Consider the following 111,781-nt stretch of genomic DNA (forward strand, 5'->3'; position numbering starts at 1 on the left):
CATCGCGGCGATCCTGGATCGTGCCGCCGCGGAAATCCTCGGCAAATAACTGAGAGGCGAAGCAACACATGAATGATCGGCCCCACAGCCCGATTCAAGACCCACGCGTCAACGCCGTCCTCGCGCGCCTCCAAGGCGCGCGGCAGCGGCCGGCCGGCGGCCGGCCGCGCGGCTCCTTCAACAGCCGTGATCCCCACGCCTATGCCGAGCAGGGCTTTTCGATTCATTCCGAGCAGGGCGAACTGATCTATCTGCTGTRCCGTGGCTTGCGTGCTACGCGCGTGGCCGAGTTCGCCACCTCGGTCGGCATGTCCACGCTCTATTTCGCGGCCGCTATCCGCGACAATGGCGGCGGCACCGTGATCGGCTCGGAGATCGTGCCGGCCAAGGTCGAGACCGCCAAACGCAATCTCGCCGAGACCGGCCTTGCCGACTACGCCGAGATCCGCGAGGGCGATGCGCGAAAAACCTTGCGCGATCTCGGCGGTCCCGTCGACTTCGTTCTGATCGACGGCTGGCCGGGTGAGAGCGGTCCCTCGCTGGCGCGCGAGGTGATCGGGATCGTCGCGCCGCAGCTGCGCGTCGGCGGCTACGTCATGAACGACAATGCCGAGCCCGACTATCTCGATTTCATCCGCGATCCCGACAACGGCTTCGTATCGATGACGCTGCCGCTCAAGGGCGGCACCGAGCTCAGCCTCAAGGTGAGGTAGCGGCGTCGCTTGCGCGATAGGCGTCGGGAACCACGAACACCTCGTCGGCGCGGCCATAACCGCCATCAGGCACTTCCTCGATCAGCACCATGGTGTGCGTCCGCGCCGCTTCGCCGAAATAGTGCGCGAACAGCGCGGTGAGGTTGTGCACGATCTCCGCCTTCTGCGCCCGCGATAAGGCGGCCTGGGGGATCTTGATATTGGCGAAAGGCATGATGGGTCTCTCCGTGTGATGGGGTGTGGTTGCTCCTGTTCGAGAATGCCCGATCGCCGCGACCGGATAATCGCGAAAAACTTGTCATCACTTGTCGGCTGTGGTGAACAATCGGCTATGGACCGGTTTGACGCCATGCGCCTGTTCGTCCGCCTCGTCGAACGGCAGAGCTTTACGGCTGCGGCTGCCGACCTCGGCATTCCCCGCTCGACGGCGAGCGAGGTTTTGCGCGGGCTCGAGGCGCGGCTGGGCGCGCGCCTGCTCGAACGGACGACACGGCATGTCACGCCGACGCTCGACGGCGAGGACTATTACCGCCGCTGCGTCGCCATCCTCGCGGAGGTCGAGGAAGCCGAAACCACGATGCGCGATGCGCGACCGCGTGGCTTGCTGCGCATCGACGCACATCCTTTGCTGACCCGCACCTTCATCTTGCCGCACCTGCCGGAATTCCTGGCGCGCCATCCGCAGCTCGACTTGCAGATCGGGCAGGGCGACCGGCTGGTCGATCTCGTGCGCGAGGGCATCGATTGCGCGATCCGGTCGGGCGAGCCCGAGGACAGCGGGATGATTTTGCGTCGCCTCGGCACGGTCGAGGAAATCACGGTGGCGAGCCCGGGCTATCTCGCGAGCCATGGCGCGCCCGCGACGCCGGATGCGCTCGACGGGCATCAGATGGTCGCGTTCATCTCCTCGCGCACCGGCGATGTGCTGCCGCTGGAGTTTTCTATCGCCGGCGGGCTGCGCAATGTCGTGCTGCCAAGCAGGGTTCGCGTCAACAATTCCGACACCATGGCCGATCTCGCGCGGCTCGGCTTCGGCCTGACGCAGGCGCCCCGCTATCGCTTCGCGGCGGATCTCGCCAGCGGTGCGCTGGTCGAGGTGCTGGCCGGCTATCCGCCGTCGCCGACGCCGCTCTCCGCGCTCTATCCGCAAAACCGCCAGCTCGCGCTCCGCCTGCGCGTCTTCCTCGACTGGATATCAGGCATCTTTGCCGAGGCGAAGCTGTAGAGCTTCGTAGCCCGGCAGGCAAAAGACACCCGAACAGTCGGTCAATCCACTCTACCGGAATTCGGAAACGGCGTCGTTGCGAACGCAGCGGATCAATCCAGAGATATCCGCGGAAAGAGTCTGGATTTCTTCGCTGCGATCGTATTGACGATGTTGGAACAATCGCCCGCCTCTTTGTGAGTTGTGCCTGCGCCACGAGCCGCTACCATGTGACCGCTCCCGACCACGGGACGCACAGCGAGCGGAGGCGACATGAGCGGGCAGGAACGCAAGGCAAAAGGATCGGACCTGTTTGTCGCGGCGCTGGAGAACGAGGGCGTCGATCGCATCTTCGGTATCCCCGGAGAGGAAAATCTCGACCTGGTCGAATCACTGCGCACCTCCAAAATCGAGCTGGTCCTGACCCGTCACGAGCAGGCCGCGGCCTTCATGGCCGCCACGCATGGTCGGCTCACCGGCAAGCCGGGAGTGTGTCTCTCGACGCTCGGCCCGGGCGCGCTCAACCTGTCCACGGGCGCCGCCTATGCCCATCTCGGCGCGATGCCGATGATTTTGATCACCGGCCAGAAGCCGATCATGAGCAGCCGGCAGGCGCGCTTTCAGATCGTGGACGTAGTTGCGACCATGAAGCCGCTGACGAAGCTCTCTCGGCAGATCATCAGCGCCTCCAGCATTCCGACCGTGGTGCGCGATGCCTTTCGCGTGGCGATGGAGGAACGGCCGGGGCCGGTGCATCTCGAGCTGCCCGAGGACATCGCGGGCGACGAAGTGCCGGCCGTCCCCGTGATCCCGGTCCATCCGATTGAAATTCCGGTCGCCCATCGCGCCGCGCTCGACCGCGCGGCCGAAATGATCCTGGCCGCAAGACGTCCATTGGTGATGATGGGAGCTGCGACCAGCCGGCCGCGCTCGACCCACGGTATCGCCAGCTTCGTGCGGCGAACCGGCATTCCGTTTTTCACGACACAGATGGGGAAGGGCACGGTGCCCGGCGGCACCAATCTCTACATGGGCACGGCGGCGCTATCAGAGCGCGACTACGTCCATGACGCGATCGACGCAGCCGATCTGATCGTGGCGATCGGCCATGACCCGATCGAGAAGCCGCCCTTCATCATGGGGCCGTCGGGACCGAAGGTCATTCACGTCAGCTACACGCCGGCCAGCGTCGAGCTGGTCTATTTCCCCGATGCCGAGGTCGTCGGCGACGTCGGCCCGAGCCTGGAGCTGCTCGCCGACCGGCTCGAAGGCAAGCTGCCGCAGGCGGCGGCGCTGTTGCCGTTGCGCGAGGGGATCCTCACGCACATCGCCGACCGCGCCACCGAGGCCCGCTGGCCGCCGACACCGCAGCGCATCGTGCACGACATCCGCCAGGTGATCCCGGAGAATGGCATCGTCGCGCTCGACAACGGCATGTACAAGATCTGGTTCGCGCGCAACTACCGAACCCGCGTCGCCAACACGCTGCTGCTCGACAATGCGCTGGCGACGATGGGCGCCGGCCTGCCGTCGGCGATGATGGCCGCGATGCTTTATCCCGACCGCCGCGTGCTCGCGGTCGCCGGCGACGGCGGCTTCATGATGAACAGCCAGGAGATGGAGACCGCCGTCCGCCTCAAGCTCAACCTGGTCGTGCTGGTGCTCGAGGACAACGCCTACGGCATGATCCGCTGGAAGCAGGCCGTCGATCACTTCGCCGATTACGGCATGACCTTTGGCAATCCCGATTTTGTCCTTTACGCGAAGGCCTACGGCGCCAAGGGACATCGCATCGAGAGCATCGACAGATTCGGCCCGACGCTCGATGCGGCCTTCAAGGAGGGCGGCGTGCATCTGGTCGTGATCCCGATCGACTATTCGGAGAATGTGCGCGTGCTGGTAGATGAACTGCGGGCGCACGAGAAGTCGAAGGCGTGATGTGGTCGATGCTCTCGCCACATCGTCATTGCGAGCGMAGCGAAGCAATCCAGAATCTTTCCGCGGAGGSASTCTGGATTGCTTCGTCGCTTTGCTCCTCGCAATGACGGAGTATGCTGATCAGCCAAAATCCGATAACAACCTGCATCAACGTAGCTCAACCAACCACAGGAATAAGACATGACTCGCGTTCGCTGTATCACCGAGATGGGCATGGGCGTCGACGTTCACGGCAGGGACGCCACCAAGGCGGCGAAGCGTGCCGTATCGGATGCCATCAGGCATTCGAGCCTCGGATTCTTCCGGATGATCGGCAAGACCGCGAACGATATGTTCGTCGACGTCACGATTGCGGTGCCCAACCCTGAGGCGGTGGACAAGGACGCCGTTGCGAAGGAGCTGCCTTACGGCACGGTGACCGTGACTGCGGTCAAGGGCGGGCTGGAGATTCCCTCGGCCACGGAAGTGGCCAACGATCCCATCCTCATCGCCAACGCCGCCGTCATCGTCAGCTTCGACAAGGACTAGGCCGGTGTCCGACGGCGATGAGCGGCTACTGGATCGTCCGATCTGGAGTGCGCTGACGACGAGCCAGAAGCATCTGGCGGAGGGCGGCCCGCGCGCGCGGCGCTATCCCGTGGACATGACGCCGTTTGCCGACATGGTCGACATGTCCGAGGCAAGCTTCGCCGCGCTCGGTGATCTCCTGGCGGGCTCGCAGGTCGCCGCGCTGTTCACGCCGGAGCCGGTCGACGTTCCCGCCGGCTTCAAGGTCGTGCTCGCCGAGACCGGCGAGCAGATGATCGGCTCGCCGGCCGACAGCCCACTTCGCGATGCCGAAATCGTCAAATTGGGCGCGGCCGACGTCGCCGCCATGATGGCGCTGACGGAGCTAACCAAGCCCGGTCCGTTCGCGTTGCGCACCCATGAACTCGGCACGTTCCTCGGCATCCGCGTTGGTGGAGAATTGGTCGCGATGACGGGCGAGCGGATGAAGCCGGGAAATTTCGTCGAGATGACGGCCGTCTGCGTGCATCCGGACTATCGCGGGCGCGGCTACGCGCAGGCGCTGCTCGCGGCGGTCGCGCGCCGGATCGAGGCGCGCGGCGAAATTCCGTTCCTGCACGTCTTTTCGAACAACGCGTCGGCGATCGCACTGTATCAGCGGCAGGGCATGCGCATCCGCCGCCGCCTGTATGTGACGGTGCTGGCGAAGCAGGGATGAGCTGCGCTATCCGGACGGGCTTCATATCCGGCCAATTCGCGCTATATCCATTCCAACCATAATTGGGGGAAACACACATGGACGCCAGAACACCTGATTTTTCCGCCGCGCGGACGGCGATGCAGCGTTACGTCGATCAGGAGATCATTCCAGGCGTGTCCTGGGCGGTGCTGCGGGGGCGCGATGTCGTCGATCAGCAATGCGTCGGCTTTGCCGATCGCGAGGCGAAGACGGCGCTCCGGTCTGACCATATTTTCCGCGCGTTTTCCAATACCAAGATCTTCGTGACGTGCTCGATCATGCTGCTAGTCGAGGAGGGCCGCATCGGGCTTGATGATCCCGTCGAAAAAATCCTGCCGCAGCTCGGCAATCGTAAGGTGCTGAAGCAGGGTGCCGCTAGCCTTGCCGATGTCGAGCCGGCGAAGAGCTCGATCACGATCCGCCAGCTGCTGACCCACAGCTCGGGCCTCAGCTACGGCATCTTCGATCCCGGCACGGTGCTGTTCAAAGGCTATAACGAGGCGCGCGTGCTCAACCCGCTCACGCCGCTGACCGACATGATCGACAAGCTTGCCGATCTGCCGCTGTCTTATCATCCCGGCACGGGTTGGGAATATTCGGTGGCGACCGACGTGCTCGGCCGTATGGTCGAGGTTGTCTCCGGCCATGCGCTCGACACCTTCCTCAAGGCGCGCATCTTCGATCGCCTTGGTATGGTCGACACCGGCTTCTCAGTGCCCGAGGCGCAGCACGGCAGGCTGGTTGCACTCTATACCGGCGCCGACGTGCTCGATCCGATGAAGCCGGGCCTGACGCGGGCCGACAATCTGCCTTATCCGCAGGCCTATCGGCGGCCGTTTCCGCGGCTCTCGGGCGGCGGCGGTCTGGTCTCGACCTTGCCCGACATGCTCACGCTGGTACGCGCGCTGCTCCCCGGTCCGGATGCGCTGCTGAAGCCCGACACGCTGCGGCAGATGATGACGAACCAGTTGCCCGCGGGCCAGACCATCCGATTTGCCAATCTCGGGCCGATTCCCGGCAAGGGCTTTGGTCTCGGCGGCGCCGTCACCTTTGCGCCGACGCCGTTCGATCCCCCGAATTCGACCGGCGAATTCCAGTGGGGCGGGCTTGCCGGCACCCATTGGTGGATTTGTCCGCAGGCCAACACCGCCGGCGTGCTGATGGCCCAGCGCCATATGGGCTTTTGGAACCCCTTCTTCTTCGAGTTCAAGCGCCTGGCCTACCAGGCGGTCGGGGGCTGATCGCGAAAAAATCGCCGGCGTCCGCGAATCCTTTCCGGCCTTCGCGTCCTCTTGATGGTCGAGGCATTTTGCTTCGGCTCATTTCGGAGGATGTGATGGCATTCTACAGGAAGAATATCGGCGGTCTGCATCAGGCGGTGCGGGTTGCGCTCGGAATTGCGGTTGCGATTGCCGCATTCGTGTATCTCGCCGGCGTCACGGCGTGGCTGGTGGCGCTCGGGAGCGCAGGCTTCGCACTGACGGGGCTCGTCGGCTATTGCCCGATGTGCGCGATGGCCGGGATCGGACGAGGAGGCGTGTCGTGAGTGCGGCGGCGATCTCGCTAGACCTGTTCGAGGCGGCCCGGCTCGGCGATCCCCAGGCGATCGCGTCCCTGCTCGAGACGCGCAGCCGGATATCCGCCGCTACGCACGCGCCACCTGCCGCAGCTCGGCGGATGCCGAGGATGCGACCCAGGAGGCGATGTGGATCCTGTTCCGCCATGTCGGCACGATCCGCTCGCTCGTCGCTCTTTCCGCGTGGCTGTTCAGCGTGGTCCGCCGCGAATGTCGGCGGCTCGCGCGCAAGGCGGGGCTTGGGCCATCGATCGACGACCGCGAGGCGGAGGCTCTGCTGCTGTCGCGCTCCGAAGCGGATTTGCGGCTTGACGTGGCGGCTGCGTTCGAAGCGTTGCCCGCGCACTACCGCGATGTCGCGCTGATGCGGGACGTCAAGGAAATGACCATCGACGAAATCGCCGCCGCGCTCGGTGCGTCCAGGCAGACCGTGAAGGCGCGCCTGCATCGCGCCCGCGCCCTGATGCGCGAATATCTGACGAGGTGAGACATGACCGATTATCAAACGCCTGACGATCTGAAGTCTGTCCCCGCTTTCGTGGCGTTGGCGCCGGTCGAGGCCAACGCGTTCCTTGCGTTCAACCACGCGGTCGAGCGCAAGGACGGATTGATCCCGCCGAAATATCGCGAGCTGATCTCGCTCGCGGTCGCGCTCACCACGCAATGTGCCTATTGCCTCGACGTGCATACGGCGCAGGCAGCGAAGGCCGGCGCGACGCGCGAGGAAGTCGCCGAAGCGGCATTGATTGCCGCGGCCGTGCGCGCCGGCGGCACGCTCGGCCATGCGCTGCTGGCGCAGCGCTTGTTCGAGCGCCATCGAGACGAGGGAGAAACATAGGTGTCTTGTCGACGTCGGGACGCATGATTTGCCATACTATCTCGGTCTCGATGGATTTCGCTTCGGCTGGGTCGCAGCCTGGATCGACGAGCGCGGCGATCACGGCTTCGATTATTCGCCGGGCCTGACGCGCTTGCTTGCGATGCCACATGCGCGTGCGATGATCGACATGCCGATCGGATTGAAGCCAAGCGGCTATCGAGCCTGCGACTTGCGTGCACGCGAGCTGGTCGGCCCTGCCGTGTTTCTTGGCGCGCGCCGCGATCTCTGGACATTTCCCGACATGGCGGCAGCCAATCGCCACTATTGGGAGCGGGAGGGCAAGGGCAGGGGCGTGTCGGCGCAGCTCTGGAACATCAGGGACAAGATCAGGGACGTCGACGAGATCATGACGCCGGTGCGGCAGGCGACAATTGGCGAAGCGCATCCGGAATTGATTTTCTGGAATCTGGCGGGCCGAGTCCGTCTTCCGAAGAAGACGTCGGCGCGAGGTCGTGAGCAGCGCATCTCGCTGCTGGCGCAACGCGGCTTCACGCGCCTGGAGACATGGCTGACGCAGCGTCATGGCACCGGCATCGGCCGCGACGATCTCATCGATGCCTGTGCCTGCGCGGTCGCGGCTCGCGACAGCACACAGCGTGTCGGCGGCGAGGAGGTCGATCCGGGCGGACTGCGGATGGAGATCAATTATTGAGGTCGCGGCCTCGCGCGTCTCGATGCGGGATAAAGTGGCAATTTATTTGAAGCGTGCAGGAACTGTCGACGGTCGGCCCGCGTTCCCCGTGCGAACCGATGACGGAGAAGCTCGTGCGATGAAGGATGCCAGTCAGTTCGCCACCGCGATGCTCGCGCTCGTTTTCACCGGAGCGCTGCTCGTCACCGGGCAGCTCTTCATCGAGCAACGCGCGCAGCGCGATATCGCGTACGCCGCCAGGCATCTGCTGCGGCCCTTATAGTCCGGCTTCGATGCATGATCACGGCTCGGCCTTGCGCCGTTCGACGGCTCGCCTAGATTAGGCGGCATCTCACGAACGAAGCCGGGGTCCCGATGCCTGATCTGTCCGCCTTTCCCATCACCAAGCGCTGGCCTGCCAGGCATCCGGAGCTGCTTCAGCTTTATTCGTTGCCGACGCCGAACGGCGTCAAGGTGTCGATCATGCTGGAGGAGATCGGTCTGCCTTACGAGGTCCACCTCGTCGACTTCGGCAAGGACGACCAGAAGACGGCGGAATTCCTCTCGCTCAATCCGAACGGCAAGATTCCGGCGATCCTCGATCCCAACGGTCCGGGCGGCCGGTCGCTGCCGCTGTTCGAGTCCGGCGCGATCCTGCAATACCTCGCCGAGAAGACCGGCAAGCTTCTGCCGGAGGACGCCGCGCGCCGCTACCAGGCCATCCAGTGGGTGCATTTCCAGATGGGCGGCATCGGGCCGATGTTCGGCCAGGTCGGCTTCTTCCACAAATTCGCCGGCAAGGATTTCGAGGACAAGCGGCCGCTCGACCGCTATGTCAGCGAGGCCAAGCGTCTGCTTGGCGTGATGGAGACCCATCTTTCCGGCCGGCAGTGGTTCATGGATGACGACTACACCATCGCCGATATCTCCATGCTCGGCTGGGTGCGCAATCTCATCGGCTTCTACGGCGCCGGCGATCTCGTCGAATTCAGCCAGTTCAAGTCGGTCGGTGCCTGGCTCGAACGGGGGCTGGCGCGTCCTGCCGTGCAGCGCGGGCTGAACATTCCGCAGCGGCCGTAGAATCAGGTCAGCGCCTTATGCGTCATGTAGAGCGCCATCACGGAGATGAGGGCGATCATGACCCTGTGCAGCACCGCTTTGCTGACGCCGTTGGCCGCGCGTGCGCCGAGATCGGTTCCGATCCAGAGGCCGGCGAGAATCCCGATGATGGCCGGCCAGCCGACCATGAGCCCCTTGCTCCAGTAGATCCAGGCCGCCGGAATGTTGGTCGGGATGACCGAGAAGACGAGGCTGACGAGTTGCGCCTGATGCTGCGGGACGCGTAGGCCCGCGGCGAGGCCGACGGTGATCGCGAGCCCGCCGCCGATGCCCATGAAGCCGGAGGAAAATCCGGCAAGCGCGCCGATGAGGAGCAGGGGGAGCCAAGGCAGTTCGTCTCGGTCAACGGCCGCGTGGCTCCCGTCCTTGCGGTCGCGGCGCAGGATCAGGAGGGCGATCAGCGCGACGAGATAGACGACGTAGGTCCATTGCAGCACCGAGTCGGAGACCGCCGCCGCGGCGTAACCGCCGCCCGCACCGCCGACGAGAAATCCGAGGCCGATCCAGGCGATCCATTGCAGCGGGCTGCGATTGCCGCTCTGCCAGTAGCGGCGTACGCCGGCGAGGCCAGTGGGCGGGACCTGCGTGATCAGCGACGTCCCCTGGGCGACATGCTGCTCCGCGCCGAGCAGCAGCACGGTGAAGACGACAAGACCGCCGCCCGGGCTCGTTCCCATGAAGCCCGATGTCAGCCCGCCGACGAGACCGACACCGATGCCTGCGAGGAGATCGTGAATCCAGGACATCGCTTACGTCCTGGTCCGTCGCTTGATGTCAGGCCTGGTCGTGCGAAATCCCTCGATCACGCCGCCCACGGCCATCATGCAGGCCTCGATGTCTAAATCCTCGCCCCAGCATTTCTGCAGTACGAAGCCCTGAAAGATCGCGATGAGCACGCGTGCGATCGCATCGGCGCCGAGGTCGCGCTTGATCAGGCCGTCATGCTGGCCGCGCTCGACCAGCGCGACGATCAGCGCGCGCGGCAGGTCGATGCCTTCGACGACGCTGGTGCGGACGCGGCGGTTACGAAGCGCCTCCGCCCAGCCGTGGATGCCGACGCGACGCCTCGCTTCGCCGGCGGGATCGGTGAGCCATTGCGCGTAGACGCGGATCAGCGCGTGGAGTCCTTCGATCGGATCACCCGATCCCTGTGCCACCGAGTTGAGCACGGCCTCGCGACGATGCCGGTCGTCGGCGAGCGCCTCGATCAAATCGTCCTTGCTCTGGAAGTAGAGATAGACCGCGCCGTGGCTCAAGCCCGACCGTTTGACGATGTCGGCCATGCCGGTCTGGTGAAAGCCTTGCTCGGCGAAGCAGGCGAGGGCCGCTTCGAGGATCTGCTGCCGCCGGCCTTCGCGTTGCTTGTCGCTGATCTTGGGCATTTTGGCCGTCCATAAATAACTGACAGATCGGTCGTTTTGACGGTTTGCTCGACGCGGCGCTTACAAAGCCGGATATAATAAAAAACGATCAGTCAGTCAGTTTTATTATCAAAGGCGATCTTGGTCAAGTCCAGACGGTCCGGAAACAGGAGGATCAAACCGTTGCCGGGGCCGTGGCTGAGGTGCGGCGGCCCGGCCGGCGATCGCGCGGCTAGAACAGCCGTCCGCCGTTCGGCACAGGCTTGCTCGGCTGCACCAGCACGACCTTGCCCTCGGCATCGGGGAAGCCGAGTGTCAGCACCTCGGAGACGACCGGGCCGATCTGTCGCGGCGGGAAGTTCACGACGGCCGCGACCTGCTGCCCCACCAGCGTCTCGAGCGGATGATTTTCGGTGATCTGGGCCGAGCTCTTGCGCACGCCGATCGCGGGACCGAAGTCGATCCACAGCCGCCAGGCCTGCTTGCGTGCCTCCGGGAACGGTTTTGCATCGACGATGGTGCCGACGCGGATATCGACCGCGAGGAAGCTGTTGAAGTCGATGGCTGGCGACACGGCCGCGGCGGGATCGTGAGTGACGTGCATTGATGTATCCGTTCGGAGAGCGAGGTTCGTTCGCAATGTTGTCGCGCGAACCGGAGTTTCGTACAACGCTGCAGTCATCCAACGACGCATGCGCGAGGAAGGTCTTGCCCAACATCATCTACGGCATCAAGAACTGCGACACCATGAAGAAGGCGCGCGCCTGGCTCGACACCCATGGCGTCGCCTACGAGTTCCACGACTACAAGGCGGCGGGCGTCGAGAAGGACAAGCTCAAGCAGTGGAGCGACAAGGCTGGCTGGGAGACGCTGCTCAATCGCGCTGGCACGACCTTCAAGAAGCTGCCGGATTCCGACAAGGAAGGCCTCACCGAGAAGAAGGCGCTGGCGCTGATGCTAGCGCAACCATCGATGATCAAGCGGCCGGTGCTCGAAGTCGGCGGCAAGCTTCTGGTCGGCTTCAAGCCGGATATCTATGCCAAGGAAGTCAAGGCCAAGTAGGTCAAGGCCAAGTAGGTCGGCGCCAAATCGCGCTGCCCCCTAATTCAGCTCGACGATCTCGGTGGTGACGCCGGGCTGATCGGCGAACTCGACGAGGTCGGCGGCAGCGATCCGGCCGGGAGCGCGATGGAAGAGATCGCGGTCGATCACCGTGCGCAGTTTCGGGCGCGGCAGCGCGTCATTTCCGCGCATCAGATTCTTGATCTCGAAGCCGCCGTCCTCGCAGAATGTCTTGAGCGAGGCGATGACGTGGCAGACCTTGCCGTCGGTCTGGAACGGCAGCAGCAGCCGTTCATAGGCAACCACGCGGCCATAGATGTCGTCGACGTCGGCCACGCTGTAGACCGGAAGGCCGCGCGCCACGCATTCATAATAGATCGGCATCACGAAGGGTGCGAGGCGCGGCCCGATATAGTCGTCGAGCAGAACGCCCTTGCCGGTCTGTCCATAGGCGCGCGAGATGCGCGTGCCTTCGCTCTGGATGATGAGGCGCGGCGTCGGCGCCGAGATGTCGACGGTATAATAGATGAGATCGGACAGCTCTTCCTCGAGCCGAGCGGGCTGATACTCCCAGATCGCCGGCACCATCTGCCCGCGCGCATAAAGTCGCAGCCACGTGTTCAGGAGATCACGCTGCCTGATCGACTTGACGACAGAAGGAGCGGCGCTTGCAAAATCCAAGGCAATTTCCAAGACAATATTCCCGACGCATAAAACCCGCGCATGATCCATGCGGCGGGAAAATTTTCTATGAAGGCTGGCGCGCGGGATGAAAGACCGTTAACGACGGCTTGATGACCGGTGCCTTGCGAACCGGGAGGCCGGGCAGGCGACATCAAAACGCGTCCGACTAAGGGAGCATAAGCCTCCCGGCCGGAGACCTGATCTGCTCAGCTTTCCGCCTTGCCTAACCCCCGTCACCTCCGGCATATTCCGCGCCCGGAGGCGACGTTCCGGGACAGGCTCCAAGGCCCCCGGAAAGCCGAATTAACTAAGGACAGCCACGCGTATTGTGCGGGCAGGGGGAAATCTGTTTGGCCGATGAGTTCATTCTCGAAACGGAAGGCTTGACCAAGGAGTTCGCGGGCTTCTTCGCCGTCCGCGACGTTGCGCTCAAGGTTCGCCGTGGGAGCATTCACGCGTTGATCGGCCCGAACGGGGCGGGCAAGACGACGTGCTTCAATCTTTTGACCAAGTTCCTCAAACCGTCCGCCGGCAAAATTCTGTACAAGGGGCAGGACATCACGGCGATGGCGCCGGCCGATGTGGCGCGCCTGGGACTGGTCCGTTCATTCCAGATCTCGGCGGTGTTTCCGCATCTCACCGCGCTGGAAAACGTCCGCGTCGCGCTTCAGCGCCAGCACGGCAGTTCCTTCGATTTCTGGCGCTCCAAGTCCGTGCTCAACCGCTTCAACGATCGCGCGCGTGAACTGTTGAACGATGTCGGCCTCAGCGAGTTTGCCAATACGCCCGCGGTCGAGATGGCCTACGGCCGCAAGCGCGCGCTCGAGATCGCAACCACGCTCGCGCTCGACCCGGAGATGATGCTGCTGGACGAGCCGATGGCGGGTATGGGCCACGAGGACATCGACAAGATCGCGGCGCTGATCAAGCGCATCTCGGCGAAATATACCATCCTGATGGTCGAGCATAATCTGAGCGTCGTGGCCAATCTCTCCGACATCATCACCGTGCTGACGCGCGGGCAGGTGCTGGCGCAAGGCCATTACAGCGAGCTCACCAAGGACGAGCGCGTCAAGGAAGCCTATCTGGGAGCCGGTCATGCGTGAGACTGCAACCGCGGACGCTCCCGCAAAAGCCGCAACCGGCGGCAACATCCTCCAGGTCCGCAACCTGGAAGCATGGTACGGCGAGTCCCACATCCTGCACGGGATCAATTTCGACGTGAACGCGGGCGAGGTCGTCACCCTGCTCGGGCGCAACGGCGCCGGCAAGACGACCACGCTGAAGTCCATCATGGGCATCATCGGCAAGCGGACCGGCTCGGTGAAGTTCAACAACCAGGACATCATCCGCGCGACCTCCGACAAGATCGCGCGGATGGGCATCGCGTTCTGCCCGGAGGAACGCGGCATTTTCTCCAGTCTCGATGTGCGGGAGAATTTGTTGCTGCCGCCGGTGGTTCGCCCGGGCGGATTGCCGCTCGAGCAGATCTTCGATCTGTTTCCGAATCTGAAGGAACGTCTCAACAGCCAGGGCACCAAGCTCTCCGGCGGTGAGCAGCAGATGCTCGCGATCGCGCGCATCCTGCGCACCGGCGCGAGCTTCCTGATGCTGGACGAGCCGACCGAGGGCCTTGCGCCCGTCATCATCCAGCAGATCGGCCACACCATTGCACGGCTCAAGAAGGAGGGTTTTACCATCCTCCTGGTCGAGCAGAACTTCCGGTTCGCATCCACCGTCGCCGACCGCTATTACGTGGTCGAGCACGGCAAGATCATTGACGGATTTTCCAATTCGGAGCTTGCCGCCAACATGGACAAGCTCCACACCTATCTCGGCGTCTAAGACGGCCAAGCGTCAAACGGCCACGAGAAAATTCACGAGGGAAGTAGCATGAAAAAGTCGATTGCGTCGTTTCTGCTCGGCACGGCGTTGGCCGTCACCACGGCTGGCGTAGCCTTTGCGCAGGACAAGACCGTCAAGATCGGCGCGCTGTCCGATCAGTCCGGCCTCTACGCCGACCTCGGCGGTCCCGGCTCGACGCTCGCCGCCCAGATGGCCGTCGAAGATTCCGGCCTTGCGGCGAAGGGTTGGAAGATCGACATCATCTCCGGCGATCACCAGAACAAGCCCGACATCGGCACCGCGATCGCGCGGCAATGGTTCGACGTCGACAAGGTCGACATCATCGTCGACGTGCCGAACTCCGGCGTGGCGCTCGCCGTCAACAACGTCATCAAGGAAAAGAATGGCGTCTACATCAACTCGGGCGCCGCGACCTCGGACCTCACCAACGCGCAGTGCTCGCCCAACACGGTGCACTGGACCTACGACACCTACATGCTGGCCCATACCACGGGGCAGGCGCTGGTGAAGGCCGGTGGCGACAGCTGGTTCTTCCTGACCGCGGACTACGCCTTCGGTGCGGCGCTCGAGCGCGACACCACGGCCGTGGTCACCGCCAACGGCGGCAAGGTGGTCGGCGGCGTCAAGCATCCGCTCAACACGCCGGACTTCTCCTCGTTCCTGCTGCAGGCACAGGCGTCCAAGGCCAAGATCATCGGCCTTGCCAATGCCGGCGGCGACACCACCAACTCGATCAAGCAGGCGGCCGAGTTCGGCATCGTCAAGGGCGGACAGAAGCTCGCGGCGCTGCTGCTGTTCCTCACCGACGTCAAGGCGATTGGCCTCGAGACCGCGCAGGGCCTCAACTTCACCGAGACGTTCTATTGGGACATGGACGACAAGACCCGGGCCTTCTCCAAGCGCTTCTCCGACAAGATGAAGAACAACGCGCCGCCCACCATGGTGCAGGCCGGCGTCTATGCGGGCGTGCGTCACTATCTCAAGACGCTGGAAGCGCTCGGCGGCAATCCCCATGACGGCGTCAAGGTCGTCGAGAAGATGAAGTCGTTGCCGACGGAGGACGACCTGTTCGGCAAGGGCGAGATCCAGCCGAACGGCCGCACCATCCACAGCGCCTACCTGTTCGAGGTGAAGAAGCCCTCGGAGTCCAAGGGGCCGTGGGACTTCTACAAGCTGGTCGGCACCGTGCCGGGCGACCAGGCTTTCACGCCGCTGTCCGAGAGCAAGTGCGCGCTCTTGAAGAAGTAAGATAACCGCCCGCAGGCGATCAGGCCTGCGGGCGATTTTCAGGCAACGCCGAAGGGACCGGGTGCGGGATCGATGCAGGCTCTTTACGCTCAGCTACTGGTGGGATTGATCAACGGCTCGTTCTACGCGCTGCTCAGTCTCGGGCTTGCCGTGATCTTCGGCATGCTCAACATCATCAATTTCGCCCATGGCGCGCTCTACATGATGGGCGCGTTCGTTGCCTATTTCCTGCTGAGCCTCGGGGGCATCAACTATTGGTGGGCGCTGCTGATCGCGCCTGTTATCGTCGGTATCTTCGGCATGATCCTGGAACGGACCATGCTGCAATGGCTGACGGGGCTCGACCACCTCTACGGCCTGCTCCTGACCTTCGGCATCGCGCTGATCGTGCAGGGCGTGTTCCAGAACTATTTCGGCTCCTCCGGTCTGCCTTACGCCATTCCGGACCAGCTCAAGGGCGGCATGAATCTCGGCTTCATGTTCCTGCCGATCTATCGCGGCTGGGTCGTCATCTTCTCGCTGGTGGTGTGTATCGCCACCTGGTTCCTGATCGAGAAGACGCGGCTCGGTGCTAACCTGCGCGCTGCCACTGAAAATCCGATGCTGGTGCGCGCTTTCGGCATCAACGTGCCGCGCATGATTACGCTGACCTACGGTCTTGGCGTCGGCCTTGCCGCGCTCGCCGGTGTGCTCTCGGCCCCGATCAACCAGGTGCGGCCGTTGATGGGCGCCGACCTCATCATCGTCGTGTTCGCGGTGGTCGTGATCGGCGGCATGGGATCGATCATGGGCTCCATCATCACCGGCTTTGCGCTCGGTGTGATCGAGGGCCTGACCAAGTATTTCTACCCAGAGGCCTCCAACACCGTCGTGTTCGTGCTGATGGTGCTGGTGCTCTTGGTGAAGCCAACGGGACTGACGGGAAGGGCGGCCTGATATGACAGCCTTGACGGACGACACGCTGCCGGTAACCCCGCGCGCGATGCGTGACGAGATGGTCGTGTTCGTGGTGATGGCGCTGCTGCTGGCGTCGGTGCCCTTCACGGGCGTCTATCCGTTCTTCGTGATGCAGGCGCTGTGCTTTGCGCTGCTTGCCTGCGCCTTCAACCTGCTGATCGGCTATGGCGGCCTGTTGTCGTTCGGCCACGCAATGTTCATGGGCACCGCCGGCTATTGCAGCGCGCACGCGCTGAAAGTGTGGGCGTTGCCGCCGGAGCTCGGCATCCTCGTTGGAATCGTCGCGGCGTTCGGGCTGTCGCTCATCACCGGCTATATCTCGATCCGCCGCCAGGGCATCTATTTCTCGATGATCACGCTGGCGCTGTCGCAGCTCCTGTACTTCATCTACCTCCAGGCGCCGTTCACCCATGGTGAGGACGGCATTCAGGGCATTCCGCAGGGGCGGATGTTCGGTTTGCTCGATCTCTCCAAGCCGACGGTGCTTTATTACGTCGTGCTGGCTGGCTTCCTCGCCGGCTTCCTGCTGATCTACCGCATCATCAACTCGCCGTTCGGTGAAGTGCTGAAGTCGATCCGCGAGAACGAGCCGCGCGCGATCTCGCTCGGCTACCGGACCGACCAATATAAATTCCTGGCTTTCGTCCTGTCCGGCACGCTGGCCGGCTTTGCCGGATCACTGAAGGTGTTCGTGGCGCAGAATGCCTCGCTCACCGACGTGCACTGGACGATGTCGGGCGAGGTCGTGCTGATGACGCTGGTTGGCGGTCTCGGCACCATCTTCGGCCCCGTGGTTGGTGCCTTCGCGATCATCGCCATGCAGCAATATCTGGCGGGTTTTGGCCAATGGGTGACAGTGATCCAGGGCTCGATCTTCGTGGTCTGCGTGCTCACCTTCCGCCGCGGCGTCATCGGCGAAATCGCTCATTACTTCCGGCGTTCGCTCTAAGCCATTGATATCGCGTCAATTTCATTGGCGCGATAATCCGGTGGATGATCCTGCTTCGCGGGCGTGAGATGACACGCGCGCGGGGTGGAAATGGTCTATGACAGTTTCATGACGGTCCGTTCGGGCCGGGCCATTTCCAACCGGTAGCCTATCCCCATGATGCGATGGTTTCGCGCTTTCCTGCCCAAGGAAGAACGGTTCTTCGACCTGTTCGACCGCCATGCACAGACGGTGATCCAGGGCTCGATCGCGCTCCAGGGCATGCTCAACGGGGGAGAGGAGACGCCGGTCTACTGTCAGCGCGTCAACCAGTTCGAAAACGACGCCGACAACATCACCCGTGAGGTGCTGACGGCGGTGCGCCGCACCTTCATCACCCCCTTCGACCGTGGCGACATCAAAAATCTGATCACCTCGATGGACGACGCCATCGACCAGATGCAGCAGACGGCCAAGGCCGTGATGCTGTTCGAGGTCCGCACCTTCGAGCCGCCGATGCGGGAGATTGGCGGGCTCCTGATCGAATGCGCCAATCTCGTGGGGCGCGCGTTGCCGCTGATGCAGTCGATCGGCCCGAACGTCGCGATGCTGACCGCGATCACGGAAGAGCTGGGTAAGCTGGAGGGCCGGGTCGACGATCTCCATGACATCGGGCTGAAGGAGCTGTTCCTCAAGCACCGTGATGGCAGCGCGATGGATTTCATCGTCGGCGTCGAGATCTACGACCACCTCGAAAAAGTCGCCGATCGTTTCGACGACGTCGCGAACGAGATCAACAGCATCGTCATCGAGCAAGTTTAGGGCAGGGGTCGCGCCGTGGATGCTGCGCTCGGACTTCCTGTCCTCGTCGGCTTGATCGCCGTCGCGCTGCTGTTCGACTTCCTGAACGGCCTGCACGACGCCGCCAATTCGATCGCGACCATCGTGTCGACCCGCGTGCTGCGGCCGCAATTCGCGGTACTCTGGGCCGCGTTCTTCAATTTCATCGCCTTCATGGTGTTCGGGCTGCATGTTGCCCAGACCATCGGCACCGGCATCATCGATCCCGCGGTGGTCGACGCCCAGGTGATCTTCGCGGCGCTTGTCGGTGCGATCGTCTGGAACCTGGTGACCTGGGCGCTGGGCATCCYGTCCTCGTCGTCGCATGCGCTGATCGGCGGCCTCGTCGGCGGCGGCATGGCCAAGGCGGGGATCTCGGCGGCGGTGTGGAGCGGACTGTCCAAGGCGGTGCTGGCGATCGTGCTGTCGCCGCTGGTCGGTTTCTTGCTCGCGATGATGCTGGTCGCGATCGTGTCCTGGCTCTCGGTGCGCTCGACGCCGTTCGCGGTCGATCGCGCCTTCCGCATCCTGCAATTCGCCTCCGCCTCGCTCTATTCGCTCGGCCATGGCGGCAATGACGCCCAGAAGACCATGGGCATCATCGCCGTGCTGCTCTATTCGCAGGGGCATCTCGGCGGTGAATTCTCGGTGCCGTTCTGGGTGGTGCTGTCCTGCCAGGCCGCGATGGCGCTGGGCACCCTGATGGGCGGCTGGCGCATCGTCCGCACCATGGGCCTGCGCATCACCAAGCTGACGCCGATGCAGGGCTTTTGCGCCGAGACCGGCGGCGCCGCGACCCTGTTCATGGCGACCTTCCTCGGCGTTCCCGTCTCGACCACCCACACCATTACCGGCGCGATCGTCGGCGTCGGCGCGGCCCGCCGCGTTTCGGCGGTGCGTTGGAACGTCGCGAGCTCGATCGTCTATGCCTGGGTGATCACGATCCCGGCCTCGGCCATTGTCGCGGCGCTGACCTGGTGGGCGGTCCAGATTTTCGTCAGGTGACGAATTTCAGCCCGGCGATGCCGGCGACGATCAGCCCAATGCTGGCGAGGCGGAACGCGGTGGCCGGCTCGCCGAACAGAATAATGCCAAGCGCGGCGGTACCGACCGCGCCGATGCCGGTCCAGACCGCATAGGCGGTTCCGACGGGCAGCGATTTGAGCGCTATTCCGAGCAGGATGACGCTGCCGGCCATCGCCGCGAGCGTGATGACGGACGGAACAAGCTTGGTAAAACCCTCGGTGTATTTCAGGCCGATCGCCCAGGTAATCTCGAGAAGACCGGCGACGAACAGGATACTCCAGGCCATGACGACCCTCCATTCAAGGCAGGGTCGTCCCCGCGGCGGATATGCTGATGAGGGGGGAGGCCGTCCTCCCCGGGAGCGGATATGGGGCTGGCCGTAGGGCTCCGCAATCACCACATGAGGCTTGATCAGGCCCATTTTCCCTGCCAAACGCTCCCGCCATGTCCGACATCGCCATATCAGCCGACTCGCCGGCCCGTTCCCCGCTTGCCACCGAGGTGGCGCGGCGGCGCACCTTCGCGATCATCTCCCACCCGGACGCGGGCAAAACCACGCTGACCGAGAAACTGCTGCTGTTCGGCGGCGCCATCAATCTCGCCGGCCAGGTCAAGGCCAAGGGCGAGCGGCGCAACACCCGTTCGGACTGGATGAAGATCGAGCGCGAGCGCGGCATCTCGGTCGTGACCTCGGTCATGACGTTCGAGTTCGAGGGTCTCGTGTTCAACCTGCTGGACACGCCGGGCCACGAGGACTTTTCGGAGGACACCTACCGTACGCTGACGGCCGTCGACTCCGCTGTCATGGTGATCGACGCCGCCAAGGGCATCGAGGCGCGCACCCGAAAGCTGTTCGAGGTCTGCCGCCTGCGCGACATTCCGATCATCACCTTCATCAACAAGATGGACCGCGAAAGCCGCGACGTCTTCGAGCTGCTCGACGAGATCGAGAAGACGCTGGCGCTCGACACCACGCCGATGACCTGGCCGGTCGGCCGCGGCCGCGATTTCCTCGGCACCTATGACGTCGCCAATGGCGGCGTGCGCCTGCTCGAAGGCGGCGGCGCCAAGACTGGCGCGGCCCAGCAGATCGAGATTGCGGAACTGGCCAAGCTCAACGCCAATCTTGACGTCTCCGCGGTGAAGGACGAGCTCGAACTCGTCACCGAGGCTTCGAAACCGTTCGAGCTCGCCGCCTTTCGCGAGGGCCATCTGACGCCGGTCTATTTCGGCAGCGCGCTACGCAATTTCGGCGTCGGCGACTTGCTGGAAGGTCTCGGCAAGTTCGCGCCCGAGCCGCGCGCGCAGGAGAGCGACCAGCGCAAGGTCGAGGCGACCGACCCGCGCATGAGTGCCTTCGTGTTTAAGATCCAGGCGAACATGGATCCGAACCACCGCGACCGCATCGCCTTCGCGCGCCTGTGCTCCGGCAAGCTCAGCCGCGGCATGAAGGCCAAGCTGGTGCGCACCGGCAAGAGCATGCCGCTGTCGAGCCCGCAATTCTTCTTCGCGCAGGACCGGTCGGTCGCGGACGAAGCCTTCGCCGGCGACGTCGTCGGCATTCCCAATCACGGCACGCTGCGCATCGGCGACACCCTGACCGAGGGCGAGGATTTCACCTTCGTCGGCGTACCGAGCTTCGCGCCGGAAATCGTCCGCCGCGTGCGTCTCACCGACGCGATGAAGGCGAAGAAGCTGAAGGAAGCGCTTCAGCAGATGTCCGAAGAGGGCGTTGTGCAAGTGTTCCGCCCGCGCGACGGCGCACCGGCGCTGGTCGGCGTGGTCGGCGCGCTCCAGCTTGACGTGCTGAAGGCACGCCTCGAGGCGGAATATTCGCTGCCCGTCGAGTTCGAGGTCAGCGAGTTCCAGCTCGCGCGCTGGGTCTCATCCGAAGATCGCAAGAAGCTCGACACTTTCATCGCGGCCAACACCTCGAGCATCGCCGACGATGTCGACGGCGATCCCGTGTATCTGGCGAGAAACGAGTTCTATCTCGGCTACGCCAGGGAGCGCGCCGAGGGCATCGAGTTCACGAACGTCAAGGACGTCAAGAAGAAGGGGTAGGGCGCTCTCTGCGCTCTGCTGCGTGGCCACACTCCGCTGTCATTCCCCGCGTAGGCGGGGAATCCAGTACGCCGCAGCCTCTCGATTCCATCACCGCCGTCTCGGAGTACTTGGTCGCCCGGTCGAGCCGGGCGACGACACCGGAGCTAAGCGCGAGCATGTGAACAGCCGCAGGCTTGACGCGTTCGTTGGCAATGCCACGTTTGTGCGTGTGACATTGTGAGCTCGCATCATGTGGCGCGGCATCCTCGTTTTCCTCCTGTTGGCGATATCGACGGTTGCCGCCGATGCGCAGCGCCGCCAGATCAATCCGATCCCGTTTTCGCATGAGCCGTGCAGCGTGCTCGCCGGCCGGCCCTGCACGCCGTACTATTGCAGCCCGCTCGAGCCCGGCCCCTGCATTCCCGAGATCGATTATCCCTACGGTCAGAACCTCCAGCTTACGATCGAAACCGTGCCGACGGAGGCTGATCGCGCCAAATACCGGAAGCCGGATCACGATCTCGATACGATCGGAGATCTCTTCGCCGAGCTGCGCACCTGCTGGTCGCCGCCATCGGACAATGCGCGCGCGGGCATGCAGATGGCGGTGCGCTTCAGCTTCAACAAGGCAGGCGGCATGATCGGTCCGCCGCAGCTGACCTATGCGACCGCGGGCGTCCCGGCCGATACCCGAACGACCTATCTCAACGCGATCAATTCATCGCTGAAAGCCTGCCTGCCGCTCAAATTCACCAGCGGCCTCGGCGGCGCTCTGGCCGGACGCCCGATCGCGATCCGCTATGTCGATAATCGCGAGCTTGGAAAATAGCTCCATCGCCTCATCCGGATGACCGCGCTGTTGCAGACCCGAGCCTGCACGCCTCACCATGAGGCGTGAGAGTTGCGACCCGCGCCCAATCGATGATACGCCATAGGCGGGGGCGCTGGTTGAGGGGAGGATGTCGTGGGTCTGCTGGTCATGATCCTGGGGCTGATGCTGTTTTTTGCGGCCCATGTTTTCACAACGAAACGAGAGGCGCGCGCGCAAGCGATCGCGAGACTGGGCGAGGGGACCTACAAGATCCTCTATGCGGCCGTCTCGCTTGCGGGACTGGCGCTGATCATCTGGGGCTTCGCCCACTATCGCGCTGCCGGAATGATCCCGGTTTGGGAGCCGCCGGTCGCATTCAAGCACATTACAGTCGCGCTGATGCTGCCCGCGGTTATCCTGGTGGTGGCGTCCTACTTGCGCGGGCGCATCTATGCGACGCTGAAGCATCCGATGCTGGCGGGCATCAAATTGTGGGCGGCCGCGCATCTGCTCGCCAATGGCGATCTCGGCTCCATCATCCTGTTTGGCTCGTTCCTGGGCTGGGCGGTGTACGACCGCATCTCGCTGAAGCATCGCACCGATGGCGGCGGCCCGCCGATTCCGGTGGGTGGGGTCACCAATGATCTGATCGCCGTTGCAGTCGGTGTCGTCGCTTATCTCGCGCTGGCCTTCGCATTCCACCCGGTTGTGATCGGCGTTCCCGTCATGGGAGGCTGACGACAGCCGATCAGCGCAAGACGGTTCCGCGCAGCCGTGCGCGGAACGTGACAAGCAACAGCCGAGGGCATCCCGATGGACTGGTCGCAATCTCAGATCCCGCCGATGCGGTTCGAGGCGCGCTTCGGCGATCGGGTGGTGCCGGCCTTCTGCGACCGGCCGGCGAGCCTGTGGGCGATGATCGCGGACGCTTGCGCCCGCAATCCGGACGGCGAAGCGCTGATCGCAGGCGATGTCCGGTTGAGCTGGCGACAGGCGGTGGAGCAGGCGGCGCGGATCGCGGCGGGCTTTCGCAAGCTCGGCCTGCAGCGCGGCGACCGGGTCGCGATCCTGCTCGGCAATCGTATCGAATTTCCGCTGCTGCTGTTTGCCGCCGCGCATGAGGGGCTGGTGACGGTGCTGCTCGGCACGCGCCAGCAGAAGCCCGAGATCGCCTATGTCCTCGCCGATTGCGGCGCCAAGATCCTGATCCATGAAGCAGGGCTCACMGGGCGGCTGCCCGATGCGCTTGACGTCCCCGATGTCATCCACCGCATCGCCATCGACAGCGATCAGGCCCTGTCGCGTTTCGCCGTGCTCGCCGACAACGTCCCGGCATCGGCGCCAGTCGAGATCGGCGAGGAGGACACCGCGATGATCCTCTACACCTCGGGCACGACGGGCAAGCCGAAGGGGGCGATGCTCGCCCATTGCAACATCGTCCATTCCTCGATGGTGTTCGTCTCCTGCCTGCAATTGACGGAAGCGGACCGCTCGATCGCGGCAGTGCCGCTCGGCCACGTCACCGGCGTCGTCGCCAACATCACGACCATGATCCGCTGCGGCGGCGCGCTGATCATCATGCCGGAATTCAAGGCCGCCGATTATCTCAAGCTCGCCGCACGCGAGCGCGTCACCTACACCGTGATGGTGCCGGCGATGTACAATCTCTGCCTGCTCCAGCCCGATTTCGACAGCTACGATCTCTCGAGCTGGCGCATCGGCGGCTTTGGCGGCGCACCGATGCCGGTCGCGACCATCGAGAAGCTCAAGGTGACGATTCCCGGCCTGAAGCTCGCGAACTGCTACGGCTCGACCGAGACGACGTCGCCCTCGACGATCATGCCGGGCGAGCTGACCGCGAGCCACATCGACAGTGTCGGCCTGCCGTGTCCCGGTGCCCGCATCGTCGCGATGGGAGCGGACGGGCGCGAGCTGCCCGCTGGCGAGATCGGCGAGCTCTGGATCCGGAGCGCCTCCGTCATCAAGGGCTACTGGAATAACCCGAAGGCGACGCCCGAAAGCTTCACGGGCGGATTCTGGCATTCCGGCGATCTCGGCTCGGTCGATGCGGAGGGGTTTGTCCGCGTGTTCGACCGGCAGAAGGACATGATCAATCGCGGCGGCCTGAAGATCTATTCGGCCGAGGTCGAATCCGTGCTGGCCGGCCACCCCGCCGTGGTCGAGAGCGCGATCATTGCCAAGGCCTGCCCGGTGCTGGGCGAGCGCGTCCACGCCGTGGTGGTGACGCGCGCCCCGGTGGCGAGCGAAGCCTTGCGCGCCTGGTGCGCGGAGCGGCTGTCCGACTACAAAGTCCCCGAAACCATGGCGATCACCTCCGAGCCGCTGCCGCGCAATGCCAACGGCAAGGTGCTGAAGCGGCAGCTGCGGGAGCTCCTGGGAACCTGAGCCGGACAGGCCGGTCCGGGCTATCCCGGGTGGTTAACGCCTTGATTGGGCTCGCTTTGCCTTGCCACCGCCATATCGTTAGGGTACCCCGCCGCCACGTGGGGGACGGGATTCCTGACGCGAACGCATTGGCGCGCGCACCCGGACGGGCATGGGATTAACATAAGTGTCTGAATTATTTGACGAAGTCGACGAGGAAGTACGTCGCGAACAGCTCAAGAAGCTGTGGGACAAGTATTCGATTGTCTTCATTGCCCTGATGGTGCTGATCGTGGCCGCCGTCGGCGGCTGGCGCGGCTACCAGTATCTGGAGGGCAAGAAGGCCGCCGAGGCCGGTGCAGCCTTCGAGAAGGCCGCTGAGCTGTCCGACCAGGACAAGCACGCCGAGGCCGAGGCCGCCTTCACCGCGCTCGCCGCCAAGGCTCCCTCGGGTTATCGCACCCTGGCGCGGCTACGTGCCGCGGCCGAGGCAGCGCCCCGCGATCCCAAGGCGGCCGCCAAGATGTTTGACGACATCGCCGCCGATCGCAGCATCGGTGGTGAGTGGCAGGACTTGGCGAAGATCCGCGCCGCCGGCTTGCTGGTCGACAGCGCGTCCTATGCCGACATGCAGCAGCGGCTGGAGTCCTCCGCCGCGCCCAAATCCACGTTCCGCCACAGCGCCCGCGAGTTGCTGGCGCTATCGGCCTGGCGCAACAACGACATGACCGCGGCCCGCAAATGGCTCGACGCGATTGCCGAGGATGGCGAAACGCCGCCCGGTTTGCGCTCACGCGCCGAGGCGCTCCAGGCCCTGCTGCCGCCCGTCGCCAAAAGCTGACCAAGAGCTGACCTTCGGGCTCTCTGACGTAGACGAGACACAAGATGCGCCGCACGCCACGCTTGATCGCAGCCGCCGTCCTGATCGCCTTCACGGGCATCCTGGGCGGCTGCTCCAGCTTCGATCCAAGCGACATGCTCGACTTCCTCGACACCAAGAAGAAGCTGCCGGGCGACCGCAAGCCGGTCTTCCCGGAGGGCGTTCCGGGCCTCGAGCAGGGCGTGCCGCGGGAGATGTACAAGGGCGCAGCACAGCAGCAGCCGGATCCGAACGCACCGGCCGTCGCGGCTCTGCCCGCCGAGCCGCCGCCCGAGGCCAAGCCGGCAAAGGGTGCCAAGGCGAAGAAGACCAAACAGCCTGCCAGCGCCTCCACCGCGCCCGCTGAGGCGCCGGCGGGCGAGGTTGACGGCGAGGCCCAGCCCGAGGCCGCGCCGCCTACGGCCGCTCCGCCGCCCAAGCAGAAGATCGTGCGCAAGCGCACCACCGCCCCGCCGCCGGATCAACCCGTCCAGCAGGCGCAACCGACCCAGACCACCCAGCAGCAATCGCAGGGAGCTTTCCCGGCACCGATGCCGAGCGGCAGCTTTTCGCGCTGATCACTTCATTACATTGACAGGCGCGGCCTTCGCAGCGCACGAATGACCGATGTCCTTCACGATTGCTATTATCGGCCGGCCAAATGTCGGCAAATCGACGCTGTTCAACCGCCTGGTTGGGCAGAAGCTCGCGCTCGTCGATGACCTGCCGGGCGTCACCCGCGACCGCCGCGAAGGCGAGGCCAGGCTCGGCGACCTCGAATTCACCATCATCGACACCGCCGGCCTCGACGAGGGCGCCAAGGGCTCGCTGACCGCGCGCATGCAGGAGCAGACCGAGGCCGCGATTGCACAGGCAGACGCGCTGTTCTTCGTCATCGATGCCCGCATCGGCCTCACGCCCACCGACCGCGCCTTCGCCGATTTCGCCCGCAAGGCCGACAAGCCGGTGCTGCTGGTCGCCAACAAGAGCGAAGGCAAGCATGGCGATGCCGGCGCGATGGAGGCCTTTGCGCTCGGCCTCGGCGATCCCATCCAGGTATCGGCCGAGCACGGCGAGGGCATGGGCGAGCTGTATGACGCCCTCCGCGAGTTGATGCCGGAGCCTGTCGATGAAGATGAAGCTGAGGACGACGAGCCGCTGACCGAGGAGGAGGCCGCGACGCGTCCGATCCGCGTCGCCATCGTCGGCCGGCCCAATGCCGGCAAGTCGACGCTGATCAACCATCTGCTCGGCGAGGAGCGCCTGCTGACGAGCCCGGAGGCCGGCACCACGCGCGATTCCATCGCGGTCGAGATCAACTGGAAGGGCCGTGATTTTCGCGTGTTCGATACCGCCGGCCTGCGCCGTCGCTCGCGCATCGAGGAAAAGCTGGAGAAGCTCTCGGTCGCCGACGCGTTGCGCGCGGTCCGCTTTGCCGAAGTCGTCGTGATGATGATGGACACGCAGAACCGCTTCGAGGAGCAGGACCTGCGCATCGCCGATCTGATCGAGCGCGAGGGCCGCGCGGTCGTGCTCGCCGTCAACAAATGGGATCTGATGGAGACCAAGGGCGGCGGCGCCATCTCGGGCCTGCGCCGCGATGCCGACCATTGGCTGCCGCAGATCAAGGGCGTGCCGATCGTCGCCGTATCAGGTCTGATGGGCGAGGGCATCGATCGTCTGATGCAGGCGATCCAGGACGCCTACGCGGTCTGGAACAGGCGCGTGCCGACTTCCGCGCTCAATCGTTGGTTCGAGCAGGCTGTGCAGGCCAATCCGCCGCCGGCCGTGTCCGGCCGACGGCTCAAGCTGAATTACATCACGCAGAACAAGGCGCGTCCGCCGAGCTTCGTGCTGTTCTGCTCGCGCGCGGACGCGGTGCCGCAGTCCTATTTGCGCTACCTGACCAATTCCATGCGCGAGACCTTTGAGCTGCCGGGTACGCCGGTGCGCATCACCTTGCGCGAAAAGGCCAACCCCTTCGCCCACAAGCGCAAGCGGCCGTCGTGAGCAACGATGCCGGCGAGGCGACGGCGCGAAGCGCTGCGCCGGTCCGGCGTGGTGCCGTCGCCTTCATCTTCGTCACCATCCTGCTCGACATGCTCGCGCTCGGCGTGATCATGCCGATCCTGCCGAAGCTGATCGAGAGCTTCGTCGACAACGACACCGCGCATGCGGCCCGCATCTTCGGCCTGTTCGGCACCGCCTGGGCGCTGATGCAGTTCGTGTTCTCGCCGGTGCTCGGCGCGCTGTCGGATCGCTTCGGACGGCGGCCGGTGGTGCTGCTGTCGAATTTCGGGCTCGCCGCCGACTATGTGCTGATGGCGCTCGCGCCGTCGCTGCTCTGGTTGTTCATCGGCCGCGTGATCTCGGGCATCACGTCGGCGAGCATTTCCACCGCCTTTGCCTATATCGCCGACATCACGCCGCCGGAGCGGCGCGCGGCCGTCTTCGGCAGGATTGGAGCTGCCTTCGGCGCCGGCTTCATCCTGGGCCCGGCGCTCGGCGGCCTGCTCGGCGATATCGATCCGCGGTTGCCGTTCTGGGCGTCGGCGGCTTTGAGCTTTGCCAATGCACTCTATGGGCTCTTCGTCCTGCCGGAATCGCTGGCGCCGGAGCGGCGCGCGCCGTTCCGCTGGACCAGCGCCAATCCGGTCGGAGCGCTGCACTTGCTGCGGTCCAACGCGGCGCTGGCCGCGTTATCCATCGTCAACTTCATCGCACAGGTCGCGCATGTCGTGCTGCCCTCGACCTTCGTGCTCTACGCGACCTATCGCTACGGCTGGGATTCCAAGACCGTGGGTCTGACGCTCGCGATGGTCGGTATCTGCGCCATGGTGGTGCAGGGGCTCGCCATCGGCCCGATCGTGCGCGTGCTCGGCGAGCGGAATGCGCTGGTGCTCGGTCTGTGCTGTGGCGCGATCGGCTTCGTGATCTTCGGCGCAGCGCCGACCGGGCCGTTGTTCTGGATCGGCATTCCCGTGATGTCGCTGTGGGGCATCTCGGGTGCCGCCATGCAATCGCTGATGACGCGACTGGTCGCGCCCGATCAGCAGGGCCAGTTGCAGGGCGCGACCGCGAGCGTGCAGAGCGTCTCGCAGCTCGTCGGGCCGTTCCTGTTCACGCTGACGTTTTCCTATTTCATCGGCGCCAGCGCGCCGTGGCATCTGCCCGGCGCGCCGTTCCTGCTTGCGGCGGTATTGATGGTGGTATGTGTCGCGATCGCGATGCGGTCGCTATCTGCCACGAAGACGGTCTCGTAGTATCGTAGGGTGGGCAAAGCGAAGCGTGCCCACCGCTTCTTCCAATCGCGGAGAGATGGTGGGCACGGCGCTTACGCGCCTTTGCCCACCCTACGGCAGTGTCGACTGTCTTACTTCTTCACCAACGGACACTCGCTGTCCTTGAGCGGCTTGGCCGCGTCTTCCGCCGCGATCGTGGCGATCTGCTTGTAGTAGTCCCACGGGCCCTTCGACTCCTCGGGCTTCTTCACCTCGAACAGATAGGCCGGGATGAGACGGCGTCCGTCCTGGCGCAGCGGGCCATTGCCGAACAGCGGATCGTCGGTCGGCAGCTCCTTCATCTTGGCGACGACCTTGGCGCCGTCATGCGGGTTGCCGCCGAGCGCTTCCATCGCCTTGAGATAGTGCAGCACCATCGCGTAGTTGCCGGCCTGGGTCATCGACGGCATCGCGTTCTTGCTGGCCAGGGCGGCGAAGCGCTTCGACCAGGCGCGGGTCTGCTCGTTCATGTCCCAGTAGAAGGACTCGGTGAAGGTCAGGCCGTGCGCGGTCTTTAGGCCCAGCGAATGCACGTCGTTGATGAACAGCAGCAGCGCCGCGAGCTTCTGGCCGCCCGATACGATGCCGAATTCGGCCGCCTGCTTGATCGAGTTCGTGGTGTCGCCGCCGGCATTGGCGAGGCCGACCACCTTGGCCTTGGACGATTGGGCCTGCAGCAGGAAGGACGAGAAGTCCGAGCTGTTGATCGGGTGCTTGACGCTGCCCAGCACCTTGCCGCCGTTTGCCGTCACGACGGCCGTGGTGTCGCGTTCCAGCGCGTGGCCGAAGGCATAATCCGCGGTAAGAAAGAACCAGGTGTCGCCGCCGGCCTTGGTCAGCGCCTTGCCGGTGCCGTTGGCGAGCATGTAGGTGTCGTAAGTGTAGGAGATCGTGTTCGGCGTGCAGGCCTTGCCGGTCAAGTCGGCAGAGGCGGCGCCGGAATTCAGCAGCACCGAATTCTTTTCCTTGACGAGGTTGCTGACCGCAAGCGCGACGCCGGAGTTCGGCGTATCAGCGATCGCATCGACCTTCTCGTTGTCGATCCACTGCCGAGCGATATTGACGCCGACGTCCGGCTTGTTCTGGTGATCGCCGCTCAGAACGTCGATCTTCCAGCCCTTCTTGAGCAGGCCGGAATCCTCGACGGCCATCTTGATCGCGACCACGGAGTTCGGGCCGCCGATATCGGCATAAAGGCTCGACATGTCATTCAAGACGCCGATCTTGACGGTCTTGTCCTGCGCGTAAGCGGATGTTGCAAAACCGAAGGCGGCACAGGCCAGAAGGGCCGCATAGCGGCGCGCGAGCGTCGTCGTCATAAAAGGTCTCCTCCATTTTCAATATGCGGACGGCTCTCTTGCGGAGCCTTGTTCCGGCTGATCGCTCTACCGTGTCCCACGGCTGGCGGCAATGCGCCTAAAGCCGGATGACGCTGCGGCGTAGCGTCATCCGTCGGTTAACCTTTGGGCAAAGTGTGTTGAGACGCTATTTGAGCGCGTCCGAGGTCAGCTTGAATTTCTGGATGCGCTTACCGGTGTCGACCTCGGCGGTATAGACGTTACCCTTGGCGTCTATCGCCATGGCATGCACCCAGTGGAACTGCCCGGCATTGCGGCCGTTGTGGCCGAAGCTGCCGGCCACGCTGCCGTCCTCGCGCTTGATCACCCGGATCTCGTTGTTCTCGCCGTCGGCGCTGAGCAAATAGGTCTGCTTCGGATCGGGCCAGATCGCGATGTCCCACACCGCGCCGTTGCCGAGGGTGTTCTTCTCGAAGAAGAACTCCTTCACGAAGGTGCCATCCTTTTTGAACACCTGGATGCGGTTGTTGATGCGGTCGCAGACGTAGACGAGACCGTCATTGGCGAGCTTCACGCAATGGACGGGATTTCCGAATTGTTGGGAGACGGGCGCCTTGGGATCATACGCCGCCTGCTTGTTGTCATCGGGCTTGTTGCCATAGGCGCCCCAGTGCCGCTTGTAAGCGAGCGTCGTCGCATCGAACACGATGACGCGGCGGTTGCCATAACCGTCGGCGACGTAGATTTCGTTCGCCTCCTTGTCGATCGCGGTTTCGGCGGGCTTGCCGAGCTGTGTGGTGTCGTTGCTGCCGAGGCTCGGCGCGATCTTGCCGATCTGGGCGACGAACTTGCCGTCGAGCGTGAACTTCAAAATGGCGTTGTCGTTGTCGGCGTTGCCGCCGACCCAGACGAAGCCGCGCTCGTCGACCTCGATGCCGTGCTCGCGGCCGACCCATTCATAGCCTTCGCCCGGACCGCCCCACGACCGCAGCAGATTGCCGTCGGTGTCGAATTCGAGCACGGGAGGCGCCGAGACGCAGCATTTCGAGCGCGGCGGGTTGAGGCCCGCGCCTTTCTCGTCATCGGTGAGCGAGCGCGGGCGATGGATCACCCAGATATGACCCTGCCAGTCGACGGTGATGCCGCCGACCTGACCGAGGATCCAGTTGTTCGGCAGCCGTTTTGGCCAGGAGGCATCGACCGCGAAGGTCGGGACGTCACCCGCAGTCGCCGTGCCCGGAAGCACGAACGCGATGGCTGCAATCAGGATGAAGAAGGCGTGAGAGACTCGTACGAGCGCACGGCCGAGCCTTGTACAGACAAGCCCTGCGCGATCATGCCACGGTGCCATGGCAACCTCCCTTTTTTGGCTTGCGGCTTGCTGCCGCTTGAGCGCGGGCAGTCAATCGCGGGGAGGCACGCGAGTCAATCAGGCCGGCGAGCGGAAGCTCATCAGCGTGCGGGTCTTGTAGTCGTAGAACTTGCCGGTTTCGGTCCAGTCAGGCGCGCACATCGGGACGATGAATTCGGCCACCTGCTCGGGTGTCTCCAGCGTCGCCGGATCTTCGCCCGGCATCAACGTGGCGCGCATCCGGGTGCGGATCGGGCCCGGGTTGAACAGGTTGACACGGAGCGGCGTGTTCGTGGTTTCCTGCGCCCAGGCGCGGGCCAGTGTTTCCAGCGCGGCCTTGGAGGCGGCGTAGGGGCTGACATAGGCGGTGGCCTTGTTGGCGGCGCCCGAGGTGATGAACACGGCCCGGCCGGCATCGGACTGCCTCAGCAGCGGTTCCATGCAGCGGATCAGCTGGAAGTTCGCCGAGACGTTGACGGCGATCACGTCGGTGAAAGTTTTCAGTTCGATGTGGCCGACCGGCGAGGAGGGGCCGAGCACGCCGGCATTGCCGACGAGGATGTCGAGCTTGCCATAACGTTCGTGCAGGCCGGCCCCGAGCCGCGCGATGCCGTCGGAATCGGTGAGATTGAGCGGCACCAGCGTGGCGCTGCCGCCGTCTTTCCGGATCTCGTCATCGAGCTCTTCCAGCCCGCCCTGCGTGCGCGCCGTCGCAACGATATGCGCGCCGGCCTTGGCCAGCGCCTTGGCCGTGGCGAAGCCGATGCCGCGCGAGGCGCCGGTGACGAGAGCGATACGGTTGGCGAGGGGTTTTGTCATGGCGGGGTTTTACAGGCGTGGATGGCCGGGACAAGCCCGGAATTTCTGCCCTCGAGCTCCCGCCGCAGCCCTACTGGATATTGGTACTATTGTTCGGGCCGTTCCCCGAGCTGTCAGGCGGCACCTTCATGCCCTGCCTGAAGGCGAAGACGATGAAGCCGACCAAAAGCCCTCCGCAGAGGATCGCGATGGTCAGCTGTATCGTCGCCGTCTCGCCGTCAGCTCGCCTCGGCCAGCAGCGACAATTGCCGCGGCTGCTGCTCGGTCTGGGTCTGGTCGGTGAGGTGGGTCGGATACGCCCCGGTGAAGCAATGATCCGAGAATTTCGGATTGGCGGGGTCGCGGCCGGGCTCGCCCATGGCGCGGTACATGCCGTCGATCGACAGGAAGGCGAGCGAGTCGGCGCCGATGATCTCGCGCATCTCCTCCAGCGAATGCGTCGCGGCCAGGAGGCCGCCGCGATCCGGCAGGTCGATGCCGTAATAATCGGGATAGAGGATCGGCGGCGAGGCGAGGCGGAAATGAACTTCCTTGGCGCCGGCATCGCGCATCATGCGCACGATCTTCTTCGAGGTGGTGCCGCGCACCAGCGAGTCGTCGATCAGGATGATGCGCTTGCCTTCGATCGCGGCGCGGTTGGCCGAATGCTTCATGCGCACGCCGGACTCGCGGATCGCCTGCGTCGGCTGGATGAAGGTGCGGCCGACATAGTGGTTGCGGATGATGCCGAGCTCGAACGGCACGCCTGAATGCTGGCTGTAGCCGACCGCGGCGGGTACGCCGGAATCCGGCACCGGGACGACGACGTCGATCGGCACATGGCTCTCGCGCGCGAGCTGCGCACCAAAGGCCTTGCGCACCTCGTAGACCGAGCGGCCGTGAACGATGGAGTCCGGACGGGAGAAATAGATGTATTCGAAGATGCAGGGGCGCGGCGCCATCGGCGGGAACGGCTTGTGGATGTCCTGGCCGTTCTCGTCGAACACGATGACTTCGCCGGGCTCGATGTCGCGAATGAAGCGCGCGCCGATGATGTCGAGCGCACAGGTCTCCGAGGTCAGGATCGGGCAACCGTCGAGCTCGCCGAGCACCAGCGGGCGGATGCCGCGTGGATCGCGCGCGCCGACCAGTTTCTTGTTGGTCAGCGAAACCAGCGCATAGGCGCCCTCGATCTCGCGCAGGGCGTCGATGTAGCGCTCGATGAAGCGGCTGCGCCGGGAGCGCGCGACGAGATGCAGGATCACCTCGGTGTCGGTGGTCGACTGCATCATCGCGCCGTTCTTCACGAGCTCGCGGCGCAGCGTCAGGCCGTTGGTGAGGTTGCCGTTGTGGGCGACCGCAAGGCCGCCGGCATTGAGCTCGGCGAACAGCGGCTGCACGTTGCGCAGGATGGTGGCGCCGGTGGTGGAGTAGCGGACATGGCCGACGGCCATATTGCCGGGCAGGCGGTCGATCACCTCGCGGCGGGAGAAGGTGTCGCCGACGAGGCCGAGGCGTCGTTCCGAGTGAAAACGGCTGCCGTCGTAAGAGACGATGCCGGCGGCCTCCTGGCCGCGATGCTGGAGGGCGTGGAGGCCGAGCGCCGTGATGGCCGCGGCGTCAGGGTGGCCGTAGATGCCGAAGACGCCGCATTCCTCGCGGAGCGTATCGCCCTCCAGGTCGTCCTGAAGCTCTAGCGCGGCTGGGCCGAGATCAAGTTGGGCGTCCTGGTCAGGGTGTCGCATCTCGTCCGCGCCTCTCTTTTAGGGCCTAATCAACGCGCCGCAGGTTTCTCGATCAGCTTCTTGAGGCTGTCACGAGCAGGTTTACTGTATCCGTCGCCAGTGCCCGAAGGCTGCGGTTCGGAATCAGCTTGATCATCATCTGGTTTGTTTTTCTTGAATCTCTTCAAGATGGTGTTCTCGGGGTCGTCAGGCAAGAGGGCCATCAGCCAATCCCCGGTTCCCTGGAGCACCACGCGAGATTTGGCCCCCGTGACCCAGTCCGGGCGCTGCTTGTCCGGCACCAGCCAGGTGAAGAACAGGAACGCGACCACGACGATCAAAAGCCCGCGAGCGAGGCCAAACAGGAAGCCCAGGGTGCGGTCTAGCGCGCCGATGCGCGAATCCAGGATCATGTCGGAGATCCGGACCGTGATCACGGAGACCACGACCAGGGTGCCCACGAACACGCCGGCGACCACGACGACGCTCGCCACCGTGTCGTTGTTGAAATAGGTCTTTGCGGTCGGCAGCAGCTTCGAGAACGAGTACAGCGTCACGATCGCCGCTGCGCCCCAGGCCGCGATCGACAGGATTTCGCGCATGAAGCCGCGGACCATGGCGAGCAGGCCCGAGATCAGCATCACACCGAGCAGGATCAGGTCGAGGAGTGTTACTGGCATCGGCTGGTCGGGTCCGCTCGTACTTCAAAGGTGCTCAGCGAATCGGTGCTTGGCCGTGGCCCTAAGTGAGGGCCAGACGGCGTTCCCGGCAAGGCCGCAACCACGCAATCCCATGCTGCTTTTGTGACGGCTGTATAGCGGTGGGGGCGGAGGACGTCACCTCCACCTAACCCTCTCCACGGCGGAATCTTGCCGGTGTGGCATTTTTCTCCGCCGGCGGGCTCGAGTCGCCGCGGCGGGAGCCCCGGGCCGCGATCTCGGCCACCAGTGTCGTCAGGCTGTTGATCGCGTTCAGGGACAGTCCGGCGTCGCCGCCAGCATCGCCGCCCCGGGCCGATTCGGGCAGCACGGCGCGCTTGAAGCCGAGCTTGACCGCTTCCTTGAGCCGGGCCGGGGTCTGTGCCACCGGGCGGATGACGCCGGAGAGCGAAATCTCGCCGAAATAGACAGCATCGGTGGGTAACTGCGCATTAACCAGGGATGAAACCAGTGCGGCCGCGGCGGCCATATCGGCCGCCGGCTCGTGGATGCGCAGGCCGCCCGCGACGTTCAGATAGACGTCGTGGCCGGACAGCTTGACCCCGCAATGGGCCTCCAGCACTGCCAGCACCATGGAGAGCCTGCTCTGATCCCAGCCGACCACGGCCCTACGCGGGGTGCCGAGCGAGGTGGGGGCCACCAAGGCCTGCAATTCGACCAGAACGGGCCTCGTGCCCTCGATGCCCGCGAAGACTGCGGTGCCCGGCGTGCCCAGGTCGCGCTCGGACAGGAACAGCTCGGAGGGATTGGTGACCTCGCGCAGGCCAAGGCCGGTCATCTCGAACACGCCGATCTCGTCGGTCGGGCCGAAGCGGTTTTTCACGGCGCGCAGGATGCGGAATTGCTGCGAGCCTTCGCCCTCGAAGGACAGCACCGCATCGACCATGTGCTCGACCACGCGGGGGCCGGCGATCTGGCCGTCCTTGGTGACATGGCCGACCAGGATGATGGCAGCACCCGTCTTCTTGGCGAAGCGGATCAGGGCCTGCGCCGAGGCGCGCACCTGCGTCACCGTGCCGGGCGCGGATTCCACCGTGTCGGTCCACATGGTCTGGATCGAATCGATCACGATCAGCCGCGGCACCGCGCCTTCCGACAGCGTCGAGACGATATCCTCGACAGAGGTCTCGGCCGCAAGCTGCACCGGCGCGTCCGACAGGCCGAGCCGCTCGGCGCGCAGGCGCACTTGGGCGACCGCCTCTTCGCCGGAGATGTAGACGATGCGGTGGCCGGCACGCGCCATCATGCTGGTGGCCTGCGTCAGCAGCGTCGACTTGCCGATGCCGGGATCGCCGCCGACCAGCAGCACCGAGCCGCGGACGAAGCCACCACCGGTGACGCGGTCGAGCTCGGTCATGCCCGAGGACAGGCGAGGAGCGTCCTGGGTCTTCCCCGACAGGCTCTCCAGCGCAAACGTCCGTCCCTTGCGCTTGGAGCGGATCGAGACCGGCACGCTGCCGGTCGTGTCCTCCTCGGCAAGCGTGTTCCACTCGCCGCAGGACTCGCACTTGCCCTGCCAGCGGTTATAGGCCGCGCCGCAGTTCTGGCAGACGAAGGAAAGTGTGTTCTTGGCCATGGGGACAGCGAGTCGGGGTTTTCAGGTTTGCTGATAGCACGGAATGACGGGCGAGACGGCGATGGCCGGCACCCCCATTAGCCCAATTCACCGCAGCCGATACACCCTTTGTTAGCTCTACGCCGCCGCGCCGTTCCGGACTTTGCCAAATGTTAGCGGACGCGGGTCCAGTTTCGAAACCGATACGGGATGGCGAAACGAATGACGGTAGTCTTGCGGATAATGCTCGCCGTGGGCATGGCCTGCGGCTTTCTTCTGCCGGTTGGCGGCGCCGTTGCGGCCGACGCCGGGCGTCTCAACATCGTTTTCGTCAACCCCGGCAAGACCGGCGAGGTCTACTGGGACATGGTCGCGCAGACCATGCAGGCCGCGGGCCGCAAGCTCGACGCGCATGTCGAGGTGCTGACCAGCGAGCGGAATTACCGCACCATGCAGGAGCTTGGCTTCGGCGTGGTGGCACGCGCCGACAAGCCGGACTTCCTCATCCTGTCGAACGAGGAATCCGCTGCCGTTCCCATCCTGGAGGCGGCCGAGGCCGCCGGGGTCAAAACGCTGCTGCTCTCGAACACGCTGATCGGCGACGACGCCGCGCGCCTCGGACCGCCCCGGCAAAAGCTCAAGACCTGGCTCGGCGACATCACGACCGATCTCCAGACCGCGGGTGCGAGGATGGCCAATGCTTTGATCAAAGTGGCGCGCGCCGAGAAATGGCAGAGCCCGGACGGCAAGATCCACATTCTCGGCATCGGCGGCGACGAGATCACGCCGGCCTCGATCGCCCGCAACGCCGGTCTCAAGCTCGCGGTGGACGCCGCGCCCGACGTGGTGGTGGACCGGATGCTGTTCGCCAACTGGACCCAGTCGGAGGCAGAGCAGGTCACCAGGAATTATCTGAGCTGGGCCGCGCGCAAGGAGATCCGGCCTGCCGGCATCTGGGCCGGAAACGATCCGATGGCGCTCGGCGCGCTTCGCGCGGTGGTCGCGGCCGGCCTCACGCCCGGCCGGAACATCCAGCTGGTCGGCCTCAACTGGTCGGAGGACGCGCTGCGCGAGATCAAGGCGGGCCGTCTGCTCATGACCGATGGCGGGCACTTCCTGCTCGGCGGCTGGTCGATCGTCCTCCTGCGCGACTACGCCGACGGCTGCGACTTCGCGGCCGCATCGCCCCGCGTCGAGGCCAAGACGTCTGCGATCACGCGCGACAATCTCGCTGCGGTCGGGGACCTCATCAAGACGCGCGCCTTCGATCGGATCGATTTCGCGCGCTTCAGGGCGAGGGCGGGGCGCTGCGGCCAGTATGATTTCTCCATCGATGCGCTCATCTCTTCGCTGACGCTTCCGGAAGGCGCTGCTGACTGATGCGAAACGGTGACGACATGACCGATCCGGATCGCAAGCAGCAGGCGGCGGCGCCGTCGCGCTCGCGCTCGGTGGTCCGCGCGATGCTCTGGGCCACCGTGCCGGTGCTGCTGGTGGTGCAGCTGCTCGCCTCCGCCGGCGTCGAGGCATCGAGCTTCTGGTCGCAGATCAGGCAGCTCGATGCGCGCATTGCCCGCACGGCCGAGAGCCGCGCCGAGCTGATCGCCGAGCCGCTCTGGAAGATGCGCTACGATCAGGTCACGAGCGTCCTCAACGAGATCATGCACGACGAGACCATTGCCGCGGCGGCCGTTTATGACGACACCGGCGTCGCGATCGCCCGCGTGGTGGCGCGGCCGGCGGACCAGGCGGTATCGGAAGTCTCGCGTCCGATCCGCTACAGCAACGGCAACATCGCCGTGCAGGCCGGTCGTATCGCGATCGCCTATTCCTATGCGACGGTCTACACGGACACGGGCAGCCGGCTGATGCTGCTGCTGGTGGTCGGCCTGCTCGCAACATTTGCCACCCTGATCGCGATGCGGATCTCGGCCAACATCTTCATCGGCAAGCCACTCACCGCGATCATGTCGGCGATCCAGCGCAGCAAGCAGGACGGGCGCGCCTATCCGGCCGACATCAAATCGACGAACGAATTCGGCCAGCTCGCGCGTGCCTTCAACGCCATGCAGCACACGACATCGGGCGCGCTCGACCGGCTCGGGCACATGGCCGCGCACGATCCGCTCACGGGCCTGCCCAATCGTCGCTCGCTGTCCGAGCATCTGGTGACCCTGAGCGGCGATGCCGGCTCGCCGGACTCGCTGATCGCCTTCTGCTTCATCGATCTCGACGACTTCAAGGGCATCAACGACACCTTCGGCCATGATGCCGGCGACAAGTTCCTGGTGCACATCTCCGAGCGGCTGCGCGATGCGGTCGAACCGCAGGATTGGGTCGCCCGGCTCGGCGGCGACGAATTCGTCGTGATCCGCCCCGAGGTCAGCAATGAAGCGACCGCCCAGGCGTTCGCGCGCCAGCTGTTAGATGCGATTTCCGAGCCGATCCGGCTGCACGACAAACAGGTCGTGCCGCGCGCCAGCATCGGCCTTGCCGTGCGCCGCGCCGGCGATCCCGAGCTGTCGCATTTGCCGGCGCTCGCCGACATCGCGCTCTACCATGCCAAGAGCAAGGCGCCCGGCACGGTCGCCGTGCTGGACGAAGCGCTTCAGCGCGACTATCGCCGCCGCCGGGATCTCGAGCTTGCCATTCCCGCAGGCTTCGCCGAGGGGCAGTTCGAGGTCTGGTATCAAAGCCAGGTCGACCTCGAGAGCCAGGCCGTTGTCGGCCTCGAGGCGCTGATCCGCTGGCGCCATCCCGAACTTGGCTTGATCGGTCCCGGCGAATTCCTGCCGCTGATCGAGCGCAGCGGCAACAATGCGCGGCTGACGCGCTACGTGCTGACCGATGCCTGTCGCGCGTTGCAGCGACTGGCGTCCGCCGGCAGGGCGCAGATCAGGATCGCGATCAATCTGCCGCCGTCCGAGCTCGCCGACCATTCGCTCGCAGCCGAGCTGCGCGCGACCTGCGCGCGCTTCGATGTCGCGGCATCATTGCTGGAGCTCGAGATCACTGAGGGCTCGCTGATCAACAACATCGCCAGCGCCTCCGAGACGCTGCACCGCCTGCGGCGCCTGGGCGCAACCATCGCGCTCGACGATTTCGGCACGGGCTACAGCTCACTCGCGCATCTCAGGCGGTTCCCGCTCGACAAGGTCAAGATCGACAAGGCCTTCATCAGCGAGATCCCTGACAGCGCGGAAGACAAGGCGATCGTCGGCGTCATCGCCTCGCTCGCCGGCACGCTGGGGCTGACGCTCGTCGCGGAAGGCATCGAGCGGCCCGAGCAGGCTGATGCCATGCGCGAGATGGGCGTGATGCTCGGGCAGGGTTATCACTACCATCGGCCGCAGCCGCTCGACGCCGTGCTGCAATGGCTCGAAAAGCAGGCGGTGCCCACTGCGACGAGCCGCGTCCTCGCCGACAGCCCGTCGATCGCGCCCGAATTCGCCGCCTGAGCGCGATTACGGCTGCGTTGCGTTCCAGAGCATGGAGAGGCCCGCAGCGATCATGATCGCGTCCATCACCAGGCGGAACATCTCTGGCTTGAGATGCAGCACGAAGCGTTTTGCGATGAAGGCGCCCGACATCAGCGAGGAGCCTGCGACCAGGCCCTTGATGAAGACATCCTGCGTCAACGCGCCGAAACGTTCGAAGGTCACGGACTTCGCGAAATAGAGGCCGAGTGAGGAGGCCGCTTCGGTTGCGAGGAAGGCGCCCTTGGACAGGCCGTAGAACAGGAACAGCGGCACGCTGAGCGGGCCGGTCGAGACCACGATGCCGGTGAGATAGCCGATGATCGCCCCGCCGATCGCGAGGTGCCAGAGATTGGCCTTGAGATCGTGCCGCGCCAGCCAGTGCCGCACCGGCACCATCGCGATCAGGAAGACGCCGATGGCGAGATCGACGGCGTGCGAGGGGAGCGCGAGCAGCGTGCGCGCGCCCAGCACGGCGGCCGGAATGCCCGTCACCGAATAGGCCGCGCAGGCCCGCCAGTCGACCTCGCGCCACCACGCCAGGATCCGCGAGAAGTTCGCCATCACGGAGGCGACCGCCATGATCGGCACGGCTTCCTTCGGCCCATAGGCATAGACCAGCACCGGCATCAGCATGATCGACGACCCCGTGCCGACGATGCCTGAGACGGTGCCGGCGATCAGGCCGACGATGAGGACGAAGAGAAAGGCCAAGGTGCTCTCCACGAATCGGGAGAGTTTAGCCGTGGCCGGCGATGCGGGCGATCCATTCCAGGCGAGGGAACCAATCGCTCAGCGCATGCCATCCCGGCCGGCCGTCAGCCTTGCTCGTCCATGATGCGCAGCTTCTCGACGCGACGGCGAAAATCCTCGTCCGTAGAGAATTCGGCGGAGAGATAGGACGAGACCAGATCCACGGCGAGCCAGGCGCCGACGATCTGCGCGCCGATGCACATGACGTTGACGTCGTCATGCTCGACGCTCTGATGGGCGGAATGAACGTCGTGGCAGACCGCGGCGCGAATGCCCTTCATCTTGTTGGCCGCGATCGAGGCGCCGACGCCGGTGCCACACACCATGATGCCGCGTGCGGCTTCGCCTGACGTCACCTTCTGCGCAACGGCCCGCGCGATGTCGGGGAAATCCACCGGCTTGTCGTCATAGGAGCCGACGTCGACGACGTCGTGGCCGAGGCTGCGGATGTGGTCGATAACGGTCTGCTTGAGCGGCCAGCCGGCGTGGTCGGATCCGATGACGAGACGCATGTGATGTCCTTCTTAATTTTATGTTGGTCGTGACAGCCGCTTCGCGGCTGCCACGATTTTCCCTGGTTTCAGCTGCGCATGTCGGGCGGCAGCTCGACCCCGTGGAATTTCTTGTAGATCGCGTTGAGCTTGCCGTTCTTGACGTTCTCGGTGATCCAGGCATTGAGCTTGTCCATCAGGCGCTGCTCGCCCTTCTTCAGGCCGATCGCGAGGTCGAAGGTCGCCAGCGGGATCCTGGATTCGAACACACGCGACGGGTTCTTCACCCCGATCTGGTTGATGATCGTCGCCGACGAGGCGACGCAGTCGACCTGGCCGGAGACGGCCGCCGTCACCATCGTGGCGTCGTCGTCGTAGCGCGAGATCTTGAGGTCCTTGTCCTTCATGTTGGACAGGGTGGTGTCCTGCGTGGTGCCGCGGGAGACGCCGATCGACTTGTCCTTCAGGTCGGGCCAGTCCTTGACGGTCGAGGATTTCAGGCAGCCGACGTCGGATTGCAGCGTCGCATAGCGCTTGGTGAAGTCGATGACCTTGGCGCGATCGGGCGTCACCGACAGGGTCGAGATGATGATGTCGGCCTTGCCGGTCAGGACGTTGGGGATGCGCGTCGCGCCGGTGGTCTGGATGAATTCGAGCTCGAGCCCCCAATCCTTGGCGAGCAGTTGCGCCACTTCGACGTCGGAGCCGGTCGGCTTCATGCTGCTGTCCATCATGCCCGAGGGCGGAATGGCGACGTCCGTCGAAATGCGGATCTTCTTGGCCTGGGTGATGTCGTCGAGCAGATCGGCCGATGCCGGCGTGGCTGATATCATGACGAGGCCGAACAGCGCGGTGGCGGTCCCCAGCAGTGTCTTGTTTGTCATCCTTGGTTCTCCTCTCCTGTTATGATTTTAAGTTTCCAGTGCCCACGAATTGCGTGAGTTCGGGCGTCGCCGGCGACGTCAGGATCGAGGCGGGGCCGGTCTCGTGGACCTTGCCGCGATGCATGAAGACGATCCGGTCGGCGATGCCTTTGGCAAAACCCATCTCATGGGTGACCATCACCATGGTCATGCCGTCCGCCGCCAATTGCTCGATCACCTTCAGCACCTCGCCGGTAAGCTCGGGATCGAGCGCGGAGGTGACCTCGTCGAACAGCATCACTTTCGGCTGCATCGCGAGCGAGCGGGCGATCGCCGCGCGCTGCTGCTGTCCGCCCGAGAGCTGCTCGGGATAGGCGTGCAGTTTCTCGTCGAGCCCGACCTGCGCGAGCACTTTTCGGGCGAGGTCCCTGGCTTGCGAGGTGGCCATGCCCTTCACGGCGCAGGGGGCAAGCGTGATGTTCTGTTCGATCGTGAGGTGCGGAAACAGATTGTAGCTCTGGAACACGATGCCGACGTCCTGGCGCAGCGCGCGCAAATCGACATCAGGGCGGTCGACGCGATGCCCGCACACGACGATCTCGCCGCCGTCGACCTTCTCGAAGCGGTCGATGCAGCGCAGCGCCGTGCTCTTGCCGGAGCCGGAGCGGCCGATCAGCGCCAGCACTTCGCCGCGTTCGACGGCAAAGGAGACGCCATCGAGCACCCGGAGCGGGCCAAAGCTCTTCTGCACGTCGCGGAGCGACACGATCGGTTCGGCGGAGGAGGGGTTTTGCTGCATGTCAGGCTGGTGCGAGGTTGGACCTGCCACGCCCCATCCGCCGTTCCAGCTTCTGGCTGAACAGGGACAGGGGATAGCACATGGCGAAATAGACGACGGCGATGATCGCGTAGATGGCGAACGGCTCGAACAGCGAGTTGTTGACGATCTGGCCCGACCGCATCAGCTCGACGAAGCCGACCACGGAGGCGAGCGAGGTGTTCTTGATGATCTGCACCATGAAGCCGACGGTCGGCGGCGTCGCGATGCGGATCGCCTGCGGCAAGATCACCTTCATCATGCGCTGGGTGCGGCTCAGCGCGAGGCCTTCGGCGGCCTCCCATTGCGGCTTCGGCACTGACTGGATGCAGCCGCGCCAGATCTCGCCGAGATAGGCCGAGACATAGAGCGTGAGCGAAGCGCCGGCGGCGGCTAACGGCGAGACCTTGAGGCCGATCGCGGCGAGGCCGAAATAGCCGAGGAACAGGATGACGAGCAGCGGCGTACCCTGGATCAGCTGGACATAGACGCCGCTGGCGATCCGCACCGATTTGAGCGGCGAGATGCGCGCGAGCGCGATCACGAAGCCGACGATGCCGCCGCCGATCAGCGCGATCCCGGACAGGCCAATCGTCCACAGCGCGCCCTGACCGAGGAACATCAGATGATTGATGTTGAGATGTCCGCCCATGGTCATCTCACAACGGTGTGCCGAGCCGGCGCCGGCGCGGGAACAGCACAAGGCCGAGGCTCCAGAAGCCCGCGCGCATCACCAGCGACAGGATGACGTAGAGCACGGCGACGATGATGTAGGTCTCGAACGCGCGATAGGTGTCCGACTGGATGTAGTTGGCGACGGCGGTGAGTTCTTCCGCCGAGATCTGCGAGCAGACCGAGGAGGCCAGCATCAGCAGCACGAACTGGCTGGTCAGGGCCGGATAGACCTTCTCGATCGCCGGCAGCAGGATGATGTGCCAGTAGATCTGCAGTCGCGACAGCGCCAGCCCTTCGGCGGCCTCGATCTGTCCGCGCGGGATCGCCTCGAAGCCGGCACGCATGATCTCGGCGGTGTAGGCGCCGACATTGATCGTCAACGCGGCCACCGCCACCGTGAAGGCGGAGAATTTCAGGCCGAGGCTGGCGAGGCCGAAATAGACCAGGAAGATCTGGACCAGCAGCGGCGTGTTGCGGATGGTCTCGACATAGACTTTGCAGGCGCCCGCGATCAGCGGGCTTCGTGAGCCGCGGCCGACGGCTGCGAGCGTGCCGAACAGGGCGCCGAGCACCGTCGCGAAGGCCGCCAACTCCAGCGTCAGCGCCGCGCCGGCCAGAAAATTCGGCCAACGCTCCAGCACCGCGGGAAAGTCGAGTTGGAGGCTCATCGTATCAGGTTCAGCCGGTGGTCTGGTTGGTCATGCGGTCATAGACGCGGAACAGCGCCTGGTTGCCGTTGCTGCCTTCGCCATGCGCGCGTGCGTCCACGTACTGGTTGGTGACGAGCGCGGTGCCGGGCAGCGGCACGCTCAGCGCCTGTGCGTGCTCCTGCACCAGGCGGAGGTCCTTGAGCTGGAGATCGATCCGGAAGCCGGCGGAGACGTCGCCCGCGATCATTGCGGGGCCGAGCTTGTCGAGCATCCAGGAGGCGGCGGAGCCCCCGAGCAGAACGCGACGCAGCAGATTGAGATCGAGGCCCGAGGCGCGTCCGAGCGCAAGCGCCTCGCAGATCGCCTGGATGTTGATGCCGCAGATCAGCTGATTGCAGAGCTTGACGGTCTGACCGGCGCCGGATGCGCCGACATGCGTGATGGTCGTGCCCATTGCACGGAAGAACGGTTCTGCCTGCGTAAAGGCAACCGCATCGCCGCCGGCCATGATCGAGAGCGCAGCGTTCTTGGCGCCCACCGGCCCGCCGGAGACCGGCGCGTCGATGAAGCTGACGCCGACCTTTTGCAGGTCGGCATGGATGCGGCGGACGGCGACCGGCGAGATCGTGCTCATGTCGACGACGAGCTTGCCGGGCGGGGGAGATTTCAGGAGACCATGTTCACCGTAGACGGTCGCCTCGACGTGGGGTGTATCGGGCAACATGGTGATGACGATGTCGGCGCCTTGCGCGGCGTCGGCGGGGCTGTTGGCGCCGGCCGCGCCGTCCTTGACGCTGTCGGCCAAGGCGGCTTCGTTGAGATCGAAGACGCGAACCGCATGCCCGGCCACCAGGAGGTTGCGCACCATCTCGCGGCCCATCGTGCCGATGCCGATGAAGCCGACATTACCCTTGTCGTTCCGTCCCATGTCAGTCGTCCGTTTCTTGGTTGATTGGTTTCTTGGTTGTTGGCCTGCCGCGATCAGCCTGAGGCGCTGGTCTTGTCGATGTCGCCGACGACGGCGCGCCTGCGGTATTCGTCGCCAATGGCAAAATGCTTGCGCAGCGTCGCATCCGCTCGCTCGGGGTCGCGCGCGATGATCGCGTCGAAGATGCGCCGATGGTCGTCGATCAGGTACGTCTTCATCGACGGGAAGGCCTGCACCAGCTCGCGGCGGCTGCGATGCGAATGCGTCAGCAGTCCCGCCAGCGAACCGTGCAGGACCGTCAGCGTTTCCGAATGCGATGCCACGACGATGGCGCGATGGAATTCGAAGTCGGCCATGCCGCCGGCATCCGCCTCGTCGATCGTCTCTCCGATCTTCGCGAGCGCACGCTGCAAGCGTTCGAAATCGGCGATGTTGGCGCGCTCGCAGGCGAGGCGGATCGCCTGACACTCGATCGCGACGCGCGCCTGCATGACGTCATCGAGCATGTCCGCCTGCTGGGCGAGCGCGAAGGTGAAGAAGTCGTTCAGCACCGAGACGTCCGGCTGCGTCACCACGGTGCCGATGCGGTCGCGGATTTCGACGATGCCGAGCACGGTGAGGGCGCGTAGCGCCTCGCGGACGATCGGCCGGCTGACGCCGAGGAGGGTTGCCAGCTCGCGCTCGGAAATCAGGCGGTCGCCGGGCTTGAGCGAGCCCGCAAGCAGGCGTTCGCGCAGGAAGGCGAACACCTTCTCGAACCCTTTTTCGCCCTCAGCGGCCCGCTTCACTTCCATCCCGGTCTCTTTTTGGTCTGATCTTGGTCAGACCAGTATGATAACCAGAGCGTCGGCGTCAAGAGCCTTGGTTAATTGCGGGTGTCGCAGGCGTGGCCAATCCGATCAGTTCCCCGGCCGGATCCTTCAAATTTGAGGCGTATTGATCGGAGCGCTCACTCAAAGAATTTGAGGTCCGCGATGCMCGATCATCATTCTTTCTCCGCCCTCGACCGCCATGCGGCGCTCAGCGGATCCGATAACGGCTTTCCCTGGTATGCGGGCGCGATGCTCGCGGTCGAAGCGAGCGAAGTGGTGCGGCTGCGCTGCGAGAAGCTCAGCCTCGGCGACGAGGGCGCCCGGCAGGAGGCCGTGCTGATGGTCAGCGAGAAGATCGCCGCGGCTTTCGAGGCGGCCGCGAGCCTGCTTGCGGGAGCAACGCCGGCCGCGGTCGTCCAGCGCTATCGCGAGCACGTGGCCGCGAACGTCAGGCGGCTGTCCGCGAATGAGGCTCCATGACCGAGTTGCGCTGCTGACAGCATGTTGGCAGCAGGGGCAGGCTACGACCATCTCCTGACAAAACGGGGAGCGGGTCGATGCCGATCGAGGCAAGCTGTCATTGCGGTGAGACGGTGTTCGAGGTGACGGAGGCGCCGGCGAGCGTGACGCGCTGCACCTGCTCACTCTGCGTCAAGCGGGGCGCGTTGTGGGCCTATTACACGCCGGCGCAATTTCGCCTGCTGTCGCCGCCGGAAAATGTCGCGACCTATCTCTGGGGCAGCCGCACGGTCAAACATCATTTCTGCGCGAGCTGCGGCTGCGGCACCTATTCGGAGTCGCCGGATTGGTCGACCGGCAAGGCCGATTTCGACAATCCCAAGGTTGCCGTGAATGCGCGCCTGTTCGACGATTTCGATCTCGATGCCGTGCCGGTGAACATGATCGACGGCAGGAATTTGTGGTGAGCATGCAAGGCGCGCGCATGTCCGCTGCGCGTCTGTGACCTTGAGGCGATTTTGAAAAGCTGATTTGGTCCGGCCCCAGAGAAAAAGGGGGGAAGCCATGATGCGTCTTTTTGCGCGAGTGATGCTCGCAATGTGTCTGGCCGTTGCAGCCGGCTTCAATGCGCAGGCGCAGACCAAACCGAAGGTCACGACGTCAGGACCTGACTTCCCCAAAGCCGCGCTGTTCGTCGGCAACAGCTTCTTCTACTACAACAACGGCATGCCCGGGCATCTCTCCTTCATGGAGCGCGCGGCTGATGCTGACAACAAGGCGGCGTACCGCAACACCATGGCTACGATCGGCGGCTCCGGCCTTGATTGGCACGACATGGACAATCTGCTGCGGCCGGGCGGCATCGGCGCCTATTCCTTCGACGATCAGAACAACGTCGTCTTCAACAAGCCGGGCAGGCAGTTCGATGCCGTCGTGATGATGGATTGCAGCCAGTGCCCGATCCATCCGCAATTGAAGGACGCGTTCGCGACCTTCGCCAAGAAGGACAGCGAGATCGTCCGTGCCCACGGCATGCGGCCGGTGTTCTTTATGTCCTGGGCCTATGCCGACAAGCCGGAGATGACGGAAGCCTTGGCCGAGGCCTATACGCTCGCCGGCAATGCCAATGATGCGCTCGTGATCCCCGCAGGCCTCGCCTTCGCGCGCGTGCGCAAGCTCCAGCCGGAACTCAATCTGTATGCGCCGGACAAGCGACACCCGAGTCCGGCGGGCACGTATCTGGCAACCTGTGTGACGCTCGCCGCGCTGACCGGGCGCTCGCCGGTCGGCAACTCCTATACGATCGGCTTGGATGCGGAGACCACCCAACTGCTGCAAAAGGCGGCGTGGGATACGGTGCAGGAATATTACGGGCGTTGATCTGGCGCGACCTCGTAGGGTGGGCAAAGCGACTTGTCCGCCGTAGCTCGAAGAGCGAAGGCGGAAGCGTGCCCACCACCTTACTCGCGATAGAAGATGGTGGGCACGGCGCAAGAGCGCCTTTGCCCACCCTACGGCACCGTCAACGCTCCTTCAGCACCACCCACGCCGGCGCGTGATCGCTCGCCCCGTCCTCGCCGCGCACCTTCTTGTCGACACCCGCCTTGGCCAGCCGCGAGACGAGGGCGGGGCTGAGCAGGAGATGATCCAGCCGCAGGCCCGCATCGCGCGGCCAGCGGTTTCGCTTGTAGTCCCAGAACGTGTAGATGCGCTTGTCCGGATGCAACTCACGGATCGCATCGCACCAGCCTTGTTCGACCAGCGAGGCAAAGGCTGCGCGGCTCTTCGGCTGAATCAGCGCATCCTTGTCCCATGACCGCGTCGGATAGATGTCGATCTCATCAGGCGCGACGTTGTAGTCGCCGGCGAGCACCACGGGCAGATCCTGCTTGATGAAGGTCTTGGCGTGGCGCTTGAGGCGCGCGAACCAGTCGAGCTTGAAGTCGAATTTCGGCCCCGGCTGCGGATTGCCGTTCGGCAGATAAATGCTGGTAACGATGATTCCGCGCACGGCGGCCTCGATGTAGCGGGCTTCGCGATCATCAGGCTTTCCCGGCAAGCGATCGCGCGTGAGAATGGGCTCGGCATTGCGGGCGAGGATGGCGACGCCGTTCCACGTCTTCTGTCCACACCACACCGCGCCGTAGCCGGCCTTTTCGATGGCTGCCGCCGGAAATTCGCCGTCGGCTGCCTTCAGTTCCTGGAGCGCGACGACATCAGGCTTCGCCGCGCTCAGCCAACGCAACAGGTTGGGCAGGCGGCGGTTGACATTGTTGATGTTGAACGTCGCGATCCTCATGCGCCCAACGACTGGAAATCTTCAGAAATGACTCGCAACCGTTGTCATCGGCGTTCCACGATGTATGCTTACAACCCAAAATTGCCGATCGACACGATGGAGGTTTGACGATGACCAAGCTTTGCCTTGCCGTAGTCGTGGCCGCAACCGCATTTTCCGGAGTGGCTCTTGCTGCCGAGAAAATGGAAATCGCCTGTAGGGTGGAATATTTCAAATATTGCCCCAGTGTCGTGCCGGGGGGCGGGCGCATTGTTGCTTGCCTGAACAGGTACAGGAGCCATATCGGCAACGCGTGCAAAGAGAGCATGGATGCGTGGGTTATCGATAACAAGGTGCGCGGATAATCGAGCGCGATGAGATCGACGAAGCGTCATCGCCCCTAGCGACATCAGGCTTCGCCGCGCGGTCGTAGGACAGATTCGGTTGACGTTGAGTGCCGCAATCTTCATGTAGAGATTGCGGCCGCGGTCGTTTGCGCCGCCACCGGAGATCCAAATCCATGTTGAAGTCCAGTCTGAGCCTCGCCATCGTCGCATTCGTCGTCGCGTTCTCCGGTGTCTCGTCGGCACAATCGTCCGATCCACGCGGCGCGTGCAAGGCGGACTATGACAAATTCTGCGCCGGCATCGCGCCCGGTGGCGGCAAGATCATCGCCTGCCTCAACGCCAAGCGCGATCAGCTCAGCGCGTCCTGCAAGACGGCGCTCGACAGCCGGAAGAAGTAGGTCTCGTGTCCCGGACGCGGCGCAGCGTGTGGCGCTGCTCCGCAGAGCCGGGACCCAGAGAGCGACAGAGTACGGTGCGGGGAGATGGCCCCGGCTCTGCAGCGCATTGCTGAAGGAGCGCTGCGCCGCGCCCGAAGAACGGGCGCGTCCCTAACTCGGCAGCGGCGGCGGGCTCGCGGGCTGCTCGATCGGCGGCGGGGAGGGCGGCTGCTCGGCCGTCGGCGCGGGCTCCGGCTTGACCAGCGGCTCCACCTCATTGCCGCCCTTGTAGACGCGGGCGTAGCGGTGGCCGAGGCTGGTCAGCACCTCGTAGCCGATCGTACCGAAATGATGCGCGAGCTCGTCGACGGTGATGCCCTCGCCGAGCAGCGTCACCATGTGGCCGCGCCGCGCCGCATTCGGGGCCAGGTCGGTGATGTCGATCGCGATCAGGTCCATCGAAACGCGGCCCGCGACCGGGCAGCGCTTGCCGGCGACAACGACCTCGGCGCCGCGGGTGCCGTCATTGGAGCTGGCGGCGCGGAAATAGCCGTCGGCATAGCCGACCGCGATGATCGCCAGTTTCGTCGGCCGCCGCGCGGTCCAGGTGCCGCCATAGCCGACGCTCTCGCCGCGTTCGACATTGCGGGTCTGCACGATGCGCGCCTTGAGGTCGACCACCGGCTGCATCGGGTTGTCGGCCTCAGGCGTCGGGTTGACGCCGTAGAGCGCTGCGCCCGGCCGCACCAGGTCGAACTGGAAGGGCGCGCCGAGGAAGATTCCGGAGGAATTGGCAAGCGCAGCCGGCACGCCGGAAAATTCGCTGGCGATACTGCGGAAGGTTGCCAGCTGTTTTGCATTCACGGGACTGTTGAGCTGCTCGGCCGAGACCAGATGGCTCATCACCAGCGTGATGCCGTGATCGCCGGCGTTGATGCGGGGGATGATGGCCTGCGCGTCCGCAAGCGTCAGCCCGAGCCGGTTCATGCCGGTGTCGATGTGAACAGCGGCGCCTCCGGTCCAGCCGGTGCGGCGGCAGAACACGTCCCATTCGGCAAGCTCGTTGAGATCGCCGATCACCGGCCGGCAATTGATCMTGGCGTAGTGCTCGCCGGTGTTCTGGAAATAGCCGCCGAGCACGTAGATCGCGGCTTCCGGCACGGCTTCGCGCACAGTGCGCGCTTCCTCGATGGTGGCGACGAAGAAGGTCTTGCAACCGGCCTTGCTAAGGGCCCGCGAGACCTGCGCGGCGCCGCAGCCATATGCGTCGGCCTTGATGACGGCCGAGCATTCGGCCGGCACTGCCGTCTTCTCGAGCTTGCGCCAGTTGGCGATGATGGCGTCGAGATCGACGGTGAGCACGCCGCCATAGGCTGCGAGCGCGGCAGCCTGATTGGCCTCCGCGGAGAGGAGGCCGGATTGCGGGATCATTTTCGGGTCGGACGCCATTGTCATGGCGCCGTTTTACGCAAGAGGCCGGTCTGGTTCAAGGAACTCAGTAGTCGTTGCCGCTGCGAACCGGCAACTGACTGTCAGGCGCGAGGTCGCCGAACCTGGTGACCGAGGCTTCGAACGCCAAATCGACGGTGCCGGTCGGGCCGTGGCGCTGCTTGCCGATGATGACCTCGGCTTTTCCGTGCGCAAGACTCATGTCAAGCTGCCACTTCTCGTGTTCAGGCGTGCCTGGGCGGGGCTCCTTCATCGCGAGGTAATATTCCTCGCGGTAAACGAACAGGACGACGTCGGCGTCCTGCTCGATTGATCCGGATTCACGCAAGTCGGAGAGCTGCGGCCGTTTGTCGTCGCGGGATTCGACTTGGCGTGAGAGCTGGGACAGCGCGATCACGGGAACGTTGAGCTCCTTGGCCAGCGCCTTCAGGCTGGTCGTGATCTCCGTGATTTCCTGTACTCGGTTGTCACTCCGCTTGCCGGATCCGGAGAGCAACTGGATGTAGTCGATCACGAGGAGATCGAGGCCCTTCTGCCGCTTCAGCCGGCGCGCGCGTGCCATCAGCTGCGCGATCGACAGGCCGCCGGTCGCGTCGACATAGAACGGCAGCGACTGCAGCTCGATCGAGACTTCCCGGATCTTGTCGAAATCTGCTTCCGAGATGCCGCCGCGGCGGATGTGGGAGGAGGGAATGCCGGTGCGCTCGGCGACGATACGCGTGGCGAGCTGGTCGGCCGACATTTCGCAGGAGAAGAAGCCGATCACGCCGCCATTGGCGGCCTTCATGGTGCCGTCAGCCTGGACCTCGCCGACATAGGCCTTGGCGACGTTGTAGGCGACGTTGGTCGCCAGCGAAGTCTTGCCCATGCCCGGGCGTCCGGCCACAATGATGAGGTCGGAGTGCTGGAGGCCGCCCATCTTGGTGTCGAGGTCGCGCATGCCGGTCGAGATGCCGGACAGCTTTCCATCGCGCTGGAACGCTTTGGCCGCGAGATCGACCGCGACCGCCAACGCCTGCGAGAATTTCTGGAAGCCGCCGTCATAACGGCCGGATTCGGCGAGTTCGTACAGGCGGCGCTCGGCGTCCTCGATCTGCGCCCGCGGCGCGAAGTCGACCGGCGCGTCATAGGCGACATTGACCATGTCCTCGCCGATGCCGATCAGGTCGCGTCGCAGCGCCAGATCATAGATGGTGCGGCCGTAGTCCTGGGCGTTGATGATGGTGGTCGCTTCCGCCGCGAGCCGCGCCAGATATTGCCCGATGGTCATGCCGCCGACATCGGTGTCGGCCGGGAGGAACGTCTTCAGCGTGACGGGCGTGGCGATCTTGCCCATCCGGATCAGGCTGCTGGCCGTCTCGTAGATGGTCTGATGCAGCGGCTCGAAATAATGCTTCGGCTCGAGGAAGTCGGAGACGCGGTAGAAGGCGTCGTTGTTGACCAGGATCGCGCCGAGAAGGCTCTGTTCCGCCTCGATATTATGCGGCGCGCTCCGATACGCCGGAGTTCCGGGCTCGGGCGCGAGTTTGAGGACGTTCGAATCAGTCAGGGCCATGGTCGAGCGTTAGCAATTTTCTGGGGCGGATACGGGGCCGGGATAAAGCGCCGCCTCAGGCCAAAGCGGAAGCAAAAGCTGACCGCTATCAACCGCTCAGTTAAAATGGTGGATGATTGGCAGCCGCGGCACGCGCCGCGCTTGACGGTTTTTGCGGAACTCGCCCGTCCCGGAAGCGGCCGTGACCGCGCCACGGAAAACTCCGGGTGACATGAACCTAATGGATTGGCGCGCAGACGTATCAAGAAGCGCGCGAAATGACGCACGCCGGGAGCTTTGGGCTCGGATTCAGACCAGCAGGAGGTAGACCAGCGCAACCAGGGCGGCTCCGACGCCGGTGGCGATCAGGGCGTAATCGGTGCGGAGGTCGTCCTGCACGTCGAATGAGGTTTGGGTCCGCTTGCTCATGGCGACGGTCTAAGCCGGGCCCGACGAGACTTATGTGAAACAGATCACATCTCCCCGGATTCTTTCGGGGTACGACCCGGAACAGGAAGGCGGGCGGGGGGTTGTCTCCCGCCACCAGGGAACGAGGCGAGCGATGCGGCCAGAACGGCAGCAGAATTGGCGAAGCGAGGCGGCCAGCCGGCTTTGGCTGTCGGGCCTCATCGCGGCCATGCAGCACGCCGAGCGGCCCGAAGTGCGGCGCGAGCCGGTCTCGCCCGAGACCCTCGCGGACCTGCGGGCGCAACTGGCGTTAACAGCCTCTTTCCGATCGTCCCAGATCTCGACCCTGCGTCATTAGGATTCATTCACCAACCAGCGTCAGGCCCGGGTTCGGCGCCGCCTTCGCGCGCACGATGACGGGTGTCTGCGGCGTCGTGACTTTGCGACGATGTGCCGCTTCCGACAGGCGACGCGTCGTCTCACGAGGCCACCGGCACTCAAACAAGCTGCAGCGCTATTGCGCTGTGATCACAGCCGATATTCCAAAAGCGCTTAATCACATCCTTGCGTGTGGAGGCTGCTTCCATTCGCGGCTCAATCCGCTAAAAGGTGACCCGCCGCCGCGCCTTATGCCGGCTGCATTCGCGTAAATTCAATGGAGATGATGGGAATGTCGAGCCGAGCGCTCAGCCTCGCGACGGTATTGCTTCTGATCGGCTTCGGCGCGACCGATACCGTCCTTGCGCAGGCGACGAACCTCGAGGCCGGCAAGGCCCCATCCCAGCTTTTCGCGCAGACCTGCAGTGCCTGCCACAAGAGCCCGCGCGGCCTGTTGAAGACGGTGGCGCCGGGCTCGCTGCCGGGCTTCCTGCGCCAGCACTACACGACCAGCTCCGACATGGCCGGCGTGCTCGCGTCCTACCTCGTCTCCAACGGTGCCACCGACACCCGCTACCAGGCCAAGGACGGCAAGGACAAAAAGGACGGCTCCAAGGAGAAGGAAGCCAATACCGCGCCCGGCCAGGCGCCGGAGCATCAGGGACGCCGCCAGCGCTCCCAGGATGCCGCCAAGCCGGACGGCGAGGCTGCCGCTCCCGCGTCCGAGGGGGCGCGTCAGAAGCGCGCGGCACGGCCACCCGAGGAGGGATCGAAGGAAGGTGCGAGGCCCGAGGGCCAGGCAGCGCCCGAGGGACGCAAAGCCAAGCGTCGCGCCAAGCCCGGGACCGAGGAAGCACCGAAGGTCGACGCCGCCGCGCCGGCCATTGAAGACAAGAAGAGCGAGCCGAAGGCCGAGACCAAGTCCGACACCAAGCCCGACACGGCCAAGGTCGAGCCCGGCCGTGACGAGGCGAAGCCCGAGAACAAGCCGGCAGAGAAGCCGGCCGAGGCCAGGCCGGACAGTGCCAAGGTCGAGCCGCGCGGCAACGATACTCCGGCGCTGCGGCCCGATCCGGTACCGCAGGTCACGCCGGCTGCGCCGTCTGCCGCCGCGAAGCCCGCCGAGGCCAAGCCGGCGGAGGAGGCTGCTCCCAAGCCTGCCGCGAGCTCCGAACCGGCAGCCAAGCCGCAGGAGCCGGCACCTCCCGCGACCGCTGCGGCCCCGCCCGCGGCGCCAGCCGACTCGTCCGGTCCGCCCACACCGCCGATTTCGCGCTAAGCGAGCCAGATTTTCCGTCGATTTGCGAAGGCCGCACGCATCGCGGCCTTCGCATCGTCTTGACCGCAATTAGAGCGTTACTCTAGAGTGATGCTCCAGGAGGTGTCGATGACGACGAGCGTGCGTGACGACCTGTTGGCGGCCGGGCTTTTCGTATTCGACCGCGTCGGCTTCGAAGCCGCGACGGTGGCCGCGATCCGCGCTCGGGCACGCGCCTCCAACGGCAGCTTCTTTCATGTCTTCGGATCGAAGAAGGAACTGGCGGGCGCGCTGTTCCTGGAGGTGCTGCGGCACTATCACGCCGCAGTGCTGGCCGCGCTCGATCCGATGCCGAGGGCCGGGCAGGGCATCGATCGGTTGATCCGGGCCCATCTCGACTGGGTGGTGTCCAGCCGGCGCGAGGCCCGCTATCTCTTCGAGATATCGCGCAGCGAATGGAGCGAGGACGTCCGCGACGCTCAGCGCGCGCAGAATGCGCGCCTTGCCGAAGGCATCGAGCGCTGGCGCGCGCCGTTGGTTGCCGGCGGCGAGCTTTTGCCGATGACGCCGGTGATGTTCGTCAGCCAGCTCATCGGCCCTGCCCAGATCTTCTGCCGCGCCTTTCTCTCGGGACGTGACCGCGCCGATCCGCGCAGCGAAGCCGACACGCTTGTCGCCTGTGCCATCCGTGCGCTGCGGCCGCCCGATCGCATCCACAAGCAATAGGAGAAGCCGCATGCGAGCCGAAGCAGATCCCGAATTCGCAGCCGTAGCCGAGCGCATCCACGCCAATGTCGGCCGTCAGGGTTTTATGAACCTGGTGGGCGCCGAGCTCTCGGAATTGTCGCGCGGCACCTGCACGATTGCGGTCGCGCGCCGGCCCGAGCTGCTCCAGCAGCACGGCTTCTTCCATGGCGGCGTCACCGCCTTCCTGGTCGACAACGCCACGACGATCGCAGCGGCGACCTCGCGCGGCCAGCCGGCGTTGACGGCGGAATACAAGCTCAATCTGTTGTCGTCGGCGGTCGGCGAGAAGCTGATCTGCCGGGCCAGGGTGATCAAGCCGGGCCGCCAGGTCTCGGTGGTCGCGGCCGACGTGTTTTGCGTCAACGACGGTGTCGAGAAGCACACGGCAACTGCGCTCGCTTCGATCGCGATGCTGAGCGAGGACGTCGCCGCGAAAACGAAAAGCCCGGCCGCCTGAGGCGGCCGGGCGTCGCAGCCTCGCGCGAACGCGGGTCTTACTTCTCGGTCTCGTCCGCAGCCGGCGCCGGCTCGTCGTCCTGCTGGGCTTCCGGATCGAAGAACTCGCCGGCGGCGGCGATCGCTTCGGCGGCCGCATCGCGGTCCTCGTTGCGGGTCGAGATGTCCTCGCCGCGGTTGATGCGCTCGGCCTCGTCCTGGCTGCGCGCAACCGTGACGGAAACCTCGACCTCGACCTCGGGGTGAACGGCGACGGTGATGGTGTGCTTGCCGATGGTCTTGATCGGCGCGTCGAGCTGCACTTGCGGGCGCTCAAGCGAGACACCGTCGGCTTCGAACGCAATGACGACGTCGCGCACCGTGACCGAGCCGAACAGCTGGCCGGCTTCGGAAGCCTGACGGATCACGATGATGTTCTTGCCTTGGATCTTCTCGGCGACCTTGGACGCCTCGCCCTTGGACTGGAGGTTGCGAGCCTCGAGATCGGCCTTCATGCCGTCGTACTTGGCGCGGTTGTCGGCGGTGGCGCGCAGCGCCTTGCCGCGCTTGAGCAGGAAATTGCGGGCATAGCCGTCGCGAACCTTCACGACTTCGCCCATCTGGCCGAGCTTGCTCACGCGTTCCAGCAAAATGACTTCCATATTCGTTCTCCTTTGAAGTGTTGAGTGAGTTGGGTTTTGGGGTTGAACTTAAGAGGTTGGCAGCGGCGGTGGCTGGCGGCTGCGCAGGAAGCGCTCGCGGAAGCCGAACACGGCATCCGCAAGGCCGAGGATCACCATCGCGATGACGGGCCAGCCGAACACCACGACGACGGCATAGGTCGAACCGAGCCAGAAGGTGCGGCTCTTCAGCGCCAGCGTCAGCGTATGCAGCACGGCAAATCCGGTCAGCGCATAGCCCATCATCAGCGCCGCCGTCGTGATCTGCGCGACCATCGCGAGCAACCCGCCGGTGAAGCAGAACGCGAGCGCGATGCAGAGCGCCACCAGCGTCATCGGCGGCAGCTCGGCCGTCATCATGTCCGGCCACGGACGCAGCAGGCGGCCCGATGTCGCCGTTATCTTGCCGCTGAGCCAGAGATTGAGGGTGAGCGTCATCATCGCGACGATGGTGGCGGCGGCCGGAGCGATCAGCACCAGCGCGTCGACGAACTGACCGGCTTCGCCTGACGTCTGCGGGTCGGCGGTGCGGAGCAGGCGCATCAAGCCGCGCCGCAGCGTGCCGGTGATGGTCTCGGCATCGGTGCCGAGGGTGAGCAGGGCGGCGATCGTGGTCAGCGCGGCGAAGCCCGCGATCCACAGCAGGATGCGGCCGACCGGATACCATTCGAGCTCGGGCTCGGCCGGCGGCTCGGTGGTGGCTTCCGGCGCGACGGGTCCAACCCGCCGGCTGAGCAGGACGAGATGGCCGAGCCACCACGCGGGCAGCGCGACGGTCACGGCAAAGGCGATGCAGTAGGGCAGGCCGAACAGGGCCCCGAGGCCGATCGCAGCTGCGATGCCGCCGAGGCTCGCGCAAAGCGGGCCCCAGCCGATCGAGGCGACCATCAGCGGCAGCGGTGCGAGATAGAACAGGACGAGCGAGATCAGCGCGCCCGATACGATCGAGGCGAACATCAGGGCCGACGCAGCGCCGGCGATCAGAGCTATCAGTCCAAGAGTCATCATCAGCTGTCCCGCTCCCTTCGAGCGGTTAGAGGCATCTTGCCCCAACCATCGGCGACCGGACGACCCGGAAGCCTTATGAAACCAAAAAAGCGCGGCCGGCGGCGATGTCGCCGCCGGCCGAATTCGTCTTAGCGAATGACGTAGGGCAGCAGGCCCAGGAAGCGCGCGCGCTTGATGGCGCGGGCGAGCTCACGCTGCTTCTTGGCCGACACCGCGGTGATGCGGCTCGGCACGATCTTGCCGCGCTCGGAAACGTAGCGCATCAAGAGCTTGGAGTCCTTGTAGTCGATCTTCGGAGCATTTGCGCCCGTGAACGGGCAGCTCTTGCGACGACGGAAAAACGGACGGCGTGCACCAGCTTCAGCCATTGATCTTACTCCGCATCCGGCGTTGTCGTTTCAGCTTCGTCGCGCGGACGGCGCGGACCGCGGTCACCGCGGAAGCCACCACCGTCGCGATCGCCGCCACGGAAACCACCCTCGCGGTCGCCACGGAAGCCACCGCCTTCACGATCGCCGCGGAAGCCGCCGCCACGGTCGTCACGCTCGCGGTCACGGTCGGCCTTGCGCATCATCGCCGACGGGCCTTCCTCGAGCTCCTCGACGCGGACGCTGAGATAGCGGATCACGTCTTCGCTGATGCGTTCCTGGCGCTCGATCTCGGCGATCGCCGCGGACGGCGCGTCGATGTTGAGCAGCACGAAGTGCGCCTTGCGGTTCTTGTTCATCCGGTAGGTGAGGGAGCGAACGCCCCAATTCTCGGTCTTGGTGACCTTGCCGCCGAGACCTTCGACGATGCCGGTCATCTGCGCAGTCAGCTCTTCGACCTGCTGCGTGCTCGCGTCCTGGCGCGCGAGAAAAACGTGCTCATAGAGAGCCATAATGGTCCTTTCCTCATGTTGGCGCATCGCCCGGCGTCAAGCCCTTAAGAGGCCTTCGGAAAGGACTCTGGGATTAAGCTCAGAAGGCGGAAACACGGGACGACGGGCCGACTGGCCCTGCCACACCAAAATCACGAATGATTTGCTGAGACCGTCCGTTCAGCTCCCGGCCGGGGTCTGCGGATGGCGCGCTTATACGGATTTTGGCCGGCTTTGCAAGGTTCGAGGCCGCGCTTTTCGGCCCCGGATGGTTCCGGTGCGGGGCAGCGGGACCGGTCCTCCCGGACCACACCAGCTTGATTTATTTGTTTGTATAGCATACAAAGAAATCAACGCAGAGGACCCCAATGGCGGAAAAGTCGGTCCATGAGCCATTAGAGGCGGCTGGCGACCCCAAGCATGCGGCACGGGCCACACGTTCGGCCGGCCGCAAGATGCGGTCGCTGCTGCTGGATGCGGCGAGCCCGCTGTTCAGGGAGCGCGGGCTGTCCGGCACGGCCATCACCGACATTGCCGCCGCCGCGGACGCATTCCCGAGCCAGATCACCTATTACTTCCGCACCAAGGAGGCGCTGTTCGTCGAATGCGCCTGCCGCGAGCTGCTGTATCTGGCGCGGGCGACGGAGCAGGCAGCGCTGAAAGCGCGCACGCCGCGGGACTATACCCGCGCGCTGGCCGAGACCGTGACGGCGAGCGATTCGGTCGCGTTCTTCGCAGAGGCGCTGACGCTGACCCGGCGGCGCCAGGATCTTGCGCCGCTGGTCGAGCGCACCATCGAGCGCCTGCACGGTGAAGGCGCACGCGCCTATGCGAGCCAGGTCGCGCGGCACGGCTGGCGCTCCCTGCGTGCGCCCGACGAAAGCTCGCGGCGGTTCTGGGCCGTCGCCATCGGCGTCATTCTCGAGGGGTACGCGATGGGCCGGTCGCCGGATGAATTATGCGCCGAGATGCTGCGTGTGCTCGGCGAGCAGGCGAAATCAGCCAGCGACACGGCGCGGCTCCGTCTGGTCGAGGAGCGCGACGCATCTGGCAGTTCGAATGAGGAGGGTTAGGTCATGACCGCACTTCGCATGCGTGCCCGCGATTTCCTGACCGACGAGCAACTCGCCGACGTACGCCAGCGCGTGACCTGGAAAGGCGTCGCGCTGATCGCGCACGCCTGGGCGCTCATTGCCGCAGCGATCGCTTTGGTCGCGTGGTGGCCCAACCCGATCACCTACATTCTCGCCGTTGCCATCATCGGTTCGCGCCAGCTTGGGCTCGCGATCCTGATGCATGACGGCGCGCACGGCTGCCTGTCCGCTGACGAGAAGACCAATCTGGCCCTGAGCCAATGGTTCTGCGCCTATCCTCTCTTCGCGGAGACGCGCAGCTATCGGCGCTATCACCTTCAGCATCACGCGCGCACCCAGCAGGAGGATGACCCCGATCTCGTGCTATCGGCGCCGTTTCCGATCACCAAGCTGAGTTATCGCCGCAAGTTCATTCGCGACATCACCGGACAGACTGGCTACCAGCAACGCAAGGCACAATTGTTCAATGCGCTTGGACCGAAGGACTGGTCGTGGCGCCAGCGCGCCACGCATTTCTGGGAGCAACTCGGTCCGCAATGCCTCGCCAATGCCGTGATGTTCGCAGCGCTGGCGGCGGCCGGTGTGTGGTGGGCCTATCCGTTGCTATGGCTGGTGCCGCTGTTGACCTGGATGATGGTCATCACCCGCATCCGCAACATCGCCGAGCACGCCGTCGTGCCCGACAGCAGTGATCCCTTGCGCAACACCCGCACCACACATGCCAATTTTTTGGCGCGCCTGTTCATCGCGCCGTATTACGTGAACTATCACCTCGAGCATCATCTCCTGTTCTACGTGCCCTGCTACAATCTGCCGAAGGTGCATCGCCTGCTGAGTGCGAGCCGGCACGCCGGCCGCATGGAGGTGCAGCCGGGCTACGCCGCGGTGCTGCGGCTGGCGACCGCGAAGCCGGACCGGGATGACCGGCCGGGGCAACTCGTGAACAGCGCGCGCCGCGCGCAGGCAGGGGCGGCGGTCGACGCCAATCAGACCAATGGTGGATTCTAGGGGCAGCATTCCCGGTTGAACGCCGGGCGAAGGTCCTATCTTGGCTTGACATTCCGGCCCCGGACAGTGTCTACGGCCCCCTTTGGAGCATGATCCGGAACCATGGCCTAAGGCCGTGCGTCATCGGCTGCCGGTTCTCGCAGGGATCACGCCCGACAAGCAGGGAGCGCCATGACGGCAGCATTCACATTTCCAGGGCAGGGGTCCCAGGCGGTTGGCATGGGCAAGGCCCTGGCCGACGCCTTTCCGGTGGCGCGCGCCGTGTTCGACGAGGTCGATGCCGCGCTTGGGGAGAAGCTGACGGCGATCATCTGGGATGGTCCGGCAGAAACTCTCCAGCTCACCCAAAACGCCCAGCCGGCGCTGATGGCGGTATCTGTCGCCACCCTGCGCGTGCTGGAGGCCGAAGCCGGGTTTTCCGTGGGACAGGACGCGGCCTTTGTCGCCGGCCATTCGCTCGGTGAATATTCGGCGCTGGCTGCGGCCGGCAGCCTGACGATCTCGGATACCGCGCGGTTGCTTCGCACCCGCGGTCTCGCAATGCAAAAAGCCGTTCCGGTCGGCGCCGGTGCGATGGCCGCTCTCCTAGGTCTCGACTACGAGGCCGCCATGGAGGTCGCAGGCGAGGCGGCACAGGGCCAGGTCTGTCAGGCCGCCAACGACAATGGTGGCGGGCAGGTTGTCGTCTCCGGCGACAAGGCTGCGGTCGATCGCGCCGTCGAGATTGCCAAGACCAAGGGTGCCAAGCGCGCAATGCTGCTGCCGGTGTCCGCACCGTTCCATTGCAAGTTGATGCAGCCCGCCGCCGACGCCATGGCGGAGGCGCTGGCGAAGGTCACGATCAAGGCGCCGGCGGCGCCGCTGGTGTCGAACGTGCTGGCGAGCGCCATCAGCGATCCCGACGAGATCCGTCGCCGCTTGGTCGAGCAGGTCACCGGCACGGTGCGCTGGCGCGAGTCGGTTGCCTATATGGCAGGGCAGGGCGTCAACCGCTTCTTCGAGATCGGCGCTGGCAAGGTGCTGTCTGGTCTCGTCAAGCGCATTGCGGATGGCGCTGTCGGCGTGTCGGTCGGTGGTCCTAACGACATTGCCGCCGCCAAGGATGCATTGGCCGCTGCGAAGCAGGCCTGAAGGAGTTTTTCAATGTTCGATCTGACTGGCAAAAAGGCGCTCGTCACCGGCGCGACCGGCGGCATCGGCGGCGCGATCGCGCAGGCGCTGCACGCGCAGGGTGCTACCGTTGCGATTTCCGGAACGCGCAAGGAAGTGCTGGATGAGCTTGCCGGCAAGCTCGGCGAGCGCACCCACGTGCTGCCCTGCAATCTTTCCAAGGCCGACGAGGTCGAGGCGCTGGTGCCCGCTGCGGAAGCCGCGATGGGGCAGGTCGACATTCTCGTCGCCAATGCCGGCATCACCCGCGACAATCTCTTCGTCCAGCTCCGTGACGAGGACTGGGAGGAGGTCATCAACATCAATCTGACCTCGACCTTCCGCCTGGCGCGCGCCGCGACCAAGCTGATGATGCGCAAGCGCTTCGGCCGTATCATTGCCATCACGTCGATCGTCGGCGTCACCGGCAATCCCGGGCAGGGCAACTACACGGCATCGAAGGCCGGCCTGATCGGCATGATCAAGACGCTCGGTGCCGAATACGCCAAGCGCGGCGTGACCGCGAACTGCATCGCGCCGGGCTTCATCAAGACGCCGATGACCGATGCGCTCAACGACAAGCAGCGCGAGACGATTCTGGCCAAGGTTCCGGCTGCCCGCCTGGGGACGCCGGAGGACATCGCAGCCGCCGCCGTCTACCTGAGTTCGAACGAAGCGGCCTACGTCACGGGACAAACCATCCACGTCAACGGCGGCATGGCCATGATCTGACGTCTCCTTCTGCACTGCCCACAAGGGCGGTGCGGGATGCGGCAAACGGCCGTTTCCGGTGCGAAATGAGGCTTGTAGTCAAGGCAGTTGAAGTATGATAACCGGACGCTCAACGGATGGGCAAAGAACGCCATTGCAGGTTTTTGAAACCCTGTATATTGGCGATGCGGAGCCTTGGCCGTCTCGCCGGGCCTGCATCGGTTAAGATGGGGCCAATCAAAGTTCGTAAGCGAAGGCAGTCAACGACCACGACGGCTCGTATCGTCCCGGGGGGTCGGGTCTACAGGGAACAACACGAGGTTATGCAATGAGTGACATTGGCGAGCGGGTTAAGAAGATCGTGGTCGAACACCTTGGTGTTGAACCCGAGAAGGTTGTCGACGCTGCGAGCTTCATCGACGACCTCGGCGCCGACAGTCTGGACACCGTCGAGCTGGTGATGGCGTTCGAAGAAGAATTCGGTTGCGAGATTCCGGACGACGCCGCGGAAACGATTCTCACCGTCGGCGACGCCACGAAGTTTCTCGAGAAGAACGCGAAGAGCTAAGGCTCTTCATTTTCGCGGGGACAACATTGAAACCGGACGGGCCGCTGACCAGCGGTCAGCCGGTTTCTTGTTATTGGCCGTGAATCTTTCGATGCGGAGTTTTCGAACATGAGGCGGGTTGTCGTCACTGGTCTCGGCATGGTGTCGCCGCTCGGCTGCGGCGTCGAACCGACCTGGAAACGCATCCTCAACGGCGAAAGCGGCGCACGCAGGATCGAGAGCTTCGATGTCTCCGATCTTCAGACCAAATACGCCTGCACCGTCGTGCGCGGCGACGGCACGAACGATACTTTCAATCCCGATACCTGGATGGAGCCGAAGGACCAGCGCAAGGTCGACGACTTCATCATCTTCGGCATGGCCGCAGCCGGCCAGGCGCTCGATGATGCCAACTGGCATCCCGAGACCGAAGAGGACAAGTGTGCGACCGGCACCATGATCGGTTCCGGCATCGGCGGCCTCACCGGCATTGCCGAAACCGCGATCCTCCTGAAGGAGCGCGGACCGCGCCGGGTGTCGCCGTTCTTCATTCCGGGCCGCCTCATCAATCTTGCCTCCGGCTACGTCTCGATCGCGCACGGCCTGAAGGGGCCGAACCATTCGGTGGTCACGGCCTGCTCGACCGGCGCACATGCGGTCGGCGACGCCGCCCGTCTGATTGCGCTGGCCGATGCCGACGTCATGGTTGCCGGTGGCGCCGAGTCGCCGATCAGCCGGATCGGCATTGCCGGCTTCAACGCCGCGCGCGCGCTCTCGACCGGCTTCAACGAAACGCCCGAGAAGGCATCGCGTCCCTACGACAAGGACCGCGACGGCTTCGTGATGGGCGAGGGCGCCGGCGTCCTCGTCCTGGAAGAACTCGAACACGCTCAGCGCCGCGGCGCCAAGATCTACGCCGAGGTGATCGGCTACGGTCTTTCGGGCGATGCCTATCACATCACCTCGCCGTCGCCGGATGGCGATGGCGGCTTCCGCAGCATGTCGGCAGCGCTCAAGCGCGCCGGCCTCACGGCATCCGATCTCGACTACATCAACGCCCACGGCACCTCGACACCGCTCGGCGACGAGATCGAGCTCGGTGCGGTCGAGCGGCTGCTCGGCAACGCCGCTTCCAAGGTCGCGATGTCCTCGACCAAATCCTCGACCGGCCATCTCCTTGGTGCCGCCGGCGCGATCGAGGCGATCTTCGCCATTCTCGCGATTCGCGATAATGTCGTGCCGCCGACCATCAATCTGGACAATCCGTCGGTCGAGACTGCGATCGATCTCGTGCCGCACATTGCGAAGAAGCGCGAGGTCAACGTCGCGTTGTCGAATTCTTTCGGTTTTGGCGGTACCAACGCGTCGGTGATCTTCCGCCGCCTGGTTCATTAGTTTGCGTTTGAAACGAATCCACCGTTTTGCCGTATTCAGCGATAGTCATACCCCGTGGGCGCGTGCATTGGCTCGACAAGCGATTGTCTGGCCGCGATTGAACCGGCAGGATTCAGGTTGCTTCGATGAGTGAAAGGCCGCCCATTTCGCCCCGGAGTCCGCGGGCAGCGCTGGAGCCCGAGCAGGTTCCGCCGCCGCCGAGGCGATCGGACCGGGCGCGCAATCCCTTCGTGATCGTCGGCAACGCCATCATCACCCTTCTGCTGATCGCCATGCTCGGCGCCGGCGGCGTCTACTATTACGGCCGGCAATTGCTCGAGGCGCCGGGGCCGCTGAAGGAAGACAAGATCGTCAACATCCCGCAGCGGGCCGGCAAGCGCGACATCGCCGAGACGCTGAACCGGGAAGGCGTGGCCGACGTCAATCCGTGGGTGTTCATCGCCAGCGTCGCCGCGCTGAAGGCGAGCTCGGACCTGAAGCCGGGTGAGTATTCGTTCCAGAAGAACGCCTCCTTGCGCGACGTCATCGCCACCATCGTCGAGGGCAAGGTGGTGCAGCATTCCGTCACGATCCCGGAAGGCCTGACCTCCGAGCAGATCGTGGCGCGGCTGTCCGACAACGACATCTTCACCGGCAGCGTCCGCGAGTTGCCGCGTGAAGGCACGCTGCTGCCCGAGACCTACAAGTTCCCGCGCGGGACCCCGCGCGATCAGGTGATCCAGCGCATGCAACAGGCGCACAAACGCGTGCTGGCCGAGATCTGGGAGCGCCGCAGCCAGGACATTCCGGTGAAATCGCCGGAACAACTGGTGACGCTGGCCTCGATCGTCGAGAAGGAGACCGGCAAGCCGGACGAGCGCAGCCGTGTCGCTGCCGTATTCGCCAACCGGCTCAAGCAGAAAATCAAGCTGCAGTCCGATCCGACCATCATCTACGGCCTTGTCGGCGGCAAGGGTACGCTCGGCCGTCCGATCAAGCGCAGCGAGATCACGCAGCCTTCGCCCTACAACACCTATGTGATCGAGGGACTGCCGCCCGGTCCGATCTCCAACCCCGGCCGCGCCTCGCTGGAAGCCAYCGCCAACCCGGCCCGCACCCGCGACCTCTATTTCGTCGCCGACGGCACCGGCGGGCATGCCTTCACCGAAACCTACGACGCGCACCAGAAGAACGTCGCCAAGCTGCGCGCGATGGAGAAGCAGATCCAGAACGACACGGTCGAGCCGGTCGAGGATGCGCAGCCGCCGGCAGCCGCCGCGCCCGGCGCTGCCGCGGATCCGCCGACCGCGACCACGCCGACGCGGCCCAATCAGCAGAAAAAGCCGCCAGCCGCTCGCCCCGCTGGTCCCGCGCCCGCCCGCCAGGGCGCGGTGCAGCCGTCGCCGCCGGTGGTCCAGCGCTAGTTCGCGCAGACCTGCCTGCGGGACTTTGCGGATTCCACTTTCCTGCAAAATAGTCTTAAGATTCGCGTGGCCTGATGGGCCTCGCGAATCCTGAGTTTCCGGAGAAATTGACCTGATGGCGCTGTCGTCCATGACCGGCTTTGCCCGAAGCCACGGCGCTAGCGGGCCGTATACGTTCGAATGGGAATTGAAGTCGGTCAACGCCAAGGGCTTTGACCTCAGGGTGCGGTTGCCGCAGGGGTTCGACGAGCTCGAGGCCCACGCCAAGAAGCGCGCCGGCGAGCTTCTGTCGCGCGGCACCGTCTATGCCAATCTCAACGTCAAGCGGGCCAACGCCGCAGCCTCCGTCCGCGTCAACGAGGACGTGCTCAACGCCGTCCTGAAGGCGGCCGCGATGATCGCCGGCAAGGTCGACGCGGTCGCGCCGAGCGTCGACGGCCTGCTCGCCATCAAGGGCGTCGTCGAGGTCGCCGAGCCCGAGGGTGACGAGGAGGAGGACAAGGCCGCGCGTGCCGCCGCCGCGGAGGCCTTCGACAAGGCGCTCGCCGATCTCGTCGAGATGCGCAAGCGCGAGGGCACGTCGCTCGGGCAGATCCTGACCCAGCGGGTCGACGAGGTCGAGGTGCTGGCGAGGAAGGCGGAAGCCGCGCCGGGCCGCAAGCCCGAGGCGATCAAGGCGAGGCTCGCCGAGCAGATCGCGACCCTGCTCGACACCTCCGACCGTTTCGATTCCGACCGCCTGATGCAGGAGGCGATCCTGATCGCCACCAGGGCCGACATCCGCGAGGAGCTCGACCGCATCGCCTCCCACATCGCGCAGGCGCGCGAGCTGATCGGCAAGGGCGGCCCGATCGGCCGCAAGCTCGACTTCCTGGCGCAGGAGTTTCACCGCGAGGTCAACACCTGCTGCTCGAAGTCGAACGACATCGAGCTGACCAATACGGGCCTGGCCATGAAGAACGTGGTCGAGCAATTCCGCGAACAGGTCCAGAATCTGGAGTGATCGATGACGACGGGCGGTCACGGAACTGACGGTGTCGAGCGGCGTGGATTGATGTTCGTGCTGTCCTCGCCGTCGGGCGCGGGCAAGACGACGCTGTCGCGTCTACTGATCGACCGCATGCCCGGCCTTCGGATGTCAGTCTCCGCGACCACGCGGGCGATGCGGCCCGGCGAGGTCGACGGCCGCGACTACCTGTTCGTCGACAAGGCCAGGTTCGACGCGATGGTGAAGGGCGACGAGCTGCTGGAATGGGCGACGGTGTTCGACAACAGCTACGGCACGCCGCGTGCGCCGGTCGAGGCGGCGCTGTCGGCCGGGCAGGACGTGCTGTTCGACATCGACTGGCAGGGCACGCAGCAGCTTCGCGAGAAGGCGCGCGCGGACGTCGTCAGCGTCTTCATCTTGCCGCCCTCGGCCGCCGATCTCGAGAAGCGGCTGCATTCGCGCGCGCAGGATTCCGACGAGGTGATCCGCAAGCGCATGAGCCGCGCCAGCCACGAGATGAGCCACTGGGCCGAGTACGACTACATCGTCATCAACCACGCGGTCGACGAGGCGTTTGCCGAGGTGCAGTCGATCCTGAAGGCCGAGCGCCTCAAGCGCGAGCGGCGGACTGGCCTCGTTGGTTTCGTACGAGGTTTGCAAGGCCAGCTTCAAGGTTAGGCTTCGCGAGACGCGGTCCTTCCTGCGCCAGCCGTTCCAGCATCGCCGTGATCACGTCGACGTCGACGGCATCCTCGATCTGCACATCGTCATCGCGATCGGCCGACCCCTTGTCATTGATGTCGTTGGCCGCGAGCCGGGGGGCCGATGCCTCGATCTCGAACTCTCCGTTGAACATGTTGGCCTCGTCGAGCTCTGCGACCTCGTTGCGGGCTTGGGGCGCCCGCTGATCGACGGCATCGATCGCGTGATCGATCGCCTCGAGCTGCGCGGCTTCGCGCTGAGTGGCTTCGCGTTGGGGGGCTTGGCGACGCGCGGCCGCCTGGGGACGGGCGGCATCGAAATCCACCGGGCGCGGCTGCTGCGCACGCGGCGCGGCAGCTGGCGTCGCCTCGAGCCAGGGCGCGCGACCGTCGTCGTGCGGCTCGCGATTGTCCCAATTGACGCGACGATCCTGGACTCGGACGCGTCGTCCGCCTGCGAAGCGATAGATGATGCTGGCGAGGAGGCCGGCGAGCGCCAGCGCGCCACCGATCACGAGCAGCAGCGTCTGGAGCGAGCCGGTCGCTTTATCGGTGGTGGCATCTGCCGCGGCAAGCGTGACCGGGGCAGGGGATTTTGACGGCTTTGCGCTCGGCGGTGCGGGCGAGGCAACAGGAGCGGGCGCAGCCTGCGGTGCGGGCGACGCAGCCGCGGCGGAGGCATCGGGCCAGCGCGTGGCGACCGCGGGCTGCTGCGCGTTGCTGTCGGCAGAGGGAGTGGCAGCTTGTTGTTGCATCGGCGCCGGTTTCGCTGGCGCGGGCGCATTCGGCGTCGCCGGTGCGGTATTGCCCTGCGGCGTCAGATATTCGGCGCGTGCGTCCTGCACCGGGTGCTGCTGCGGCGCTGCTGAATCTGCAGGCGGCGCATCGGGCGCAGCCTGCGCGGTCTGCACGGCCTTGGCGCTGTCCTTGCCGCCTTCGGCGCGCAGATACCAGCATTGCCGCTTGCTCCCGCGCTCCAGGCGATAGTACCAATGCTGCCCCTGCGGCGCGACGCCCTTTGGCGAGGCGAGGCAGTCGCTGGCGGCATTTGCCGTGCTCGTTGCCTCCGGCGCATTCTGCGACACGGCGGCCAGTGGTGCGCCGGCGATGATGCTGCCGACAAGCGCAGATATGAACTTCGCGGTGCGGTTGCCCATCCTGGTCTCCCGATTACGCATAACGCAACTCTTTACCTTCCCTTTGTCATCAAAGACTTGGGTGGCAATGAGCCGCAAATCCGGAGAGGATGTGGCTTGAATCGGGCCTGCGCGGTGTTCGTTCCGCCGCGAATTCAGGCGTTTTCGAGGGCTATTGCTTCGCCGAACTCCAGGTTCCGCCGCAGCCGTCGGAGCGGCGCCACGTTCCGGAACCACTGCGGCCCGAGAGCCGGCCCGTGCTGGTAAAGGTCACGCCCTGGCCCTGGCCGAACGTGCTGACCGAGCCGCCCGGGCCGACGGTTCCGCGAACGCCTTCGCCGATGATCTTGCCCGAGCTCACGACGACAGCGCCGCTCGTGCTGCCGCCGCAACCAACGCTGACGACCGCCCAGGCACCATCGAAACCACCGCCGCCACCTCCACCGCTACCTCCGCTTCGCCGAGGCGACGAGCGTTCCTCGGTCGCCGGCTTGCTCCGGCGTGAGGGCGCCGCCGGTTCGGCCGAGCGGCCTGAAGAAGTATCCTGGCGCGAGCCGGACAGCGACTTTTCGTCGTTGCCGATCGAGCCGCCGGCGCTGCCGGACTGCGCGAAGGCGGACGACGAGGCGAGGGCGAGGAGGGACGCAAGGGCGATCGTACGGACGACGGCATTGGGCATGAGGAAACAATCCGAAATGAAAAAGGTATCAGCGGCCGGAGCCGTCGGCGCAGACGGATCCGATAATGCGGCAAGCTTTGCCAGCCTTGCCGCATTCGTCAAGCGCGGCATCCCTGGCGTGCTGGATGCTGTCGCGCTGGACCAGCGACCAGGATTTGTCTGATATCGCGAACGCGCCGCAGCGGTTGCCGTAGAAGGAGAGTTCGATCGGACATTTGGCGCCGGCGCAATTGCCGCGCGCATCCGCCACCGCCGCGCGCCGCGAGGCGTGGTTCCACGATATGCCCCATTTGCTGCTGTCGGGCCCGTACACGATCGAGCCCCACGGCTTCAGATCCTCCATCTTGCGCATCCGCAGCAGCAGGCCTTCGGTTGCCTCGCCTGTCGGCGCCATCGAGATCCTCTGCTGGAGCTTGGTGATCGCACGGGTCAGTCCATCGGGCGTGTCAGGATCGAAATTGAGCTCGTAGAGCCGCTCGCTCAATTCGCTCAGCAGCGCGGCATCGCGCAGCGGCACGCGATCGGGATCGGCGCGCAGCCGATCCGCCGGCAGCGGATCGGGCTGCATCGCGGCGACCTGCGGCGGCGGGCTTTGCGTCGGCGGCACGAAATAGAAGGTGCCGTCGATCGGCGAGGATGACACCCAGGGCTGCTGCGCGCCTGATGTGGCGCGCTTCACGGCGAGGCCGACCTGGTTGAAGGTCTGGAACACGTCGAGGCCCGCGGTCCGGACCGTCGCCGCCAGCGCCTTGGTGTAGGGGCTGTGGCCGTCGCTGCCGTCCTGCGCGACGTTGCCGGGCTGCGTCGCGTAGGAGATCAGCGTGCCCTCCGGCGCGCGCATCTGGGCAAGGCCACCGTCGGAGGCGCGCAGGCCGCGCGAGCCAAACGGGTTGTTGCGGCAGGCGTCGAGGATCACGAGGTTGAGGCGCGTGCCCGATCCCTGCATCTGCCGCAGCACGAGGTTGACGTCGGTCATCTGGAAATCGACATCGGCCTCGCGCGTCGGATTGGCGCCGACAGGCACGAGATAGTTGGAGCCGGCGACCTGCACGCCGTGACCGGCATAATAGAACAGCGCGACGTCGGCGCCCTGGACCTGCCGGCCAAAGCTCTGCACCGCGATGTCCATCGCGCCCTTGTCGAGATCGAGCTGGGCGCGCCCGCCGACCAGTGTGAAGCCGAGCGCGGCAAGCGTCTCCGCCATCAGGCTCGCGTCCTTGGACGGGTTGTCGAGCGGCGTGATGTTCTTGTAGGCGGAGTTGCCGACGACCAGCGCAATGCGCTTCTCGGCCGAGGCCGGCGCCGCCCCGGCGATAAGCAGGGCTGCGGCCAGCGCCGCCAGCCCCACGACGCGATTGAAAATCCTCGCGCGCATGAAAACCCCCAAAGCGAAAATTCTTCAAGGCAATGGCGCCAATCTACCAGCTAGGTGCGCGGGCGAAAAGCGGTGTGACAGAAGGCAGCGGCGTGCCTGTGCGCATCGCGCCGGGAAGGGCGCGCGGCTGCGCGTTCCCGCAGCACGTTCTGCCCGAGCCGTGGTCATTCGCGCGGCAGATCACGCTGCCGCCGTGCCAGCTCCCGGGCACGAACGTGAAGGGATAGGTCCGGTGGGCACAGGTGAGATCGTCGGCGTCATAGGTCCGACGCCTTGGTAGATTTCGGCATGGGTGGGCGCGGCACGGGCGAGTCCGATAGCTACTCATGCCCGATTCAAAGCTGTCTTGAATGAAGGCTGAAGCAAGTTGGCCCCCGGGCTGTGAGGAGTACAACCTTGAAATTGCCAAGACTATTCGGGCAGACAGGTGTCAGCGCGACGACCGGTAGCCAGAGAAATTCTTGCCCAGACAATGGTGCCATCAATCTTGTCGTTTGCTACCGCTTGGAGACAAGCTGATGTTGAAGCTGACCCCACCCGGCCTGTCTTCGCCGTTGCGCTCAGACGGGAACAACTCGCGGAGTTTGTTGAGCAGTGGAATGTCTACGTTCACGGTGAAGTTAATCAACCCGGAATCATTGGAGCCGAGAGGCTCTGGCTCAGGAGCTGGAACGTGCCGCGTGAAAACACGGTGGATGACCTGAGGAGCACTATACAGGAAAGGACGCATCTTCTTCAGGTGAGATGGGTGGTGGCGAAAGGGGTTAAAGTCAACAATAGGTCTTGCTGGTAAGGACGGGAAAAAGCGCTTGGCCAATTTTCGAAGCCAGTAAAAAGAACCGTCAAAACTTCGGCGCATGAAACGCGAGGTATCTCTATAAAGCTTCCGCACCCCATAAAAATGAAGGACAGCATAGGCGAATGATGCCGAAGTCATGAGAAATCCGGTACGAAAGGCGGAGCCGAAGGCTTGGCTTTTGCCGAGTGCAAGCGCAGTGAGAGCCTCGGCAATCATGATGCCTCCCATGCCAGCACAGAATTTAACAATGCTCAGGATTGCAACAGCTTGAATCTGTCGGACGAAAATCGGTCGCGAAGCGGCGCCAAACGGACCACATATAAGGTATGTCAACAGTTGGGGGCCAATCCCGAGATAGAGTGTCGCGCCAACCAACAACATTTCATCCTTGTCGTTGGTCATCCAAACATAGACGAAAGCGAACTGCCCCATAAAGTCCGTAAGATCTCTACCGGCAAGTCCAGCCGTAAGATGCAAAGCGAAGAACAAAAACAGCATAAGAGAAAAGATGTACCAGATAAGATAAAATTCGCGAGGGTGCTTCCGACTAAGGACCAAAGCCATCGGGATACCGAGTAATAGCCCTACGATGAGACCAAAGTAGCTCTCGGGGTCGTACAATCTGCGTTCAAGTACATCATTCAACTCTAAAAAAGACTGCCAAAGTCGCAATACATCTTCCTGCACTGGGCTGCCTCCACATCCCCATACGGTGGTTGTTGCGCGGACGTCACGCAATCAAGAGTTATGGCTTGAATCGCCGCGCGCAGCAACAAGCAAGTCGGCAAGATCCTTCAAGATCGAACCTTGCTTGTCCGTTTTGCTTGTGGCGCCGCGTCATGCGGCGGAGGAGATCCTTGAAGTGCTAGGTGTCCGCATTGGCAATGCGCAGAGCGCAGGTGAACACCAGGGCGGGTGCTGATGGTTGCTGCGACGATCTTCTTCGCTCTCATCTGCCGCCTCCATCGCGATGGTTACCCATAGCGATGGACCGCTGTGCGGCGCCGGGAGGTTTGGCGCGAGCGGATCACAAATCTGAAACGTGGAGACTGTGCGCCGATGACGTCGCGAGAGTCTATCTCCACACGCGCGCCAGCGTCAGTGCCGACAGACCCAATGCAGCACTGATCAGCCCCACCATCGCATACGACTGCGCAAATACGCCGGTCTGGATGAAGACCTGGCAGGCGATGGCGATGCAGATTGCGGCCAGCAACAGGCAGGCGCAGCCGACGATGATCGACAGATAGCGTATCGCGGTTGCGACGGGCCTTGCGGATGAAGCGGGATCGTTCATGCAGGGTTACAACGGCGCGGCCGGCGGCGGGTCGATCCGCCGCGGCGTGCGCGCAAGATCATCAGTCGCGGGCGTAGCAATCGACAAGTGCGCGCCAGATGCGCTGAACTTCGATGGTCCGCTGCAGCTCAAGGACGTGGTTCTCGCTTGCATGAGAGGATTTTTCTTCCAATCGTGATTCACGTGGTGCGATCCAGCGCTCGGATATCGGATCGTACCATTTGCCGATATTGACCAAGTTCGTGTCTCCTCTCTTCGATCCCCCTGGTCCTGACTATCCCATGCGCCTGTTCGTGGTGTTCTGGGTGATGTTGCCGTGCTCGGCCTGTTCGCGAATGTTCTGCTTCTCGTCGTCGCGATGGCCCTTGGTGGTGTCGAGCGGAATTGACGGCGTGCTGCCGGGACCCTTGTGGCTCTGGTTCTCCGCGGGAACAGGCTTGACCGTTTTCGTCAGCGGCTTCGTCATGGGCTTTGACTCCGTCGTTGCCTCACGAGATGCCAACGCATGGGACATTCGCGGCGTTCCAATTGGTGGTCTGATGTGATCGGTGCGGAGGCGACGGGAAGGGCTGTCAGCGAAACCGCCGTGTCACCATTGCAAGCACGAAGACAGGCTCGCTTCCGTCAAACACGCTGAGTGTCCAGCTGTCGCCGGGGCGCAGCGCATGCTCGACGTCGCGGGAGAGGCGGACGGCTTCGCGCCAGGCGGCATCGTCGTCGAGGAGCGTTTCACCGGTCGTGTCGGTGTGAGGTTGCTGGCCCTCGAAATGAAAGAAGTACCGCGCCATGTCGGGCAATGCAGGCCACGCGAATATGTTCCGGCTGCGCGGATCGTTCTAGCCCGCCGCGCGTCCCAGCACTTCGCGAAAGTGCTTCTTCACCGCACCGTTGCAGGTGCAGGCGCTTGTCTCGAGCGCCGGCGCATCGAGGATCAGGATGGCGCCGCGGCGGGTCGCGAGGATGCGTCTGGCCTTGAACGTCTGGATGACGCGGCTGGCATAGCTGCGGGAGACGCCGAGCATGCCGGCGAGCTGCTCATGGGTGAGGCGGATTTCGTCGCTGCCGATATGCTCTCGGGCCGCGATGATCCATTTCGCCGCGCGTTGTTCGATCGAATGCGCCGCGTTGCAGGCCGCTGTCTGGAGCAGCTGTGCGAACTGGCAGGCTGCGTAGCGCGAAAAGATCTCATGCATGCTGGGCGATCGCTGCTGCGCCTGCTCGAGCGCGCGCAGCGGCAGGCGGACCAGCGTGCCGCCGACCTTCACGACGACGCGGGAAAAGGCCGGGGACGGGCTGCGGCCTGCGGAAAGACCGACCCCGCCCTCGCGGCCCACCAGGAGACTTTCGACCTCGCGGTCATCCTCAACCGGCACCGCGAACGACACGAACGCAGGGCCGCAGGGGAAGTGGACCACGGAGATGCCGTCGCCGGCGTGATGCAGAACGTGGTTCGCAGCGACCTCGACCGATTGCAGGTGCGGCGCGAGCAGCTCGAAATCCTGGGCGCTGAGCCTTCGCAGCAGATCGTTCCTGGGCCGGCCGGTCACGCTTCTTGTCTCTGGGCTCTTCGTTGGCCGGGAATCGGCGTCTCTGGGAAAAACCCTACGTTTCCGCGCAGGAACCGACAGTTCCAAAGTGAACACGAGTGTTTGCGGGAAACCGAAAAGTTCGCAGCAGCGAGGCGTCGCGCCGTCCGGCGTTGCCCGCAGGACACGCTGCGAACTTTGTTCTCATCCGGAGAACTACGGAATTTCCAAATGAGCCAGCGCTTGTGGGGCGCCGCGGGCTCTTATCCGAGACGGATCTGGCGTTCGGCCAGGAGGCGGCTTTGGGCCACCTGCTTGCGGTAGGCACCGATCGCCTTGTTGGCGAGCATCAACTGCCGCCGCTCACCGGTCCTGAGCTGCGCTTCGATGGCATCCAGAATGGTGTTCGCGGTCTCGTCCGGAGGTCCGAGCTCGCCGCTCTGCTCCAGGAAGCTCCAGGCGATGAAGAATGCGCTTTCGACGGTGCAACGAATGGACATGCGCTGCCAACGCGGTGTGGTCGCAGCCGTTCCGCGCGGCGACGTACCTTCAGCGCGCGCAGGTTTCGCGCTACTTCAGCGAGGTGATGATCGAGCCGAACTTCAGCTTCAACGACGAGCCGAGATTGTTGACCACGGCGATGATCGCGAGCGCGATGCCGGCTGCGATCAGGCCGTATTCGATCGCAGTGGCTGCGGTTTCATCGGCCAGGAAGCGGCGGATGGTCTGTATGGCCTCACCAGAATTCCAAAGAGAGATGGCCGAGGCCGTCGAGCTGGCTGCCGATGCCGACCCACGTATCAAGAATGTCGTCGTTATAGGTCGCCTTGTTCGGACCGAGGCCCGGGCTGCCGGCCTGTCCGGGCTGAACGATGGTGAGCTTGAACGTGCGTGGCGGATAGGCGGGTGTCTGTGGCGTGACGGGAATGCCGAGGGCGTAGGTCTTGCCGGTCTTCACCAGCGAGGCGGCCTTCACCACCAGCTCCGGCGTCATGTAATTGGCGGCACCGATCTCGTCGTTCGGTCCCCATTTCGATTTGGTCCAGTCTTGTGCGCTTGCAGTTCCTGATATCGCCGACAACGCGGCGACACAGCACAACACGAGCGTATTGCGCATCGATAGTCCTCCCGATGTTTTGGCTTCGTTGTGTTTTTGCGCTGGCCAGTGACACATCCTAACGTAGAACGGATGCGTGCTTCAAAGCATTTCGAGGTGCTGCGCTGCGGCGGCTGAACGCAGCGCAGACCAATTCAAGCGCGATGGATTTGTGACGAATTTCGCCACGTGGAACGCTGCGCCGGTGTCAGGCCGCGATGACGTCGTTGTCTTTCTTCAGGCAGGACATGAAACCGCTGAGTGCGCTGTACTGATGTCCGCCGCTGCGCTGGATGAAGAGCGTCTCGACRCGCGCATGTGACGGGCTCAGCGCGTGGATCGACACGCTGCCGGCCATCGCACTGCGTTCGACCACGGCGCGCGGCAGCAGCGTCACGCCCATGCCGGCGGCGACACAGCCGATCATGCCGTCGAGCGTGCCGAGCTCGAAGCGTGCCGCCGACGGCCAGCCGAACTCGACAAAGATCTGTTCGAGACGCTGGCGGTAGGTGCAGCCGGTGCGGAACACCAGCGCGGTCGGACCGGACTCCGGCGTGCCGGCGCGCAGCTCGGCAAGCGAGGCCCAGCGCCGCGCGCTGACCAGCACCAGCTCTTCACGAAACGCGCTCGTCGCAGTGAGGTCGGCATGTGCGATGGGGCCCGCGACGAAGGCACCGTCGAGCGTGCCTTCGAGCACGCCCGCGACGAGGTCGGCGGTGGTCGCGGTGCGCAGGCTCAGCCGTACGGCAGGGAAGTTGCGGTGGAAATCGGCGAGGAGGGACGGCAAGCGCACGGCTGCCGTCGTCTCCATCGAGCCGATCGCGAGCGGTCCTTTCGGCTCGCCGTCGTCACGCGCGGCGAGCACGGCCTCCCGTGATAGCGCGGCCATCCGCTGTGCGTAGGGCAGGAGGCGTTTGCCGGCGCCGGTCAGCGTCATGCCACGGCTGTGGCGTTCGAACAGCGGTGTGCCGATCTCCGCTTCCAGCGCCTTCACGCGTTGGGTGACGTTGGATTGCACCGTGTTGAGCTCCTCCGCGGCGCGGGTGATGCCGCCGGTGCGGGCGACGGCGGCAAAGGTCTGGATATCGCTGAGTTCCATGGCGTCGTTTCGCTTTTGTGATGGCAGCGTTCGCAACAATTCATTTTTCGAGAATGCTAGTCGCGCCTAGTCTCCCTGTCCAGATCAGGGAGGGGCTATGCCCATTGAGACGTCGCTGACTAGGCTGCTGGAGATTGAGCATCCCATCCTGCTGGCGCCGATGGACATCGTTGCCGGCAGCCGGCTTGTGACGGCCGTGAGCCGTGCCGGCGGTTTCGGCATTCTGGGCGGCGGCTATGGCGAGAAGGTGTGGCTGGAGCAGGAGACTGCGAAGCTCGCGGGGTTGTCGGCGCCATTCGGGATCGGCTTCATCACCTGGAGCCTCGCCAAGCGGCCCGAGCTTCTCGATGTCGCTCTTGCCGCAAAACCGTCTGCGATCATGTTGTCGTTTGGCGATCCCGCGCCGTTCGCGCCGAAGATCAAGTCCGCAGGTGCACGCCTGATCTGCCAGGTGCAGGATGAAGCCATGGCGCGGCAGGCGCTCGATGCCGGCGCCGACATCCTGATCGCGCAGGGCACGGAGGCAGGTGGTCACGGCGCCTCTCGCACCACCGTCGATCTCGTGCCTGCAATCGTCGATCTTGCCGCGGGCCACGTGCCTGTCGTCGCGGCCGGCGGCATCGCCGACGGGCGCGGTCTCGCCGCCATGATGATGCTGGGCGCGAGCGGCGTGCTGCTCGGCACGCGCTTCTATGCGAGCCAGGAGGCTGATGGCGCGGAGGAGGCCAAGCGGCGTATCTGCGCAGCGAACAGCGGCACGACCGTGCGCGGCATCATCTTCGATCTCTCGCGCAACAATGTCTGGCCGGCGCCGTTCACGGGAAGGTGCCTCATCAACGACCACGCCAGGCGCTGGATCGGCCGCGAGGTCGAGCTGATGCAGAATGTTGCCGCAGTCGCGGCGGACTATGCGGCCGCGAAAGCAGCCGGCAATTTCGATGTCGCGGCCGTGATCGCGGGCGAGGCGGTCGGATTGATTCATGATATTGCACCGGCGGCCGAGATCGTGGAGCGGATTGCGATTGAAGCGGGGCAATTGCTCGCCGGCCGGCGCAACTCGGTTTCTTCTTTTCCTTCCCCCCTTGTGGGAGAAGGTGGCGCGGAGGCAATCCGCGCCGGATGAGGGGTCTGTCTCCGCGGATGCAAACCCCTCACCCGTCTCGCCGCTGCGCGGCGATCCACCCTCTCGCACAAGGGGCGAGGGAAGAGCGAACATGAGGCAAGAATTATGTGGCCTGACCGTCGACTGATCGATCTCTTCAAGACCGAATTCCCGATCGTGCTGGCGCCGATGGCTGGTGTGATGGATGCCGAACTGGTGATCGCCGTGGCGGAGGGCGGCGGGCTCGGCTCGCTGCCGAGCGCGATGCTGTCGCCGGAGAAGGCGCGCGAGCAGGTCAACATCATTCGCCAGCGCGTGAAGGCGCCGGTGAACATGAACTTCTTCTGCCACACGCCGGTTGACCTCACGGCCGAAGCCGAAGCGCGCTGGAAGCAGCGGCTTACGGGCTATTACACCGAGCACGGCCTCGATCCCGCAGCGCCCATCAACGCCGCGAACCGTGCGCCGTTCGACGCCGCGTTCTGCGAGGTCGTCGAGGAGCTGAAGCCGGAGATCGTCAGCTTTCATTTCGGCCTGCCGGATCAGGCGCTGCTCAAGCGCGTCAAGGCTGCCGGCTGCCTCGTCATCTCGTCCGCCACGACGGTGAAGGAAGCAGTCTGGCTGGAAGAGCGCGGCGTCGATGCCGTCATTGCGCAAGGCGCCGAGGCCGGCGGCCATCGCGGCATGTTCCTGACCGACAAGATCTCCGAGCAGCCCGGCACCTTTGCGCTGGTGCCGCAGGTCGCCGACGCCGTGAAGGTGCCTGTCATCGCGGCCGGCGGCATTGCCGACGGGCGCGGCATCGCCGCAGCCTTTGCGCTCGGCGCATCCGGCGTGCAGATCGGCAGCGCCTATCTGCGCTGCCCGGAATCCAAGGTCAGCGCGGGCGGGCGCAAGGCGCTGGCTGAAGCGCGGGACGATTCCACCGTCATCACCAACGTCATGACCGGGCGTCCGGCGCGCGGCGTCCAGAATCGCCTGATGCGCGAAGCCGGCCCGATCTCGCCCGAGGCGCCGCCTTTTCCCCATGCCGCGACCGCGCTGGGGCCGCTCAAGGCAGCTGCCGAAAAGCAGGGCAGGGTGGATTTCACCAATCTCTGGGCCGGCCAGGCCGTGGCCCTGGGCCGCGAGGTCCCCGCAGCCGAATTGACCCGGGATTTTGCCAAATCGGCCCTGGCCCGCATGAAGGGACTGGCTGGCTAAGGTCGCGCCGCCGGTTGCGGCGCAAAACCGGCCTCTGCTATACGGCAGTTAGATTTTGCCGTGAGAGGCCTTATATAATGTCCGTCGACGCCACTACCGTCCGCCGCATCGCGCATCTGGCGCGCATTGCGGTTTCCGAGGGCGAGGTTCCGCATCTGCAGGGCGAGCTCAACGCCATGCTCGCCTTTGTCGAGCAGCTCTCGGAGGTCAACGTCGAGGGCGTGGAGCCGATGACCTCGGTCACCCCGATGCAGATGAAGAAGCGGCAGGACGTGGTCAATGACGGCGAGATCGCCGACGATATCGTTGCCAACGCGCCCGCGACCGAAGGTCACTTCTTTCTTGTGCCCAAGGTGGTCGAGTGACGTAGCGTTTTCGAGCGAAGTGGAAGCCGGTTCGCGTAAAGAAAACGCGTCAAACTAAAGAGCCTTAGGACCAAGTCCGATGTGCATGCTTTGCGACGATGAGAAGGCCTATCAGGCCTACATGAACTATCTCGACAAGATGGAGCGGCAGGGCAAGGCTGCCGATCCCAACGTCGCCGTCAATGCCGTGCTCGACGAGATCGAGGCCGCCGCGAACGCCGCCGCCAAGAAAAAAGACGACCCGGCCAACGACAAAACCCTGTCTCCGTTCTTCTGCAGCCCGATCAATAAATGACCGATTTGACATCGCTGACGCTCGCCGAGGCCCGCAAGGGTCTCGCGGCCAAGACTTTCACGTCCCTCGAGCTGACCGACGCGCATCTGAACGCGATCGAAGCAGCACGCGTGCTCAATGCCTTCGTGATGGAGACGCCCGATCGCGCGCGCGACATGGCGAAGGCCGTGGACGAAAAGATCGCCAAGGGTGAGGGCGGCCCGCTCGCCGGCATTCCGCTCGGCATCAAGGACCTGTTCGCGACCAAGGGCGTGCGCACCACGGCGTGCTCGAAGATTCTCGGCAATTTCGTGCCGACCTATGAGTCCACGATCACCTCCCAGCTCTGGCGCGATGGTGCGGTGATGCTCGGCAAGCTCAACAATGACGAGTTCGCGATGGGCTCGGCCAACGAGACCTCGTGCTTCGGCCCCGTCGGCAATCCCTGGCGGCGTGAGGGAAGCAACACGACGCTGGTGCCGGGCGGCTCGTCCGGCGGCTCAGCTTCGGCCGTGGCGGCGCTGCTGTGCATGGGTGCGACCGCGACCGACACCGGCGGCTCGATCCGCCAGCCGGCGGCGTTCACCGCGACCGTCGGCATCAAGCCGACCTACGGCCGCTGCTCGCGCTGGGGCATCGTCGCCTTCGCCTCCTCGCTCGACCAGGCCGGTCCGATCGCGCGCAGCGTGCGCGATAGCGCGATGCTGCTGCGCTCGATGGCCGGGCACGATCCGAAGGACACGACGTCGGTCGACATTGCCGTGCCGGACTATGAGGCCGCGATCGGCAAGTCCGTGAAGGGCATCAGGATCGGCATCCCCAAGGAATATCGCCTCGACGGCATGCCGGCCGAGATCGAGAAACTCTGGAGCGAGGGCGCGGCCTGGCTGAAGGCGGCCGGTGCCGAGCTCGTCGAGGTGTCACTGCCGCACACCAAATACGCGCTGCCGGCCTATTACATCGTGGCGCCGGCGGAGGCGTCCTCCAACCTCGCGCGCTATGACGGCGTGCGCTACGGACTGCGCGAGCAGGGCAAGAACATCATCGAGCTCTACGAGAACAGCCGCGCCGAGGGTTTTGGCGCGGAGGTGAAGCGCCGCGTCATGATCGGCACCTATGTGCTCTCGGCCGGCTATTACGACGCCTATTATCTGCGCGCGCAGAAGGTGCGGACGCTGATCAAGAAGGATTTCGAGGACTGCTTCGCCAAGGGCGTCGACGCGATCCTGACGCCGGCGACGCCGTCGGCGGCCTTCGGCATCGGCGAGAAGGGCGGGGCGGATCCCGTCGAGATGTATCTCAACGACATCTTCACGGTGACCGTGAACATGGCGGGCCTGCCGGGCATCGCCGTGCCCGCCGGCAAGGACGCGCAAGGCCTGCCGCTCGGCCTGCAGCTGATCGGCCGTCCGTTCGATGAGGAGACGCTGTTCTCGCTCGGCGAGGTGATCGAGCAGGCCGCCGGCCGCTTCACGCCCGCGAGGTGGTGGTGAATGTCGCCGCGTTCATCGCGAGCCTCGACGGCGCGGCGCCCGCGCCGGATCTGAACGCGCCGCTCGCCGGCCTCTGGTGGGCCGCGAAGGGCGACTGGGATCAGGCGCACAAGATCGTTCAGGACGAGAACAGCCGCGACGCCGCCTGGGTGCACGCCTATCTGCACCGGGTCGAAGGCGATCTCGGCAATGCCGGCTACTGGTATCGCCAGGCCGGCCAACCCGCGGCAAAGGATTCATTGGAGGCGGAGTGGGAGCGGATCGCTGCCACGCTGCTCGGGAGCAGGACATGAGCACGGCCACGCACAAGCTTCTCAAGGGCGCCACCGGTGACTGGGAGATGGTCATCGGCATGGAGATCCACGCCCAGGTGACCTCGAACTCAAAACTGTTCTCGGGCGCCTCGACCACGTTCGGCGGCGAGCCGAACAGCCACGTGTCGCTGGTCGATGCCGCGATGCCAGGCATGCTGCCCGTCATCAACGAGGAATGCGTCAGACAGGCTGTCCGGACCGGGCTCGGGCTGAACGCGCAGATCAATCTGCGTTCGGTGTTCGACCGCAAGAACTATTTCTATCCGGACTCGCCGCAGGGCTACCAGATCAGCCAGTACAAGTCGCCGATCGTCGGCGAAGGTGAGGTCGTGGTCGAACTGGATGGCGGCAAGACCGCGACCATCGGCATCGAGCGCCTTCATCTTGAGCAGGACGCGGGCAAGTTGCTGCACGATCAGTCGCCGTCCATGTCCTATGTCGATCTCAACCGTTGCGGCGTGGCGCTGATGGAGATCGTCTCCAAGCCCGACATCCGCGACGCCGAGCAGGCCAAGGCCTATGTGACCAAGCTGCGCTCGATCCTGCGCTATCTCGGCACCTGCGACGGCGACATGGAGAAGGGATCCTTGCGCGCCGACGTCAACGTCTCCGTGCGCAAGCCGGGCGCGCCGCTCGGCACCCGCTGCGAGATCAAGAACATGAACTCGATCACCTTCATCGGCCAGGCGATCGAGTACGAGGCGCGGCGCCAGATCGAGATCCTCGAGGACGGCGGGGAGATCGACCAGGAAACGCGGCTCTATGATCCCAACAAGGGCGAGACGCGATCGATGCGGTCCAAGGAAGAGGCGCATGACTACCGCTACTTCCCCGATCCCGACCTGCTGCCGCTGGAATTCTCGCAAAGCTTCGTCGACGAGCTGAAGACAGAGCTGCCGGAGCTGCCGGACCAGAAGAAGGCGCGCTTCGTCGCTGATTTCGGCCTGTCGGCTTACGATGCGAGCGTGCTGGTCGCCGAGCGCGAGAGCGCGGTGTTCTACGAGACGGTGCTGGATACGCTCGGCAACCGTGCCCGCGACGGCAAGGTGGCGGCGAACTGGGTGATCAACGAGCTGTTCGGCCGTCTCAACAAGGAAGGGCGGGATATTACGGGCGCTCCGGTCAACGCCGAGCAGTTGGCTGCGATCATCGACCTGATCGGCGAGGGCACGATCTCCGGCAAGATCGCCAAGGATCTGTTCGAGATCGTCTGGCAGGAGGGCGGCGATCCGCGCGCGCTGGTCGAAAGCCGCGGCATGAAGCAGGTCACCGATCTCTCGGCGATCGAGAAGGTGGTCGACGACATCATCGCGGCCAATCCCGACAAGGCCGCGCAGGTCAAGGACAAGCCGCAGTCGCTCGGCTGGTTCGTCGGCCAGGTGATGAAGGCGTCCGGCGGCAAGGTCAACCCGCAGAGCGTCAACGACCTCTTGAAGTCGAAGCTCGGCATCTGACGTCACACGTTCGAACGAGGTGACGGATACGCTTCGTCACCTCGCTTCCGGTTCGCGCTGCGACGCTCGCGCGCACCCTCGGCGGCAAACTCCATCCCGACCGACGGCGATGCGGCGGCCGAATCGCCGCCACGCGATTCGCGCAAAACGGCGGCTTCCACACGCGCTGACGAGCGCTTGCGCCGTTAAGCATGAAAATATTTTCGTTGCCAAAACTCGCGACTCAGAGTCCGCGAAGCGCCCTTGCGCGGCGATCGCGGGATCGACGATGCACATCATCGCATCGCGCATGCGCAATGCGCGCGTGCAGAAAAATACTTGCCGTGTAGTGTTTTTCTGCAATCGCATCTCGCGCAAACATCGACGATGCGGGCACTCCCCGCGATCGCAAGCACGCGTCATGCAGTGCGCCCGCATCGCGCTCGCCAAGCGCAGGCGCGTTGTGCCGTCAACACTTCTTTAAGCGAGAAGCTGTTTTTTTCGTCGTGTTGGTGTATTCGGGATGAGTGTGCATTCGATCCCCGACTGCATGCAGCGATTACAGCCATCTCACACATCGGAGGGCAACATGGCCAAGAAAGCGAAGAAGGCGAAGAAGGCGAAGAAGGCGAAGAGCGCAGTGAAGAAGACTGCGAAGAAGACCCGCAAGGTCGCGAAGAAGAAGTAACTTCGCTTCTGAAGTTGCCGGCTCCTAGAGAGCCGGCACGTCATCAGCGCCTTCTAACAGGTTCTGGTCGGCGATAGAGGGTGTCGGCGAGACATCAGGCCAACGGTCGGATCGTTCTCTTTCGCGGGTTCGCTCGCCAAAGTACGGTCCGGCAGAAGAAACAAGTTTTCTTCGTTCGGTGCGGTTCTCCTTCTCAAGGGCTCCGCAATTTCACAAGCGGCCTTCGGGCCAACGTGGAATCTGGTCCTGACGTGTTCGCCGACGCCCTCGTTCTCTTGAGGCCGGGGTATTGCCGGCATTCCCTTTTCCCACATTGCTGATCTGACCGTGACGTGGCCGCGCTGCCTTGGGGCAGGCGAGGGCTGGGGCGAACTGTCGTTCGCCGCGCAGGCGCAATGCGAGGCCGGCGCTCCGATTCCTAAAGTCGCGCGCTTCGCGCTGCGCGGCCTGCCGGCCACGGGGTGGCGCCGCCGCGCGAGGCGCCTGTGTGGCCTTGCCAGCGCGCCCCTCCCACAACGCGCCCCTCCCATGAATTGTAACCGCAGGGCGCGCGTCACCGCGCGCGATGGTTATCGTTCTCCCAAAATCCCAGGGTAAACCGAATCTGACGAATCGCAGAAGTGCCTGCAAAGCGGGGACTTCTTGCATTCGTCGCGCGCGCGCCGTGCGGGTGCGTTTACGTCTGCTTCATCGCGATACTTAAACTGCCATTCAAATTTGCCCGCCATCATCGCCTTCAACAAGCCGGCAAACGGCATGGGGATGAGTTGAACAGGTCTTTGGACGGGAGCCGCGCTCGGGGGAACGAGGCGGCAGAAAAAAAGGGGATGCGTTATGTTTCAGGGTACTTTCGATCTGGAGACGGCGACGCCGATCGACGCGAGCGCGCTGTCGGACGTGTTGTTCGAGCGCGGGATCTATTGGGCGAGCGGCCGCTCCGGCCTCGTCGACCTCGTCGCCGCACATAAATGGTTCAACCTCGCCGCGCTGAAGGGCCGCAAGGACGCCGTGGCGCTCCGCCAGGAAGTCGCCGGGCAGATGTCGGACGCCGAGATCTCGGCCGCGCAGCGCGAGGCGAGGGCGTGGGTCTCGGCTCACTGAGCCGAGAATCGCATCCGCACCCTTGTCTTCACGGGTAGCCCGATTGCGCTCAATCAGGTTCCTTCGTCGTGTCGCCACCCGGACCCGCGCGGCATGACCGAGCCGCCGCCCGACGATTCCGCTCTGGAACCCGGACGGCCGCACAAGACGGGCCTCTTGCCGGGGATGTAGAGGTCTTGGGCCTTCCGTCCCGGCGCAGCTCCGGCGTCTGGTTCAATATCTGAGCCGGCGAGGTGGTGCTGAATGCGCCCTGGCAGCGGCGGATCCGGCAATCCCGTGGATGGATGCGCACATATATAGAGAGCGCGAATCGGTTGCGCGTGCCGCGCTGATCCATGCGCCAGGCTTTCGCGGTCGTCCGGCGGTCGCTTTCAGGTGAAAGAACGCACAGACCTTGATTCTGCCGCTTGCGGCTCGCCGCCGTGTCGGGCATACCCGGCATATTGGAGACGTGGCCGAGTGGCTGAAGGCGGCGGTTTGCTAAACCGTTATAGGCTTGTAAAGGCCTATCGAGGGTTCGAATCCCTCCGTCTCCGCCAGCCGAGCTGTCCGCTCCGGTCTCAATCATCCCCACCATCGACAAAGAGCCTTCGCAGCGCGCCTTGGGCGTTGCCGCGACCATGTCTGCGCCTGGTGGAGAGTCGCGGGAAGACCTGTGTGCCTTCTCCTTGAGTCTCCTTCTGATTCCACGATTCGTGCGCGTCAAAGCCTGTTCAGGCCGGAGTTCCGTCCACAACGCCTCAGGTGGGGAATTTTGACGGCAAACGGAACCGTCCTAGAAACATAAGCAAAAACAATATGTTGCGAGCGCGCTTCGATCACATCTGCGTGTTATTTGTGCAACACCCTTCGGAAAACAAACGTCATGGGCTCGCTACGGAGCGTTCTCTTGTTGTGTGTGCAAAGACGTTCGGTAATTGTGACTGAGCGACGGAGGGGGGCATCCCGAGGTCGTCCCGTTTTAGGTGGTTCGCTTAAGTCCCTCGCGTTCAGCGGGTGTGTCCGAAGGCGCGAAGCGACTAAGCGGTGAGTTAAGGGACAAGGGAACCAACCTTAGGGTGTCGTCACCCAGCGGATCCGGAACCTTCCCTATAGAGCAAACTTGGAGGTTTAACATGAAGTTGGTTAAGAGCCTTTTGCTCGGTTCAGCGGCAGGTCTGATTGCCGTTGGCGGAGCACAGGCAGCCGATCTCCCCGTGAAGGCCAAAGCGGTCGAATACGTGAAGATCTGCTCCCTGTACGGTGCCGGATTCTACTACATCCCGGGCACTGACACCTGCATCAAGCTGGGTGGTTACCTGCGTGCTGAAGTCGCGGTCAACGCAACCGATTTCAACGGTAATTTCAGCGGTGTTAACGGTTCTGCGAACCGTCTGACGAACTACTACGTCACTCGTGCCCGTGAAGACTTCAACGTCGATACGCGCACCGCGACCGAATACGGCGTGGTTCGTACCTTCGCCGACGTTGTGTTCTCGTGGACGACGGACACCTACTCGGGCAACGGCGCCTCCGCTAACGGCTCCACCATCTACTCGCAGCTCGGCGCTTCGGGCATTAGCGCCCCTAACAATGCCAACGCAGGCGCAATCGCCGGCGGTACGCTCGGCGTGTACTACGCCTTCATCCAGTTCGCTGGCTTCACGATGGGTAAGGCGGTTGCCCAGTTCGACGCCCCCTGGACCAATTATCCGGGTAACAACTTCGACGGTCTGACTGGTGGCGGCGGCACGGTCACTGGTGTGAACCAGTTCACCTACACCGCTGACTTTGGTCAGGGCATCACTGCCGCGATTTCGGCCGTTGACCCGACCGCTTACTACCAGAGCAACCTGTACAACACCAGCTCCGGCATTTCGGTCGCGGGTTTTGGTACCGGCGGCTACGGCATCAATGCCTTCGGCGGCACGCGGGCTCCTGACATCCAGGGTATGGTCCGTATTGACCAGGCTTGGGGTCTGTTCCAGTTGTCCGCAGCGGCGCATAACAACCATGTCGCATACTACGCGACCCCTGGTCTTGTCGGAACCGAAGCGGCCGGTCATCCGGGCGACAAGTGGGGCTGGGCTGTCCAAGCGGCGTTGTCCATCAAGAACATTCCGACTGGCGCGGGCGACGTGATCAACGTCCAGGCGGTCTACACCGATGGTGCGACCCGCTACAACTTCCAGAGCTTGGCTTCGCAGAACTATGCAATGTTCGGCGGTACTAACGTGGCTGGCGCCTATCAGAGCATTGGCCTTGCCGGTGCGGCTGATGGTGTGTTCGCCAACGGGACCGGTATCAACACGGTTACGAGCTGGGGTATGCGCGGCGCCTACACCCACAACTGGGATCCGTACTGGAACACCGCGATCTACGGTTCGTACGCTCAGCTGACGTACAGCAACGGTGGTGCGGCTCTCATTTGCGGCCAACTCGCTACGTTGGGTGCCGCCACTGCGGGTATCACCACTTGTAATCCGAACTTCAACATCGGCACGATCGGTCTGATCACCCGCTGGACCCCGGTGAAGAACCTGACCTTCTCGGCGGACGTGGCTTACACCATGCTCGACCAGAAGTACGCTGGTACGATCAGCACGGTGGCCGCCGGCCCTGCGCTAGTTGTGGCCAAGCCGGGTGCCGTGTACCAGCTGAAGGATCAGAGCACGGTCAGCATGCTGCTCCGCGCTCAGCGCAACTGGTAAGTTCGGTCTAACGACCTGACAGAGAGCCCCGGCGGGAAACCGCCGGGGCTTTTCTTTTGGCGGCATGGCTGTTCTAACGCCGCGGAATGCTGGCGGAGGGCTGGCGTTGCTCCCGTGCTCCATCGTCCGTGACGATCTCGACGAGGCTGTTACGGAGGAGGGCCTCTGCGCTGCGGGCATCTCCGCGCAATGTATGCAACGGGCCGCCTGCCGTTGACCGGCATGGCCTTGCAAGCGCCCCACCGTCCTGACGCTGCAGCAGGCGGCGATCGACGCCTTCATGTTCGAGGACGTGGAACGGCGAGCTTGCCGATCGGACTACGACCAGGGAGCGCTCAGGGCTCAGCGTCGAGCAAGGCTCGCCTGAAGATCACGCGCGAGCTTCAGCTCTTCTTCAGCAGCTCACGTCCGGAGGCGCTGCGGCGCTCGCCGCCGACGCTCTCGGCGGTCAATCGGGAGCGCACAGGAGGATGGCTCTATTCCACGCTGCCGGTGCCGCGGCGCAGGTCAGCTTCGATCTGCAACCGTGTGCCGCCGCCGAAGCGGGCGCGGTAGACCTGAAGATTCTCCATGATCCGCTGCACGTAGTTGCGCGTCTCGGAGAACGGAATCAGCTCGACCCAGTCGACCGCGTCGACCTTGGGATCGCGCGGGTCGCCGTAGCGGTCGACCCATTTCTTCACGCTGCCGCGGCCGGCATTGTAGGCGGCAAAGGTCATGATGTAGGAGCCGCGGTAGTCCTCGAGCAGTCCGCCGAGCTCGGCCGAGCCGAGCGTGGCGTTGTAGACCGAATCGTTCTTCAGCCGCCCCAGATCGTAGGTCGCGCCGTGCCGCTTGCAGACATAGCGCGCGGCGTCCGGCGTCACCTGCATCAGGCCGTAAGCCTGCGCCGGCGAGACCACGGAGGGGTTGAACGCGCTTTCCTGCCGCGCGATCGCATAGACGATGCTGCGCTCGACCTCGGGGCCGATCGGCGTGAACTGCGGAATGCCGTTGACGGGATAGGCGTAGAAGTCGAAGGGGAGGCCGCGGTTGAGCGCGGCCTTGCCCAGCAGCAGCATGCCGCGCGCGTCGTTGTAGCGCTGGGTGAGCTCGCCAAGGCCGGCAAGCGCCTCGGGATCGCCGTTCTCGCCCATGTCGGCGAGAACAGGTATCGCCATCTCGCGTTCGTCGAGCTCGTAGAGCAGGTGCGCGGCGCGCACGATCTCCAGCCGTTCGGCGCCGCGGCCGCGCGGCTGGCTGTTGAGCTCGATCTGCGGCAGGCCGAGTTTTGCGCGCGCGAGCTGGCCGTAATAGCTGGTGGATTGCTCGGCCGCCCGGGCGTAGGCGTTGCGCGCCTCCTGCTGGCGGCCCGCCGCTTCCGCCGCGCGGCCCTGCCAATAGCCGGCGCGCGCCAGCGTGGTCGGATTGACGCTGCCGACGCCGATGCGGGCGAAATGCTGGGTGGCGGCGGCGGGGTCGTTGAGGAAGCGCAGCGCGATCCAGCCGGCGGTGAACTCCTGCTCGGTCTTGTAGATGTCGCGCGAGGGCAGGGCCGCGTCGCGCGCGATCAGATAGGCGCTGCGGAATTCCTCGGTGTCGATCATCTTGCGCGCCAGCAGGCGCCGCTCGATCCACCATTCGTCGAGATTGTAGAGCCGGTTCGGATCCTTCGGCGCCGACAGCATCAGCTGGGCGGCTTCGGCGAACTTCTCCTCGCGGCGCAGGAGCTGGATCTTGCTGAAGATGAAGCCGGGATCGTTGTGCAGCTCGCGTGGCACGGCGTCGAGCAGCGCGCGCGCGTTCGGCGCCTTCTTGACGGAGGCGATGCGGGCCTTGGCGAGCGCGACGTAGCCGGCGCCGAGGCGCTTTGCGGCGCGGAGCGCAGCTTCGTTCTCGCTGCCGTAGAGCAAGGTGTCCATCCGCGCCTTCTGGTCGCTCGGCGTCAGCAGGGCGCCGAACTGGTCGAGCGCGTTGTTCTCGGTCTCCTCCGACATCGGATCACTACGCCAGGCCTCGCGCACCAGCCGCTCGGCGTTGGCGCGGTCGCCGCGCGCCAGCATCGCCTTGGCGAGCGTGAAGCGGCCCTTGGCGGACACAGGCGATTCATTCTCGAACCACGACCACGCGACCGAATCGTCGCGCCTGTCGTCCCACATCGCGGCCTCCAGGCGCCGGCGCAGGAAGGTCTGCGACGGCCAGCTCGGATTGGCGGAGAGGAAGGCGCGATAGCGTTCCACGGTCGCGCCATTGTCCTCGCTGCGCAGGATGATCCATTCGGCGAGCTTTCGTGCGACGGGATCCGAGATCGAGGCGGCGTAATTGGTGGCGTCGGCCGCCTTGCGCTTGCGCACGAGCTCGATGACGTTCTCAAGCGTGTCCTTGTCGGCCTGCGACGTCGAGGAGGTCGCAGCGACCGCGGCCGGCGTGACCGGCTTGCGCGGCGTGGCGTGCTGGCGGGTCGCCGGCGCAAGCAGAGGAGCTGCGACGGGTTTGGCGACKGGCGCCGGGGCGGCAGGCCTGACGGTGGCCGTCACGGCCGGCGCGGGTGCGGTCTTGGGGGGCGAGCCGTTGGCGGCCGGCTGTGGTTTTGGCGCGGCGGCTGCGGGCTTGGGCTTGTCCTTGGCGGGTTCCTTGCCGGCGCTTTTGCCTGCATCCTTGGCGGCGTCCTTGCCAGCATCCTTGCCGGGTTTCTTCGCGGCATCCTTGGCCGGGGCGGCAGCTGCTCCCTTGCTCGCGCCCTTCGGTGTTTCCTTGCCGGTTCCCTTCGTTGTTTCTTTGGCTGATCCCTTCGCGGCGTCCTTGGCCGCCGGCTTCGCGGTGTCCTTGGCCCCGTCCGCGGTCGTCTCATTGGACTTGGCCAGGGCGGCGCAGCCGACCGACAGCCCGGCCATGAGGCACACGGCCAGACCGGTGGATCGCCATGCGGAACGAGGAAAGGAGGTCACGGCGTTTGGTCGCCCCGAATCAGTCAGTTGGCTCAAGACCTAGCTGTATTCGCTTGAATATGCGGACAAAATACCAACAGCTGCTTACCTTTGCCCGGTTTGCACCACCACCGCGGCAAAATCGCGGCCTAAACGGTGCGTCACACGGAAGCGGGTCTTTTACCGGCGGGATAGACCCGATATGAATGCAGCTTGCTCAAGAGATAGCCGCGTACGGAGGAAGTCCATGGCAGCCAAGACGAAATTCCGGGGATCGTTCACCGCCTTGGTCACGCCGTTCAAGAACGGCTCGCTGGATGAGGCGGCGTTCCGCTCGCTGGTCAACTGGCAGATCTCGGAAGGCACCAACGGCCTGGTCCCGGTCGGCACCACCGGCGAGAGCCCGACGCTCAGCCATGACGAGCACAAGAAGGTCGTCGAATGGTGCATCGCTGAAGCCAAGGGGCGCGTACCCGTGGTCGCGGGTGCCGGCTCCAATTCGACGAAAGAGGCGATCGAGCTCGCGCAGCACGCCGAGAAGGCCGGCGCGGACGCCGTGCTGGTCGTGACGCCCTATTACAACAAGCCGACCCAGGAAGGGATGTACCAGCACTTCAAGGCGATCAACGATGCGATCGGCATCCCGATCATCATCTACAACATTCCGCCGCGCTCGGTGATCGACATGTCGGTCGACACCATGAAGCGGCTGTGGGAGCTGAAGAACATCGCTGGCGTCAAGGACGCCACCGCCAGCATGGTCCGCGTCTCGCAGCAGCGCGCGGCGATGGGCGAGGATTTCAACCAGCTCTCCGGCGAGGACGCGACCATCCTCGGCTACATGGCGCATGGCGGCCATGGCTGCATCTCGGTGACCTCGAACGTCGCGCCGCGGCTGTGCTCGGAATTCCAGGCCGCTTGGGCGAAGGGCGACACCAAGGCGGCGCTCGCAATCCACGACAAGCTGATGCCGCTGCACAACAACCTCTTCATCGAGAGCAATCCGGCGCCGATCAAGTACGCGATGTCGCTGCTCGGCAAGCTGGACGAGACGCTGCGCCTGCCGATGGTTCCGGTCACCGAGCCGACGCGCGTTGCCGTGCGCAGCGCGATGGTTCATGCTGGGCTGATCAACTGATTTAGCCAACCGGGGAGCCGTTCATGAGCGTCGACGAGAAGGGCAGGAAGATGCTCACGGAGTTCCGCGAGTTCGCCATGAAAGGCAACGTCGTCGACCTCGCCGTCGGCGTCATCATCGGTGCGGCCTTCGGCGCCATCGTCACGTCGCTGGTCGGTGACGTCATCATGCCGATCATCGGCGCCGCGACCGGCGGCCTCGACTTCTCGAACTACTTCGCCCCCTTGTCGAAGGCGGTGACCGCCACCAACTTAGCGGATGCGAAAAAGCAAGGTGCAGTGCTTGCTTACGGCAGCTTCCTGACGCTGACGATCAACTTCATCATCGTCGCCTTCGTGTTGTTCCTGGTGATCCGCGCCATGAACACGCTGAAGCGCAAGGAGGAGGCGGCGCCTGCGGCTCCGGCAAAACCGTCGGCCGAGGTCGAGCTGCTGACCGAGATCCGCGATCTCCTCAAGAAGTCTTGACGCGCGCGCTTCATCCAAACTGTTAGCGTCCTCGCGCATCTCGATCAGGTTTGTCTTCCATGGCCGATAAGAACGAACGTCCAATCAAGGTCATGGCGGAAAATCGCAAGGCCCGCTTCAACTATGCGATCGAAGACACGATCGAGGCGGGCATTGCGCTCACCGGCACCGAGGTCAAATCGATCCGCAACGGCAAGAGCACGATCGCGGAGTCCTACGCCGATTCCAAGGACGGCGAGATCTGGCTGATCAACGCCACCATTCCCGAATATCTCCAGGGCAACCGCTTCAATCACGAGCCCAAGCGGCCGCGAAAGCTGCTTCTGCATCGCAAGCAGATCAACAAGCTGATGGGCGCGGTCGACCGCGAAGGCATGACGCTGATCCCGCTCAAGCTCTATTTTAACGAGCGCGGGCGGGCCAAGCTGCAGCTGGCGGTTGCAAAGGGCAAGAAGCTGCACGACAAACGCGAGTCCGAGAAGAAGCGCGACTGGAGCCGGGAGAAGGGCCGACTGTTGCGGGCGAGGGGATAGCGGCAAGAGGTTGGTGGATGACTCAGAAGAACCTGCTCGAGGTCGATTGGAGCCAGATTCCCGCACCCGCCGACGACGGCGGCGCCGCGCATCTCAAGGGCACGACGCTACCGGCGATCAGCCTGCTCGCCACCGACGATACGTCGGTGAATCTGTCAGCACTCTCCGGCCGGACCGTGGTGTTCGCCTATCCGCGCACCGGCGAGCCCGGCAAGATCGGACTGGTCGACGATTGGGACATGATCCCGGGCGCGCGCGGTTGCACGCCGCAGACTTGCGCGTTTCGTGATCTGTTTGCCGAGCTGAAAGCTGCCGGCGCCGCCCAGGTGTACGGCCTCTCGACCCAGAGCAACGCGTACCAGACCGAGATGGCATCGCGGCTGCACCTGCCGTTCCCCGTGCTGTCGGACGAGAAGCTGGCGCTGACGCGCGCCCTCAATCTGCCGACCATGGAGGTCGCTGGCCTGACCTTGATCAAGCGGCTTGCGCTGATCATCGACGACGCCAAAGTCACGCATGTGTTCTATCCGGTGTTTCCGCCCGACCGGAACGCCGGCGATGTCCTGGACTGGCTGAAGGCCAATCCAGCCGAGCCCTAGTCCAGGTCGGCCTTCACCTTCGCGAACACGCTGCGGAACATGTCCGTCGTCAGCACGCCGGTGTTCGTGTTGTAGCGCGAGCAATGATAGCTGTCGTAGAGCCTGAATGCGCCGGCCTGATGCACGGCGCCGTGGCCGAAGGGAGCTTGCGAGGCCTTCAGGTTCAGCGGTTTGAGCACCGTGTCGTGCGCAATCCGTCCGAGCGCGACGATGGCGCGCAAGTTCGGCATCGTCGCGAGCGTAGCCCCGAGGAACTGGCGGCAGGTGTTGATCTCGACCGGCAGCGGCTTGTTCTGCGGCGGAACGCAATGCACGGCATTGGCGATCCGGCAGTCGACCAGCTTCAGGCCGTCGTCGGGCCGCGCCTGATAGGTGCCCTTGGCGAAGCCGTATTCGAGCAGCGTGGCGTAGAGCAGGTCGCCGGCATAGTCGCCAGTGAAGGGGCGGCCAGTGCGGTTGGCGCCCTGCATGCCTGGCGCCAGGCCGACGATCAGCAGGCGTGCCTTGATGTCGCCGAAGGGGGGGACCGGCGCGTTGTGCCACAACGGCTCGCGCGCGCGGTTCGCCTCGCGAAAGGCGACCAGGCGCGGACAAAGCGGACAGTCACGGTCAGGGACGAGGGTGAGAGGCTGGCGGCTTGACCGGGCCGCCTCACTCCTCGAAGTCGTCATCGCCCCTCGGCGCCATCGTGGTCGCGCGCTGGAGGAACTGGGGGGCGTGATGGCGTCCCTCGCCACGCTCGCCGCGCTCACGCGGGGCGGGGCGTTCGGACGGGTCGCGGCCGAGCTTGGATTGCAGCTCGACGAGGTCGGTGAAGACGTCGGCCTGGCGGCGCAGCTCGTCGGCGATCATCGGCGGCTGGCTCGCGATGGTGGAGATCACGGTGACCCGTACGCCGCGGCGCTGGACTGCCTCGACCAGGGAGCGGAAGTCGCCGTCACCCGAAAACAGCACCATCTGGTCGATGTGCTCGGCGAGCTCCATGGCGTCCACGGCGAGCTCGATGTCCATGTTGCCCTTGACCTTGCGGCGGCCGGAGGCGTCGATGAACTCCTTGGTCGCCTTGGTGACGACCGTGTAGCCGTTGTAGTCGAGCCAGTCGATCAGCGGGCGGATCGAGGAGTACTCCTGATCCTCGATGATCGCGGTGTAGTAGAACGCCCGCAACAGCGTCCCGCGGCTCTGAAACTCCTTCAGCAGGCGCTTGTAGTCGATGTCGAAGCCGAGAGTTTTCGCCGTCGCGTAGAGATTGGCCCCATCGATGAAGAGCGCGATCTTGTTAGTGGCAGAAGGTGACATTCAGTTTGCTCGCGTAGCGTTCGTGATTGATCGTTTATTGTTGGCGCGGCGACAGCAAGCCGCGCAGGTCTATGGTGCCGCCGAAGCCCGTCGAAACCGCAAATCCGGAGAAGTCGTGGCAATCAAGGTGTCGTGGCAATCAAGGTATAGTTATGGCGGACCTGCATACGCCCGGTGCCACCCTCAATAGCAGCCCGGCAAACCACCCATCCCAGCCCCAATGTGGGGGTAGCAGAGCCGTTTGGCGAGGCCAAATCACAAATTGGCCTTGCGAAATCGCCCTGTCCCCTATAACTAGCCCCAATCATCCACATATTTCGTCCCACCCACAACGGAGCGACAGTCCATGGCTCGCGTCACCGTAGAAGATTGTATCGACAAGGTCGACAACCGGTTTGACCTGGTCCTGCTGGCCGCCCACCGGGCCCGCATGATTTCGTCCGGTTCACAACTAACGGTTGACCGCGATAACGACAAGAACCCCGTTGTGTCTTTACGCGAAATTGCGGACGAAACCATCTCGCCGGAGGACCTCCGCGAGGAGCTGGTCCACTCGCTCCAGAAATTCGTCGAGGTCGACGAGCCCGAGCCCGATACGGTCCCGCTGATCGGTTCCGCCGGTGCCAGCGTCGATGCCGACGATACCGAAGTTGCCGTTGAGCGCATGACCGAAGAGGAGCTCCTGAAGGGCCTCGAGGGCCTCGCGCCGCCGGAAGAACAGCCCGAGGAGGACGAGTAATCGTCCCGTCGCAGTCGTCGATTTCTTGTGATCTTATCAGAGGCCCGAACCCGTGTTCGGGCCTTTGCTTTTGTTGGCGTTTTCGTGGTTACCATAGCGTTGCCGCATCGCGTTGCTTGCCTGTCACCGAATTGATCGGACGCACGCGCGATCGGGGCTAAGATGTATGCAACGGGCGGCTCATGGTCCGTTTGAAGGCAGGATGGCATGGTGTATCGGCGCCGGAGACAAACGCAGATGCTGGCCGCAACCGAATCGGTTGCCGTGGCCCCGACTGCGCCGGTGGGGCGCCCGGCCAAGCCTCGCGCGCGCATGATGCGTCAATATGACCTCGTCGAGCGCGTCAGGTCCTACAATCCCAATACCAACGAAGACTTGCTGAACCGCGCCTATGTCTACGCCATGAAGGCGCACGGCTCGCAGACCCGTGCCTCGGGCGATCCGTACTTCTCGCACCCGCTCGAAGTGGCGGCGATTCTCACCGATCTAAAGCTCGACGACGCCACCATCGTGGCCGCCCTGCTGCACGACACGATCGAGGACACCGAGGCGACGCGTGCCGAGATCGACCAGATCTTCGGGCCTGAGATCGGCGCGCTGGTCGAGGGCCTGACCAAGCTGAAGCGGCTGGAGCTGGTGTCGCGCGAGGCCAAGCAGGCCGAGAACCTGCGCAAATTGTTGCTGGCCATTGCCGACGATGTCCGCGTTCTGCTGGTCAAGCTCGCCGACCGCCTGCACAACATGCGTACGCTGGACTTCGTGCCGCCGGAGTCGCGACGGCGCATCGCCGAGGAGACGCTCGACATCTATGCGCCGCTGGCCGGCCGCATGGGCATGCAGGAAATGCGCGAGGAGCTGGAGGATTTGTCCTTCCGCACCCTCGATCCCGAAGCCTATTCGGTGGTGATGCAGCGGCTCGACGCGCTCGCCGAGCGCAACCGCAACCTGATCGGCGAGATCGAGGACCAGCTCTCCAACAATCTGCGCCACCGGGGGCTGGGCGCGCGGGTCTATGGCCGCCGCAAGAAGCCGTTCTCGATCTGGACCAAGATGGAACGCAAGTCGGTCGGCTTCGAGCAATTGTCCGACATCTTCGGCTTCCGCCTCGTCGTCAACGACATCGAGGCCTGCTATCGCGCGCTCGGCATCGTCCACACCAACTGGCCGGTCGTGCCCGGGCGTTTCAAGGACTACATCTCGACGCCGAAGCAGAACGACTACCGCTCGATCCACACCACGGTGATCGGCCCCGGCAACCAGCGCGTCGAGCTGCAGATCCGTACCGAGGCGATGGACCAGATCGCCGAGCGCGGCATCGCCGCACACGTGTTCTACAAGGAAGACGTGGGCTCGCCGACCGAGTTTCTCAAGCGCGAGTCCAATGCGTTCGCCTGGTTGCGCCACACCATCGGCATCCTCTCGGAGAGCGCCAACCCCGAGGAATTCCTCGAGCACACCAAGCTCGAGCTGTTCCACGACCAGGTGTTCTGCTTCACCCCGAAGGGCAAGCTGATCGCGCTGCCGCGCCATGCCAATGTGATCGACTTCGCCTATGCCGTGCACACCGACGTCGGCAACAGCGCCGTCGGCTGCAAGATCAACGGCCAGTTCGCGCCGCTGTCCTCGGAGCTCCAGAACGGCGACGAGGTCGAGGTGCTGACCTCGGAGGCGCAGGCGGCGCCGCCGTCGGCCTGGGAAACGCTCGCGGTCACCGGCAAGGCGCGCGCCGCGATCCGCCGCGCCACCAGGACGGCGGTGCGCGACCAATATGTCGGTCTCGGCCGGCGCATCGTCGAACGCCTGTTCGAGCGCGCCAAGATCGAATACGCCGACGACAAGCTCAAGGGCGCGCTGCCGCGGCTCGCGCGCACCTCGATCGAGGACGTCATGGCGGCGGTCGGCCGCGGCGAGATCAAGGCCTCCCACGTCGCGCGTGCGATGTATCCCGACTACAAGGAGGAGCGCATCGCGCGCTACGGCGTCAAGAAGGGGCTCGCCGCCAAGCTCAGGGAGAAGTCGTCGGAGCCGCCGCGCAGCCCGGTCGCGATCCCGATCCGCGGCATCAATTCCGATTTGCCGGTGAAGTTCGCGCCGAACGGCGGCGCCGTGCCCGGGGACCGCATCGTCGGCATCGTCACGCCGGGCGAGGGGATCACGATCTACCCGATCCAGGCGCCGGCCCTGAAGGATTTCGAGGAGGAGCCGGAGCGCTGGCTCGACGTGCGCTGGGACATCGAGGATTCCGCCCCGCAGCGCTTCCCGGCCCGCATCAAGGTCGAGAACGTCAACGAGCCCGGCGCGCTGGCACAGATCGCGACCGTGATCGCCGAGCACGACGGCAACATCGACAACATCAGCATGCAGCGCCGCTCGCCCGATTTCACGGAGACGACGATCGACCTCGAGGTCTACGATCTCAAGCATCTGAGCGCGATCCTCGCCCAGCTGCGCGCCAAGGCGGTCGTGGCCCGTGTCGAACGTGTTAATGGATAGACGCCTCTCGTATGCGTCCATCTCCCTGATTTCGTGAGTCCTGAAATGTCCGCTTCTCCGCTCCGCCTCGGCGTCAATATCGACCACGTCGCAACCGTGCGTAACGCGCGCGGCGGCCGCCATCCCGATCCGGTGCGCGCCGCGCTGCTGGCGATCGAGGCCGGCGCCGACGGCATCACCGCGCATCTGCGCGAGGATCGCCGCCACATCCGCGACGAGGACATGGCGCGGCTGAAGGCCGAGATCTCCAGGCCGCTCAATTTCGAGATGGCGGCGACCGACGACATGATGCGGATCTCGCTTGCGACCAAGCCGCACGCGGTGTGCCTCGTGCCGGAGCGCCGCCAGGAGGTGACGACCGAAGGCGGCCTCGACGTGGTCGGCCAGCACAATGCGCTCGCGCCCTACATCGCACGGCTGAACGATGCGGGCATCCGGGTCTCGCTGTTCATCGCCGCCGATCCCGCGCAGATCGAGATGGCGGCGCGGCTGCGTGCGCCCGTGATCGAGATCCACACGGGGGCCTGGTGCGACGCCGTCGTCGACGGCCACACCGGGAAGGCCGAGGCGGAATGGCAGCGGATCGTGGCAGGGGTGAAGCTGGCCAAGGAAGCGGGGCTCGAGGTTCATGCGGGCCATGGGCTCGACTATGCGACGGCGGAGACGATCGCGGCGCTGCCGGAGATCATGGAGCTCAACATCGGCTACTACATGATCGGCGAGGCGCTGTTCGTCGGGCTCGCCGAGACGGTGCGCAGCATGCGCGCGGCGATGGACCGCGGCCGGAGCCGGGCATGATCATCGGCATCGGCTCCGACCTGATCGACATCACCCGCGTCGGCAAGGTGATCGAGCGCCATGGCGAGCGTTTCCTCGACCGCATCTTCACCGCGGCCGAGCGGGCCAAGGCGGAGCGGCGCGCCAAGAGCGAGAAGATGGTGGTTGCAACCTACGCCAAGCGCTTCGCGGCCAAGGAGGCCTGCTCGAAGGCGCTAGGTACCGGCATCCGGAACGGTGTCTGGTGGCGCGACATGGGGGTGGTCAACCTGCCGGGAGGGCGGCCGACCATGCAGTTGACGGGCGGGGCGCTGGCCCGGCTCCAGGCCCTGACGCCCGAGGGGTTCGAGGCGAAAATCGACCTGTCGATCACCGACGACTGGCCGCTGGCGCAGGCCTTCGTCATCATTTCCGCGGTGCCGCTGGCCAAGCCCTGACCGTCGGCGGGCTGTTTTTATAATTCACATTAAAAATCAATGTCTTATGCAGTTTTGATGCGATCCTTGATTGCGTGGCCCCCGACAACCGTCTAAAAGTCCGCGAACGCAAATCAGGCTGGGCGAATTCGGCTTTACGCCGGAATTGGCCCTCATTATCAGAATCAGGACAATCTCCTTGGGCCGCGAAGCGATGGGCTGTTCGCGGAAGGAGGGCGCTCTGTGACCGCCGGCCGGAATTGAGAGAGCAATGAGCGTGACTTCGGGAACGAAAACTGAAAGCGGCGTCGGCGAAACGATCCGCGTCGTGATCCACGCTCTCCTGATCGCGCTCGTGATCCGCACGTTCCTGTTCCAGCCGTTCAACATTCCGTCCGGCTCGATGAAGGCGACGCTGCTGGTCGGCGACTATCTGTTCGTCTCGAAATATTCCTACGGCTATAGCCACTACTCGATCCCGTTCTCGCCGCCGCTGTTCTCGGGGCGGATCTGGGGCTCGGACCCGAACCGCGGCGACATCGTCGTGTTCCGCCTGCCGAAGGACGACTCCACCGATTACATCAAGCGCGTCATCGGCCTTCCCGGCGACCGCATCCAGATGAAGGATGGGTTGCTCTACATCAACGACACTCCGGTCGAGCGGCAGCGGATGAGCGAATTTGTCGGCGAGGATCCCTGCGGCTCCGAAGGCGGGGGCATCTCGCGGGTGAAGCGCTGGAAGGAAACGCTGCCGAACGGCGTGTCCTATGAGACGCTGGACTGCGCCGACAACGGCTACATGGACAACACCAACGTCTACAACGTGCCGCCGGGCCATTTCTTCATGATGGGCGACAACCGTGACAACTCCACCGACAGCCGCTTCCTCGGCCAGGTCGGCTACGTGCCGCAGGAGAATTTGATCGGCCGCGCCCAGATGATCTTCTTCTCCATCGCCGAAGGCGAGCATGCCTGGATGTTCTGGCGCTGGCCTTGGGCGGTGCGCTGGAACCGTTTCTTCAAAATCGTCCGATGAAAGACGAAGCCAAGGACATCCCGATCCAATCGACCGAGCCCGCGGCGGGCGCCGACGGCGAAGCTGCGACCAAGACGCTTGCGACCAAGACGCCTGAAACCAAGACACCTGAAACCAAGACGCCTGCAAAGAAGAAGCGGGTGCGCAGCAGCAAGGCCAAGGCCTCGGATGCGAACGCGGCGCTCGAGGCGCGCATCGGCCACAGCTTTGCCGATCCGAATCTGCTGATGCAGGCGATCACGCATGTCTCGGCGCTGAAGTCTGGGCGCAAGCGCGGCGACAGCTATCAGCGGCTGGAATTCCTGGGCGACCACGTGCTGGGGCTCGTCGTCTCCGACATGCTGTATCACGCCTTCCCGAATGCCGACGAGGGCGAGCTGTCCAAGCGACTTGCCGAACTGGTGCGCAAGGAGAGCTGCGCCGACGTTGCCAAGTCGCTCGGTCTGCTCGACGACGTCAAGCTCGGTTCGGTCGGACCGAGCGCCGATGCCCGCCTGCGCAAGAGCGTGCTCGGCGACATCTGCGAGGCCGTGATCGGCGCCGTCTTCCTCGACGGTGGCTATGCGGCGGCGGCGGAATTCGTCAGGCGCAACTGGACCGAACGGATGCACAAGCCGCGGCGTCCCTTGCGCGATCCCAAGACCGTGCTGCAGGAATGGGCGCAGGGGAAGGGGCTGCCGACGCCTGTCTACCGCGAGGTCGAGCGCACCGGCCCGCATCACGATCCGCAGTTCCGCGTCGCGGTGGATCTGCCGGGATTGGCGTCGGCCGAAGGCATCGGTGGCAGCAAGCGTGCAGCGGAGAAGGTGGCGGCCTCAGTGATGATCGAACGTGAAGGTGTTGGCGGCGGCAATGACGGCTGAAGCAAGCGGCGAGGCGCCCTCCACAACGCGCTGCGGCTTCGTTGCGCTGATCGGCGCGCCGAATGTCGGAAAATCCACGCTGGTCAATGCGCTGGTCGGGGCCAAGGTCACGATCGTCTCGCGCAAGGTGCAGACCACGCGCGCGCTGATCCGCGGCATCGTCATCGAGGACAACGCGCAGATCATCCTGGTCGACACGCCCGGCATCTTCCTGCCCAAGCGCAGGCTCGACCGCGCCATGGTCTCGACGGCCTGGAGCGGGGCGCACGACGCCGACTTCGTCTGCGTGCTGCTCGACGCCAAGGCCGGGATTGATGAAGAGGCCGAGGCGATCCTCACCAAGGTCGCCAGCGTCAAGCACGAGAAGATCCTGGTCATCAACAAGGTCGATCTGGTCCAGCGCGAGAAGCTGCTGGCGCTGGCGCAGGCCGCCAACGAGCGCATGGCCTTTGCAAAGACCTTCATGATCGCGGCGATCTCGGGCGACGGCGTCGACGACCTCAGGCATACGCTGGCCGAAATCGTGCCGCCGGGCCCGTTCCTCTACCCCGAAGACCAGATGTCGGACGCGCCGATGCGGCAGCTTGCGGCCGAGATCACGCGCGAGAAGATCTATCGCAAGCTGCACCAGGAGTTGCCCTACCAATCCACGGTCGAGACCGACAAGTGGGAGGAGCGCAAGGACAAGTCGGTGCGCATCGAGCAGACGATCTTCGTCGAGCGCGAGAGCCAGCGCAAGATCGTGCTCGGCGCAGGCGGCGCCACCATCAAGTCGATCGGCGCGGACTCGCGCAAGGAGATCGGCGAGATCCTGGGCGTGCCGGTGCACCTGTTCCTGTTCGTCAAGGTGCGCGAAAACTGGGGCGACGATCCCGATCGCTATCGCGAGATGGGCCTGGAATTTCCCAAAGAATAACCAAGAAAAGATCGGTCACCGATGAGCGTACCCAGCAACGTCCGGCGCTTCGAAGCGCTGCTCTATGCGTCATTGATGCTGGATGCCCTGTCGGTCGCGGTGCAGGACCGCACGCCCAATGCCGAGATGACCGAGCAGATGATCATGATGGCGACCATGCTCGCCGGCGGCATGATCCTGCTGCTGGTCTATTTCGTCTGGTTGGCTGCGCGTTGGCGCAAGAACTGGCCGCGCTGGGTGCTGGCGGCGGCCCTCGTGCTGTCCATGATCTCGCTCGGCCAGATCATCGGCGAGAAGGGCCTGGAGCTCGACAGCGTCATCGAGATCGTCTCCTGCGTGTTGACGGCGATGGGGCTGTATTTCTCGTTCAGCGGCGACGCGCAGGGCTGGTTCAACGCCTAACGTCTTGCGCGATGCCGTAGGGTGGGCAAAGGCGCGCCCTTGCGCGCCGTGCCCACCATAATCGCGCTGCGGATCAAATTGGTGGGCACGCTTCGCTTTGCCCGTCCTACACTCACCTGAAATGCGATAAGCTCCGTTCCATGGAATGGACCGACGAAGGCATCGTGCTGGGCGTGCGGCGGCATGGCGAGAGCAGCGCCATCGTCGAGCTGCTGACGCGTGCGCACGGCCGGCATCTCGGCCTCGTGCGCGGTGGCGCCGGTTCGCGGATGCGGCCGCTCTTGCAGCCCGGCAACAGCGTCGGTGTGGTGTGGCGGGCGCGGCTCGACGAGCATCTCGGCACCTATGCGATTGAGGGCCTCAAGCTGCGCGCGGCGACGCTGCTGGGATCCGCCCACGGGGTCTATGGCGTCACCCATCTCGCCTCGATTGCGCGGCTGCTTCCGGAGCGCGATCCGCACGAAGACATCTTTGCGATGCTCGAACATTCACTCGATGATTTCGACGATATCGGCAGTGCCGCGGTGCACCTCATCCATTTCGAGCTGGCGATGCTCGCCGAGCTCGGCTTTGGGCTGGCGCTGGAAAACTGCGCGGTGACCGGCGAGACCACGGATCTGATCTATGTTTCGCCGAAATCCGGCGGCGCGGTGTCGCGCGGGGCCGGCGAGCCATGGCGCGACCGGCTGTTGCGCCTGCCGCCGTTCCTGCGTCGTGGCGAGGCCGCGAGCGACCTCACCGACCAGGATCTCCAGGACGGCTTCCGGCTCACCGGCCTGTTCCTGCTGCGCCATGTGCTGGAGCCGCGCGGCCAAGGCCATTCCGACGCGCGCGCCGGCTTCATCAATGCGCTGACGCGGCAGCAGGCGAATTTGGCCATTCCGGCGCCATGACCTGAGAGCGCTTCTGCCCTGTCGCCAGACATGGAAGTTCCCCGGGAACGAAATCCGCCTGGTCGAATTGGCCCTCGCAGGGTTCCACAACGGGGACAGCCAAAAATGTTGATCAAGGGATTCGCCGTGTCGGCGGCGTTGCTTGCGTTCGCGCCTGACGCCGCGGCTGGCGAGCCGCAACTGGGTGTCTTTCGCCGGGCATCCTGCACCGTGATCCGGTATTACGTGGCGAAATTGCGAAGCAAGACCGTGTCTACCCCAAGATTCGCGGTCTGAGCCGCGGCGAATTCCAGCGCGAGCGGAATACGGCGACAGATGGCAGCCACTTTTCGCTGCGGCCGCAGAGAGTTGGGCGCGGTCCAAGGGGGCAACGGAGGCCGAAATCGAAGTCGCCCGGCGTTGCCTGACCAATGCGCCGGTCACCGCGCAAGCCAAGACCCAGCAGCCAGTGACCGCCGGCTGGGCAGGGCAATAGCCGCCCACAGGGAACCAATCGATCCTTGCCCGATTCGTTTCCACGGTTTAACCGGGCGGCATGGGAAAACGATTGATTCCGCCGGAGGAACCGGCCGAAATTCACGAGGTGCCGCTGCGTGAGGCGCTGGAAGAGCGCTATCTCGCCTATGCGCTCTCCACCATCATGCACCGTGCGCTGCCGGATGCGCGCGACGGTCTGAAGCCGGTGCACCGGCGCATCCTCTACGGCATGCGCTTGCTCCGGCTCGACCCCGGCACGGCGTTCAAGAAATCCGCCAAGATCGTCGGCGACGTGATGGGCTCGTTCCATCCGCATGGCGACCAGGCGATCTATGACGCCATGGTACGCCTCGCGCAGGATTTCTCCTCGCGCTACCCGCTGGTCGACGGCCAAGGCAATTTTGGCAATATCGACGGCGATAACCCGGCTGCCTATCGCTACACCGAAGCGCGCATGACCGACGTGGCGCGGCTTCTGCTCGAGGGCATCGACGAGGACGGCGTCGAGTTCCGGCCCAACTACGACGGCCAGTCGAAAGAGCCGGTCGTGCTGCCCGGCGGCTTTCCGAACCTGCTTGCCAACGGCGCGCAAGGCATCGCGGTCGGCATGGCGACCTCGATCCCGCCGCACAACGCGGCCGAGCTCTGCGACGCCGCGCTGCACCTGATCGAGAAGCCCGACGCGAAATCCAAGGCGCTGCTGAAGTGGGTCAAGGGCCCGGATTTCCCGACCGGCGGCATCTGCGTCGATTCCAAGCAGGCGATCGCTGAAGCCTATACGACCGGTCGCGGCTCGTTCCGTGTTCGCGCTCGATGGGAGCAGGAAGAGGGTACGCGAGGCACCTGGGTCGTCGTCGTCACCGAGATTCCCTTCCTGGTGCAGAAGTCGCGCCTGATCGAGAAGGTCGCCGAGCTGCTGGACCAGAAGAAGCTGCCGCTGGTCGGCGACATCAGGGACGAGTCGGCCGAAGACGTCCGCATCGTGATCGAGCCGAAGTCGAAGAACGTCGATCCCGCCCTGATGATGGAATCGTTGTTCCGGCTGACCGAGCTCGAAAACAAGATTCCGCTGAACCTCAACGTGCTGATCAAGGGCCGCATCCCCAAGGTCGTCGGGCTCGCGGAGTGCTTGCGCGAATGGCTCGACCATCTGCGCGACGTCCTGATCCGCCGGACCAACTTCCGCAAGGCGCAGATCGAGAACCGGCTCGAAGTTCTGGGCGGTTTGTTGATCGCGTACTTGAACCTCGACGAGGTGATCAGGATCATCCGCACCGTGGACGAGCCGAAGCCGGCGCTGATCAAGGCGTTCAAGCTTACCGAGGTGCAGGCCGAGGCCATCCTCAACATGCGCCTGCGTAGCTTGCGCAAGCTCGAGGAAATGGAGATCCGCACCGAGGAAAAGAACCTCCGCGCCGAGCTCAAGGGCATCAACGCGGTGCTCGCCTCGGAGCCGGAGCAGTGGAAGAAGGTCGGCGAGCAGGTCGGCAAGGTCCGCGACATGTTTGGACCGAAGACGCCGCTCGGCAAGCGCCGCACCACCTTTGCGGATGCGCCCGAGCACGACCTCGCCGCAATGGAAGAAGCCCTCGTCGAGCGCGAGCCGGTGACGGTCGTGGTCTCCGACAAGGGCTGGATCCGCACCATGAAGGGCCATGTCGAGGATCTCTCGGGGCTCGCCTTCAAGCAAGACGACAAGCTCGGTTTTGCCTTCTTCGCGGAGACGACCTCGAAGCTCTTGCTGTTCGCCACCAACGGCAAATTCTACTCGCTCGATGTCGCGAAGCTTCCGGGCGGTCGCGGCCATGGCGAGCCGATCCGTCTGTTCATCGACCTCGAGCAGGAGGCCGCTCCCGTCGCGCTGTTCGTCAACAAGGGCGGGCGTAAATTCCTGGTCGCGAGCCACGAGGGCCAGGGTTTCGTCGTCAACGAGGACGATTGCGTCGGCACCACCAAGAAAGGCAAGCAGGTCCTCAACGTCGACATGCCGAACGAGGCGCGCACGGTCACCGAGGTGATCGGCGACACCGTCGCGGTCATCGGCGAGAACCGCAAGATGCTGGTCTTCCCGCTCGACCAGGTGCCGGAGATGGCCCGCGGTCGCGGCGTGCGCCTGCAGAAGTACAAGGACGGCGGCCTGTCCGACGTCGCCGTGTTCGAGGCCAAGGCGGGCCTGACCTGGAAGGACTCCGCTGGCCGCGAATTCTCCGCGACCATGAAGGAGCTTGCGGAGTGGCAAGGCACCCGCGCGGATGCCGGCCGCCTGCCGCCGAAGGGTTTCCCGAAGTCGAACAAGTTCGGCAAGGTGATCGGGTAAGCAGGCTCGTGTCCCGGATGCGCTGCAGCGTGAAACGCTGCTGCGCAGAGCCGGGACGCCACAACACAGGTGTCATGCCCCGGCTTGACCGGGGCATCCAGTACGCCGCGGCTTCTCGGTTTCATCACGCCCCTCTCCGGAATACTGGATCGCCTGCATTCGCGGGCGATGACAGCGAGTGTGGCGCAAACGCTTGGCAGATAGGCGTGAGCGCATAAGTGCCTGCGTCGATCGGGCACGAACATTGCTTTTTCTTTGCCTGCAAATGAACTCTCAAGAAGAAGCAAAAGGCACAATGTTCAAACTGAAGGCTTTTATTCCGGCGCTGTTCGGCCTCGCGCTGGTCGCGGCGCCCGCGCATGCGGCGGGCAATCTCGTTGCAGTGCTCGAGGCGGAGATCGTCACGCTCGATCCGCATTTTTCCACGGCCTACATTTCGCGCACGTTTGGCTACATGGTGTTCGACACGCTCTTTGCGAAAGACTCCAAGGGCGACATCAAGCCGCAGATGGTGCAGGACTGGAAAGTCTCATCCGACGGATTGACCTATACGTTCACGCTGCGCGACGGCCTGAAATGGCATGACGGCCAGCCGGTCACGGCGGCCGATTGCATGGCGTCGCTGCGCCGCTGGCGCACCCGCAGCGCTCTCGGCCGTCGGATCTTCGCGATCACAGCCTCGCTCGAGCCGACGGATGCGAAAACCTTCGTGCTGACGCTGAAGGAGCCGTCCGGCCTCGTGATCGATGCGCTCGGCAATCCCGTCAGCCCCGTCGCCTTCATCATGCCCGAGCGCATCGCGAAAACACCCGGCGACCAGCGCATCACGGAGATCATTGGCTCCGGCCCGTTCGTCTACAGCAAGGCCGATCACCGCACCGGCGATCGTATGATCCTGAAGAAATTCGCCGACTATGTGCCGCGCCCCGAGCCCGCCGATTTCCTCGCCGGCGGCAAGCGCGTCGGCATCGACACGCTCGAGATCCGCGTCATCCCTGATGGTGCGACCGCCGCGTCCGCGCTGCAGGCCGGGGAGGTCGACTTCATGCAATATGCGCCGTTCGATCTGTTGCCGCAGCTGGAAAAGAATTCCCGCGTCAAGCTGGTCAATTTCACMGGCGGCAACATGTTCGCCGGCGCCTATCGTCTCAACGCCGCATCGAAGCCGTTTGATGATCCGGAAATTCGCCGCGTGCTGTGGAAGCTGGTCGACCAGCGCGAGGTGCTGGATGCGCTCGGGCTCGATGCCAAATACGCCGCTCCCTGCGCGACGTTCTTCACCTGCGGCACCACCTATGAGAGCAAGGCGGGCACGGAAGCGGCCGCGAAGACGTCGATTGAAGCCGCGAAAGCCGCGTTGAAGGCGACCAAATATGCCGGCGAGCCCGTGGTCGTCATGGAAGCCAACGACCTCGAAGCCCCGCGCGTCTCGGCGCAGGTGCTGGCTGAGCGGCTGAAGCAGGCCGGGTTCAACGTCGATCTCCAGGTGATGGACTGGGCGAGCGTGCTGGCGCGCCGCGCCAAGAGGGAGGGCTGGAGCGTCTATGGCGTCCACGCCGGCGGTTTTGATCTGGGCTCGCCGCTGACCAACGTCATGGTCGCCTTCAACTGCGCCGACTTCACCGGCTGGCAATGCGATGCGCGCATCACACCCTTGATGGAGGCCTTCGCCAAGGCGCCTGCCGAGGAGGATCGCAAGAAGATCGCCGGCGAGATTCAGAGCGTCATGTACGATCAGGCGCCCGCGATCCCGTGGGGCCAGTTCGCGCAGCCGGCGGCCTATCGCGCCACGCTGCGCGGTCTGATACCGTCCGCCATCCCGGTGTTCTGGAACGTTGAGAAGTAACGCGATGTACGATGTCATTGTTGTCGGCGGCGGCTCCGCCGGCGCCGCTGTTGCGGCACGGCTTTCCGAGGATCCCGCACGGCGTGTCCTGCTGCTCGAGGCGGGGCTGGACTGGCGCGCCGACGAGGCGCCCTGGGAGGTGATGACGCCAAATCCGATCCCGATCATCCACAAGCGTGAGTACCAGGAGAAATGGCAATGGCCTGATCTCCTGACGCGCCGGGTGGCCGGGCAGGAGCCGCGCTTCTACTGGCGCGGCAAGGGGCTTGGCGGCTCATCGATGATGAACGGCCAGATTGCCATCCGCGGCGTCGCCGACGCGTTCGACGAATGGGCAGCCAATGGCTGCACCGGCTGGTCGGCCAAGGACGTGATGCCGCTGTTCTCGGTGATCGAGGATGATTTGGAATTTGGTGACGCCCCGGGCCATGGAAGCGGCGGACCGCTGCCGGTCTATCGCGCTCCGCCCGAGAAGTGGGGCCCGATCGACCGCGGCCTCCGCGATGCGGCGCTGGCGAGCGGCTATCCCTGGTGCGCCGACCTCAACGGTCCTGATGGCGAGGGCGTCGCCTGCTATCCCATCAACAGCCGGGACAGCCGCCGCATCACGACCAACGAGGGTTATCTCGAGCCGGCGCGCGGCCGTGCCAATCTCGAGATTCGCGGGCACGCGCTGGTCGATCGCGTGCTGATCAGCGACGGCCGGGCGACCGGCCTTCGTGTTCACTTCGAAGGGCAGGGCACCCACGAGATCAGCGCGCGCCAGATCGTGCTCTGCGCCGGCGCCATCCACAGTCCGGCGATCCTGCTGCGTTCTGGCATCGGACCGGCGGATGAGCTGAAGGCGATGGGGATCGCGGTCGAGCGCGATCTGCCGGTCGGCCGCCACTTCTTCGACCACCCGTTGTTTCGCGTCACGGTCCAGCTCCACGAAAATCTGCGGCCGACCGATCCGGACACCCGCCACACCAATTGCTGCGTGACCTATTCCTCCGGCCTCGCCGATGGCGGCAAGCGCGACATGATCCTGATCGCGTTCAACCACCGCGGCATCGGCGTGCCTGGAGCGATCGGCGCCGGCCTGTTCAACGCCTATTCGCGCGGCACGCTCAAGCTGGCCTCGACCGATCCGGCGATCGATCCCATCGTCGAGGAGAACATGCTTGCCGATCCCCGCGACATGCTGCGCATGATGGACGCGGTGAAACGGCTGGCCGTGATCACCTCGCAGCCGGCGCTTTCAGGCATTGCCGATTGGATCAGGCTGACCGACACCGATCTGACGCTGCCGCAAGCTGCGGCCTTGCCGGATCACGAGCTCGATGCGCTGCTGCGCCGCGAGACCGGAGACATCCAGCATGCCGCCGGCAGTTGCCGCATGAGCGGCGTTAACGACGCTGACGGCGTGGTCAACCCTGATGGCACGGTGAAGGGCATAAGCGGCCTGCGCGTGGCCGACGCCTCGATCATGCCGTCCGACTGCCGCGCCAATACCCACTTCACGACGGTGGTGATCGGCGAGGCGATTGCGCGGATGATGATGCGTTAGCGCTAGAAGTGATAGTTCACGCCTGCCGTCACGGCGTGAATGCGATCCTTCAGGCTGAAGATGTTGACGGTCGTGCCGGCCCCATTGCTCAGCAACGCGCTGTGGTCGCCGAAGTCGTAATAGTCGTACTCGAAAACCGCGGACCAATGCGGCGCGAACGCCCAGTCGACGCCGGTGCCGGCGGTCCAGCCGGTTCGGGTGCTGGCTCCGCTGGGATTGACGGGGACGCCACCAGCGGGCGTGAAGGCATCGTCAAGCTTTTCACGCGTCCAGGCGCCGCCGCCCCGGACGAACACCAGCCAGCGATCAGCGAACGCGTAGCCGAGCCGCGCGGTGGCCGAGGCCAGGAAGTCGTTGCTCATCGTGAACTGGCTGGGGACGACGACGCCGGTCACGAGGTTTCTGACGGTGCCGGCGTGCGAGTTGCGGAGGCTGCTCCAGGCAGCACGGCCTTCGGCACCCACGACCCATCTGGTCGCGAATTGATAGTCGCAGCCGACCTGTCCGCCCCCAACGAAGCCTGTTGAACTGAAGGAGACAGAGTTTCCAAGCGAGTTGGTGGTCCGGTCGTCGCTGACGACACCGCCGACGTGTGCGCCGACGTAGCAACCGGTCCAGGTGAAGGGGATAGGCGCGAGGGGAGGTGCCTTCACCGCCAGATCAGCCGCCAAGGCCGCGCTGGAAAATCCCAATGCCAAAAGCCCGCCCACCCAAGCGACCGCGAAACGCCCCATGTCAGTCCCCATTCCCGCCTGCGACAACTTGGCACATGTCTGCCAGAAATGCCGCTGCTCGGGAAAGTGCAATTCGCATGATGTGCACAATTTGGGGTAGAGCCGTGGCGCAAATGTCACGCTCGGATCCGATGCACGCGGCGAGCATGACGGCTCGTTGACGTCGATGCTGATTTTACCTGGTGCCATCGAAGGTGAACCACTTCACAGCGGTCACAGCGGGGTCGTGCTAGCATTCGACAGTGCTGGCTGACCCAGCACCATGGCCGGAGTTCGGCTCAAATTACGCCATGCCCGATAAGCGCTGGCGGTTCGCATTTTCAGACGCTGTTCCCGCAATGAAGGGAGGTCTGGCAATGAGCGACACTCCAAAACCCGTGCCCGCCGACGAGTCGGCTCAGGCGGACCTTGCAGAGTCTGAAGCTCCGGCGCCCGCATCCGGATTCGCCAAACGGCTGGAATCGTTCTTCGAGGTGATTCCATTTCTTGGCGGCGTTTTCATCGTGGTCCTCAGCGTGGAGCCGCTCCGCAATTTCATCTGGGACTCACGCCAGGTGATCATCCCGATCGTGGTGTTCGCCGCTGTCGTCATCCCGACGATCTTGCTGATGCCGATCGGGCAGCGATGGCTGAGAGAGAGCAAGGCGTCCACACGAGCGGGGCTCTTCATATTCTTCATGCTGGTGCTGGTGTCGATCGTGGCCATTGTTGCCTCGCTCGGCAAATTCTACCAGTACACGGTGCTGCGCGGCGTGTTCCTGGCCGTGGTGTGCCTGCTGCCCGGCGCAATGTGGTATCTCTTCGTCGGAACGCGCAAGGCGAGCCTGCTGAACGAATACCTGGTCAATCTCGATCGTCTGGGGCTGTTGCGCCAGGTGCGGAACGAGGATGCGGCGATCCGGGGACGTCGCGTTCAGGGGTATCTTCAGAAGTTCGAAGCCATCTATGGCGAGCTTGCGCCGAACGTCTATGCGGATGTGCTGAGCGGCCGTCTCGGCAAATATTCAAGGGCGGATACCGGCGGCGTGACGACACTCTCGACTGCGACGGTCCCGGTCTTGCTCGCCACGGTGCTGATTTCGCTCGGCTGGTTTGTCACGCTGCCGCCGTATCAGGCCGACGTTGTCTTCACCGTGAGTCCGGGCGTGCAGGCGCTGACGCCGTCGGGCACGCCGGTCCAGCTCGCGTTCCTCGGCGCCTATTTCTTCTCGCTCCAGATGCTGTTTCGCCGCTACGTCCTGGAGGATCTCGGTGGCAGCGCCTATGTCGCGGTGTCGCTGCGCATCATTCTGGCCGTCATCGGGATCTGGACCTTCACGGCTGTGTCTAGCGCGAACGACCATCTGCTTCTGCTCGCCGGCTTCGTCTTCGGCGTATTCCCGCGCGTGCTCTGGCAGGTCGTGGAGCAGATGTTCAAGAAGGCGGCGGGCCTCATCTTGCCGAGCATGGTCTCGCAATTGCCGATCAGCGATCTCGATGGTCTCACCGTCTGGCACGAGGTCAGGCTCGAGGAGGAGGACATCGAGAACGTCCCGAATATGGCGACTGCCGACATCGTCGAGCTCTTGCTCAACACGCGCCTTCCGCCGGAGCGGATCATCGACTGGACCGACCAGGCCATCCTCTACACGCAGCTTGGGCCGCAGCCCAAGCCGAAGGAAGGAGGCAGCGCACGCGAAAAGCTACGCACGCACGGTATCCGCACGGCGAGCTCGCTGCTGTGGGCTTCGTGGCAGGCGCGACTCCAGGGAAGGTCCGAGGAGTTCGATCGGATTTTGCAGGGGGCCGATGGCGCCAGCGCGATGCCGGCGCTGGAGGACTCGCTCCGCACCAATTCGAATCTCGATCTGATCGAGCAGTGGCGCGGCACCTGCGATGCCGCGCAGCGTCCCTCGGCGCAGCCGGGCGCGGAGCAACCGTCGCGCCTGCTCGAGCCGCGCGACGGAGAGTTCGACCCCGGTCGTGCGGCTGCCGCGGCCTAGATCAGGCCCACCAGCCTTAGCACCACACCCACGGCGCAGCTGCCGGCGAGCACGGTGAGCATGCCGAGCTTGAAGCGGAAGATCGCGGTCGCGGCCGCGATCGACAGCAGCAGCGCCGGGACGTCAACGCTCGTCAGCACCGGCCTGTCGAAGGACAGCGGGAAGGCGTGCACCGGCACGGTCTCGCGGAACAGCGTGTGCAGCGCGAACCAGATCGASAGGTTRAGGATSACGCCGACGACGGCGGCGGTGATCGCGCTGAGTGCACCGGCGAGGCCCGTGTTACCGCGCAGGCGCTCGATATAGGGGGCGCCGACGAAGATCCAGAGGAAGCAGGGCGTGAACGTGACCCAGGTCGCAAGCAATCCGCCAAGCGTCGCTGCAAGCATCGGCGACAGGCCGCTTGGATCGCGATAGGCGGCCATGAAGCCAACGAACTGAAGCACCATGATCAACGGGCCGGGCGTGGTCTCGGCCATGCCGAGACCGTCGAGCATCTCGTGCGGCTTCAGCCAGTGATAATGCTCGACTGCCTGTTGCGCAACATATGCCAGCACCGCATAAGCGCCGCCGAACGTGACCAGCGCCATCTTCGAGAAGAACAGCGCGATCTGGCTGAACACGCTGGCTTGACCAAGAATCAAAAGCAGCGCGATCACCGGCACCAGCCAGAGCGCGAGCCAGAGCGCACCGACGCGGATCGCGCGCGCGGTGTTGGGGCGCACATGCTCGGGAACGGCTTCGCCGAGCATGCTGTCGATCACGGCGGTGCTGCCGCCGGGACCGTGAGCCGCCGGGGCAAACTCCGGACGGCCGGCCCGCGCGCCGACATATCCGATCACGCCGGCGGCGATGATGATGATCGGGAAGGGGACCGCGAAGAAGAAGATCGCGACGAAGGCGATTGCGGCGAGCCCAATCATGATGCGGTTCTTAAGCGCGCGC

118 protein-coding genes, 1 tRNA gene and 2 pseudogenes (2 of these 121 only partly in view) are annotated in these 111,781 nt (G+C 64.6%); 75 read left to right on the forward strand and 46 right to left on the reverse strand.

The window, feature by feature from the left end; translation table 11 throughout:
• Both AC1DW2_RS10280 and AC1DW2_RS10285 read left to right on the forward strand, forming a co-directional pair.
• Positions 1–49, forward strand: the 3' portion of a protein-coding gene (locus tag AC1DW2_RS10280; RefSeq protein WP_477005962.1) for a PadR family transcriptional regulator. The gene continues 578 nt to the left of window position 1, outside the view; 49 of the gene's 627 nt are visible here — the last part of the coding sequence; its start codon lies beyond the left edge, outside the window; its stop codon occupies positions 47–49.
• A 19-nt stretch (positions 50–68) separates the two neighbouring features.
• A complete protein-coding gene (locus AC1DW2_RS10285; protein ID WP_477005963.1) occupies positions 69–713 on the forward strand; it encodes an O-methyltransferase in 645 nt (214 codons plus the stop codon).
• Here AC1DW2_RS10285 and AC1DW2_RS10290 read toward each other — a convergent pair.
• Positions 700–927, reverse strand: coding sequence for a tautomerase family protein (locus AC1DW2_RS10290; RefSeq protein WP_014495867.1), 228 nt, complete (start codon positions 925–927; stop codon positions 700–702). The genes AC1DW2_RS10285 and AC1DW2_RS10290 overlap by 14 nt on opposite strands.
• Positions 928–1,044: 117 nt before the next feature.
• Here AC1DW2_RS10290 and AC1DW2_RS10295 point away from each other — a divergent pair, with 117 nt between their 5' ends.
• The 11 genes and pseudogenes from AC1DW2_RS10295 (at position 1,045) to AC1DW2_RS10345 (ending at position 9,268) form a co-directional block, all read left to right on the forward strand.
• Positions 1,045–1,938, forward strand: a complete 894-nt coding sequence (locus tag AC1DW2_RS10295) for a LysR family transcriptional regulator (protein WP_477005964.1) — start codon at positions 1,045–1,047, stop codon at positions 1,936–1,938.
• A gap of 252 nt (positions 1,939–2,190) precedes the next feature.
• Entirely contained in the window at positions 2,191–3,855 is a 1,665-nt protein-coding gene (locus AC1DW2_RS10300; protein ID WP_477005965.1) for an acetolactate synthase large subunit, read from the forward strand.
• A 180-nt stretch (positions 3,856–4,035) separates the two neighbouring features.
• Complete coding sequence (locus AC1DW2_RS10305) at positions 4,036–4,383, forward strand: Lin0512 family protein (protein WP_063983745.1); 348 nt, start codon at positions 4,036–4,038, stop codon at positions 4,381–4,383.
• A gap of 4 nt (positions 4,384–4,387) precedes the next feature.
• Complete coding sequence (locus tag AC1DW2_RS10310; RefSeq protein WP_476075836.1) at positions 4,388–5,080, forward strand: GNAT family N-acetyltransferase; 693 nt, start codon at positions 4,388–4,390, stop codon at positions 5,078–5,080.
• 77 nt (positions 5,081–5,157) lie between these two features.
• Positions 5,158–6,342, forward strand: coding sequence for a serine hydrolase domain-containing protein (locus AC1DW2_RS10315; protein WP_477005966.1), 1,185 nt, complete (start codon positions 5,158–5,160; stop codon positions 6,340–6,342).
• A gap of 95 nt (positions 6,343–6,437) precedes the next feature.
• Positions 6,438–6,647, forward strand: a complete 210-nt coding sequence (locus AC1DW2_RS10320) for a YgaP family membrane protein (protein ID WP_477005967.1) — start codon at positions 6,438–6,440, stop codon at positions 6,645–6,647.
• Positions 6,644–7,164, forward strand: a pseudogene (locus AC1DW2_RS10325) (RNA polymerase sigma factor). The gene AC1DW2_RS10320 and the pseudogene AC1DW2_RS10325 overlap by 4 nt, the downstream one beginning before the upstream one ends.
• A 3-nt stretch (positions 7,165–7,167) precedes the next feature.
• Positions 7,168–7,515, forward strand: a complete 348-nt coding sequence (locus AC1DW2_RS10330; RefSeq protein ID WP_477005968.1) for a carboxymuconolactone decarboxylase family protein — start codon at positions 7,168–7,170, stop codon at positions 7,513–7,515.
• Between the two features lie 28 nt (positions 7,516–7,543).
• On the forward strand, positions 7,544–8,209 hold the full coding sequence (locus AC1DW2_RS10335) for a DUF429 domain-containing protein (RefSeq protein WP_477005969.1): 666 nt from the start codon (positions 7,544–7,546) through the stop codon (positions 8,207–8,209).
• Positions 8,210–8,327: 118 nt separating this feature from the next.
• On the forward strand, positions 8,328–8,471 hold the full coding sequence (locus tag AC1DW2_RS10340) for a hypothetical protein (RefSeq protein ID WP_166095729.1): 144 nt from the start codon (positions 8,328–8,330) through the stop codon (positions 8,469–8,471).
• 92 nt (positions 8,472–8,563) lie between these two features.
• Positions 8,564–9,268 carry a glutathione S-transferase family protein gene (locus AC1DW2_RS10345; RefSeq protein WP_477005970.1) on the forward strand — a complete coding sequence of 235 codons (705 nt, stop codon included), beginning with the start codon at positions 8,564–8,566 and terminating at the stop codon, positions 9,266–9,268.
• A 2-nt stretch (positions 9,269–9,270) separates the two neighbouring features.
• On the opposite strand, the gene AC1DW2_RS10350 is transcribed toward AC1DW2_RS10345, so the two are convergent.
• The 3 genes from AC1DW2_RS10350 to AC1DW2_RS10360 all read right to left on the reverse strand — a co-directional run bounded on the left by AC1DW2_RS10350 (position 9,271) and on the right by AC1DW2_RS10360 (position 11,272).
• Complete coding sequence (locus AC1DW2_RS10350; RefSeq protein ID WP_477005971.1) at positions 9,271–10,053, reverse strand: sulfite exporter TauE/SafE family protein; 783 nt, start codon at positions 10,051–10,053, stop codon at positions 9,271–9,273.
• Between the two features lie 3 nt (positions 10,054–10,056).
• Positions 10,057–10,689, reverse strand: a complete 633-nt coding sequence (locus AC1DW2_RS10355) for a TetR/AcrR family transcriptional regulator (protein ID WP_477005972.1) — start codon at positions 10,687–10,689, stop codon at positions 10,057–10,059.
• Between the two features lie 211 nt (positions 10,690–10,900).
• A complete protein-coding gene (locus AC1DW2_RS10360) occupies positions 10,901–11,272 on the reverse strand; it encodes a tRNA-binding protein (RefSeq protein ID WP_477005973.1) in 372 nt (123 codons plus the stop codon).
• A gap of 104 nt (positions 11,273–11,376) precedes the next feature.
• Here AC1DW2_RS10360 and AC1DW2_RS10365 point away from each other — a divergent pair, with 104 nt between their 5' ends.
• Complete coding sequence (locus AC1DW2_RS10365; protein ID WP_014495852.1) at positions 11,377–11,730, forward strand: ArsC family reductase; 354 nt, start codon at positions 11,377–11,379, stop codon at positions 11,728–11,730.
• 39 nt (positions 11,731–11,769) lie between these two features.
• On the opposite strand, the gene AC1DW2_RS10370 is transcribed toward AC1DW2_RS10365, so the two are convergent.
• The gene (locus AC1DW2_RS10370) at positions 11,770–12,462 is read right to left on the reverse strand and encodes a hypothetical protein (RefSeq protein WP_476075825.1); all 693 of its coding nucleotides are present in this window, start codon (positions 12,460–12,462) and stop codon (positions 11,770–11,772) included.
• Positions 12,463–12,764: 302 nt separating this feature from the next.
• Between AC1DW2_RS10370 and AC1DW2_RS10375 the strand changes: the two genes are divergently transcribed.
• The 7 genes from AC1DW2_RS10375 (at position 12,765) to AC1DW2_RS10405 (ending at position 19,258) form a co-directional block, all read left to right on the forward strand.
• On the forward strand, positions 12,765–13,520 hold the full coding sequence (locus AC1DW2_RS10375; RefSeq protein ID WP_063983735.1) for an ABC transporter ATP-binding protein: 756 nt from the start codon (positions 12,765–12,767) through the stop codon (positions 13,518–13,520).
• Positions 13,513–14,259, forward strand: coding sequence for an ABC transporter ATP-binding protein (locus tag AC1DW2_RS10380; RefSeq protein ID WP_063983734.1), 747 nt, complete (start codon positions 13,513–13,515; stop codon positions 14,257–14,259). The genes AC1DW2_RS10375 and AC1DW2_RS10380 overlap by 8 nt, the downstream gene beginning before the upstream one ends.
• Before the next feature lie 48 nt (positions 14,260–14,307).
• Positions 14,308–15,528, forward strand: coding sequence for an ABC transporter substrate-binding protein (locus tag AC1DW2_RS10385; RefSeq protein WP_071914736.1), 1,221 nt, complete (start codon positions 14,308–14,310; stop codon positions 15,526–15,528).
• Positions 15,529–15,600: 72 nt separating this feature from the next.
• Positions 15,601–16,464, forward strand: a complete 864-nt coding sequence (locus tag AC1DW2_RS10390) for a branched-chain amino acid ABC transporter permease (protein ID WP_477005974.1) — start codon at positions 15,601–15,603, stop codon at positions 16,462–16,464.
• Position 16,465: 1 nt separating this feature from the next.
• Entirely contained in the window at positions 16,466–17,434 is a 969-nt protein-coding gene (locus AC1DW2_RS10395) for a branched-chain amino acid ABC transporter permease (RefSeq protein ID WP_071914733.1), read from the forward strand.
• 156 nt (positions 17,435–17,590) lie between these two features.
• Positions 17,591–18,235 carry a DUF47 domain-containing protein gene (locus AC1DW2_RS10400; protein ID WP_014495845.1) on the forward strand — a complete coding sequence of 215 codons (645 nt, stop codon included), beginning with the start codon at positions 17,591–17,593 and terminating at the stop codon, positions 18,233–18,235.
• Between the two features lie 15 nt (positions 18,236–18,250).
• Positions 18,251–19,258 carry an inorganic phosphate transporter gene (locus AC1DW2_RS10405; protein ID WP_477005975.1) on the forward strand — a complete coding sequence of 336 codons (1,008 nt, stop codon included), beginning with the start codon at positions 18,251–18,253 and terminating at the stop codon, positions 19,256–19,258.
• On the opposite strand, the gene sugE is transcribed toward AC1DW2_RS10405, so the two are convergent.
• A complete protein-coding gene (sugE, locus tag AC1DW2_RS10410; RefSeq protein WP_247311490.1) occupies positions 19,251–19,565 on the reverse strand; it encodes a quaternary ammonium compound efflux SMR transporter SugE in 315 nt (104 codons plus the stop codon). The two genes, AC1DW2_RS10405 and sugE, sit on opposite strands and share 8 nt — an antisense overlap.
• 158 nt (positions 19,566–19,723) lie before the next feature.
• Here sugE and AC1DW2_RS10415 point away from each other — a divergent pair, with 158 nt between their 5' ends.
• The 8 genes from AC1DW2_RS10415 (at position 19,724) to AC1DW2_RS10450 (ending at position 28,643) form a co-directional block, all read left to right on the forward strand.
• Positions 19,724–21,343 (forward strand): peptide chain release factor 3, encoded by a 1,620-nt coding sequence (locus AC1DW2_RS10415; RefSeq protein ID WP_477005976.1) that lies wholly within the window; start codon positions 19,724–19,726, stop codon positions 21,341–21,343.
• A gap of 232 nt (positions 21,344–21,575) precedes the next feature.
• The gene (locus AC1DW2_RS10420) at positions 21,576–22,154 is read left to right on the forward strand and encodes a hypothetical protein (RefSeq protein WP_247311484.1); all 579 of its coding nucleotides are present in this window, start codon (positions 21,576–21,578) and stop codon (positions 22,152–22,154) included.
• Between the two features lie 135 nt (positions 22,155–22,289).
• A complete protein-coding gene (locus AC1DW2_RS10425) occupies positions 22,290–22,874 on the forward strand; it encodes an NnrU family protein (protein ID WP_063983728.1) in 585 nt (194 codons plus the stop codon).
• Between the two features lie 75 nt (positions 22,875–22,949).
• Complete coding sequence (locus tag AC1DW2_RS10430) at positions 22,950–24,542, forward strand: class I adenylate-forming enzyme family protein (RefSeq protein WP_477005977.1); 1,593 nt, start codon at positions 22,950–22,952, stop codon at positions 24,540–24,542.
• A 166-nt stretch (positions 24,543–24,708) separates the two neighbouring features.
• Positions 24,709–25,362 (forward strand): tetratricopeptide repeat protein, encoded by a 654-nt coding sequence (locus tag AC1DW2_RS10435; protein WP_063983726.1) that lies wholly within the window; start codon positions 24,709–24,711, stop codon positions 25,360–25,362.
• A gap of 44 nt (positions 25,363–25,406) precedes the next feature.
• Entirely contained in the window at positions 25,407–25,958 is a 552-nt protein-coding gene (locus AC1DW2_RS10440) for a hypothetical protein (protein ID WP_166095816.1), read from the forward strand.
• A gap of 49 nt (positions 25,959–26,007) precedes the next feature.
• Positions 26,008–27,390 (forward strand): ribosome biogenesis GTPase Der, encoded by a 1,383-nt coding sequence (gene der, locus AC1DW2_RS10445; protein ID WP_282522293.1) that lies wholly within the window; start codon positions 26,008–26,010, stop codon positions 27,388–27,390.
• Positions 27,387–28,643 (forward strand): TCR/Tet family MFS transporter, encoded by a 1,257-nt coding sequence (locus tag AC1DW2_RS10450; protein ID WP_166352692.1) that lies wholly within the window; start codon positions 27,387–27,389, stop codon positions 28,641–28,643. The genes der and AC1DW2_RS10450 overlap by 4 nt, the downstream gene beginning before the upstream one ends.
• A 110-nt stretch (positions 28,644–28,753) precedes the next feature.
• Here AC1DW2_RS10450 and AC1DW2_RS10455 read toward each other — a convergent pair whose 3' ends face one another.
• The 6 genes from AC1DW2_RS10455 to radA form a co-directional block, all read right to left on the reverse strand.
• The gene (locus AC1DW2_RS10455) at positions 28,754–29,980 is read right to left on the reverse strand and encodes an ABC transporter substrate-binding protein (RefSeq protein ID WP_063983724.1); all 1,227 of its coding nucleotides are present in this window, start codon (positions 29,978–29,980) and stop codon (positions 28,754–28,756) included.
• A 166-nt stretch (positions 29,981–30,146) separates the two neighbouring features.
• Entirely contained in the window at positions 30,147–31,310 is a 1,164-nt protein-coding gene (locus AC1DW2_RS10460) for an NHL repeat-containing protein (protein ID WP_477005978.1), read from the reverse strand.
• A gap of 78 nt (positions 31,311–31,388) precedes the next feature.
• Positions 31,389–32,129 carry an SDR family NAD(P)-dependent oxidoreductase gene (locus AC1DW2_RS10465; RefSeq protein ID WP_477005979.1) on the reverse strand — a complete coding sequence of 247 codons (741 nt, stop codon included), beginning with the start codon at positions 32,127–32,129 and terminating at the stop codon, positions 31,389–31,391.
• A gap of 218 nt (positions 32,130–32,347) precedes the next feature.
• Positions 32,348–33,853 (reverse strand): amidophosphoribosyltransferase, encoded by a 1,506-nt coding sequence (gene purF / locus AC1DW2_RS10470; RefSeq protein ID WP_063983721.1) that lies wholly within the window; start codon positions 33,851–33,853, stop codon positions 32,348–32,350.
• Between the two features lie 29 nt (positions 33,854–33,882).
• On the reverse strand, positions 33,883–34,512 hold the full coding sequence (locus AC1DW2_RS10475; protein ID WP_063983720.1) for a CvpA family protein: 630 nt from the start codon (positions 34,510–34,512) through the stop codon (positions 33,883–33,885).
• A gap of 166 nt (positions 34,513–34,678) precedes the next feature.
• The gene (gene radA, locus AC1DW2_RS10480) at positions 34,679–36,127 is read right to left on the reverse strand and encodes a DNA repair protein RadA (RefSeq protein WP_063983719.1); all 1,449 of its coding nucleotides are present in this window, start codon (positions 36,125–36,127) and stop codon (positions 34,679–34,681) included.
• A 201-nt stretch (positions 36,128–36,328) separates the two neighbouring features.
• On the opposite strand from radA, the gene AC1DW2_RS10485 reads away from it, so the two are divergent.
• Entirely contained in the window at positions 36,329–37,486 is a 1,158-nt protein-coding gene (locus AC1DW2_RS10485) for an ABC transporter substrate-binding protein (protein ID WP_439034761.1), read from the forward strand.
• Complete coding sequence (locus tag AC1DW2_RS10490) at positions 37,486–39,564, forward strand: putative bifunctional diguanylate cyclase/phosphodiesterase (protein WP_477005980.1); 2,079 nt, start codon at positions 37,486–37,488, stop codon at positions 39,562–39,564. Before AC1DW2_RS10485 ends, AC1DW2_RS10490 begins: the two co-directional genes overlap by 1 nt.
• 6 nt (positions 39,565–39,570) lie before the next feature.
• Here the strand turns inward: AC1DW2_RS10490 and AC1DW2_RS10495 are convergent, their stop codons facing one another.
• The 8 genes from AC1DW2_RS10495 to AC1DW2_RS10530 all read right to left on the reverse strand — a co-directional run bounded on the left by AC1DW2_RS10495 (position 39,571) and on the right by AC1DW2_RS10530 (position 45,553).
• Positions 39,571–40,296, reverse strand: coding sequence for a sulfite exporter TauE/SafE family protein (locus AC1DW2_RS10495; protein WP_477005981.1), 726 nt, complete (start codon positions 40,294–40,296; stop codon positions 39,571–39,573).
• 104 nt (positions 40,297–40,400) lie between these two features.
• Complete coding sequence (rpiB, locus tag AC1DW2_RS10500) at positions 40,401–40,847, reverse strand: ribose 5-phosphate isomerase B (protein ID WP_063983716.1); 447 nt, start codon at positions 40,845–40,847, stop codon at positions 40,401–40,403.
• Positions 40,848–40,915: 68 nt separating this feature from the next.
• Positions 40,916–41,710, reverse strand: a complete 795-nt coding sequence (locus AC1DW2_RS10505; RefSeq protein ID WP_071914695.1) for a transporter substrate-binding domain-containing protein — start codon at positions 41,708–41,710, stop codon at positions 40,916–40,918.
• Positions 41,711–41,729: 19 nt separating this feature from the next.
• Entirely contained in the window at positions 41,730–42,488 is a 759-nt protein-coding gene (locus tag AC1DW2_RS10510; RefSeq protein ID WP_477006025.1) for an amino acid ABC transporter ATP-binding protein, read from the reverse strand.
• 1 nt (position 42,489) lies between these two features.
• Entirely contained in the window at positions 42,490–43,158 is a 669-nt protein-coding gene (locus AC1DW2_RS10515) for an amino acid ABC transporter permease (protein ID WP_071914693.1), read from the reverse strand.
• Positions 43,159–43,165: 7 nt separating this feature from the next.
• A complete protein-coding gene (locus tag AC1DW2_RS10520) occupies positions 43,166–43,849 on the reverse strand; it encodes an amino acid ABC transporter permease (protein WP_477005982.1) in 684 nt (227 codons plus the stop codon).
• A gap of 10 nt (positions 43,850–43,859) precedes the next feature.
• Positions 43,860–44,759 carry an NAD(P)-dependent oxidoreductase gene (locus AC1DW2_RS10525; RefSeq protein ID WP_477005983.1) on the reverse strand — a complete coding sequence of 300 codons (900 nt, stop codon included), beginning with the start codon at positions 44,757–44,759 and terminating at the stop codon, positions 43,860–43,862.
• A gap of 53 nt (positions 44,760–44,812) precedes the next feature.
• Positions 44,813–45,553 carry a FadR/GntR family transcriptional regulator gene (locus AC1DW2_RS10530; RefSeq protein WP_208086404.1) on the reverse strand — a complete coding sequence of 247 codons (741 nt, stop codon included), beginning with the start codon at positions 45,551–45,553 and terminating at the stop codon, positions 44,813–44,815.
• A 180-nt stretch (positions 45,554–45,733) separates the two neighbouring features.
• Between AC1DW2_RS10530 and AC1DW2_RS10535 the strand changes: the two genes are divergently transcribed.
• From AC1DW2_RS10535 to AC1DW2_RS10545, 3 genes are all read left to right on the forward strand, one after another.
• Complete coding sequence (locus tag AC1DW2_RS10535) at positions 45,734–46,051, forward strand: hypothetical protein (RefSeq protein ID WP_477005984.1); 318 nt, start codon at positions 45,734–45,736, stop codon at positions 46,049–46,051.
• 77 nt (positions 46,052–46,128) lie between these two features.
• Positions 46,129–46,497: a GFA family protein gene (locus tag AC1DW2_RS10540; protein ID WP_477005985.1), complete on the forward strand. Its 369-nt coding sequence runs from the start codon at positions 46,129–46,131 to the stop codon at positions 46,495–46,497.
• A gap of 97 nt (positions 46,498–46,594) precedes the next feature.
• Positions 46,595–47,410 (forward strand): hypothetical protein, encoded by an 816-nt coding sequence (locus AC1DW2_RS10545; protein ID WP_477005986.1) that lies wholly within the window; start codon positions 46,595–46,597, stop codon positions 47,408–47,410.
• A gap of 142 nt (positions 47,411–47,552) precedes the next feature.
• Here AC1DW2_RS10545 and AC1DW2_RS10550 read toward each other — a convergent pair whose 3' ends face one another.
• Positions 47,553–48,329 (reverse strand): exodeoxyribonuclease III, encoded by a 777-nt coding sequence (locus AC1DW2_RS10550; RefSeq protein ID WP_477005987.1) that lies wholly within the window; start codon positions 48,327–48,329, stop codon positions 47,553–47,555.
• Positions 48,330–48,397: 68 nt separating this feature from the next.
• On the reverse strand, positions 48,398–48,778 hold the full coding sequence (locus AC1DW2_RS10555) for a hypothetical protein (RefSeq protein WP_477005988.1): 381 nt from the start codon (positions 48,776–48,778) through the stop codon (positions 48,398–48,400).
• 50 nt (positions 48,779–48,828) lie between these two features.
• Between AC1DW2_RS10555 and AC1DW2_RS10560 the strand changes: the two genes are divergently transcribed.
• Positions 48,829–49,053 (forward strand): cysteine rich repeat-containing protein, encoded by a 225-nt coding sequence (locus tag AC1DW2_RS10560; RefSeq protein WP_071914679.1) that lies wholly within the window; start codon positions 48,829–48,831, stop codon positions 49,051–49,053.
• A 150-nt stretch (positions 49,054–49,203) separates the two neighbouring features.
• On the opposite strand, the gene alr is transcribed toward AC1DW2_RS10560, so the two are convergent.
• Together alr and AC1DW2_RS10570 are read right to left on the reverse strand one after the other, a co-directional pair.
• Complete coding sequence (gene alr, locus AC1DW2_RS10565; RefSeq protein WP_477006026.1) at positions 49,204–50,481, reverse strand: alanine racemase; 1,278 nt, start codon at positions 50,479–50,481, stop codon at positions 49,204–49,206.
• A 46-nt stretch (positions 50,482–50,527) separates the two neighbouring features.
• Positions 50,528–52,036: a replicative DNA helicase gene (locus AC1DW2_RS10570; protein ID WP_063983703.1), complete on the reverse strand. Its 1,509-nt coding sequence runs from the start codon at positions 52,034–52,036 to the stop codon at positions 50,528–50,530.
• Between the two features lie 442 nt (positions 52,037–52,478).
• On the opposite strand from AC1DW2_RS10570, the gene AC1DW2_RS10575 reads away from it, so the two are divergent.
• The 4 genes from AC1DW2_RS10575 to AC1DW2_RS10590 all read left to right on the forward strand — a co-directional run bounded on the left by AC1DW2_RS10575 (position 52,479) and on the right by AC1DW2_RS10590 (position 55,263).
• Positions 52,479–52,781, forward strand: a complete 303-nt coding sequence (locus tag AC1DW2_RS10575; RefSeq protein WP_223153592.1) for a hypothetical protein — start codon at positions 52,479–52,481, stop codon at positions 52,779–52,781.
• Positions 52,782–53,093: 312 nt separating this feature from the next.
• Entirely contained in the window at positions 53,094–54,080 is a 987-nt protein-coding gene (locus tag AC1DW2_RS10580) for a hypothetical protein (RefSeq protein ID WP_477005989.1), read from the forward strand.
• Positions 54,081–54,188: 108 nt separating this feature from the next.
• Positions 54,189–54,785, forward strand: coding sequence for a TetR/AcrR family transcriptional regulator (locus tag AC1DW2_RS10585; RefSeq protein ID WP_231144888.1), 597 nt, complete (start codon positions 54,189–54,191; stop codon positions 54,783–54,785).
• Positions 54,786–54,795: 10 nt separating this feature from the next.
• Positions 54,796–55,263, forward strand: coding sequence for a PaaI family thioesterase (locus AC1DW2_RS10590; protein WP_477005990.1), 468 nt, complete (start codon positions 54,796–54,798; stop codon positions 55,261–55,263).
• A gap of 37 nt (positions 55,264–55,300) precedes the next feature.
• On the opposite strand, the gene rplI is transcribed toward AC1DW2_RS10590, so the two are convergent.
• From rplI to rpsF, 4 genes are all read right to left on the reverse strand, one after another.
• Positions 55,301–55,903: a 50S ribosomal protein L9 gene (gene rplI, locus AC1DW2_RS10595; protein ID WP_063983702.1), complete on the reverse strand. Its 603-nt coding sequence runs from the start codon at positions 55,901–55,903 to the stop codon at positions 55,301–55,303.
• A 48-nt stretch (positions 55,904–55,951) separates the two neighbouring features.
• Positions 55,952–56,929, reverse strand: coding sequence for a YybS family protein (locus AC1DW2_RS10600; protein WP_063983701.1), 978 nt, complete (start codon positions 56,927–56,929; stop codon positions 55,952–55,954).
• Between the two features lie 128 nt (positions 56,930–57,057).
• Complete coding sequence (gene rpsR, locus AC1DW2_RS10605) at positions 57,058–57,297, reverse strand: 30S ribosomal protein S18 (RefSeq protein ID WP_007592020.1); 240 nt, start codon at positions 57,295–57,297, stop codon at positions 57,058–57,060.
• A 5-nt stretch (positions 57,298–57,302) separates the two neighbouring features.
• Entirely contained in the window at positions 57,303–57,809 is a 507-nt protein-coding gene (gene rpsF, locus AC1DW2_RS10610) for a 30S ribosomal protein S6 (protein ID WP_014495806.1), read from the reverse strand.
• Between the two features lie 347 nt (positions 57,810–58,156).
• Here rpsF and AC1DW2_RS10615 point away from each other — a divergent pair, with 347 nt between their 5' ends.
• The 9 genes from AC1DW2_RS10615 to gmk all read left to right on the forward strand — a co-directional run bounded on the left by AC1DW2_RS10615 (position 58,157) and on the right by gmk (position 66,761).
• The gene (locus tag AC1DW2_RS10615; RefSeq protein ID WP_477005991.1) at positions 58,157–58,861 is read left to right on the forward strand and encodes a TetR/AcrR family transcriptional regulator C-terminal domain-containing protein; all 705 of its coding nucleotides are present in this window, start codon (positions 58,157–58,159) and stop codon (positions 58,859–58,861) included.
• 3 nt (positions 58,862–58,864) lie between these two features.
• On the forward strand, positions 58,865–59,890 hold the full coding sequence (locus AC1DW2_RS10620; protein WP_477005992.1) for a fatty acid desaturase family protein: 1,026 nt from the start codon (positions 58,865–58,867) through the stop codon (positions 59,888–59,890).
• Positions 59,891–60,061: 171 nt separating this feature from the next.
• On the forward strand, positions 60,062–61,021 hold the full coding sequence (gene fabD / locus AC1DW2_RS10625) for an ACP S-malonyltransferase (protein WP_477005993.1): 960 nt from the start codon (positions 60,062–60,064) through the stop codon (positions 61,019–61,021).
• Positions 61,022–61,033: 12 nt separating this feature from the next.
• A complete protein-coding gene (gene fabG / locus AC1DW2_RS10630) occupies positions 61,034–61,771 on the forward strand; it encodes a 3-oxoacyl-[acyl-carrier-protein] reductase (protein WP_028147729.1) in 738 nt (245 codons plus the stop codon).
• Between the two features lie 307 nt (positions 61,772–62,078).
• Entirely contained in the window at positions 62,079–62,318 is a 240-nt protein-coding gene (locus tag AC1DW2_RS10635) for an acyl carrier protein (RefSeq protein WP_008130699.1), read from the forward strand.
• A 108-nt stretch (positions 62,319–62,426) separates the two neighbouring features.
• On the forward strand, positions 62,427–63,692 hold the full coding sequence (gene fabF, locus AC1DW2_RS10640) for a beta-ketoacyl-ACP synthase II (protein ID WP_477005994.1): 1,266 nt from the start codon (positions 62,427–62,429) through the stop codon (positions 63,690–63,692).
• 125 nt (positions 63,693–63,817) lie between these two features.
• Entirely contained in the window at positions 63,818–65,095 is a 1,278-nt protein-coding gene (gene mltG / locus AC1DW2_RS10645; protein WP_477005995.1) for an endolytic transglycosylase MltG, read from the forward strand.
• A 115-nt stretch (positions 65,096–65,210) separates the two neighbouring features.
• Positions 65,211–66,098 carry a YicC/YloC family endoribonuclease gene (locus tag AC1DW2_RS10650; RefSeq protein WP_063983695.1) on the forward strand — a complete coding sequence of 296 codons (888 nt, stop codon included), beginning with the start codon at positions 65,211–65,213 and terminating at the stop codon, positions 66,096–66,098.
• Between the two features lie 3 nt (positions 66,099–66,101).
• Positions 66,102–66,761 (forward strand): guanylate kinase, encoded by a 660-nt coding sequence (gene gmk / locus AC1DW2_RS10655; RefSeq protein WP_166352747.1) that lies wholly within the window; start codon positions 66,102–66,104, stop codon positions 66,759–66,761.
• On the opposite strand, the gene AC1DW2_RS10660 is transcribed toward gmk, so the two are convergent.
• The 13 genes and pseudogenes from AC1DW2_RS10660 to AC1DW2_RS10720 all read right to left on the reverse strand — a co-directional run bounded on the left by AC1DW2_RS10660 (position 66,694) and on the right by AC1DW2_RS10720 (position 75,791).
• On the reverse strand, positions 66,694–67,941 hold the full coding sequence (locus AC1DW2_RS10660) for a hypothetical protein (RefSeq protein WP_477005996.1): 1,248 nt from the start codon (positions 67,939–67,941) through the stop codon (positions 66,694–66,696). The two genes, gmk and AC1DW2_RS10660, sit on opposite strands and share 68 nt — an antisense overlap.
• Positions 67,942–68,092: 151 nt before the next feature.
• Complete coding sequence (locus AC1DW2_RS10665; RefSeq protein ID WP_477005997.1) at positions 68,093–68,599, reverse strand: hypothetical protein; 507 nt, start codon at positions 68,597–68,599, stop codon at positions 68,093–68,095.
• A gap of 28 nt (positions 68,600–68,627) precedes the next feature.
• Complete coding sequence (locus AC1DW2_RS10670; RefSeq protein ID WP_477005998.1) at positions 68,628–69,974, reverse strand: caspase family protein; 1,347 nt, start codon at positions 69,972–69,974, stop codon at positions 68,628–68,630.
• A gap of 481 nt (positions 69,975–70,455) precedes the next feature.
• A complete protein-coding gene (locus AC1DW2_RS10675) occupies positions 70,456–71,460 on the reverse strand; it encodes a hypothetical protein (RefSeq protein WP_477005999.1) in 1,005 nt (334 codons plus the stop codon).
• A 388-nt stretch (positions 71,461–71,848) separates the two neighbouring features.
• Positions 71,849–72,070, reverse strand: coding sequence for a hypothetical protein (locus AC1DW2_RS10680; protein WP_477006000.1), 222 nt, complete (start codon positions 72,068–72,070; stop codon positions 71,849–71,851).
• A gap of 61 nt (positions 72,071–72,131) precedes the next feature.
• A complete protein-coding gene (locus AC1DW2_RS10685; protein WP_477006001.1) occupies positions 72,132–72,308 on the reverse strand; it encodes a hypothetical protein in 177 nt (58 codons plus the stop codon).
• Positions 72,309–72,344: 36 nt separating this feature from the next.
• Positions 72,345–72,536, reverse strand: coding sequence for a hypothetical protein (locus AC1DW2_RS10690; protein ID WP_063983688.1), 192 nt, complete (start codon positions 72,534–72,536; stop codon positions 72,345–72,347).
• A gap of 106 nt (positions 72,537–72,642) precedes the next feature.
• A complete protein-coding gene (locus AC1DW2_RS10695) occupies positions 72,643–72,858 on the reverse strand; it encodes a DUF6894 family protein (RefSeq protein ID WP_063983687.1) in 216 nt (71 codons plus the stop codon).
• Between the two features lie 48 nt (positions 72,859–72,906).
• Positions 72,907–73,617 carry a Crp/Fnr family transcriptional regulator gene (locus tag AC1DW2_RS10700; protein WP_166096002.1) on the reverse strand — a complete coding sequence of 237 codons (711 nt, stop codon included), beginning with the start codon at positions 73,615–73,617 and terminating at the stop codon, positions 72,907–72,909.
• A 242-nt stretch (positions 73,618–73,859) separates the two neighbouring features.
• Positions 73,860–74,096 (reverse strand): hypothetical protein, encoded by a 237-nt coding sequence (locus AC1DW2_RS10705; protein WP_028157550.1) that lies wholly within the window; start codon positions 74,094–74,096, stop codon positions 73,860–73,862.
• Between the two features lie 70 nt (positions 74,097–74,166).
• Positions 74,167–74,328 carry a Flp family type IVb pilin gene (locus AC1DW2_RS10710; protein ID WP_477006027.1) on the reverse strand — a complete coding sequence of 54 codons (162 nt, stop codon included), beginning with the start codon at positions 74,326–74,328 and terminating at the stop codon, positions 74,167–74,169.
• A 13-nt stretch (positions 74,329–74,341) separates the two neighbouring features.
• Positions 74,342–74,713: pseudogene (locus AC1DW2_RS10715) on the reverse strand (cyclase family protein); the annotation flags it as partial.
• Between the two features lie 187 nt (positions 74,714–74,900).
• Entirely contained in the window at positions 74,901–75,791 is an 891-nt protein-coding gene (locus tag AC1DW2_RS10720; protein ID WP_354096589.1) for a LysR family transcriptional regulator, read from the reverse strand.
• A 97-nt stretch (positions 75,792–75,888) separates the two neighbouring features.
• Here AC1DW2_RS10720 and AC1DW2_RS10725 point away from each other — a divergent pair, with 97 nt between their 5' ends.
• From AC1DW2_RS10725 to AC1DW2_RS10770, 10 genes are all read left to right on the forward strand, one after another.
• On the forward strand, positions 75,889–76,914 hold the full coding sequence (locus tag AC1DW2_RS10725; protein ID WP_354096590.1) for an NAD(P)H-dependent flavin oxidoreductase: 1,026 nt from the start codon (positions 75,889–75,891) through the stop codon (positions 76,912–76,914).
• A 105-nt stretch (positions 76,915–77,019) separates the two neighbouring features.
• Positions 77,020–78,096: an NAD(P)H-dependent flavin oxidoreductase gene (locus AC1DW2_RS10730; RefSeq protein ID WP_354096591.1), complete on the forward strand. Its 1,077-nt coding sequence runs from the start codon at positions 77,020–77,022 to the stop codon at positions 78,094–78,096.
• A gap of 77 nt (positions 78,097–78,173) precedes the next feature.
• Positions 78,174–78,461, forward strand: a complete 288-nt coding sequence (gene gatC / locus AC1DW2_RS10735; RefSeq protein WP_028150645.1) for an Asp-tRNA(Asn)/Glu-tRNA(Gln) amidotransferase subunit GatC — start codon at positions 78,174–78,176, stop codon at positions 78,459–78,461.
• A 79-nt stretch (positions 78,462–78,540) separates the two neighbouring features.
• Positions 78,541–78,756 (forward strand): hypothetical protein, encoded by a 216-nt coding sequence (locus tag AC1DW2_RS10740; protein WP_014494728.1) that lies wholly within the window; start codon positions 78,541–78,543, stop codon positions 78,754–78,756.
• Positions 78,753–80,228, forward strand: coding sequence for an Asp-tRNA(Asn)/Glu-tRNA(Gln) amidotransferase subunit GatA (gatA, locus tag AC1DW2_RS10745; protein ID WP_247310028.1), 1,476 nt, complete (start codon positions 78,753–78,755; stop codon positions 80,226–80,228). Before AC1DW2_RS10740 ends, gatA begins: the two co-directional genes overlap by 4 nt.
• Positions 80,219–80,521 (forward strand): hypothetical protein, encoded by a 303-nt coding sequence (locus AC1DW2_RS10750; protein WP_094183808.1) that lies wholly within the window; start codon positions 80,219–80,221, stop codon positions 80,519–80,521. Before gatA ends, AC1DW2_RS10750 begins: the two co-directional genes overlap by 10 nt.
• Complete coding sequence (gene gatB / locus AC1DW2_RS10755; RefSeq protein WP_354114361.1) at positions 80,518–81,996, forward strand: Asp-tRNA(Asn)/Glu-tRNA(Gln) amidotransferase subunit GatB; 1,479 nt, start codon at positions 80,518–80,520, stop codon at positions 81,994–81,996. Before AC1DW2_RS10750 ends, gatB begins: the two co-directional genes overlap by 4 nt.
• A 1,501-nt stretch (positions 81,997–83,497) precedes the next feature.
• Positions 83,498–83,764 carry a hypothetical protein gene (locus AC1DW2_RS10760; RefSeq protein ID WP_014494734.1) on the forward strand — a complete coding sequence of 89 codons (267 nt, stop codon included), beginning with the start codon at positions 83,498–83,500 and terminating at the stop codon, positions 83,762–83,764.
• 445 nt (positions 83,765–84,209) lie between these two features.
• A tRNA-Ser gene (locus tag AC1DW2_RS10765) sits at positions 84,210–84,303 on the forward strand.
• A gap of 576 nt (positions 84,304–84,879) precedes the next feature.
• Positions 84,880–86,454: a porin gene (locus AC1DW2_RS10770; RefSeq protein WP_354096594.1), complete on the forward strand. Its 1,575-nt coding sequence runs from the start codon at positions 84,880–84,882 to the stop codon at positions 86,452–86,454.
• A 476-nt stretch (positions 86,455–86,930) separates the two neighbouring features.
• Here AC1DW2_RS10770 and AC1DW2_RS10775 read toward each other — a convergent pair whose 3' ends face one another.
• Positions 86,931–89,327, reverse strand: coding sequence for a lytic transglycosylase domain-containing protein (locus AC1DW2_RS10775; protein ID WP_354096595.1), 2,397 nt, complete (start codon positions 89,325–89,327; stop codon positions 86,931–86,933).
• A gap of 280 nt (positions 89,328–89,607) precedes the next feature.
• On the opposite strand from AC1DW2_RS10775, the gene dapA reads away from it, so the two are divergent.
• Genes dapA through AC1DW2_RS10795 form a run of 4 tightly spaced genes read left to right on the forward strand, consistent with a single transcriptional unit; the run spans position 89,608 to position 92,097 of the window.
• Complete coding sequence (dapA, locus tag AC1DW2_RS10780; RefSeq protein ID WP_038975901.1) at positions 89,608–90,498, forward strand: 4-hydroxy-tetrahydrodipicolinate synthase; 891 nt, start codon at positions 89,608–89,610, stop codon at positions 90,496–90,498.
• A gap of 50 nt (positions 90,499–90,548) precedes the next feature.
• On the forward strand, positions 90,549–90,965 hold the full coding sequence (gene mscL, locus AC1DW2_RS10785; RefSeq protein ID WP_135215741.1) for a large conductance mechanosensitive channel protein MscL: 417 nt from the start codon (positions 90,549–90,551) through the stop codon (positions 90,963–90,965).
• A gap of 59 nt (positions 90,966–91,024) precedes the next feature.
• Positions 91,025–91,498 (forward strand): SsrA-binding protein SmpB, encoded by a 474-nt coding sequence (gene smpB, locus AC1DW2_RS10790; protein ID WP_008133025.1) that lies wholly within the window; start codon positions 91,025–91,027, stop codon positions 91,496–91,498.
• Between the two features lie 17 nt (positions 91,499–91,515).
• Positions 91,516–92,097, forward strand: a complete 582-nt coding sequence (locus AC1DW2_RS10795) for a peroxiredoxin (RefSeq protein WP_354096596.1) — start codon at positions 91,516–91,518, stop codon at positions 92,095–92,097.
• Here AC1DW2_RS10795 and AC1DW2_RS10800 read toward each other — a convergent pair.
• Together AC1DW2_RS10800 and AC1DW2_RS10805 are read right to left on the reverse strand one after the other, a co-directional pair.
• Positions 92,094–92,768 carry a uracil-DNA glycosylase gene (locus AC1DW2_RS10800; protein ID WP_354100285.1) on the reverse strand — a complete coding sequence of 225 codons (675 nt, stop codon included), beginning with the start codon at positions 92,766–92,768 and terminating at the stop codon, positions 92,094–92,096. The two genes, AC1DW2_RS10795 and AC1DW2_RS10800, sit on opposite strands and share 4 nt — an antisense overlap.
• Positions 92,749–93,396, reverse strand: a complete 648-nt coding sequence (locus AC1DW2_RS10805; protein ID WP_071913176.1) for a LabA-like NYN domain-containing protein — start codon at positions 93,394–93,396, stop codon at positions 92,749–92,751. Before AC1DW2_RS10805 ends, AC1DW2_RS10800 begins: the two co-directional genes overlap by 20 nt.
• 346 nt (positions 93,397–93,742) lie before the next feature.
• On the opposite strand from AC1DW2_RS10805, the gene rpoZ reads away from it, so the two are divergent.
• The 12 genes from rpoZ (at position 93,743) to AC1DW2_RS10865 (ending at position 108,120) form a co-directional block, all read left to right on the forward strand.
• Positions 93,743–94,135, forward strand: coding sequence for a DNA-directed RNA polymerase subunit omega (gene rpoZ, locus AC1DW2_RS10810; protein WP_014494742.1), 393 nt, complete (start codon positions 93,743–93,745; stop codon positions 94,133–94,135).
• Between the two features lie 207 nt (positions 94,136–94,342).
• The gene (locus tag AC1DW2_RS10815; RefSeq protein WP_071913178.1) at positions 94,343–96,628 is read left to right on the forward strand and encodes a RelA/SpoT family protein; all 2,286 of its coding nucleotides are present in this window, start codon (positions 94,343–94,345) and stop codon (positions 96,626–96,628) included.
• A gap of 45 nt (positions 96,629–96,673) precedes the next feature.
• Positions 96,674–97,426 (forward strand): pyridoxine 5'-phosphate synthase, encoded by a 753-nt coding sequence (locus AC1DW2_RS10820; RefSeq protein WP_283016769.1) that lies wholly within the window; start codon positions 96,674–96,676, stop codon positions 97,424–97,426.
• Complete coding sequence (gene acpS, locus AC1DW2_RS10825; RefSeq protein WP_014494745.1) at positions 97,423–97,842, forward strand: holo-ACP synthase; 420 nt, start codon at positions 97,423–97,425, stop codon at positions 97,840–97,842. The genes AC1DW2_RS10820 and acpS overlap by 4 nt, the downstream gene beginning before the upstream one ends.
• A 250-nt stretch (positions 97,843–98,092) precedes the next feature.
• Positions 98,093–98,857 (forward strand): signal peptidase I, encoded by a 765-nt coding sequence (gene lepB / locus AC1DW2_RS10830; protein WP_014494746.1) that lies wholly within the window; start codon positions 98,093–98,095, stop codon positions 98,855–98,857.
• Positions 98,854–99,720, forward strand: coding sequence for a ribonuclease III (rnc, locus tag AC1DW2_RS10835; protein ID WP_166097080.1), 867 nt, complete (start codon positions 98,854–98,856; stop codon positions 99,718–99,720). Before lepB ends, rnc begins: the two co-directional genes overlap by 4 nt.
• Entirely contained in the window at positions 99,710–100,636 is a 927-nt protein-coding gene (gene era / locus AC1DW2_RS10840) for a GTPase Era (protein ID WP_283016768.1), read from the forward strand. Before rnc ends, era begins: the two co-directional genes overlap by 11 nt.
• A 21-nt stretch (positions 100,637–100,657) precedes the next feature.
• Complete coding sequence (locus AC1DW2_RS10845; protein WP_354114343.1) at positions 100,658–101,038, forward strand: hypothetical protein; 381 nt, start codon at positions 100,658–100,660, stop codon at positions 101,036–101,038.
• Between the two features lie 140 nt (positions 101,039–101,178).
• Complete coding sequence (recO, locus tag AC1DW2_RS10850) at positions 101,179–101,931, forward strand: DNA repair protein RecO (RefSeq protein ID WP_283016767.1); 753 nt, start codon at positions 101,179–101,181, stop codon at positions 101,929–101,931.
• Positions 101,932–102,466: 535 nt separating this feature from the next.
• Positions 102,467–104,725: a DNA topoisomerase IV subunit A gene (parC, locus tag AC1DW2_RS10855; RefSeq protein WP_283016765.1), complete on the forward strand. Its 2,259-nt coding sequence runs from the start codon at positions 102,467–102,469 to the stop codon at positions 104,723–104,725.
• 295 nt (positions 104,726–105,020) lie between these two features.
• The gene (locus tag AC1DW2_RS10860; protein WP_477006002.1) at positions 105,021–106,571 is read left to right on the forward strand and encodes an ABC transporter substrate-binding protein; all 1,551 of its coding nucleotides are present in this window, start codon (positions 105,021–105,023) and stop codon (positions 106,569–106,571) included.
• Positions 106,572–106,575: 4 nt separating this feature from the next.
• Positions 106,576–108,120: a GMC family oxidoreductase gene (locus AC1DW2_RS10865; protein ID WP_283016762.1), complete on the forward strand. Its 1,545-nt coding sequence runs from the start codon at positions 106,576–106,578 to the stop codon at positions 108,118–108,120.
• A 2-nt stretch (positions 108,121–108,122) separates the two neighbouring features.
• Here the strand turns inward: AC1DW2_RS10865 and AC1DW2_RS10870 are convergent, their stop codons facing one another.
• Positions 108,123–108,854: an outer membrane protein gene (locus AC1DW2_RS10870; RefSeq protein ID WP_283016761.1), complete on the reverse strand. Its 732-nt coding sequence runs from the start codon at positions 108,852–108,854 to the stop codon at positions 108,123–108,125.
• A gap of 356 nt (positions 108,855–109,210) precedes the next feature.
• Between AC1DW2_RS10870 and AC1DW2_RS10875 the strand changes: the two genes are divergently transcribed.
• Positions 109,211–110,836, forward strand: coding sequence for a hypothetical protein (locus AC1DW2_RS10875; RefSeq protein WP_283016760.1), 1,626 nt, complete (start codon positions 109,211–109,213; stop codon positions 110,834–110,836).
• On the opposite strand, the gene chrA is transcribed toward AC1DW2_RS10875, so the two are convergent.
• Positions 110,833–111,781 carry the 3' portion of a chromate efflux transporter gene (gene chrA / locus AC1DW2_RS10880; RefSeq protein ID WP_283016759.1) on the reverse strand. The gene runs 437 nt beyond the window's last position, so 949 of the gene's 1,386 nt are visible here — the last part of the coding sequence; its start codon lies beyond the right edge, outside the window; its stop codon occupies positions 110,833–110,835. The two genes, AC1DW2_RS10875 and chrA, sit on opposite strands and share 4 nt — an antisense overlap.

Source organism: Bradyrhizobium sp. P3_C3, assembly GCF_056402655.1.

Coding starts and splice junctions, on each gene's coding strand:
- AC1DW2_RS10290 (WP_014495867.1), bottom strand. CDS start 927: ATGCCTTTCGCCAATATCAAGATCCCCCAGGCCGCCTTATCGCGGGCG.
- AC1DW2_RS10295 (WP_477005964.1), top strand. CDS start 1,045: ATGGACCGGTTTGACGCCATGCGCCTGTTCGTCCGCCTCGTCGAACGG.
- AC1DW2_RS10300 (WP_477005965.1), top strand. CDS start 2,191: ATGAGCGGGCAGGAACGCAAGGCAAAAGGATCGGACCTGTTTGTCGCG.
- AC1DW2_RS10305 (WP_063983745.1), top strand. CDS start 4,036: ATGACTCGCGTTCGCTGTATCACCGAGATGGGCATGGGCGTCGACGTT.
- AC1DW2_RS10315 (WP_477005966.1), top strand. CDS start 5,158: ATGGACGCCAGAACACCTGATTTTTCCGCCGCGCGGACGGCGATGCAG.
- AC1DW2_RS10320 (WP_477005967.1), top strand. CDS start 6,438: ATGGCATTCTACAGGAAGAATATCGGCGGTCTGCATCAGGCGGTGCGG.
- AC1DW2_RS10330 (WP_477005968.1), top strand. CDS start 7,168: ATGACCGATTATCAAACGCCTGACGATCTGAAGTCTGTCCCCGCTTTC.
- AC1DW2_RS10340 (WP_166095729.1), top strand. CDS start 8,328: ATGAAGGATGCCAGTCAGTTCGCCACCGCGATGCTCGCGCTCGTTTTC.
- AC1DW2_RS10345 (WP_477005970.1), top strand. CDS start 8,564: ATGCCTGATCTGTCCGCCTTTCCCATCACCAAGCGCTGGCCTGCCAGG.
- AC1DW2_RS10350 (WP_477005971.1), bottom strand. CDS start 10,053: ATGTCCTGGATTCACGATCTCCTCGCAGGCATCGGTGTCGGTCTCGTC.
- AC1DW2_RS10355 (WP_477005972.1), bottom strand. CDS start 10,689: ATGCCCAAGATCAGCGACAAGCAACGCGAAGGCCGGCGGCAGCAGATC.
- AC1DW2_RS10360 (WP_477005973.1), bottom strand. CDS start 11,272: ATGCACGTCACTCACGATCCCGCCGCGGCCGTGTCGCCAGCCATCGAC.
- AC1DW2_RS10370 (WP_476075825.1), bottom strand. CDS start 12,462: ATGGATCATGCGCGGGTTTTATGCGTCGGGAATATTGTCTTGGAAATT.
- AC1DW2_RS10380 (WP_063983734.1), top strand. CDS start 13,513: ATGCGTGAGACTGCAACCGCGGACGCTCCCGCAAAAGCCGCAACCGGC.
- AC1DW2_RS10385 (WP_071914736.1), top strand. CDS start 14,308: ATGAAAAAGTCGATTGCGTCGTTTCTGCTCGGCACGGCGTTGGCCGTC.
- AC1DW2_RS10390 (WP_477005974.1), top strand. CDS start 15,601: ATGCAGGCTCTTTACGCTCAGCTACTGGTGGGATTGATCAACGGCTCG.
- AC1DW2_RS10395 (WP_071914733.1), top strand. CDS start 16,466: ATGACAGCCTTGACGGACGACACGCTGCCGGTAACCCCGCGCGCGATG.
- AC1DW2_RS10400 (WP_014495845.1), top strand. CDS start 17,591: ATGATGCGATGGTTTCGCGCTTTCCTGCCCAAGGAAGAACGGTTCTTC.
- sugE (WP_247311490.1), bottom strand. CDS start 19,565: ATGGCCTGGAGTATCCTGTTCGTCGCCGGTCTTCTCGAGATTACCTGG.
- AC1DW2_RS10415 (WP_477005976.1), top strand. CDS start 19,724: ATGTCCGACATCGCCATATCAGCCGACTCGCCGGCCCGTTCCCCGCTT.
- AC1DW2_RS10420 (WP_247311484.1), top strand. CDS start 21,576: ATGTGGCGCGGCATCCTCGTTTTCCTCCTGTTGGCGATATCGACGGTT.
- AC1DW2_RS10440 (WP_166095816.1), top strand. CDS start 25,407: ATGCGCCGCACGCCACGCTTGATCGCAGCCGCCGTCCTGATCGCCTTC.
- der (WP_282522293.1), top strand. CDS start 26,008: ATGTCCTTCACGATTGCTATTATCGGCCGGCCAAATGTCGGCAAATCG.
- AC1DW2_RS10455 (WP_063983724.1), bottom strand. CDS start 29,980: ATGACGACGACGCTCGCGCGCCGCTATGCGGCCCTTCTGGCCTGTGCC.
- AC1DW2_RS10460 (WP_477005978.1), bottom strand. CDS start 31,310: ATGGCACCGTGGCATGATCGCGCAGGGCTTGTCTGTACAAGGCTCGGC.
- AC1DW2_RS10465 (WP_477005979.1), bottom strand. CDS start 32,129: ATGACAAAACCCCTCGCCAACCGTATCGCTCTCGTCACCGGCGCCTCG.
- purF (WP_063983721.1), bottom strand. CDS start 33,853: ATGCGACACCCTGACCAGGACGCCCAACTTGATCTCGGCCCAGCCGCG.
- AC1DW2_RS10475 (WP_063983720.1), bottom strand. CDS start 34,512: ATGCCAGTAACACTCCTCGACCTGATCCTGCTCGGTGTGATGCTGATC.
- radA (WP_063983719.1), bottom strand. CDS start 36,127: ATGGCCAAGAACACACTTTCCTTCGTCTGCCAGAACTGCGGCGCGGCC.
- AC1DW2_RS10485 (WP_439034761.1), top strand. CDS start 36,329: ATGACGGTAGTCTTGCGGATAATGCTCGCCGTGGGCATGGCCTGCGGC.
- AC1DW2_RS10490 (WP_477005980.1), top strand. CDS start 37,486: ATGCGAAACGGTGACGACATGACCGATCCGGATCGCAAGCAGCAGGCG.
- rpiB (WP_063983716.1), bottom strand. CDS start 40,847: ATGCGTCTCGTCATCGGATCCGACCACGCCGGCTGGCCGCTCAAGCAG.
- AC1DW2_RS10505 (WP_071914695.1), bottom strand. CDS start 41,710: ATGACAAACAAGACACTGCTGGGGACCGCCACCGCGCTGTTCGGCCTC.
- AC1DW2_RS10510 (WP_477006025.1), bottom strand. CDS start 42,488: ATGCAGCAAAACCCCTCCTCCGCCGAACCGATCGTGTCGCTCCGCGAC.
- AC1DW2_RS10515 (WP_071914693.1), bottom strand. CDS start 43,158: ATGGGCGGACATCTCAACATCAATCATCTGATGTTCCTCGGTCAGGGC.
- AC1DW2_RS10520 (WP_477005982.1), bottom strand. CDS start 43,849: ATGAGCCTCCAACTCGACTTTCCCGCGGTGCTGGAGCGTTGGCCGAAT.
- AC1DW2_RS10525 (WP_477005983.1), bottom strand. CDS start 44,759: ATGGGACGGAACGACAAGGGTAATGTCGGCTTCATCGGCATCGGCACG.
- AC1DW2_RS10530 (WP_208086404.1), bottom strand. CDS start 45,553: ATGGAAGTGAAGCGGGCCGCTGAGGGCGAAAAAGGGTTCGAGAAGGTG.
- AC1DW2_RS10540 (WP_477005985.1), top strand. CDS start 46,129: ATGCCGATCGAGGCAAGCTGTCATTGCGGTGAGACGGTGTTCGAGGTG.
- AC1DW2_RS10545 (WP_477005986.1), top strand. CDS start 46,595: ATGATGCGTCTTTTTGCGCGAGTGATGCTCGCAATGTGTCTGGCCGTT.
- AC1DW2_RS10550 (WP_477005987.1), bottom strand. CDS start 48,329: ATGAGGATCGCGACGTTCAACATCAACAATGTCAACCGCCGCCTGCCC.
- AC1DW2_RS10555 (WP_477005988.1), bottom strand. CDS start 48,778: ATGAAGATTGCGGCACTCAACGTCAACCGAATCTGTCCTACGACCGCG.
- AC1DW2_RS10560 (WP_071914679.1), top strand. CDS start 48,829: ATGTTGAAGTCCAGTCTGAGCCTCGCCATCGTCGCATTCGTCGTCGCG.
- AC1DW2_RS10570 (WP_063983703.1), bottom strand. CDS start 52,036: ATGGCCCTGACTGATTCGAACGTCCTCAAACTCGCGCCCGAGCCCGGA.
- AC1DW2_RS10580 (WP_477005989.1), top strand. CDS start 53,094: ATGTCGAGCCGAGCGCTCAGCCTCGCGACGGTATTGCTTCTGATCGGC.
- AC1DW2_RS10585 (WP_231144888.1), top strand. CDS start 54,189: ATGACGACGAGCGTGCGTGACGACCTGTTGGCGGCCGGGCTTTTCGTA.
- AC1DW2_RS10590 (WP_477005990.1), top strand. CDS start 54,796: ATGCGAGCCGAAGCAGATCCCGAATTCGCAGCCGTAGCCGAGCGCATC.
- rplI (WP_063983702.1), bottom strand. CDS start 55,903: ATGGAAGTCATTTTGCTGGAACGCGTGAGCAAGCTCGGCCAGATGGGC.
- AC1DW2_RS10600 (WP_063983701.1), bottom strand. CDS start 56,929: ATGATGACTCTTGGACTGATAGCTCTGATCGCCGGCGCTGCGTCGGCC.
- rpsR (WP_007592020.1), bottom strand. CDS start 57,297: ATGGCTGAAGCTGGTGCACGCCGTCCGTTTTTCCGTCGTCGCAAGAGC.
- rpsF (WP_014495806.1), bottom strand. CDS start 57,809: ATGGCTCTCTATGAGCACGTTTTTCTCGCGCGCCAGGACGCGAGCACG.
- AC1DW2_RS10615 (WP_477005991.1), top strand. CDS start 58,157: ATGGCGGAAAAGTCGGTCCATGAGCCATTAGAGGCGGCTGGCGACCCC.
- AC1DW2_RS10620 (WP_477005992.1), top strand. CDS start 58,865: ATGACCGCACTTCGCATGCGTGCCCGCGATTTCCTGACCGACGAGCAA.
- fabD (WP_477005993.1), top strand. CDS start 60,062: ATGACGGCAGCATTCACATTTCCAGGGCAGGGGTCCCAGGCGGTTGGC.
- fabG (WP_028147729.1), top strand. CDS start 61,034: ATGTTCGATCTGACTGGCAAAAAGGCGCTCGTCACCGGCGCGACCGGC.
- AC1DW2_RS10635 (WP_008130699.1), top strand. CDS start 62,079: ATGAGTGACATTGGCGAGCGGGTTAAGAAGATCGTGGTCGAACACCTT.
- fabF (WP_477005994.1), top strand. CDS start 62,427: ATGAGGCGGGTTGTCGTCACTGGTCTCGGCATGGTGTCGCCGCTCGGC.
- AC1DW2_RS10650 (WP_063983695.1), top strand. CDS start 65,211: ATGGCGCTGTCGTCCATGACCGGCTTTGCCCGAAGCCACGGCGCTAGC.
- gmk (WP_166352747.1), top strand. CDS start 66,102: ATGACGACGGGCGGTCACGGAACTGACGGTGTCGAGCGGCGTGGATTG.
- AC1DW2_RS10660 (WP_477005996.1), bottom strand. CDS start 67,941: ATGGGCAACCGCACCGCGAAGTTCATATCTGCGCTTGTCGGCAGCATC.
- AC1DW2_RS10665 (WP_477005997.1), bottom strand. CDS start 68,599: ATGCCCAATGCCGTCGTCCGTACGATCGCCCTTGCGTCCCTCCTCGCC.
- AC1DW2_RS10670 (WP_477005998.1), bottom strand. CDS start 69,974: ATGCGCGCGAGGATTTTCAATCGCGTCGTGGGGCTGGCGGCGCTGGCC.
- AC1DW2_RS10680 (WP_477006000.1), bottom strand. CDS start 72,070: ATGAACGATCCCGCTTCATCCGCAAGGCCCGTCGCAACCGCGATACGC.
- AC1DW2_RS10690 (WP_063983688.1), bottom strand. CDS start 72,536: ATGACGAAGCCGCTGACGAAAACGGTCAAGCCTGTTCCCGCGGAGAAC.
- AC1DW2_RS10695 (WP_063983687.1), bottom strand. CDS start 72,858: ATGGCGCGGTACTTCTTTCATTTCGAGGGCCAGCAACCTCACACCGAC.
- AC1DW2_RS10705 (WP_028157550.1), bottom strand. CDS start 74,096: ATGTCCATTCGTTGCACCGTCGAAAGCGCATTCTTCATCGCCTGGAGC.
- AC1DW2_RS10725 (WP_354096590.1), top strand. CDS start 75,889: ATGCCCATTGAGACGTCGCTGACTAGGCTGCTGGAGATTGAGCATCCC.
- AC1DW2_RS10730 (WP_354096591.1), top strand. CDS start 77,020: ATGTGGCCTGACCGTCGACTGATCGATCTCTTCAAGACCGAATTCCCG.
- gatC (WP_028150645.1), top strand. CDS start 78,174: ATGTCCGTCGACGCCACTACCGTCCGCCGCATCGCGCATCTGGCGCGC.
- AC1DW2_RS10740 (WP_014494728.1), top strand. CDS start 78,541: ATGTGCATGCTTTGCGACGATGAGAAGGCCTATCAGGCCTACATGAAC.
- gatA (WP_247310028.1), top strand. CDS start 78,753: ATGACCGATTTGACATCGCTGACGCTCGCCGAGGCCCGCAAGGGTCTC.
- gatB (WP_354114361.1), top strand. CDS start 80,518: ATGAGCACGGCCACGCACAAGCTTCTCAAGGGCGCCACCGGTGACTGG.
- AC1DW2_RS10760 (WP_014494734.1), top strand. CDS start 83,498: ATGTTTCAGGGTACTTTCGATCTGGAGACGGCGACGCCGATCGACGCG.
- AC1DW2_RS10770 (WP_354096594.1), top strand. CDS start 84,880: ATGAAGTTGGTTAAGAGCCTTTTGCTCGGTTCAGCGGCAGGTCTGATT.
- dapA (WP_038975901.1), top strand. CDS start 89,608: ATGGCAGCCAAGACGAAATTCCGGGGATCGTTCACCGCCTTGGTCACG.
- mscL (WP_135215741.1), top strand. CDS start 90,549: ATGCTCACGGAGTTCCGCGAGTTCGCCATGAAAGGCAACGTCGTCGAC.
- smpB (WP_008133025.1), top strand. CDS start 91,025: ATGGCCGATAAGAACGAACGTCCAATCAAGGTCATGGCGGAAAATCGC.
- AC1DW2_RS10795 (WP_354096596.1), top strand. CDS start 91,516: ATGACTCAGAAGAACCTGCTCGAGGTCGATTGGAGCCAGATTCCCGCA.
- AC1DW2_RS10800 (WP_354100285.1), bottom strand. CDS start 92,768: ATGACGACTTCGAGGAGTGAGGCGGCCCGGTCAAGCCGCCAGCCTCTC.
- AC1DW2_RS10805 (WP_071913176.1), bottom strand. CDS start 93,396: ATGTCACCTTCTGCCACTAACAAGATCGCGCTCTTCATCGATGGGGCC.
- rpoZ (WP_014494742.1), top strand. CDS start 93,743: ATGGCTCGCGTCACCGTAGAAGATTGTATCGACAAGGTCGACAACCGG.
- AC1DW2_RS10815 (WP_071913178.1), top strand. CDS start 94,343: ATGGTGTATCGGCGCCGGAGACAAACGCAGATGCTGGCCGCAACCGAA.
- AC1DW2_RS10820 (WP_283016769.1), top strand. CDS start 96,674: ATGTCCGCTTCTCCGCTCCGCCTCGGCGTCAATATCGACCACGTCGCA.
- acpS (WP_014494745.1), top strand. CDS start 97,423: ATGATCATCGGCATCGGCTCCGACCTGATCGACATCACCCGCGTCGGC.
- lepB (WP_014494746.1), top strand. CDS start 98,093: ATGAGCGTGACTTCGGGAACGAAAACTGAAAGCGGCGTCGGCGAAACG.
- rnc (WP_166097080.1), top strand. CDS start 98,854: ATGAAAGACGAAGCCAAGGACATCCCGATCCAATCGACCGAGCCCGCG.
- era (WP_283016768.1), top strand. CDS start 99,710: ATGACGGCTGAAGCAAGCGGCGAGGCGCCCTCCACAACGCGCTGCGGC.
- AC1DW2_RS10845 (WP_354114343.1), top strand. CDS start 100,658: ATGAGCGTACCCAGCAACGTCCGGCGCTTCGAAGCGCTGCTCTATGCG.
- recO (WP_283016767.1), top strand. CDS start 101,179: ATGGAATGGACCGACGAAGGCATCGTGCTGGGCGTGCGGCGGCATGGC.
- parC (WP_283016765.1), top strand. CDS start 102,467: ATGGGAAAACGATTGATTCCGCCGGAGGAACCGGCCGAAATTCACGAG.
- AC1DW2_RS10865 (WP_283016762.1), top strand. CDS start 106,576: ATGTACGATGTCATTGTTGTCGGCGGCGGCTCCGCCGGCGCCGCTGTT.
- AC1DW2_RS10870 (WP_283016761.1), bottom strand. CDS start 108,854: ATGGGGCGTTTCGCGGTCGCTTGGGTGGGCGGGCTTTTGGCATTGGGA.
- AC1DW2_RS10875 (WP_283016760.1), top strand. CDS start 109,211: ATGAGCGACACTCCAAAACCCGTGCCCGCCGACGAGTCGGCTCAGGCG.